Genomic DNA, 83,643 nt, shown 5'->3' on the forward strand with positions numbered 1-83,643 from the left:
CCGCGCCCCTCGGCCACGGCCTCCGCCAGGTTGGCGAAGATCGTCGTCAGCCAGAGCCAGGCCGCGATCGCCCAGCCGAACCAGTCCCCCGGGTCCTTGACCGCGAGGACGGTCGTGACGACCGAGCCGATCAACACCACGAACATGACGGGGGACTTGACCATCACCCGCGGGTGGAGCTTCTTGATCGCGTCCGGCAGCGACTTCACCAGCTGGGCGGGGTCGAACAGACCCCCGCCGACCTTGCCGTCGTCCGGCTTGTGCCCGGTGGGCACATCGCTGTGCGGCGCGCGCGTGGGAGTGGTGGTGGACATGGAGCCGGGCTCCTTGTCTTCCTTCTTGATGTCGGTGCTCATGACGCGAGCCCTTCAGCGAGCGGACCCAGCGCGAGCGCGGGGAAGTAGGTGAGACCGGTGATGATCATGATCGTGCCGACCAGCAGACCGGTGAACAGCGGCTTTTCCGTCCGCAGCGTGCCCGCCGTCTCCGGGATCGGCTTCTGCTCCGCCAGCGAGCCGGCCAGTGCAAGCACGAACACCATGGGCAGGAACCGGCCAAGGAGCATCGCGAGGCCGATCGTGCTGTTGAACCACTGGGTGTCGGCGTTGAGTCCGGCGAAGGCCGAACCGTTGTTGTTGGCGCCGGACGTGTAGGCGTACAGGATCTCGGAGAAGCCGTGCGCGCCGGAGTTCGTCATGGAGTTGCCCGGGGTGGGCAGCGCCATCGCCGCGGCGGTGAAGCACAGGACGAGGGCGGGCGTGATGAGGATGTAGCAGGCGGCGAGCTTGATCTGCCGCGTGCCGATCTTCTTGCCCAGGTACTCCGGGGTGCGCCCCACCATCAGGCCCGCGATGAACACCGCGATGATGGCCATGATCAGCATGCCGTAGAGACCGGAGCCGACGCCGCCGGGCGCGATCTCACCCAGCTGCATGCCCAGCATCGTGATGCCGCCGCCGAACCCGGTGAACGAGGAGTGGAAGGAGTCCACCGCGCCCGTCGACGTGAGCGTCGTGGAGACCGCGAAGATCGACGAGCCGCCGATCCCGAACCGCGTCTCCTTGCCCTCGAACGCCCCGCCCGCGGCGTCGAACGCCGGGCCGTGATGGGCGAATTCGGTCCACATCATCAGGCCGACGAAGACCACCCAGATCGTGGCCATCGTGGCGAGGATCGCGTAACCCTGCTTGACCGAGCCGACCATCTTGCCGAAGGTCCGGGTCAGCGCGAACGGGATCACCAGGATGAGGAAGATCTCGAAGAGGTTGGAGAAGGCGTTCGGGTTCTCGAAGGGGTGGGCGGAGTTGGCGTTGAAGTAACCGCCGCCGTTGGTGCCCAGCTCCTTGATGGCCTCCTGCGAGGCCACCGCGCCGCCGTTCCACTGCTGGCTGCCGCCCATGAACTGGCCGACACCATGAATGCCGGAGAAGTTCTGGATCGCGCCACAGGCAACGAGGACGATCGCGCCGATGACCGCGATCGGGATCAGGATGCGGACGGTGCCGCGCACCAAGTCCGCCCAGAAGTTCCCCAGTTCACCGGTGCGCGAGCGCGCGAAGCCCCGCACCAGAGCGACCGCCACGGCGATCCCCACCGCCGCCGAGACGAAGTTCTGCACCGCGAGGCCGCCGGTCTGCACCACATGCCCCATGGCCTGCTCGCCGTAGTACGACTGCCAGTTGGTGTTCGCCACGAACGACGCGGCCGTATTGAACGCCTGATCCGGATCGATCGCCTTGAACCCCAGCGACCCGGGCAGCGAGCCCTGCAGACGCTGCAGCAGATACAGGAACAGCACACTCACCGCGGAGAAGGCGAGCACCCCGCGCAGATAAGCGGGCCAGCGCATCTCGGCCGACGGATTGGCGCCGATCGCCTTGTAGATCCACTTCTCCACCCGCAGATGCTTCTCGGAGGAGTAGACCCGGGCCATGTAGTCGCCCAGCGGACGGTAGACGAGCGCCAGCGCGACCATCAGTGCGAGGAGCTGGAGCACACCGGCAAGAACGGGACTCATATCAGGGCTCAGAACCTCTCCGGGAACACAAGGGCGAGGACCAGATAACCCAGCAGGGCGACGGCCACGACGAGGCCGACGATGTTTTCGGCGGTCACAGCTTGGTCACCCCCTTGGCGACGAGAGCCACCAGCGCGAACACCGCGATCGTGGTGACGACGAAGGCCACATCGGCCATCGCGAGCTCCTGAAAGAACGGGGACGGAATCTGACCTGACGAGGAAACCGCCTCCCTGGCCGAATACGACCGCCGTTGACGCCTCCCATACGGCCCGCCATCGGCCCTTGACGCATCCCATACGCGTCTCTCGGTCAGGCCCGTCCCACACCCCGCATCAAGGGCGGGTCCAGGTCCCGTCAGGACGGCATCAGCAGTGCGTAAAGGTGCGTGGCACAGCCACCCGGCGCTTCTACTGTCAGCCGCATGGACACCCGCAGGGAATCCCGCGACAGCGACGCCCGGGGGCCGGAAGTGTGCGACCGGTACTGGGCCCGGGAACGGCGCGGCGCCTTCGGCTACGCCGCGCTCCTCTTCGTCCTGCTGCTGGCCATCGACGCGGCGGCGGACCTGATGACGGCGGCGCGCGCCGGCCTGTGGGCCGGCCTCTCGGTGCTGCTCCTCCTGGTGCTGCTGCCGGCCCGGGTGAGCGCGGGCGAGGGCTGGCTGGCCTCCCGCAAGCTGCTGCGTGAGCGGTACGTCAGAACCGACGAGCTGGTGTCGGTGCGCTGCCTGGACGGGGTGGCGCAGCGCCTGGTGCTGCGGGACACCACCGGTGGCCGGGTCGAGCTGGACCCCCAGGTCCTGGTGTCCAACCCGGACCTGTGGCGTCGCCTCGACGACGACGCCCACACCGCCGCCGAGCGCGGCACCCTGGCCTGTGGGGCGACGGCCCTGCGACAGCTCGCGGACCGGGTGGACCGGGAGACGGCCATGACGGTGTTCAAGGTGTCCGGTCTGGAGTAGCCCCGGGGCCCCAGCCACCCAGCTCCCCCAGCCACCCAGCTCCCCCGGACATCCAGGCCCCCGGGCCCCCAGGCCCCGAACACCGCACCGATTTGCGTCACTTGCGAAGTTCCACGCGAACCCTAACGCCTCCTTAACGCCGCCCTGCCGGGCGCGGCCCCCTACGCTCGCGCCGTGTTCTCCGTGACCGGCCTGCTCAAGCGCCTGGTGATCGGCCGTGCCATGCGCAGCGAGGAGCTGGGCGAGACCCTGCTGCCCAAGCGCCTCGCCCTGCCGATCTTCGCCTCCGACCCGCTGTCGTCCGTGGCGTACGCCACCCAGGAGATCCTCCTGGTCCTCACCCTCGGCGGGATCGCCTGTCTGCACTTCGCACCGGGGATCGCGGCGTGTGTCGTGCTGCTGATGACGATCGTGGTGCTCTCCTACCGCCAGGTCGTGCACGCCTACCCGAGGGGCGGCGGCTCGTACGAGGTGGTGTCGACGAACCTCGGGCCTTCGGCGGGGCTCGTGGTGGCCGCCTCGCTGCTCGTCGACTACGTCATGACGGTGGCCGTCTCGGTCGCCTCCGGAGTCGACAACATCATCTCGGCGCTGCCTCAACTCGCCGCGTTCCGGGTCCTGTTGGCTCTCGGCTTCGTGGCCGTCCTGACGGCGATGAACCTGCGGGGCGTACGGGAGTCGGGGCGGGCCTTCGCCGCGCCCACGTATCTCTTCGTCGGCGGCGTCCTCATCATGATCGCCACCGGCCTCGTCCGCTCCCTCGTCGGGGACGCTCCCGTCGCGGAGAGCGCCACGTACGGCATCACTCCGGAGGCCGGCGACGCGCATCTCACCGGGCTCGCCCTGCTGATGCTGGTGCTGCGCGCCTTCTCGCAGGGCTGTACCGCGCTCACCGGCGTCGAGGCGATCTCCAACGGGGTGCCGGCCTTCCGCAAGCCGAAGTCGAAGAACGCGGCCGCGACGCTGGTCGCGATGGGCATCCTCGCCGTCACCATGTTCGTCGGCGTGACCGTGCTCGCGCTCATCGCCGAGGTGCACATCACCGAGGACTCGTGCCGACTCACCGGCATCGACGGGAAGTGCGACGCGTACACGCAGAAGACAGTGATCGCGCAGCTCGCGTCCGCGGTCTTCGGGGGTGACCACAGCATCGGCTTCTTCTTCATCCAGGCCGCCACCGCGCTGGTCCTGATCCTCGCCGCGAACACGGCGTTCAACGGCTTCCCGCTGCTCGCCTCGATCCTCGCGCAGCACCGCTATCTGCCCCGGCAGCTGCACAACCGGGGCGACCGGCTCGCGTTCTCCAACGGCATCCTGGCCCTGGCGATCGTGGCGGGCCTGCTCCTGTGGTCGTACCAGGCCAACGTCACCAGCCTCATCCACCTCTACATCCTGGGCGTCTTCACCTCGTTCACGCTCTCCCAGCTGGGCATGGTGCGGCACTGGAACCGCGCGCTGCGCGCCGAGCGCGACGCCGGTGCGCGGCGCCGCCTGCACACGTCCCGCTCCATCAACGGCCTCGGCGCCCTCGTCACGGGTCTCGTCCTGGTCATCGTCCTGGCCACCAAGTTCACCCAGGGCGCCTGGCTCGCGGTCCTCGCCGCCCTGGTCCTGTGGCTGATGATGCGGGGCATCCGGCGTCACTACGACACGACCGCCACAGAGCTCGCCGTCGACGACCCGCGCAGCGAACTCGCTCCGCCCTCCCGGGTGCTGGGCATCGTCCTGGTCTCCACGCTGCACAAGCCGACGATGCGGGCCCTGGCCTACGCGCGGGCCCTTCGCCCGGACCGCCTGGAGGCCCTGACGGTGTCGGTGGACCGCGAGGAGGCGACCGAGCTGCGGCGGCGCTGGGAGGAGTACGGGATCGAGGTGCCGCTGACCGTCGTCGACTCCCCGTACCGGGAGGTGACCCGGCCCGTCGTCGACCATGTGCGGTCGGTGCGCCGGGAGAGCCCCCGGGACGTCGTCGCGGTCTTCATCCCCGAGTACGTGGTGGGCCGCTGGTGGGAGAACCTGCTGCACAACCAGTCGGCGCTGTGGCTCAAGAGCCGGCTCCTGTTCACGCCGGGCGTGATGGTCACCAGCGTGCCGTGGCAGCTGACGTCGTCGGCCCGCGCCGACCGTCCGGCCGCCCGCGCCCCCGGTGCGGTGCGCAGGGGCGAGCCGGCCCCTCCCTCCGTACGGCGGCAGGAACGCTCTGTGGGCGGGGCGGGCGGCCGCAGGAGCTGACCTGCACATCCGGGGTCAGGGCCTCCACGCCTCCACCCGGCTAGGGCCACCACCCGGTCAGGGCCGCCGCTGCGGAGGGTGCGGCTGCACGCCCGTCATCAGCACGTCCAGGCCCCGCCGCGTCGTGGCGAGCACCACCCGGTCGCCCGCCCGCAGCACCCGCCCGTGCACGGGCCGCCAGTCGAAGCCCTGCGCCCCGTCGACGCGTAACCCGGCGAGGGTGTCCATCGGGACGAGCCCGGCGTCTGCGGCACCCACCGCGAGGACCCGCCACTCGTGCTCCCGGAACGCCCCGTGCACGGAGCGCCCTTCGAGTTCGGGGTGGCCGGCCACGTCCACGACGGTGAACAGCAGCGAGCCCCGCTCCACCGGCATCACGCCCAGCACGTGGCGGCCCATCATCGCGGCGGCGAACGACGGGGCGGCGAGGGCGGAGACGGACCGGCTGCGGGTGAGGGCGTCCGGGTAGGAGGCGCGCAGGGTGCGCTGCACGGTGGCGGCGAAGTCGTCGTCGTACAGCCGCATCACCGCGCGCACCGCCGGGTTGGCCTCGCGGGCGGCCATCACGATGTCGAGGTTCTCGCCGTCGTCGCGGGTGAGGACGAGCAGGGACTTGCTGTGCCGGACGCGGGCCCGGTCGAGGACACCCGGGTGTGCGGCGTCCTCCAGGATGAGCGGGACGCCCCGTTCGCGGGCGAGGGCGACGCCGCGGGCGTGCGGGTCGCGCTCGACGGCGACGACCTTGTGATCGGTGGTGCACAGGCGGGCCAGGACGCGGGTGCCGATCTTGCCGAGGCCGACGAGGACGATGTGGTCGTCCAGGGAGTCGTCGGGCGGGTGGTTCACCGCCGCGGTGCGGAACACCTCGGTGGCGTTGACGGCGGCGGCCACCACGAGGGGCAGCACGGCGAGGCCCACGAAGCCCGCGATGAGCTGGAGCCAGCGGCGGACCGCGCCGTCGCCGGTGGCCGGGTCACCCATGGTGAAGATGTCGAGGAGCGGCAGATAGACGTTCTTCCACCAGGGGGCCTCGTGGGCGAACTGCCAGGTGCACAGGGCGAGTACGACGACGATCGCCGCCAGGGCCCCGAAGATGGCGAGGACTTCGCGGGAGAGGAACACCTTCCAGGGGAGGTGGGCGAGGCGGGCGCGCAGCCAGGAGCCGCGCAGCTCACGGCGGGGATGCACCTCGTCGCTCTCGGTCTTGTGGTGGGTGACCTCTTCGAGCATGAGGCGGCCGTGGGTGAACTGGCGCCGGTCGGCGGTGCGGGTGTCGGGCAGCAGCTGGGTGCCGTCCTCACCGGGCGTCTCGGGGCTGTCGTCGCCGGCCGGGTCGTCCTCGTGGGCGCCGGACAGGACGGCGAGCGTGGCGAGGTCCGTGGAGTGCGGCGAGGCTCCGGCCGCCCGGACGACGCCCCGGAACACCTTGCCCTCGACCTGGAGGGTGTGGCCGTGCCCGAGGGCGGCGGCCGCGACGAGTTCGGGCACGGCGGTGTCGGCGTCGGACAGCACGGTGGTGGACATGTCGAGGTGCGCGGGGTCGGTGCCCGCGGTGACGGCGGCCGCCCGGTCCAGGAGCCGCTCCAGGTGCCGGCCGCGCTCCCGGTTGAACATCCGCACCACGAGCCGTATCGAGGGGTTGAGCCCGCGGGCGAGCAGCGCCGCCGTCATGTTGACCTGGTCGTCGCGGTAGGTGAGCGCGAGGGCCGCGGCCCGCTCCACTCCCCCGGCGCGCAGGGTCTGCTCGTCGGGGCGCGCGGCGACGAGGAGTTCGACCGGTGAGCGCGGGTCGCGGTGCAGCGCGGCGATGTCCGCGCCGTGTGCGTCCCGCCGCGAGGGCAGCACCACCGTGACGGCCTCCCCGCACACGGCGTCCAGCTCCATCGCGAGCCGGTGCGCGAGCCCGTCGTCGCCGCAGATCACCATGTGCTCGGAGCGCGCCCCGACCGGCGTACGCAGATGGAGAGTCGACGTCACGCGGCGCTCCCGGTCACTGCGTGCCGCCGAGGGCCGCGCCGGGCAGGGGCAGGGGCAGTAGGTCTGCGGTGCCCGCGAACGGCAGGGACAGGACCATCGTGAGGCCGCCGCCCGGGGTGTCCTCCGGGCGGAGCGTGCCGTCCATGGCCTCGGTCAGGCCGCGGGAGAGGGCCAGGCCCAGGCCGAGCCCGGTGGTGTTGTCGGTGTCGCCGAGGCGCTGGAAGGGTTCGAAGACCCGGTCGCGGTCGGTCGGCGGCAGGCCGGGGCCGCGGTCGACGACACGGACCTCGACGCGGCCCGCGAGGGCGCTCGCGAAGACCTGGACCTTGGTCTGCGGCGGGGCGTGCCGGGCGGCGTTGCCGACGAGGTTGGCGATGACCCGCTCCAGGAGCGGTGGATCGGCGAGGACGGCCGGGATCTCTTCGAGGTCGCCGACCTCGACGGCCACGCCGGGGGCGTCGGTGGGCAGGGTGTCGAGGGCGGGTCCGAGGACCTCCTCCAGGGCGGTGGCGCGCAGCTTGAGGGTGAGGGCGCCCGCCTGGAGGCGGCTCATGTCGAGGAGGTTCTCGACGAGCCGGTTGAGCCGGGCCAGGGACTCGTCCGCGGTGGCGAGGAGTTCGTCGCGGTCCTGCGGCGAGAAATCGACGTCGCTGCCGCGCAGCGAGCTGACGGCCGCCCAGCTCGCGGCGAGCGGGGTGCGCAGATCGTGCCCGACGGCGCGAAGCAGCGCGGTGCGCATCCGGTCGGCGGCCTTGACGGGCTCGACCTCGGCGGCGGCGTCCGCGAGCCTGGCCCGCTCCACGGCGGCGCCCACGTGCGCGGCGAACGCGGCGAGGACCCGCCGCTCGGACGAGTGCAACTGCGCGCCGTGCAGCACCAGATGGGAGCCGGGGCCCGCGGGCACGCTCACCACGTCGCCGTCCCCGTCGGGCGGGCGCTCCACCAGCTCCACGTCCTGCGCCCCGAACGTCTCCCGCGTCCGCTCCAGCAGTACGGGGATGGTCTGGCCGCCGCGCACGATGCTGCCCGCGAGCGACGACATGGTCTCGGCCTCGGCGGTGGCCCGCGCCGAGCGCCGGGACAGCCGCAGGGAGCGGTCGACGACGGCCGCGACGATCGCGGCGACCACCGCGAACACCCCTACGGCGAGCACGTTGTTGGGGTCGTTGAGGGAGAAGTGTCCGATCGGCGGGATGAACCAGTAGTTCAGGAGCAGCGACGCCGTGACCGAGGCGATCACGGCGGACAGGACGCCGCCGATGCAGGCCACGCCCACCACGGTCAGGAGGAACAGCAGGGCGTCGCTGGTCAGGCTGAGGGTGGAGCGGGCCGTGGCGAGCAGCAGGGTGAGCAGGATGGGCAGGACGAGGCCCGCGATGGGTCCCGCGATCAGCCGGACCGTGGGCAGCGTGCGCCGCCGGGACGGCAACAGGCGCCCGCCGCCCGCCCGTTCGTGGGTGACCATGTGGACGTCGATGCCGTCGGAGAGCGCCACGGTGGTCTCGCCGATGCCGCTGCCGGTGAGGAACCGTTCGATGCGGCCGCGGCGGCTGGTGCCGAGGACCAGCTGGGTGGCGTTCTCGGCGCGGGCGAACTCGACGAGGGCGGTGGGCACATGGTCGCCGACCACCGAGTGGTAGCTGCCGCCGAGGTCCTCGGCGAGCCGCCGCTGCCGGGCGAGCGACGCGTGCGAGGTGCCGGCCGCGAGGCCGTCGCTGCGGGCGACATGCACCGCGAGGAGGTCGCCGCCCGCGGACCGGTCCGCGATGCGGGCGGCCCGCCGGATCAGGGTGTCGCCCTCGGGCCCGCCGGTGAGCCCGACGACGACGCGCTCGCGGGTCTCCCACACGCCCCCTATGCCGTGTTCCGATCGGTACGCCTGCAGCGCCTCGTCGACGCGGTCGGCCAGCCACAGCAGGGCGAGCTGGCGCAGGGCGGTGAGGTTGCCGGTGCGGAAGTAGTTGGCGAGCGCCGCGTCGATCTTCTCGGGCTTGTAGATGTTGCCGTGCGCCATGCGGCGGCGCAGCGCCTGCGGGGGCATGTCGACGAGCTCGATCTGCTGGGCGCGGCGCACCACTTCGTCGGGGACGGTCTCGCGCTGCGGCACCCTGGTGATCTTCTCGACGACGTCGTTGAGGGACTCCAGGTGCTGCACGTTGACGGCGGTGACGACGTCGATCCCGGCGGCGAGGAGCGCCTCGACGTCCTGCCAGCGCTTGGCGTTGCGGCCGCCGCCGGGCACGTTCGTGTGCGCGAGCTCGTCGACGAGGACGACCTTCGGCCGCCGCGCGAGCACGGCCTCGACGTCCAGTTCGTTGAACTCCCCGCCCCGGTACGAGCATGGGGCGCGCGGCAGCACTTCGAGACCCGCGAGCTTGGCCTCGGTCAGGGGCCGCCCGTGGCACTCGGCGAACCCCACCACGACGTCGATCCCGCGGGCGGCCCTGCGCCTGCCCTCGGCGAGCATCCGGTAGGTCTTGCCGACGCCCGGCGCGGCCCCGAGGTAGACCTTCAGCTCTCCGGGCCTCGGCACTCCGACCTTCGACAGCTCTCCGGACCTCGGCTCTCCGGGCCGTGCGTCACTCATCCGGCGCTCAACTCCTCGTCTGTGCACGCCCCTTCGCATGCTGGGCCGAGCCTCGCGCGCGGGGGTGGCGACGATGCGCACCCTTGACGCGTCCCTGGCGCCGGTGACGAGCACCTTGACGGCATCCTGACGAACACCCGACCTAGCGATAGGGTGCGAGCGGTGTGCCGGGAAGTCTGGTCGGCGTGACGGGGGCCTCATGTCGAGGCGGAGCCCGCACTCGTTCCGGGGGATCTTAAGGAATCGGCATGCGCAGCGTGGGTACGGTCCTGACTCTTGTCGTGCTCGCCACGATGGTGGCGACCTTCGCGCGCCACTGGCGCATCCCCGCACCGTCCCTCCTCGTGGTCGCGGGTCTCGCGGCGGCCCTGCTGCCGGGCACCCCCGAGATCGAGATCAGCCCGGACGTCATCGGCCTCGTGGTGCTGCCGCCGCTCCTGTACGCGAGCGCCGAGGAGCTGTCCTGGCGCGAACTGCGGGCCGTCTGGAAGCCCGTCGGCGTGCTCGCGGTGGGCCTGGTGCTCGCCTCGGCGGCCGCCGTGGGCACCGTGGCCACGCTCCTCACCCCGCTGTCCTGGCCGATGGCCCTGGTGCTCGGCGCTGTCCTGGCCAGCACGGACCCGGTCGCGGTCACCGCGCTCAGCCGCCGTCTCGCGCTGCCGCCCAAGGTGCAGGTCCTGGTGCAGGCCGAGAGCCTCTTCAACGACGCCACCTCGCTGGTGCTGTTCCGGGTGGCGGTGACCACGGCCGTCGCCGCGACGGCGGCCGACTGGCAGTCCGCGGGCGGGGAGTTCCTGCTGCTCGCCGGGGGCGGCACCCTCATCGGGGCAGTGGTGGCGACCGTGGTGACGGTGATACGGCGGCACACCCAGGACCCGGTCCTTGAGACCGTGACGGCGCTCGTCACCCCGTACGCGGCCTACGTCCTCGCGGAGTCCGCGCACACCTCGGGCGTCACGTCCGTGGTGGTCGCGGGGGTGGTGCTCGGCGGCCGTGGCGACCGGCTCACCAACGCGCCCATCCGGCTCCAACTGCACGCGGTGTACGGCACGGTGGTGTTCCTGCTCGAATCCGTCGTCTTCGGCCTCATCGGGCTCGCCCTGCCCGCGCAGGTGCGCGCCCTGACCGGCGCCGAGCGGGCCTGGCCGCTGTACGCGCTCGCCGTCGCCGGGACGCTGATCGCGGTGCGGCTGCTGTGGCTGGCCCCGCTGTCGGCGCTGGTGCAGCGCAAGGGCGGCACCGGCCCGGTGTCGTGGCGGGTGCCGGTGGTGCTGACCTGGGCGGGCACGCGGGGTGTGGTGCCGCTGGCCGCCGCGCTGTCCATCCCGGTGGTGGCCGACGACGGCTCGACGCTCACGGAGCGGCCGCTGGTCCTCGTCCTGACCACGTCGGTCGTGGTCGCGACGCTGGTGATCCAGGGGTTCACGCTGGCGCCGGTGGTGCGCCGCTCGGGGATCGCCCTGGAGCCGGACCACACCGAGCGTGAGGAGGCCGCGGCCCGCTGCGGACTGGCGCGCGCGGGCCTGGCCCGGCTGGAGGAGATGTCGGACCTGGAGGCCGCGCCGGAGGTCGTCCTCGACCGGCTGCGCCGCGGCCTGCAGGCCCGCCTGGAGCACGCCCAGGACCGCCTCGGCGCGGGCGACTCCAACGGCAGCGGCCATGGCAACGGCGCCGGGTCCGCCGGCGAGTCCGCGGACCTCGTCTACCGCCAGCTGCGGCGCGACGTGATAGCCGTCGAGACGAAGGCGCTCCAGGGCCTCTACGACGACCACCACATCAGCGACACCACCCGGCGCAAGCTGCAGCGCTCCCTCGACCTGGAGGACGCGCGCCTCACGGACGCATAGGGCAACGGGAGCCGGGGCGTCCCACCACTCCGGGGAACTCCACTTCCCGGGGCGCCCCGACTCCCGTACGCCTCAGCCGAATTCACCCAGCCGCGGCCGCAGCCCCACCACGGTGAGCACCCCGGCCGCGAGCAGCGCCCCCACGATCCAGGGCAGTTGCGCCGACACCCCGTCCCGGCCGTCGCGCACCGCGTCGTCGAAGGCGTCACGGTTCACCTTGGTGACCGTGGCCAGGGCGTCCATCCACTGCCCGAAGTGGTCGTTGGAGGTGCCCTCGCGCCAGCCCATGCAGAACTCGGCGGCCCTGCGCTCCTCCCCGCCCGTCGCCAGGTCGCGGATCTTTCGGTCGTCGCGCTGGTAGACGGCGTACTTCTCCACGGTGTCCTCGGCGGCGGCGCGCTCGCCGTCGAAGGTGATGTTGTCGAGCTCGCGCCGGAACTCGCCGCTGAAGCGCAGGTCGCCCTGGTCGTCGACGTAGGCGTCCCAGGTGCGGTCGAGCTGGTCGTCGTAGGTGGCCATCGTGGCGCCCGTAATCCCGTACAGCTTCTGGGACTTGGCGAAAAAGGCTTCGGTGTACTGCGCGCGGCGCTCCGCGTCGAGCAGGTAGCGGCTCTCGTCGGCGTTGGCGTCGTAGGCGATGGCGCGGGCCCGGGAGAGGGCGACGACGGAGTCGAAGGCGTCGCGCCGGGCGACCTCGAGGTGCGCGGAGGACGCGGACAGGAGCTGTGCGCCGAGGATCACGGCGGTGAGGGCGCAGACGGTGGCGGCCAGGACGCCGGGGTTGAGGATCCGGCGGAAGCGGCGGGCCAGGTACCACTGCAGGACACCGAGCACGAGCAGCAGCACGACGCCGAGCGCGAGGAGCGCGGCCAGCTGTGCGCCGAGGTTCGAACGGGCCTCCTCGTAGCGGGCGTTGAAGCTGGCGTCGGTGGTGTCGACGAGCTTGCGGGCCTCGGGCAGGAGCCGCTTCTGGAGGAGGTCGGTGGCGCTTCGGTAGTCGTGGAGCGCGGCCTTCTTGCCGCCGGGGCGGCCGGTGTTCTCCAGGGCGCGCCCGGCCAGCTCCTGGTACTCGGCGAAGTCCTCGGTGAGCCGCTCGACGGTCCGCTCGGCGCCCGGGTCCCCCTGGGCCGCGACGGCGAGGGTGCGCAGCTCGCGGCTGACGCCGTGGCGCGCGGAGCCGTAGAGGTCGACGGCCTTCCGGTAGGGCACGTCGAGGCGGCCGCGGCCCGCGTCCCCGTTGGCCAGCAGGATGTTGGCGACCTGGGCGTCCATGTCGTTGAGGTCGAGGTTGAGGGTGGCCGCGCTGGTGGTGCGCGGGGCGTCGCGGTCGGCGATGTCGTCCCAGGTGCCGCGCGCTGCGAGGCCCGCGAGCAGGACCAGCAGGACGAGGGCCAGGGTCAGCGCCAGGGCAGCGGCACGCAGCAGCCGTAACCGCGCGGGCACCGTCGCCCGGAAGCGGGTGCGCACGGCGGCGAGCAGACCGGCGCCGGGCGGGCGGCGACGGGGAACGCCCGTCCGCGGCCCCCCTCGTGGCCGCGGACCGGGACGTTCCCCGTGCTCGGCGACCGTTTCGTGCTGTGCCTGTGCGTGTGCCCCGGCCCCCGCTTCAGAGCCACGCTCGGTACCGGCGGTGAGAGTCACTCGCCCTCCAACGTCACGTACACGGACGGTCGCCCGCCCCCCGTTGATCACGAGTCTGCGACGGGTTTTGGCCACGGCCTCGCTCGTTGACGCGTCCCTGACGCCCAGCACCCGCCCCTTGACGGCGGCTTGACGCACCCACCCGACACCCCGTCAGAGACCCGCAAATACGGGGCCTGACCGGCTCGTTCGGGCCGGGCGGAGGCGTATGTTCCCGGTGGCCGCGCGGTCGGTGCACCCGTCATCCCATCGCCGCATCGGCCAAGCGCCGCCTTGTCTGTGCCGGGGCCCCGGCACAGACAAGGCCCGGCCGCCATCCCGCCCCCATCCGCGCCCGACACCTCAAAGGTCCCGAGTCCCCATGCTTCCCGCCGCCCCCCAGCAGGCTCCCCCGCGCGTTCCCGGCCGCGAACCACGGCCCGCACCACCGAGGGGAGGAGGCAAGCGCCGCGCACCGGGCGGGCTGTTCGACCCGAAGCAGCTGGTGCGCTCCGTCCCCGAGGCGCTGCGCAAGCTCCACCCGCGCGCGCTCGTGCGCAACCCGGTCCTGTTCGTGGTCGGTGTCGGCGCCGCACTCACCACGCTCTCCGCTCTGCTGCACCCCGCCGTGTTCACCTGGGTCATCAGCGGCTGGCTCTGGCTCACCGTGGTGTTCGCGAACCTCGCGGAGGCCGTCGCCGAGGGCCGCGGCCGGGCGCAGGCCGAGTCGCTGCGCCGGGCCCGCACCGACACCGTGGCGCTGCGCCTGCGCGACAACTGGCGGGTCGGCACGAACCTCCGGGACGCGGAGACGGAGGCGGTGGCCGCCACCTCCCTCAAGCCCTTCGACTTCGTCATCGTCGAGGCGGGGGAGCTGATCCCCGCCGACGGAGAAGTGGTCGACGGCATCGCGGCGGTCGACGAGTCAGCGGTCACCGGCGAGTCGGCGCCCGTCATCCGCGAGTCCGGCGGCGACCGCTCGGGCGTCACCGGCGGTACGACGGTTCTGTCCGACCGCCTCGTCATCCGGGTCACCTCGCGCCCCGGACACTCGTTCCTGGACCGGATGATCGCCCTCGTCGAGGGGGCGGCGCGGCAGAAGACGCCCAACGAGATAGCCCTGAACATCCTGCTGGCTGCGCTCACGATCATCTTCATCCTGGTCGTGGTGTCGCTCCAGCCGATGGCCGGCCACGCGGGCGCCGCCCAGTCGACCACGGTCCTCGTCGCCCTCCTGGTGACCCTGATCCCGACGACGATCGGCGCGCTGCTCTCGGCCATCGGCATCGCGGGCATGGACCGGCTCGTGCAGCGCAACGTTCTCGCCATGTCCGGGCGGGCAGTTGAAGCCGCGGGCGACGTGAACACGCTGCTGCTCGACAAGACCGGCACCATCACCCTCGGCAACCGCGAGGCCGCCGCCTTCGTGCCGCTGCCCGGCATCGAGGCGCTGCACCTCGCCGACGCCGCCCAGCTGTCCTCGCTCGCCGACGAGACGCCCGAGGGCCGCTCCGTCGTGGTCCTCGCCAAGAACCAGTACGGCCTGCGCGAGCCCGCCGAGGGCGAGCTGGCACTCTCGCGCTACGTGGAGTTCAGCGCCCGCACCCGGATGAGCGGCGTCGACCTGCGCTGGGACAACGGCGCGGTGTGCTCGATCCGCAAGGGCGCGGCCGCCGAGGTCGTCGACTGGGTGCGGATGTACGGGGGTCGGGTCCCGGACGAGGCACGGGAGCTGGCCGAGGCGGTGTCGTCGTCGGGCGGCACGCCTCTCCTGGTGGCGGTGCACGACTGGGACGGGCCGCGTGTGCTCGGCCTCATCCACCTCAAGGACGTCGTGAAGGACGGCATCCGGGAGCGCTTCGCCGAACTGCGCCGCATGGGCATCCGCACCGTGATGATCACCGGCGACAATCCGCTCACGGCCCGCGCCATCGCCCAAGAGGCGGGCGTGGACGACTACTTGGCGGAAGCGACCCCGGAGGACAAGCTCGCCCTCATCAAGAAGGAGCAGGAGGGCGGCAAGCTCGTCGCCATGACCGGTGACGGCACCAACGACGCCCCCGCGCTGGCCCAGGCGGATGTGGGTGTGGCCATGAACACCGGTACCTCGGCCGCCAAGGAGGCCGGGAACATGGTGGACCTGGACTCCAACCCCACCAAGCTCATCGACATCGTCGAGATCGGCAAGCAACTCCTCATCACCCGGGGCGCGTTGACGACCTTCTCCATCACGAACGACGTCGCCAAGTACTTCGCGATCATCCCCGCCATGTTCACGAGCGCCTACCCGGGCCTCGAATCGCTCAACATCATGGGCCTGGAGAGCCCCACGTCCGCGATCACCTCGGCGATCATCTTCAACGCCCTCATCATCATCGCGCTGATCCCGCTGGCCCTGCGCGGCGTCCGCTACACGCCCTCGTCCGCGCACGACCTGCTCCGCCGCAACCTGCTGCGGTACGGACTCGGCGGTCTGGTGCTGCCGTTCGTGGGCATCAAGCTGATCGACCTGGTGGTCTCGACGCTGCCGGGGCTCGGGTAGACGGACGGGCGAGGCGGGCAAGCGGGCAGGTCGGCACACCGTAGAGTCCGCGCAGCGGGGGGCGTCAGGGGGGCGTCAGAGACGGGCAGTTGGCCTTGTGGCGGGGGTGCGGCGGCTGTTGTATGGAGCCGTGAACAGCGCATGGCTCCTCATCGACCGGCCCCCGCATACGTGGGCGCCCCGTCGTGTGCCTCGCTGCCCGGAAGAGATCCGGACGTCGGCCTTCCGCTGACGCCGCCGCACCTTCCGTAGCCCCCGGGGCGCCGCGATCCAGATCCGGCGCCCCTTTTCGTATCCACGCTCATATCCGCACGTCCGCACCGCCCCGCCCGCGGGGCCGTCGCCGTGCCCACACCACCGGATGGACCATGTCTGACTCCGACCTCTCCACTCGTACCGTCCTCGTGACCGGCGCCACCTCCGGCATCGGCCTCGAAACGGCGCGGCAGCTCGCCGAGCGCGGTGCCACCGTGCTGCTGCACGGCCGCATCACCGAGGAGGCACAGGCCGCCGCGGACAACCTCATCGCGACGTCCGGCGTCCCGGCCGGGCGCCTGCGCACCTTCGCCGCCGACTTCTCCCGTCTGGAGGAGGTCGAAACGATGGCCCAGCGCGTCGCCGCCGAACACCCGCACCTGGACGTGCTGGTGAACAACGCGGGCATCGCCGCGCCCGAGCGCCACACCATCACCGCCGACGGCAACGAGATCGCCTTCCAGGTCAACTTCCTCGCCCACTACCTGCTGACGGGCGCCCTGGAGTCCGCCCTCACGAGTGAGCCGGGCGGCCGCGTCGTCAACGTCTCCTCGTCCCTGCACCGCACGGCGAACATCTCCTGGGCCGACCCCAACCGCGCCCGCCGCTACTCGCGCCTCGCCGCGTACGCGCAGTCGCAGCTCGCCCTCACCGTCTTCGCGGCGGACCCGCGGGTGACGGCCGTCTCGGTGCACCCGGGCGTGTGCCGGACCGCGCTGCTCCCGCTGTACGCGCACGAGGGCGTCTCCCCGTCCGAGGGCGCGGCCCACGTCGTCCGCCTCTGCGACCCGGCGGTCGAGATCGTCAACGGCGCCTACTACGACCGCGCCGAGCGCGTCGACCCGGCGCCCTCCGCCACCGAGGACCGCACCGTCAAGCGCCTCAACAAGCTCGCCGACCTGCTGGTCGGCCACACCTCTTGAAGGGCTTCTCCGTTATGTCAAAGCGAGCACGCAAGAAGCGGGACCGTCGTAAGAAGAAGGCCAACCACGGCTCGAAGGCGTCCAACTGACCGCCAGGCAGGGGCGCTCCGTGCGCCCCTGCCGCCCTCTTGTGCGCACCACCCGCCTCTCGCGCGCACCCGCCCCTCTCACGGATCGGCGAAGCCCATGCAGGAACTGTCCCTTCGTCACCTCCCCGCGCTCGCACACTGGTTCACCCCGGAGCCGGTGAGCGCGCCGGGCCCTGCCGCCGTCGGCGAGCACGTGCTCACGACCGGCGTCGGCCGCTGGTGGGCGGACCAGGCCGAGCAGCCCGGCGCCGTAGCGGTGTCCTGCGCGGACCATGTGCTGCTGCGCGGCGACCCCCGGGCGCTCACCCCGGCGGACCTGTCGCCCCTCGGGGACAGCCACATCCACGCGCCGGCCCGCTTCCTGCCCCTCCTCGGCGCGGCCTTCGAGCAACTCGTCCCGTGCGAGCGGATGGTGTGGACGCGGCAGGAGCCCGCCCAGCGCCACCCGGTGCCGCGCGGGGTGACCGTCCGCCACCTCGAACCCGCCGACACGGAGGCCCTGGTGGACCTCGGCTCCGACGCGTCCTGGATCACGGCCAGTTGGGGCGGCCCGCTCGGCCTCGCCGCCTCCGGCCACGGCTGGGCGGCCACCCGCAGGGACGGCAGCATCCTGGCGCTGGCCTGCACCTACTTCCGGGGCGCTGGGCACGAGGACGTCGCCGTGTTCACGGCGCCCGAACACCGCCGCCACCGCCTCGCGCTCGCCTGCGTGAACGCCCTCACCGAGGACATCGCCCGGCGTGGCCACGTCGCGTCCTGGGACTGCTCCACCCTCAACCGGCCCAGCCGGCTGCTCGCCTGGCACGCCGGCTTCCGCCTGGTGCGGGAGTACGTCCGCTACGCGGCGGGCGGCCCGCGCGCCGCGCTCACGAGTCGAGACCACTCACTCGCAACGTGATGTTGAGACGGCCGGACAGGCCGAGCCCCGGCGGCGCGGTCCCCGCGTGGACGCGCGGCACCCCGTGGAAGGCGAAGCGGGCGGCGCCCCCGAAGACGAAGAGGTCGCCGCTGTGCAGCTCGACGTCCGTGTACGGCTTGGTGCGCGTCTCGCTGTTGCCGAACCGGAAGACGCAGGTGTCCCCCAGGCTCAGCGAGACCACGGGCGCGCCGGACTTCTCGTCCCGGTCCTGGTGCATGCCCATGCGGGCGTCGGCGCCGTAGTAGTTGATCAGCGCGATGTCGTACGGGTCCCTGTCCTGCGGGTCCCAGTCCTGCGGAGCCCTGCCCCGCGGGTCCCCGCCTGGTGAATCCCCGTCCCGCGCCGCCCCGTAGGCATCGGCCACCGCCCGCCGCCCGAGCTCCACGAGCCGCTCGGGCATCGGCTTCACCGGGGCGCCGTCACCGTCGACGGCGGTGCGGGCGTACCCGTACGGGAACCAGTGCCAGCCGAGTCCGAACTGCCGGGCCGTCATCGTGCCGCCCCCGGGCACCCGCACCTCGCGGATCCCGGCGGGCGGCCTGGCCCACTCACGGCAGGCCGCCACGAGCTCCCGCTGCGCGTCGAGGTCCAGCCACTCCGGGAGGTGCACGGCGCCGGGAGCGATCTCCCGGCGCTCGCGGGGAAACAGTCCGCTCATGCCTCCATGGTCCCCGAGGCCGACTCGGCTCCCCCGTCCAGGAGCCGGGTACGGAAGAGATCGAGCACCTCGTCGAGCGCCGCCCGCGTGGGCTGGCCCGGCTCGTCGATCAGGTGTTCCGTGAGCACCGAGTGCGGCGGCAGCACCCCCTCGGGGTTGGCGTCGGCGGCATCGAGCTCCACGGCCCGGAACCCGTCGCCGAGCTCGCGGCGCAGCATGGCGAAGCGGTCGCCGGGCACGAACTTGTCCCCGCGGAACCGCAGGCCGAGCACCGTGAGACCGTCGCGCTCGCAGCGCTCCCGGACCACGGCGAGGTCCGCCGCGGACGTGTCGACGGCGCACGCGCGGCGGCGCCCGATCGGCAGCGGGAGCGACGGCTGCGAGAGGACCGGGGCGAGCAGCCGGTCGTCGGCGGCCATCGCGAGGGCGAAGCCGCCGGTGAAACACATGCCGACGGCGCCCACCCCGGGCCCGCCGCAGCGCTCGTGCTCGTGCGCGGCCAGCGCCCGCAGCCACGTCACGACGGGGGAGCTGCGCCCGGTGGCGAGCTTCGTGAACTCACGGCTCACACACACCTGGAGGAGGGTCGACGCGCCGTAGAGCCCGGTCTGCAGCTTGCCGTGCGCGCGGGGGTCCGGATCCCGTCCCGGCTTGCCGAACAGGACGGGCAGCACGGCGGTGCAGCCGATCGCGGCGACCCGGTCGGCGAACTCCAGGACCTTCGGCGTGATGCCGGGGATCTCCGCCATCACGATGACGGCGGGCCCGGTGCCGCGCCGCAGCACCCTCCGCCTGGTGCCGCCGTGTGTGAACGTCGTCCGCTCGTACCCGCTCAGATCGTGATCGGCCACGCCGTCACCGCCACCTTTCGGACCTGGCCATGACGGCCGGCTCGGGGACACAGATGAACCAACTTCACACAGAAGCGGCCCGCGCAGCTACACCGCCGCCGACGGAGGCGGCCTGACCGGCCATGATCACCACCATTTCCGGGACCTGGCCGTGGCGACCAGTTCGGGGACGGTGGCCAACTTCACGCGGGGGCGGCCGTCGCGGCGGCCGCGGCTCTCCTCGGCGCGGTGGATCGCGGCGAGGCCCCGTGCGTCGACGACGTGGCGGCCGCGGCGCCGCACGAGCCGCTGGAAGGCCCGGGCCCCGCCGGCCGGCGCGGGCAGCGCGCCCGCGACGGCGTCGGCGAGCAGCGTCCCGACGGTCTCGGCGGCACAGGTGCGGTTGGCGCCGATGCCGCCGGAGGGGCCGCGCTTGATCCAGCCCACGACGTACGTGCCGGGCCTGCCGGTCACCCGCCCGCCCTCGTGCGGCACGGTGCCGGTGGCCTCGTCGAAGGGCAGCCCCGCCACCGGCCGCCCCCGGTACCCGACGGCCCGCAGCAGCAGCCCGGCCGGGATCTCCACCTCACCCTGGGAGCCGGTCACTTGGACCCCGCTCACAGCCCCGCTCACGGCCCCGCCACCGGTCCCGTCCCCGTCGGCGTCCCCGGTGACGGTCACCGGCTCCGAGTGGAAGCGGAACACGATGCGCCGCCGCCCGTCGTCGGGCACCGGCGACCAGTCCACGGCGGTGCGCGGCAGGCCCTGCAGCACGGCGGCCTTGTCCCGGGGCCCGGCTGCGACGACGGCCTCCCCGATGCGCGGATCGTGGTCGTCCACGACCAGGTCGACGCCCGGAAGGTGCTTGAGGGCGAGGAGTTCGGACCGGGTGTACGCGGCGTCCTCGGGCCCGCGCCGCCCGAGCAGCACCACGTCGCGCACCTGGCTCGCGCGCAGGGCCGCCAGGGCGTGGTCGGCGATGTCGGTGCGGGCGAGGGCCTCCGGGTCGGCGACCAGGATCCGGGCGACGTCGAGGGCGACGTTCCCGTTGCCGACCACGACGACGCGCTCCGCGGACAGGTCGACGGCGTCCGGGGCGACCTCCGGGTGGGCGTTGTACCAGGCCACGAAGGTGGTCGCGGAGATGCTGCCCGCCAGGTCGGCGCCCTCGACCGGCAGCGGGCGGTCGGCGGCGGCGCCCACCGCGTAGATGACCGCGTCGTGGTGTGCGGCGAGCTCCTCGGCGCTGATGTCGCGGCCCACCTCGACGCCCAACTGCAGCCGTGCCCGGGGGTGTTCGAGGAAGCGCGTGAAGGTCTCGCCGACCTTCTTGGTCCCGGGGTGGTCGGGCGCGACGCCGTACCGCACGAGTCCGCCCGCCACCGGCAGCCGGTCGATCAGCGTGACCTCGGCGTGGGTGTGCAGGAGCAGGTCCTCGGCGGCGTACATCCCGGCGGGCCCGGTGCCGACGACGGCGACCCGGATCGGCGCGAAGTCCGACGGCAGGCTCCGGTGGAAGACCGGCTCGCCCCAGCGGTGGAAGTTCGGGCTGTCACCGTCCCGTTGGGCCGGGCCACCCCTCTCCTCCCCCTTCTCCCTCTCCTCCCTCTCCTTCTCCCGCTCCGCGTAGTAGGCGGCGTTGATGTCCACGTACTCCCGCTGCGCCCCGTCGAGGCGGTCCGCCGGGGAGATCGCGTCGACCGGGCAGGCGTCCGCGCAGGCGCCGCAGTCGATGCAGGACTTCGGGTCGATGTAGAGCATCTCCGTGGACCCGAACTCCCGCTCCTCGGGCGTCGGATGGATGCAGTTGACCGGGCAGACCGCGACACAGGTCGCGTCGGAGCAGCAGTTCTGCGTGATGGCGTAGGGCATGTCGGTGTCGTCCGCTCAGATCAAGTGGGCGCGCTTGTAGAAGGCGAGGGCCGGCTTGGTGAGCAGGCGGGCCGAGGCGAGGAAGTCCATGAGTCCCGAGCAGCTCGACCGCATCATCGACTTGTGGTGCTGATTGGCCTTGGCCTCGGCGCGGGCGCGCTCGGCGTCGAGTCCGGCGTTCGCGTACACGTCCTTGTTGACCATGCTGGTGACGATGACGTACGCGGCGAAGGCGATGAAGAAGGAGCTGAACTGGCGGCGCACCCAGCCCGCGTTCGCGAGGCGCTTGCGCGTCTCGTCGCGCGCGAACTTCATGTGCCGCGACTCCTCGACGACATGGATGTTGTTGATGGTGCGCACGAACGGCACGACCCGCTCGTCCCGCATCCAGTCGCGCTGCATGACGTCGAGGACCTCCTCGGCGACGAGGATGGCCGCGTACGCGGACTCCCCGAAGAAGAGGGTCTTGCAGACGCGGCCGAGCTCGACGGCGACGCGGTGCGGGCGGTACGCCGGGGCGCCGAGCTTCTTGGCACCGCGCGCGAACATGATCGAGTGGCGGCACTCCTCGGCGATCTCCGTGAGGGCCCACTGGAACTCGGCGGTGGTGGGGTCCTTCGCGTAGATGTCCCGCAGCACCAGCTGCTGGAGGATCATCTCGAACCAGATGCCGGTGCTGGCGACGGACGCGGCCTCGTGCCGGGTCAGCTCCTTGCGCTGCGCCTCGCTCAACTCCCTCCAGTACGCGGTCCCGTAGAGCGTGCTCCACTCCGGGCTCGCCCCGTGGAAGTCCTTGTCCAGCGGCGTCTCCCAGTCGACCTCGGTGGCCGGGTCGTAGGAGAGCGTCGCCGCCGAGTCGAGCAACCGCCGGGCGACGTCGTCCTCCTCGCGCCGTCCCGCGGTCTGCGGCCGAACCGTGCTGCTTGCACCTGCCATGCTGCGGCTCCTCGGATCGCTTGTTAGACGGACCGTATAACAAGGATTTCGCGGAGCCTACCCCTCGGTAAGAATTCGCTTCACTTCTCAACTGAGGGGCTCCCGGAGGAGGAACTCGAGGAAGAAGGGGCTCGACAGGGAGGGCTCGGAGAGGCGCTCTCCGCCGCCTACGCCGCGTCGTGGAAGACCAGCCCGAGAGCCCGCCGCCGCCCCGACCGCACGACGCTCACCCCGTGCCGCATCGCCCCCGCCGACCAGCCGCGCGCCGACCGCACCGGCCGGTCCCGGGTGGTGAAGACCAGGCCGTGGCCCTGCTCCAGCACCCGCGCGGTCCCCCGCGACTGCGCCCGCGGCCGCTGCTCGACGAGCAGGAACTCGCCCCCGGTGTAGTCCGTCCCGTACGCGTCCAGGCCGATGACGACCTGGAGGGGGAAGACCATGTCCCCGAACACGTCCCGGTGCAGGGCGTTCCAGTCGCCCTCCCCGTAGCGCAGGAGGATCTGGGCGGAGCGGTCCTGGCCCGCCGCGTGGCAGTCGGCGAGCCAGTCGTCGAGGCTGTCCGGCCAGGGCGCGGGGCGGCCGAGGCGGGCCGCCCAGTCCCGGGCGACGGTGAGCAGCCGCGGGTAGAGCGCGGCGCGCAGCGCGGCGACGGGCTCGGGCAGATCGTGGGTGAAGTAGCGGTACTGGCCGGAGCCGAAGCGGTGCCGGGCCATGTCGACCGTGGTGCGGAACAGCTCCTCGCGGTCGTAGAGCCCGGCGATCTCCGCGCACTGCTCCGGCGTGAGCAGACGCGGCGTGAGCGCACACCCGTAGGCGTCCAACTCCCCTGCCAGGGACGCCCAGTCGGCGTCGGCCACGCGCCGGGCGAGGTCGCCGTCGGCTCCGGTACCGGTCCTGTCAGCGGTCCCCGCTACCGCGCTCACGACGACAGCGCCCCTTCGTGTACGAGCAGCCGCTCCTTGCGCTCGAGGCCGCCCGCGTACCCGGTCAGGGACCCGTCGGCGCCGATCACTCGGTGGCAGGGGCGCACCACGAGCAGCGGGTTGGCGCCGATCGCGGTGCCGACGGCGCGGACCGCGGCACGGGAGGCGCCGATCCGGGCGGCGATCTCGCCGTAGCTAAGGGTCTCCCCGTACGGGATGGCGTCGAGCGCGTCCCAGACGCGGCGCCGGAACTCCGTGCCGGAGGCGGCGTACTCGATGTCGAAGGAGGTGCGCTCCCCCGCGAAGTACGCCGTCAGCTGCCCGGCGATCTCGCCGAACGCGGCGGCGTCCTCGACCCAGTCGTCCTGTACGACGGCGCCGCCCTTCTGGCCGGGCACGGAGAGCGAGACAAGCGCGGTGCCGCCGGGAGCGCCGGCGGACGCCTCCCCGACGAGCAGCAGCTCGCCGATCGGGCTGGCGAGGGTGGTGTAGACCGTCATGGCCTGGCCCTTTCTGATGGTGCTTGCCAGGTGTCCCCGGCAGGTCAGCGGTGGTGATGTCCTCCACTGTGCTGCGCGCGGGGGCGCGGTGCTGGCGGGAATCGGACACGGCACTCGGCGCCCCGCCGAAGGCCACGTCCCGCTGCAGCCCCTGGTCCAGCTCCGCCGAAGCTCAGCCGAAGCCCACCCGGTCCAGCCAGAAGCCGAGCAGCCCCGCGTCCCCCAGGATCTCAAAGGCCCGGCTGTCGGCCGGCCGCCTCCGGTACACGAGCAGAAGCAGCTCCACCAGCGGCCCCCGCACCGCGACCGCGCACTTCTCGTGGCCCCGGCGCCAGGTGATCACGTCGCCCGTGAGGTCGACCACCCACTCCGCGCCCGCCTCCGGCGCCATGTCCGTGGCGTGCAGGTGGAGGGTGCGGCCGGGGCCGGGGAGCTCCCGCATGCGCGGGTCGGCCTCGAAGTGCCATGGCAGGGAGCCGAGCTCCAGCCACTCGTCGAGCGCGTCGACGGCGACCGCCTCGTCCAGCGTGTACCTCTCGCCGAGGGCGAGTATCGCGTCGGCGCGGTGGATGGCTGTCTCGTGGGTGAAGCGGCGGGCGTAGAACGCGGTGGTCCCGCCCGGTACCGGCGTCCACAGTGTGGCCTCCGGGCCGGCCGCCCGCAGCGTGTCCGCGAGCCGCTCGGCGCCCTCACGCAGCCAGGGCGTGAGAACTGTGGGGTCCTCGTGCGCGTACGGCGCGAGGTTGCGGAAGAAGCCGTCGGGCGCCGGCTCCTTCGCGCGCGTGCGCACCATCTCCTCGGCCCAGCGCTGGCCGCCGCCGAGGTGGCGCACCAACTGCCCCACGTTCCACCCCGGGCAGGACGGCACCGGGACCGTCAGGTCCGCGGCCGCGATGCGGGACGCGAGGAGCTCCGCCTGCGCGACGATCTCGGCGCACTGCCGCGCGTACGTCGGCGGAGAGACGCCCGGCGAGGGCGGCGGACCCGGCGAAGTAGTCATGCGCACCACGGTAGGTCCCGCGACTGACAGTGAACCTGTACTTGCGGCAATCCCGCATGTACAGAGAGCTCGCAATGCCGGGCCACCCCAGGCTGGACCACCCCTCGATTCATCCACCCCCACCCCGCACAATGACTCTGCCCGCGCCCCGAACCCCGAGGTCCGCCCATGCCACCCCCGCTTCCCCTCCCCCTCGACGGCATCACCGTCGTCAGCCTCGAACAGGCCGTCGCCGCCCCCTTCGCCACCCGGCAGCTCGCCGATCTCGGGGCCCGGGTCATCAAGGTCGAGCGGCCGGGCGGCGGGGACTTCGCGCGGCGCTACGACACCACGGTGCACGGGCAGGCCAGCTATTTCGTGTGGCTCAACCGGTCCAAGGAGTCCGTCACGCTCGACCTCAAGTCGGCGCGGGGCCGCGCGATTCTCGCCCGACTCCTCGCGGGCGCCGATGTGTTCGTGCAGAACCTGGCCCCGGGCGCCGCCGACCGCCTCGGTCTCGGCGCGGCGGAGCTCCAGGCCCGCCACCCGTCCCTGATCCCCTGCACCCTCACCGGCTACGGCACCGACGGACCGTGGGCGGACCGCAAGGCGTACGACCTGCTCGTGCAGTGCCAGACGGGGCTGCTCCAGCTGACCGGGACGCCCGAGGAGGCCGTGCGGGTCGGGATCTCCGTCGCCGACATCGCGGGCGGGATGTACCTGTACACCGGCATCCTGTCGACCCTGTTCACACGCGCCACGACGGGCCGCGCGCACGCCGTCGAGGTCTCCCTCTTCGACGCGCTCGCCGAGTGGATGAGCCAGCCCGCGTACTACACGCGCTACGGCGGGACACAGCCGCCGCGCGTCGGCGCGCAGCACGCCACCGTCGCGCCCTACGGCCCCTTCACCGCGGCGGACGGCAAGGACGTGCTCCTGTCCGTGCAGAACGAACCCGAGTGGGCGGCCCTGTGCGCCCATGTCCTCGGCCGCCCCGAACTCACCGACGATCCACGCTTCGCCACCGGCTCCGACCGGGTCGCGCACCGCGAGGAGCTCAACGCGCTCATCGCCGCCCGCTTCCGGGAGCTCACCAGCGAGCGCGCCATGGCCCTGCTCGACGAGGCGAACATCGCCAACGCGGGCGTGAACTCGGTCCACGAGTTCCTCGACCACCCGGTCCTGACCGAGCGCGACCGCTGGTCGAAGGTCGGGCTCCCGGGCGCACAGGCCATGGAGGCGCTCCTGCCCCCGGTCCGCCTGGCCGGGGTGGAGCCCCGCATGGACCCCGTACCGGCCCCCGGCGAACACACCGACCGCGTGCTCGCAGCCCTCGGCCTGAGCCCCGCGGAGCTCGACGAACTACGCGCGCAGGGCGTCATCGGCGGCCCCACCTCCTGAAGCCCCCCGGAAGGTACACCGTGAGCACCCTCGACCTCCTCTCCCCCGACGAACGCCTCGCCGTCGCCACGGTCCGCGCCTTCGTCGACAAGGAAGTACGGCCCGTGGCCCGCGAGTTGGAGCACGCGGACACCTACCCGGAGGCGCTGATCGCGCGCATGAAGGAGCTGGGGGTCTTCGGTCTCGCGGTCCCCGAGGAGTACGGGGGCACGCCCGTGTCCGCGTCCTGCTTCGTGCTGATCACCGAGGAGCTGGCGCGCGGCTGGATGAGCCTGGCGGGCGCCATGGGCGGCCACACCGTGGTTGCGAAGCTCCTGCTCCTCTTCGGCACCCGGGAGCAGCGGGCGCGCTGGCTGCCGGGGCTCGCGACGGGCGAGGTGCGCGCGGCGATGGCCCTCACCGAGCCCGGGGGCGGCTCCGATCTGCAGGCCCTGCGCACGGTCGCGCGGCGCGACGGGGACACGTACGTCGTCGACGGCGCGAAGACGTGGATCACCAACGCACGCCGCGCGGGCCTGATCGCGCTGCTGTGCAAGACCGACCCAGACGCCGACCCCCGCCACCGGGGCATCTCGATCCTCCTCGTCGAGCACGGCCCGGGCCTGACGGTCTCCCGCGACCTGCCGAAGCTGGGCTACAAGGGCGTGGAGAGCTGCGAGTTGAGCTTCGACGGCCACCGGGCCCCGGCGGGCGCGCTGCTCGGCGGCGTCGAGGGCGAGGGCTTCGCGCAGATGATGAAGGGCCTGGAGACGGGCCGCCTCCAGGTCGCGGCGCGGGCGCTCGGCGTGGGCCGGGCGGCGTTCGAGGACGCGCTGCGGTACGCGCAGGAGCGCGAGTCGTTCGGCGAACCCATCTGGAAGCACCAGTCGGTGGGCAACCACCTTGCGGAGATGGCCACTTCACTCACGGCGGCCCGTCAGCTCACCCTGCACGCGGCCCGCGCGATGGACGCGGGCCGCCGCGTCGACATGGAGGCGGGCATGGCGAAGCTCTTCGCGTCCGAGACGGCGATGCGGGTGGCCCTGGACGCGGTGCGCATCCACGGCGGCTACGGCTACTCGACGGAGTTCGACGTCGAACGCTACTTCCGGGACGCCCCGTTGATGATCGTCGGTGAGGGCACCAACGAGATCCAGCGCTCCCTCATAGCCCGCCAACTCGTCGCCCGCGGCGGCCTGGACACGTAGTCCGCCGCCTTCACCGCACCGGCGCGCCGAGCCCCTCCACCACCGTCGCGTTCGGCAGCCCCGCCAGCGCCTTGCCCGGCACGATGAGCTTGCCCCGGCGGCTGCCGCTGCCGATCAGGGCGTACGGCAGGTCGGCGACGGCCGCGTCCACCAGGACCGGCCAGTCGGCGGGCAGCCCGACGGGGGTGATGCCGCCGTACTCCATGCCGGTCTCCCCGGTGGCCGTGTCCATCGGCGCGAACGAGGCTTTGCGGGCGCCGAGTTGGCGCCGCACGACGCCGTTGACGTCCACCCGGTGGCTGGACAGCACGACGCAGGCCGCGAGGCTCACCTCGCCGCCCCGCTTCCCGGCGACGACGACGCAGTTCGCGGACTCGTCCAGGAGCTCGGGCCCGTAGTGCTCCACGAACGTCGCGGTGTCGGCCCACTCCGGGTCGGTGTCGACGTGGACGAGCTGCTCGGCGGGGACAGCACCAGCCCAGGCGCGCACGGCGGCGGCGACGGGCGCGACGAGCAGGTCGAGGGCCTCGGGGGCGGGGCGGACGACGTCGAAGTTTCCGAGAGGAGCACGCATGCGCGCACGCTAACAGGCGGGCCCGCACACCGGCTTCGGCGCCCGCGGGGCTTCAGTACGCCGCCGCATGCGCGGGCGGCACCGACACCGACATCGTCATCTCCACCGGCACGTCCCCCTTGTTGTGGTAGCCGTGCGCCACATTGGCCTCGAACGTCGCGGCACAGCCCGCCGGTACGAGGTGCTCCTCGCCGCCGACGACGAGGGTCAGCTCGCCCGCCGTGACGTGCAGCAGCTCGGCGGTGCCCGGCGGGTGCGCGTCCGAGTCGCTGCCGTCGCCGGGCATCAGCTTCCACTGCCACAGCTCGAACGGACCGCGCACCTCGGCGCCGACGAGGAGCGTGGTGCTCGACCCGGCCTCCGTGGACCACATGCGCACCATCTGCTCCGGGGGCACCAGCCGTACGTCCGGGCCCTGTTCGTAGTCGAGGAGCGTGGTGATGCTGACGCCGAGCGCGTCGGCGAGCTTGACGGTGATGCCGACACTGGGGTTCGTGCGGGCCTGCTCGATCTGGATGATCATGCCCCGGCTGACCCCGGAGCGGGCCGCGAGGGCGTCGAGCGTGAAGCCCCGCTCGCCGCGCCAGCGCTTGAGGTTGCGCGCGAGCGACTGAGTGAGCTGATCGAGATCCGACACGGGCCGACCCATTCCGTCCATTATTTTGGATGACAGAGTTCATTGCAGTGAACTACGGTGTGGTGCACCTGAAGGTTCACCACACTGTACTGCGAGGTCCCGATCATGACAGCACTGTTCGCCTTGGCCACCAGCCTGCTCTGGGGCCTCGCCGACTTCGGCGGCGGACTGCTGACCCGGCGCATCCCCGCGCTCACGGTCGTGGTGGCCTCGCAGTGCATCGCCGTGGTCGTCCTCGGCGCCATCGTGCTCGCGACCGGCGGCTGGACGGAGTGGGGGCCGCAGCTGTGGTTCGCGGTGGGCGCGGGCCTGGTCGGTCCGGTCGCGATGCTCGCCTTCTACAAGGCGCTCGCCCTCGGCCCGATGGGCGTCGTCTCCCCGCTCGGCTCCCTCGGCGTGGCCGTCCCGGTGGGCGTCGGCCTGTTCCTCGGCGAACGCCCGGGCCTCGGCCAGGTGGCGGGGATCGCGGTAGCGGTCGCGGGCATCGTGCTCGCGGGCGGACCGGAGCTGCGCGGCGCCCCGGTCCAGCGCCAGGCGGTGCTGCTCACCCTCCTCGCGGCCTTCGGCTTCGGCGCCGTGATGGCCCTCATCGCCGAGGCGTCCACCACCCTCACCGGGCTGTTCCTGGCCCTCTTCGTGCAGCGCGTGACCAACGTCGCCGCGGGCGGCGCGGCCCTGTGGGTCTCCGTGCGCCGGGGCGGCTCCGCGCTCCCGGAGGGCGCCGGAATGGAGATCGTCCGGAAGTCGCTGCCCGCCCTCGCCTTCGTCGGCCTCGCCGACGTCGCGGCGAACGGCACATACTCGGTGGCCGCCCAGACCGGCCCCGTCACCATCGCCGCCGTGCTCGCCTCGCTCTACCCCGTGGTCACCGCGCTCGCCGCGCGCGGCATCCTCAAGGAACGGCTGCGCGGGGTGCAGGCGGCGGGCGCGGGCCTGGCCCTGGTCGGCACGGTCCTGCTGGCCACCGGCTGAGAGCCGGGGCGCACCGGGACTCAGGTATCGCTCAACTCGCCCAGCGCCAGCAGCTCTTCGGGCGTGACGCCCTCGGGGATCGGCACCGGAGCGGGGGTGCGCAGCGGCGGCTGCCACCCCTTCTCCGCGTCCCAGCTGCGCACCACCCGGGCGGGCGCCCCGGCCACCACCGCGTGGTCGGGCACCTCACCGCGGACGACCGCACCGGCCGCCACCACCACGTTCCGGCCGAGCCGCGCCCCGGGAAGGATCACCGCACCCGTGCCGATCCAGCAGCCGGGGCCGATCTCCACGGGCTCCATGCGCGGCCACTGCTTGCCGATGGGGGTGTGCGGATCGTCGTACGAGTGGTTGGTCGAGGTCACGTAGACATACGGGCCGAAGTAGGTGTCGTCGCCGATCGTCACCCTCGTGTCGGCGATGACGTGGCTGCCACGGCCGAGGACGACGCCGCTGCCGATGGTCAGGATCGGGTCCGGGCCGAGGTCCAGGTCGGGCATCATCCCGGCGGTCAGCGTGACGTGTTCGCCGATGATGCAGTGGTCGCCGAGGTGGATCCAGGGCGCCCCGAAGACGGTGCCCTGCGGGAAGGCCAGCTTGGTGCCGGGCCCGATCGAGCCGAACCGCAGCCGCCCGGGCCGCTCCTGGCTGACCGCTCCGGTGCGCTGCACCCACGCCCAGCCCGCGTGCACGGCGCGCTGCGCGACACGGCGCCGCCAAGCGGAGACAGACGAGAACGTGTTCTTACTCTTCGGCACCCGCACACGGTACTCAGCCGCGCCCGCGCCGGTGAGGCCCACGACCTGTGATCTTCACCCCACGCGACGGCCCGCGCACCCGTCCCGTACCGTTCGCTCAGGCGTGACCAGACGTACGTACGAAGGGGAGTTCCGATGGGCCACGAGGCACTGATCAAGGGAGTCGGCGGCAAGGAGCCGAAGGTCGATCCGGCCGCCTTCACCGCGCCGACCTCGGTCCTGGTCGGCGACGTGACCCTGGGCGCGGGCGCCAGCGCCTGGTACGGGGCGGTCCTGCGCGGCGACTGCGAGGCCATCGTGGTCGGCGCCGACGCCAACATCCAGGACAACTGCACGCTCCACGCCGACCCGGGCTTCCCGCTGACCGTCGGCGAGCGCGTCTCGGTCGGCCACAACGCGGTGCTGCACGGCTGCACCGTCGAGGACGACTGCCTCGTCGGCATGGGCGCCACGGTCCTCAACGGCGCGGTGATCGGCGCCGGTTCACTGGTCGCCGCCCAGGCGTTGGTCCCGCAGGGCATGGAGGTGCCGCCGGGCTCGCTGGTCGCGGGGGTGCCCGCGAAGGTGCGCCGCCCGCTCACCGAGGAGGAGCGGGCGGGCATTTCGCTGAACGGCACGGTGTACGTGGAGCTCGCCAAGACCCACCGCGAGGCGCACGCCGAGTAGCGCACGCCCGAGGGGTGTCAGTCGGTGGCGACGGCGGGTTCGGGCGTCGCGTCGCCGCCCTGCGCCGCGTGCTTCTTCGCCCGGCGCTTGACGACCAGCATCGAGGCCAGGCCGATGAGCAGGGCCAGGGCCAGGCCGAGGTACGAGAACCGCTTCAGCCAGTCCTCGGCGACGACGCCCACGTAGTAGATGACGGCGGTGGTGCCGCCCGCCCAGACGATGCCGCCGAGGACGTTGGCGATCAGGAACTTCCAGTACGGCATGTGCAGGACGCCCGCGAGCGGGCCCGCGAAGATCCGCAGCAGGGCGACGAAGCGGCCGAAGAACACGGCCCACATGCCCCACTTCTGGAAGGACCGCTCGGCGCTGCCGACGTTCGCCTCGCTGAAGTGCTTGGGGAACTTCCGTCCCAGCCAGGCGAGGAGCGGTCTGCCGCCCTTGCGTCCGATGGCATAGCCGATGGAGTCGCCGATGACCGCCCCCGCGCTCGCGCACGCCCCCAGAATCACCGGGTTGATGTGGTCCTGCTGCGACGACAGCAGCGCCGCCGAGATCAGCACGATCTCGCCGGGCAGCGGAATCCCGAGGCTCTCCAGACCGATGACGCCGGCCACCAACGCGTAGACGGCGACCGCCGGTACGGTCTCGAGCCACTCCTGGACGTGCAAGCCGGTTCCTCCCGTTGTGATGTTCGTGCACCCGGCGTGCGCGCCCCCACCTGCTCGCGCACGCCGGGCAGCCTACCCGGTCACTCCGCCGGCACGGAGTCCCAGAGGTCGCACACATGAACACCGTCCAGCGCCGTCCCGACGGTGTTCCCGCCCGCCGACGCGGTGCGCAGAGACAGCACCTGACCTGGATGTTCACGCTGGTCGGGGACGGTGGGCTGGCCCTCGGCACGAGGCGGGCCGCCGTGGATGAAGGAACCCCAGTACCCGACCATCTGCCGTGACAGGGCGCGCTGTTCACGGTTGAGGGGAGTTTTCAGGCCGAAGTGTTTGAAGAGGTATTGGACCTCGTTCACATGCGTCGCCCCGAAGTCGAAGGTCCTGCCCGCCTCCCGGATCGAGGCGAACGGCGGCGAGGTGCGGTCCGCGAACTCATAGCCGTAGACGGGCCCGCGCCCCGCGAGCGCCCGGTCGAGCCGCAGCGCCGAGCACGCGAACATCCGGTCCCCGGCCGTCGCCGCGAAGGCGTGCGTGGGCGAGGCGAACGCCGACAGCGGATACCGCTTCAGGGCGGCGGCGCCGACCTGCGCCCCGTACTCCTGCGTGAGCGCGCCCGGGTACTGGGCGGCGGTCAGCGGCTTGCCCTGCCCCTCGAAGCGCGGGTACACGAAGAGCCTGCCCTCGTCGGAGTTGGCGCCGTTGAGGACCGGGATCCCGGCCGCGCTCCCCGCCGCGTACGCCTTCATGGGCTGCTGCGGGAGGAAGCCCCCGCCGACGACCGGACCCCAGTCGAACCCGGCCTGCGCGGCGAGGATGTCCTTGGCCGGTTTTCTCCGCAAGCAGTTGAGCGCCGTGGCCGGGTCGGGGCAGCCCGCCTTCTTCGCGAACTCCGCACCGGAGGCGACCGCCTTCCCGTGCGCACGGCCCGCACAGTCCCCGTACGCACCGCTCTCCACGATGCCCGCCCGGTACAGGCCCCGGGCGCCGGGCGAGGCGAGCTGGGTGCAGACGGACCGGCCGCCCGCCGACTCGCCCGCGATCGTCACGCGCCCGGCGTCCCCGCCGAACCGCCCGATGTTGGCGCGCACCCAGCGCAGCGCGGCCTGCTGGTCCTGCATCCCGAAGTTGCCGGAGACGCGGTCGGCAGCCTCCTGGTCGAGCCCCTCGGTGGCGAGGAAACCCATGGCCCCCAGGCGGTAGTTGACGGTGACGACGACGGCGCCGGTCTGCCGGGCGAAGGCGTCGGGCACGATGTCCTCGCCCGCGCCGGCGGTGAGTCCGCCGCCGTGCAGCCACACCATCACGGGCCGCCGCTCGCCGCCCTCGGGGGCGTACACGTTCAGGTCGAGACAGTCCTCGGTGTGGCTCGGGTTCTCGTAACCCGGATCCCAACTGGCCGTCTGTACACACCGGTTGCCGAACGCGTCGGCGTCCCGTACGCCCCTCCAGGGCTCGGCGGGGCGCGGCGGCCGCCAGCGCAGGTCCCCGACGGGCTGCTCGGCGTAGGGGATCCCGAGGAACTGCCGTCCCTCGCGGGTGACTTCGCCCCGCACCCACCCGGCGTCGGTCCGCACCACCGCACCGCCACCACTGCTGGGGACAGCCTGCGCCGCCTGCGCGGCCGTCGGCGCGAGCCCGGCCGCGGCCACGGCCGCCGCGCACCCGGCGACCACGGCCCCGGCCCGCCGTATCCGCCCCACTGCCCCTCGCGTACGTCTCATCCGGACGCTCCCTTCACGACGACATGCCCGTGCAGCCTGAATTCCCTTGCCGATACGCCCACTTCGACATCCCTGCGCCCGGTGCCGAGCACCCACCCGTGCCGCTTCACGTCCCACGACGACAGCGTCCGCGCGTCGACCCGTACGGTGACCCGGCGCCGCTCCCCCGCCTGCAGCGCGACCCGCCGGTAGCCGCCGAGCGCCCGCTTCGCCTGCGCGAGGCCCAGCTCCGGAGCGGCCCCCACATACACCTGCGCGACACTCACACCGTCCCTGCGCCCCGTGTTCCGCACCTGGAAACTCACCTCGACGTCCCCGCCCGACCGCACCTGACGCACCCTCAAGTCCGAGTAGGAGAAGGAGGTGTACGACAGTCCGTGCCCGAACGGGAACAGCGGCCGCACCCCTTCGGTGTCGTACCAGCGGTAGCCGACGTGGATCCCCTCCGAGTACTCCTCGACCCCGTCGACCCCCGGGTAGCGCTTCGGGTCCCCGGCGACGGGATGGCGGTCGTCGTCGACCGGGAAGGACTGGGTGAGCCGTCCACCCGGGTCGCAGTCCCCGAACAGGACGGCGGCGGTGGCGGCCGCGCCCTCCTGCCCGGGGTAGTACATCTGCAGCACGGCCGCGGTCCGCTCCAGCCACGGCATGGAGGTCGCGGACGAGGTGTTGAGGACCACGGTCGTACGGGGGTTGGCCGCGGTCACCGCCTGGATCAGCGCCTCCTGGTGGCCGGGGAGCGCGACGGTCGTGCGGTCCTGGCCCTCGGTGGCGTCCTCGTACGCGAACAGGACCACGCTGTGGGCGCCGCGCGCGGCCCGCACCGCGGCGGCCACGTCCGTCGCGCGGGTGGCGCCGGTGATGCGCCGCAGCCGGAAGGTCTGCCCCTGCGCGCCGCCCTTCGCGGTGATGCGCAGCCGGTGCCCGCCCTTCGCGAGGGGCTGCGCCCTGCGCCGCACGGCGAGCCCGTCGGTCGCGGCGGACACCAGACCCCCGGTGAAGAACTCCCCGTACCCGGGCAGCGGCGGAAAGAGCTCCGTCCCGTCGAGCTCCACCTTGGGCCGCTCGCCCGAGTAGTGGATGACGAACGTCCACTCGTCGGCGTCGGCGACGCTCAGCGTCCCCTCGTACGACCAGTCCCTGCCCGCCTCGACGCGCTGCCCCTCGGGGTCGAACCCGGGGGTCAGGACGCCGCCGGGCAGGGCCTTCCCGAAGAGGTCCTCACCGAGGGCGTAGGTGACGGCGGCGCCCTTCCCGGCCCGGGCCCGGATGGCGTCGAGGGGGCTCTCGGCCCGGTCGGGGACGACATGGGCGCTGCCGCCGCCGCTCACGAAGGGCAGGGAGCCGGTGGGCCCGATGACGGCGATGCTGCGGGCGGCCCGCCCGTCGAGCGGCAGCATGCGCCGGGCGTTGTGCAGCAGCGTGGCCCCGGCCTTGGCGACTTCGAGGGCCACGGCGGCCCCGGCGGCGGGGTCGCGCCCCGGCCGCTCCGGCACGCTCCCGTCCAGGAGCCCGAACCGCTCCATGACCCCGAGCACCCGCCGCACGGACCGGTCGACGTGCGCCTGCGGGACGCTCCCGTCCAGGACGGCCTTCTTCAGGGCGGCCCCGAAGTAGCCGTCGTTCGGCATCTCCATGTCGAGCCCGGCGGCGATCGCGGCGACGGTGGAGTGGGCGGCGAACCAGTCGGTCATCACCCACCCGTCGAACCCCCAGCCCTCCCGCAGCACCCCGGTGAGCAGCTCACGGCTCTCGCACGCGAAGGTCCCGTTGACCTTGTTGTAGGCCCCCATGACGGACCCCACCCCGGCGTCCACGGCGGCCTGGAAGCCCCGCAGCTCCGTCTCCCGCATGGTCCGCTCGTCGGCCCGCACGTCGATCGACATGCGGTCCTTCTCCTGGTTGTTGAGGGCGAAGTGCTTGACCGTGGCGATCAGCCCTTCCCCCTGGATCCCCTTGATCTCCTGGGCGACGAGGTCACCGGCGAGCAGCGGGTCCTCGCTGAAGGTCTCGAAGTTCCGCCCCGCGTACGGGGTGCGGATCAGATTCACCATGGGCGAGAGCAGCACGTCCTGCCCCAGCGCCCGCCCCTCCCTCCCGATGACCCGCCCGTACTCGCGCGCGAGACGCGGATCGAAGGCGGCGGCGAGCAGGACGGGGGCGGGCAGAGCGGTGGCGTGCGCGGTGACCCGCACGCCCGCGGGCCCGTCGGCGAGCCGCAGCTCGGGGATGCCGAGCCGGGGCACCCCGGCCACGTACCCGGCCTGGCCCAGGCCCTTCGGATCGGTCCCGCCGTGCAGGAGGGAGATCTTCTCGTCGAGGGTGAGCTTCCCGATGAGGGCCTCGACCCGGGGCCCGGCACCGGGCCCCTGTCTGGTGCGGGCGGCGGCGTACGAGGGCGCCGAGACGCCCGCGGCGGCCGCGGCGGCCACGGTGATCGCGCCGCCGAGAAGGCGCAGGGCAGACCGCCGGGACACGGTGTCGGACATGAACCGTCACTCCTTCTGTGCGTGGATCGCCTTCGACCTTTGAACGCACTATGCGTCACAAGAAACTTGACGCACCGTTAGACACCACGGGGGCGGCGGGAAAACTATGCCCGGCAGTGACTCGTGTCAATGAGATGAGCGAGAACGGTGACGGAAGGAGGGCTCCGGAGGGGCCGAACGCATTGAAGAGTTGAAGGAGACGACGGGCGCGCAGGGGTGCGGATGCGCGGCACCAACAGGTGCGCGGGGGCGGTCACTTGACCGGCCCCCGCGCGCTCGGGTGGAAGAGCGAGCCCTCAGTCGTTGGGCCGCAGGGTCCAGATGACGGTCATCTCGCCCGTCACGGCGCCGTCCTCGCGCTGGATCTCGACCGTGATCGGGAACTCGGGGCGCCGCCCCTCGTCCAGCTCGGCGATGACCTCGGCGGCCGGGCGGCCGAGCCTCGCGGTGGCGGTCAGCGGACCGCGGGCCAGCTTCTTGTACGTGGTCTCGGCCCGCACCGGCAGCGGCACCGCACGGCCCAGCTCGGACCCGAAGGCGGCGATCACGACGGCACCGGTGGCCGACTCCCCCAACGTGAACATGGCACCGGCGTGCGGCCCGCCGACGTGATTCTGGTACTCGGCCTGATCGGGCAGGGCGAGCACGGCCTTCTCCGGAGTGGTCTCGAGGTACTCGAGCTTCAGGGTCCGGACCATCGGCACGGTGGCGGCGAGCATCTCGCCGATCGACATCTGGTCAGCGCTCATGCCGAGATGTTACCCACGAGTAGAACGCCTTGGCCAGGGCTGAACCGGAGGCCGGGGCCGCAGCCCGGTGCGGGACCCGGGCCCGGACCCCGCACCAGAACCGCCCGGGCCCTTGCCCGACCGTGATCCCCGTGTCCTAGGGTTACGGCCCATGTGGCCCGGACAGCAGAACCCCGACGGCGAGCAGAACCCCTCGCAGAACCCGCAGAACGCGCAGAACCCGTATCTGCAGCCGGGGTACCAGCAGCAGGGCCAGGGCGCCCCGGACCCGCACGCCCCGTGGAACGCGCCGACCCAGCCCGTCGGCCCGTCGGTGCCCCCGGCCCACGGTGGCGGTGACACCGGCGGTGGCGGTGGCGGCAGGAAGTCCGACCGGAGCCGGCTCATCGCCCTCGTCGCGGCCGGCGCCGTCGTCGTGGCCTGCGGTGTCACCGCGCTGTTCACGCTCGGCGGCGACAAGGACGACGAGGCGAGGCCCGAGCCGACCAAGTCCCGCACCTCGCCGACCGCTTCGGCCTCCGACGACTCCAACTCCCGCGCGGACGGCGGCAGTCTGAAGCCGACCGTGAAGGGCTGGAAGGTCGTGACCAACCCCAGCCAGGGCATCGCCTTCGAAGTGCCCGCCGACTGGGAGCTGGAGACGCCCGGCTACGCCATCACCGGCGGCGAGGCGGGCGACGAGGACAGCATCCTCATCGGGATGCGCGCCCCCGCGTTCCTCCAGCGGCAGTGGTGCATGGACGACACCAACAAGGACGGCGACACGGACAAGACGGCGCTCGCGCGGACCGGCAGCAGGGGGCGCGGCAACAGCAAGGCGAAGACCGTCGACGAAATGGCCCGCCAGGACTCCCGTACCTGGACCTACGTCGCGTACACCCAGCCCGACAAGAAGAGCATCACGACCACGCCCGCACAGTCGTACACCACCAAGGCCGGCCTCAAGGGCAAGGTGGCCACGTCCACGTCCGAGGGCGTCCGCACGACCAAGCACGGCAAGTGCGACTCGGACGGCAAGGCCACCGTGTTCGCCTTCACCAACCCCGAGGGCGACTTCGCCTCCTGGGCCTTCGTCGGGGCGAAGGGCGTCAAGGCCGAGGTCCCGGACGCCACCGTCCGGAAGATCCTCTCGACCGTGCGCCTCTACGACACCGAGGACAAGTAGGGCCTGTCGGTCCTAGTCGGGCGGACCGGACCCCAGGGACAGCGCCAGGGGCCGACGATGACATCGGGCCACCCCGCCCTCTATGGTTACTCGCCATGTGGCCAGGACAGCAGCCGCCCGGGGGCGAGCAGAACCCGCAGGACCAGAACCCGTACCAGCAGCCGGGGTACCAGCAGCCGAACCCGTACCAGCAGCCCGGGTATCAGCAGCCGGGAGCCCAGCCGCAGTCGGGCGGCTTCTCCCAGCCCGAACAGCCCGGTCAGTGGGGTCCGCCCACGCCGGGCCCGTTCCCGCAGGCGCCCCAGGGGCAGCCCCCGCAGCCGGGTGGCGGCAACGGAGGCAACGGGAACAAGACGAAGATCACCGCCATCGTCGCCGCGCTCGCCGTCGTGGCGGCCGCGGGCGTCACCGCTTTCCTGGTCCTCGGCGGCGACAAGGACGACGAGGCGGACGGCAAGACGCCCGCCAAGTCCCCCTCGAAGTCGGTCTCCAAGAAGCCGAGCCCGAGCGAGAGCAGCGACGACGGCGGGCGCGGCACGGGCGGCGACCCGAAGCCGACCGTCGACGGGTGGAAGGTCGTCGTGAACCCCAAGTGGGGCACGGCCTTCGACGTCCCGGCCGACTGGGAGGTGGAGACCGCGGACACCTTCATCGGCTTCGAGGACGAGAAGAAGGGCGACGGCAGCGCGCTCATCGGCATGTCCGCACCCGCGATCCTCAAGCAGAACTGGTGCTCGTCCGACGACGACAAGGACGGCAACAAGTCCACCAGCTCCCTCGCCGCCACCGGCACCAAGGGCCAGAACGGCGCGAAGAACACCGCGGACGTCGCCCGCAACGACTCGGCGTGGTGGGTCTTCGGCGGCTACACGGACCAGAAGGACAAGTCCAAGAAGCTGATGAAGATCGGCAAGCCGAAGGACTTCACCACCGACGCGGGCATCAAGGGCAGCGTCGCGACGACCACCGTCACGGGCGTGCCCAAGAAGGGCAAGTGCGACACGGACGGCAAGGCCACCACGTTCGCGTTCAAGAACGGCACCGGTGACTACGTCGCCTGGACCTTCTACGGCGCCAAGGGCGTCAAGGACGAGGTGCCGGACGAGACGGTCACGAAGATCCTCAAGACGGTCCGGCTGAGCGGCGACGAGGAGTCCTGAGCCCGCCCAGCTTTCCGCGCACGGGGCCCGGCGCCGCGAAAGGGTTCGGCACAGGGCCCGGCGTCGCGAAAGGGATTGGCACGGACCGGTCCTGCCGGGGATAGTCCCGTGGTGACCTCTGCCGCCGCCAAGACCCCGCGTCCTTCCTGGGCCGGTCGCAACTACTCGCTGCTCACCGCCGCCGCGATCATCACGAACCTGGGCAGCCAGGGCGCGCTGATCGCGGCGGCGTTCGCGGTTCTGGAGGCCGGGGGCAGCGGCGGCGACGTGGGGCTCGTGGCCGCCGCCCGCACGCTGCCGCTCGTGCTGTTCCTGCTGATCGGCGGCGCCGTCGCCGACCGCCTGCCGCGCCACCGCGTGATGGTGGCGGCCAACACCCTCAACTTCCTCTCCCAGGGCGCCTTCGCGGCCCTGGTCATCACCGGTCGCGCCGAGCTGTGGCACATGCTGCTGCTCTCCGGGCTCGGCGGCGTGGGCCAGGCGTTCTTCGGCCCGGCGGCCGAGGGCATGCTGATGTCGTCGGTCAGCGGTGAGCAGGCCGGCCGGGCCTTCGCGCTCTACCGGATGGCGATGCAGGGCGCGGGCCTCGGCGGGGCCGCGCTCGGCGGGGTCCTGGTCGCGGGGATCGGACCGGGCTGGGTGCTCGCGGTGGACGCGGCCGCCTTCGCGCTCGCGGGCGCGCTGCGGGCCTTCCTCGATGTGAGCCACATACCGCCGCGGGCGCCGGGCGGCGGGCTGCTCGCCGATCTGCGCGAGGGCTGGCGGGAGTTCACCGGGCGGGCCTGGCTGTGGACGATCGTGGTGCAGTTCGCCGTCGTCAACGCGGTGGTGGGCGCCGCCGAAGCGGTGTTCGGCCCGCTGGTCGCCCGCGACCACCTCGGCGGCGCGGGGCCCTGGGGCTTCGCCCTCGGCGCGTTCGGCGCGGGCACCCTCCTCGGCGCGCTCCTGATGACCCGGTGGAAGCCGCGGCGCCTGCTGCTCGCGGGCATCCTGTGCGTCTTCCCGCTCGCGGCGCCCTCGGCGGCGCTCGCCGTGCCCGTGCCGGTGCCCGTGCTGGCCGCCGTGATGTTCGTCTGCGGGGTGTCCGTCGAAGTGTTCGGCGTCTCGTGGATGACGGCGCTGCACCAGGAGATACCGGAGGAGAAGCTGTCGCGGGTCGCCGCCTACGACTGGTTCGGCTCCGTCGCGATGGTGCCGCTGGCCACCGCCCTCGCGGGCCCGGCCGACGACGCCTTCGGCCGCACCGCCTCGCTGTGGGGCTGCTCGGCGCTCGTGTTCCTGATGACGGCGCTGGTGCTGTTCGTGCCGGACGTACGGAACCTGACCCGCCGTACGAAGGAGATCACCGCCGCGGAACCGGCACCCCGGCCGGCCACCGAGCCCACCGAGCTCCCGGGACCCGCCGGGCCGGCCGCCGGGTCACCCGATGCTGAAGGCTCCGTCGGGCGGCTCGGGTGAATCCACACCCTCCCCCTCCCGTACGGGCTGCGCGGCGCCGATGAAGCGCCGCAGCGCGTCCCCGTGCTCGACCCGCGCCGGGAACGCGTCGGCGGCGGCCCTGCGGGCGAGCGTCGCGACGGGCAGCGGCGTGTGCGCGGCCACGAGCACCACGTTCCCGAACCGCCGCCCGCGCAGCACCGAAGGCTCCGCGATCAGCGCGAGCTCGCCGAACACCGCACCGAACGTGGCGAGTTGGGACGCCAGGAACGCGAACGGAGCCCCGTCCGCGAGGTTCGCGGCATAGCAGCCACCCGCCCGCAGGACCCGCCCCACCGCATGCGCGTACCCGACCGTCGTCAGGTGCGCGGGCACCCGCGCCCCCCCGAAAACATCCCCGATCACGAGGTCAGCGCTGGCGGCGGGCGCGGCGTCGAGCCACTCCCGCGCGTCCGCGCCGTGCACGGCGATCCCGGCGCCGTCCGCGACCGGCAGGTGCTCGGCGATCAGCTCGATGAGCCCGCGGTCGGCCTCGACGACGTCCTGCCGGGAGCCGGGCCGGGCGGCGGCGAGGTAGCGAGGCAGGGCGAGCGCACCCCCGCCGAGGTGCACGACGTCCAGCGTCTCGCCGGGCTCGGCGGCGGCGTCCAGGACATGAGCGAGCCGCCGCGCGTACTCGAACTCCAGGTACGTCGGCTCGTCCAGGTCCACGTACGACTGCGGCGCGCCGTCGACCGTGAGCAGCCAGGCCCGGGCGCGGTCCACGTCGGGCATCAGCTTGGCGGTGCCGTGGTCCACGGTGCGGGTCACGGGTATCGGCTCGTCCACGGAGCCATTCTGCCGTGGACGAGCCGCTACCCAATGCGCACAGGTCGGCCGACCTGAGTCACGCAACCCCGATGACGCGCCCCCGATCACACGACCCGGATCACACGACCCGGATCACGCGACTCCGGTCACCACTCCGGTCACACGACCTCGGTCACCGTCCCCGCGCCCACCGTGCGCCCGCCCTCACGGATCGCGAAGCCGAGCCCCGGCTCCAGGGGCAGCTCGCGGCCCAGCTCGACCGTCATGGTGACGGTGTCCCCGGGACGCGCGACAGCCACCTCTCCGAGGTCGACGTCGCCGACCACGTCGGCGGTGCGGATGTAGAACTGCGGCCGGTAGCCGGTCGTGACGGGCGTCGAGCGGCCGCCCTCGCCCGCCGACAGGACGTACACCTGCGCGGTGAAGCGACGGCTCGGCGTGACGCTGCCGGGCGCCGCGACGACGTGCCCGCGACGCACCCCGTCACGGGGCACGCCGCGCAGCAGCAGCGCGACGTTGTCCCCGGCCTGCGCGGAGTCCATCGGCTTGCCGAAGGTCTCCAGGCCGGTGACGACCGTGTCCGTGTCCGCACCGAGCACCTGCACGCGGTCGCCGACCCTGACGGTGCCGCGCTCCACGGCTCCGGTGACGACGGTGCCGCGCCCGGTGATGGTGAGGACGTTCTCCACCGGCAGCAGGAAGGGCGCGTCCAGGTACCGCTCGGGCGTGGGCACATACGTGTCCACGGCGTCGAGCAGCGCCTCGATCGCGGCCGTCCAACGGGGCTCCCCCGCAAGGGCCTTGAGGCCGGAGACCCGTACGACGGGGACGGAGTCGCCGCCGTAGCCGTGCGCGGTGAGCAGCTCGCGGATCTCCAGCTCGACGAGGTCGGTGAGCACCGCGTCGTCTCCGTCCTCGACGGCGTCGGCCTTGTTGAGAGCGACGACGATGTGGTCGACGCCGACCTGGCGGGCGAGCAGGACGTGCTCGGCGGTCTGCGGCATGATGCCGTCGAGCGCGGAGACGACGAGGATCGCCCCGTCGAGTTGGGCGGCGCCGGTGACCATGTTCTTCACGTAGTCGGCGTGCCCCGGCATGTCGACGTGCGCGTAGTGCCGGGTGTCCGTCTCGTACTCGACGTGCGCGATGTTGATGGTGATGCCCCGCTGCGCCTCCTCGGGCGCCCGGTCGATCCGGTCGAAGGGCACGAACGCGCCGGTGCCGTGGTCGGCGAGGACCTTGGTGATGGCGGCGGTCAGGGTGGTCTTGCCGTGGTCGACGTGGCCCATGGTGCCGATGTTGAGATGGGGCTTGGTGCGGACGTAAGCCGTCTTGGGCATGGCTGGTGCTGTCCCTTTCCGGAACAAAAAGTGATGGCCTCCATGAGTGAGGCGGGGACCCCGGAGATCTCGCCGACCCTCCCCCTGCGGGGTCCGCCGGAATGTCCGGAGAGGGTCAGCTTCGGGCGCCGTCGACTGCGGCGGCGAGGAAAACGGCAGCCTTCGCAGCGTCCGCGACTGCGGACGGAGCTGTGAGGAAGGCGTGCCGGAACATGAGGCAGATCTTCGCCGACGGGCGACGCCGCGTCGAATGATTTTCCCCTGTTCTCCCTGAGGCGTACGGGAGTTCAGGGCTCGGCGATACGGGAAGTCAGGCGCCGATGTTCTTGAGGGCCTCGCGCACGGAGAGCGGCGAGAGCCGACTCCGCTCCTTCGCGACGAAGTCCCGTACCGCGTCGGGATCCGTCTTGGCGTACTCGCGCAGGCACCAGCCGATGGCCTTGCGGATGAAGAAGTCCGGGTGGCCGGACTGCCGTACGCAGTAGCCGAAGAGCCGCCCGGTGTCCGTGGCGTCCTTGTACCGGAGCTGGTGGAGCAGCGCGGTGCGGGCCACCCACAGGTCGTCGTCCTCGATCCAGGCGTCCAGGTCGGCCCGCAGCGCCGGGTCGGCCGCGACGAGTCCGCCCACGACGTGCGCGGCGAGCAGGTCGACGGTGTCCCACCAGGGGACGGTCGTCACCAGGTGGCGCGCGACAGGCAGGAAGTCCGAGGAGCAGCGCCGCACGTGGCGGCGCAGACAGTCGACGGCGAAGTAGTGGTACTCGCGCTCCGGCAGCCGCCAGCAGCGCAGCGCGAGCGCCGTGCAGTCGGCCTCCTCGGGGCGGGGCGTCCCGGCGAGGACGGCGCGGCTCAGCTCGCGGCGTGCGGGAGAGGACAGGCCGAGGAACGGAGCGACGTCCTTCATGTACGCGCGCATCTGCGCGGCCCGCTCCGGGTCGGCGGCCCGGGCGTAGATCGTGGTGAGCCGGGGGAGCACGGCGTCGGTGAGGGGGCTGGGCGGCACTGTGACGCTCATGAGACGCACCATACGGCGAACACACACATGGGTCGGTTAGTCTCCCCGGATGCTCGACACCGCAGCAGCCACTCGTCCGCAGGGTCTCGCCGTGCGCTGCACCAGGGTGCTCCTCTCGCCCTGGTCGCGGCTGTCGCTGCTGGTGGCCCTGCTGGCCGCGGCGGCCACGTGCGTGCTGCTCTTCGAGCCGCAGCGGATACTTTCTGACGGCCTGCCCGCCGAGCTGAGCGGCGCCGCGGCGGTCGCGGTCTTCGCGGTCGCCTACGGCCTGTGCACGGCGGCCTTCGTGCCCCGGCCGCTCCTGAACCTGGCGGCGGGCGCGCTCTTCGGCTCCCAGGCGGGGCTCACCGCGTCGATCGCGGGCACGGTCATCGGCGGCGGGATCGCCTTCGGGCTCGGCCGGATCCTCGGGCAGGACGCGCTGCGGCCGCTGCTGCGGGGCCGCTGGCTGAAGGCCGCCGACGGCCAGCTGAGCCGGCACGGCTTCCGCTCGATGATGGCGCTGCGGCTCTTTCCCGGGGTGCCGTTCTGGGCGGCGAACTACTGCGCGTCGGTGTCCCGCATGGGCTGGGCCCCGTTCCTGATCGCGACGGGCCTCGGCTCGATCCCGAACACGGCGGCGTACGTGGTCGCGGGCGCCCGCGCGTCGACGCCGACCTCGCCCGCGTTCCTCATCGCGATGGGCTTCATCGCCGTGACGGGGCTCGCGGGGGCGGTGGTCGCGTGGTGCAAGCGCCACCGCCTGCGCGGCAACTGACTCCGAAGGGCCGCCGAGGGACCGCCGAGGGACCGCTACAAGGCTTCCAGGATCGTGGCGTTGGCCAGTCCGCCCGCCTCGCACATCGTCTGCAGCCCGTACCGCGCCCCGCGCGCCCGCATCGCGTGCACGAGGGTCGTCATCAGCCGGGCGCCGCTCGCGCCGAGGGGATGCCCGAGCGATATCGCACCGCCGTGCACATTGACCTTCTCCGGATCGGCGCCGGTCTCCTGCAGCCAGGCGAGCACGACGCTGGCGAAGGCTTCGTTGACCTCGAAGAGATCGATGTCGTCGAGGGACAGTGAGGCGTTGCGCAGCACCTTCTCCGTCGCGGGCAGGACGCCGGTGAGCATGAGCAGCGGGTCGGAGCCGGTGACGGCGAAGCTGTGCAGCCGGGCGAGCGGGCGCAGGCCGAGGCGGGCGGCGTGCTCGCTGGTGGTGATGAGGACGGCGGCGGCGCCGTCGTTGACAGGGCTGGTGTTGCCCGCCGTCACGGACCAGTCGATCTGCGGGAAGCGCGCGGCGAAGTCCGCGTCGTAGTAGGCGGGCCTGAGACCGGCGAGGATCTCGGGGGTGGTGGCGGGGCGCACGGACTCGTCCCTGGTCACCCCGTCGACGGGCGCGGTCTCGGCGTCGAACAGGCCGTGTTCCCAGGCGCGGGCGGCGCGCTGGTGCGAGGTGGTGGCGAAGGCGTCCATCCGCTCGCGGGTGAGGGACCACTTGGCGGCGATGAGCTCGGCGCTGATGCCCTGCGGAACCAGTCCCTCCGGATAGCGCCCGGCGACACCGGGCCCGAACGGATCGGCCCCCGCGGGCACGTTGGACCACATCGGTACGCGACTCATGGACTCCACGCCGCAGGCCACGGCCACGTCGTAGGCGCCCGACAGGACGCCCTGCGCGGCGAAGTGCACGGCCTGCTGCGAGGAGCCGCACTGGCGGTCGACGGTGGTCGCGGGCACCGACTCCGGCAGGCCCGCCGACAGGACGGCGTAGCGGGTGGTGTTCATGGCCTGCTCGGCGACCTGGTCGACACAGCCCCCGATGACGTCGTCGATCGCGGCGGGGTCGATCCCGGTGCGCTCGACGAGGGTGCGCAGGGTGTGGGCGAGCAGCTCGACGGGGTGGAGGTGGGCAAGGGCGCCGTGCGGCTTTCCCTTGCCCACGGGGGTGCGTACGGCTTCGACGATGACGGCGTCACGCATGGTGCGGGCCTCCCTCGGCGCCAAGGGGCGTGGCCCGCTTGGCGATTACCAGTGAGTAGGAAATCTGGACTCACTGTAGCGAGGTGAGTTGGAAATTCAAACCCACCCACGAACCGCCCCTAGACTGACCGCATGGCCAAGACCCCGCGCCCCTGCTCGATCGCCGACGCCCTCGCCCTGGTCGGCGAGAAGTACTCGCTGCTCGTCCTGCGCGAGGTCTGCCTCGGCAACGGCCGCTTCGACCAGCTGGTCCGCAACATCGGCGCCCCGCGCGACGTCCTGGCGACGCGCCTGCGCCGCCTCGTGGACGCGGGCGTCCTCAAGAAGACCCTCTACAGCGAGCACCCCCAGCGCTTCGAGTACCGCCCCACGCGCGCGGGCCTCGAACTCGAGCCGGTCCTCATGACGCTGATGGCCTGGGGCGACCGCCACCTGCGCGGCGACGAGGACCGCCCGATGGTCATCGAGCACAGCTGCGGCCACGAGCTCGTCCCGGTGGTGACGTGCCGGTCCTGCGGCGAGACGGTCCGGCACGACGACCTGACGGCCCACCCGCAGGCGCCGGGCTGGACGACGACGGGGCCCACGGCCGCGTAACGGCAACAGCGACGCAACGCCGTCACGCGGCAGACGCAACGGCGCAACGCCGTCACGCGGCAAGAGAGGCAGCCGACGGAGCGGGCCCGCCGACGGGCCCGAGTCGCCCGCGGCAACAGCCCTCCGGCACCCCCGTAACCCTGTGCCGCTACGCTGCCCCCGACAGGACGGCGATACCGCCTACCCCGTCCGGTCCTGCCCTTCCCTTCTCCTTCCTTCTCTCTCCGCAACCCCCCTCCGCAGCCCCTGCACAGCACTTGGACGGCGCCTCTTTCATGTCTTGGCTTGAATCCTTCATCCTCGGGCTTGTCCAGGGGCTCACCGAGTTCCTCCCCATCTCGTCCAGCGCGCACCTGCGCCTGACCGCGGCCTTCGCGGGCTGGCACGACCCGGGCGCCGCGTTCACCGCGATCACCCAGATCGGCACCGAGGCCGCCGTCCTCATCTACTTCCGCAAGGACATCGCCCGGATCATCTCGGCGTGGTTCGGCTCCCTCTTCGGGAAGGTGCCGCGTTCCGACCACGACGCTCAGATGGGCTGGCTCGTCATCGTCGGCTCGATCCCGATCGGCGTGCTCGGCGTGACGTTCAAGGACCAGATCGAGGGCCCGTTCCGCGACCTGCGCCTGATCGCCACGACGCTCATCGTCATGGGCATCGTCCTCGGCATCGCCGACCGGCTGGCCGCCCGCGACGAGACCGGCGGCAAGCACCGCGCCGTCAAGCAGCGCAAGTCCCTCAAGGAACTCGGCGTCAGGGACGGCCTGATCTACGGCGTCTGCCAGGCGATGGCCCTGGTCCCCGGCGTCTCCCGGTCCGGCGCCACGATCAGCGGCGGCCTCCTCATGGGCTACACCCGCGAGGCCGCCGCCCGCTACTCGTTCCTGCTCGCCATCCCCGCGGTCCTGGCCTCCGGTGTCTTCGAGCTCAAGGACGCGGGCGAGGGGGGCCATGTGTCGTGGGGCCCGACGATCTTCGCGACGCTCATCGCTTTTGTAGTGGGTTATGCCGTCATCGCCTGGTTCATGAAGTTCATCAGCAGCAAGTCCTTCATGCCCTTCGTGTACTACCGCGTACTGCTCGGCATCGTCCTGTTCGTCCTGGTGGGGACGGGGGCGCTCAGCCCGCACGCGGGAGAGTCGGCGGGCTGAGCCACCCCCTCCGCCTCAGAGGTCGATCCTGATGCCCGCCTGGTGGTGATGGCCGCGGGCGGGCGTGAGGTTGTAGCCGTCGGGCACACAGAGGCCGCCGCAGTCGGCGCCGCCGTGCTGCGGGTCGCAGCTGTCGCGCGGGTCGTCGACACAGTGGTAGCCCTGGGGGCAGGGGCGGCCGGCGAAGCCCCCGCAGGTGCAGTTCGAGGCGGGGGGCGTCGGGTCGGACTGGGCTCTGGCCGCGTCGGCCACGACGGCCGTGCCGACGGCGGCGGGCGCCGCGTGGGCGACGCCCGCGAGTCCGAGGGCGGGGATGAGCGCGAGGGCGCCGGTGGCGCAGGCGCGGAGGGTTCGGTTCATGCCTCCACGCTCAGCCGCGACGGCCGAGGGGTGCGCGGTGGCTGCCGCCGATCAGGTGAGGTCCTGCTTCCCCCGCGGGGCGCTCCTGGCTCCAGGCACCCACGCGCGCGGGCCTTCAGGCCCCGGTCTCCTTCGCCACCGCCTCCCGCACCGCGGGCGCGATCTCCGTGGCCCACCGGCCGAGCGCCGCGGCGTCCTGTGTCCCGTGGTCGGCCGCGAACAGCGTGAAGCCCGCCGCGTCGTGGTCGAGGACCGCGCCGGTCAGCTCCTCGACCCACTGGTCGACGGAGCCGCCGAGCCAGCGGCCGTCGCCGTCGCGCGGGGCGGGCAGGGGCCGTTCGGTGACGCGTCCGGGGAGGTTGAAGACCGTGCGGATCTCGCGCGGGTCGCGGCCCACGGCAGCCGCCGCCTCGTCGATGACCGGCCGCGACGTCCGGTAGCGCTCGCTGCGCCAGTCCGCCGCGTGGCCCGGGATCCAGCCGTCCGCCACCCGGCCCGTCGCGGCCAGGGACTTCCGGCCGACCGAGCCGGTCCAGACCGGGGGCGCGGGCACCGGCGAGGGTTCGATCTGGTGCACCCGGTAGTGGCGGCCCTCGTGGGTGACGGGCGCGCCGCCGCCCGACAGCTTCCTGATGAGGACGATCGCCTCCTCGAACGCCTCCACTGCCTCACCCGGCGTGAGCCGCTCCACCCCCAGGTCGGCGATCCGGTCCCACAGCCCGCCCGCGCCCATGCCGAGCACGATCCGCCCGCCGGACAGCGCCGCCAGCGACGTCACCGCACGGGCCAGCAACGGGGCAGGTCTGGAGGGCAGGTTGGTGACGTTGGCGAAGCCCGCGATGCGCTCGGTGCGGCCGAGGAGGAACCCGATCGAGGCGTAGGCGTCGAGGCGGTCGCCGAGGTAGGGGTGGTCGGAGAGCGAGAAGTGGTCGAGACCGTCACGGTCGGCCTGCTGCACCGAGCGCAGCAGCTCCGCCCCGCCGTCGATGCCACTGTGCGCGCCGAAGCCGAAGAGTACGGACATGGTGCTGCCTTTCCAGAGCTGTTCGTGGTGGTTTCGTGGGGGCGGTCAGGAGTACGCGGGGCCGAACCGGCCCACCAAGCGGCCCGGGGACGCGACGAACGGCCCCTCGGGCGAGGGCAGTTGACCGACACCGCCGCGCGCTCCACAGAGAAGAGGGCCACAGTTCGTGTCACGAACTTTATTGGTTCGTGGCGCGAACTACAACCCTCTTCCTTGGAATTCGAGCCCGCGGCTCACTACCCCCCGAAGACCACCGGCACCTCGTTGTCCAGCACCACGCGGCCCAGCAGATCCGCCAGCGTCTCCAGCTCCGCGGCACCGAGCCCACCCGGCAGCCGCTCGATCCGGCGGCACGTCTCGTCGTAGAACTCCCGTGCCAGCTCGGCGCCTTGAGGGGTGAGCGCGACCCGCACCGCGCGCGTGTCCCTCGGGTCGGACTCCCGCCTGACCAGGCCGTTGCGCTCGGTGCGGTCGACCAGCCCGGTGAGGCTGGACTTGGCGAGGCGCAGCACGGTCCCCAACTCGCTCATCCCGTAAGGCCGCCCCATCAGCACGCAGAGCAACTGCCCCTGCTGCGGCGTCACTCCGTACTCCCGGCCCGACTCCGCGTACACCGAGTTCACCAGGAACGAGGACCGCACAAGGGCGGCCACGATGCCCATCTGACCGCTCTGGCCGCTCTGGCCGTCTTCTCGCTTTTCCACGCGGTCAGGGTAACACCGGAAAACATCATAATTCGTGCGACGAACTATCCGACGAGCCATCCGACGAACTCTCCACGGACCGGCGCCGGACCGGCGGGCCGCCGGCTCGGGGGAAGACCGACGGCCCCACGCACCGCCCGGGTGCTCAGACCGGACGGTCTCTGACAAGTCAACCGCCGTCCCCGGCGCGCGTGCAGGGTGTGTTCGACCCGCGCGGCGGCGCCTCGTTCACACCCCGGGTGAAGCACGCCACGGAACGAGCAGATCGCGCCAACTACCGCTCCCGGACGATCACTTGATGCAGGTGATCAGTTGCTCACAGTTCCGATTGTCGGAGCCATCCCCTAGGCTTGTCCCTATGCCACCGAACCCCCAGCCCCGTGGTTCCGTGCGGTCTGCCGCCGAGTTGAACGAGCGGATCCGCGGCTTGTGGCTGCGCGCCGACGGACACCTCTCGGCCGAGCAGCGTCGAGAGTACGAACAGCTGGTGACCCAGTGGGCCGCGGCGGTCCGCGGCGAGGTCGTCGAGGCGGCCTGACGGGCCGCTCCCCCGGCCCACGACGCCCGGACCCTCAGCTCTCCGGCCACCCCGCGCCCGCGCCGTCAGCTCCCGTCGCCCCGCGCCCGTACCCCCCGATCCCGTACGAAAGCGTCGATGCGCGCCAGCGTGTCCCGCGCGCCCGTGTGCACATGGCCCGCCATACCCAGCGCCGTCGCCGCGTCGACATTGGCGGCCACGTCATCGATGAAGAGACTCAACTCCGGCTCCGCGCCCGCCCGTTCGAGAGCGAGCTCATAGATCCGCCGGTCCGGCTTGGCGCACCCCACCTCGCAGGAGAGGACCAGGTGGTCCGCGAGGTCGAGGAGCCCTCCGGCCGCCATGCGCTCCCGCAGCCCCGGCCAGGTATTGCTCACGACGACCACGGGACTGTCGGCACCCGACCCATCGCGCCGGTGCCGCCTGCCCCACCCGCCCCACGCAGCGCCCGCAGCCGCGCCACGAGCTCCGGGTCCCAGGTCTCCCTGGCCGCGAGGTCGTCCCGGATCTCCGCGATCGGCCCGGCACCGACGCCGAGCCGCTCCTGGATCACCCGCCACCACGCGTCCTCGCCGACCCGCCCGACGAGGACCCCGTCGTCGTTGCCCTCGAACATCGCACGCAGAAAGGCCCGTTGGGAGAGGCCGAGCCGTGCGCCCCAGTGGTCCGCGGCTCCCGGCAGGTACTCCCGCACGAGCACCCCGCCCACGTCGATGAGCAGCGCGCCCTTCCGGGGCGGTGCGGCGGCGCTGGATAGGCTCGGCTCGTGCACGCTCATGGACAGTACCTTCGGTATCAGCGGGACGCGGAGCTGCTCGCCGCGCTCGGGGCCCGGCTCCGGGCGCAGGTCGACCGGACGGTCACCGTCCGCCTGCCGCGCGGCCTGGCGGAGGCGGCGGCCGCGGCGTGGGAGCGCGACGAGAGCGAGTCGTGTGACTCGGACGAGTCAGTGGCGGAGCATCAACTCCGCGACCAGGCCGCCGAGTTGGCTCTCATCGGTCTCGCCGTGACGGAGCGCGGCGTCCACGACGGCGACGGGACGGTCGTCGTGGACCTGGACCTCACCTCGGTCGCGGCGGCGCTGCGAGCGGCCACAGAGGACCGCTAGCGCTCGGGAATCCGCGTCCCATCGTCCCGTCACCCCGTGGTCCCGTGGTCCCGTCGGCTCGACGGCTCGACGGCTCGACGGCTCGACGGCTCGACGGCTCGACGGCTCGACGGCTCGACGCTACTTCTTCCCCTGCCGCGCCTTCTTCGCGATCCGCCGCTTCTGGCGCGGCGTCAACTCCTTGCGATTGCCCTGCCGTTCGTAGACCGCGATGCGTTCCTCGTTCTTCATGGTCGCGTCCCTCCCGTTCCCGGCTCTCGTCGTCATCCCGCGGAATGCCCGCACACCGGAGGGTTCACACCCCTTGGCTCTCCACCCACCGTGCCCAACACTGATCCGATGACGCAGCGCGTGGAACTCGCAGCCGTGATGGACCGGTTGGCCATCGACGCCCTCATCACCGAATACGCGGTCACCGTCGACGACGGCGACTGGGACGGATACCGGCGCCTGTTCGCGTCGGACGGCCGCGCCGACTACCGGTCGGCGGGCGGCATCGAGGGCAGTGCTCAGGACGTGGCCGACTGGCTGGCCGAGACCATGGCGCTCTTCCCGATGCGCCAGCACCTCATCAGCAACCGGAAGCTGAGGTTCGAGCACCTGGAACAGGACACCGGCGACAGCGCCCATGTGCAGGCCGACTACTTCAACCCGATGCGCATGGCCGCGCGCCCCGGCGGCGCGGAGCCCGACGGGACGGCACCCGACTTCGAGTGCGGCGGACGGTACGGGTTCGCCGTGGTGCGCACGCGCGGTGGCTGGCGGATGCGCCGCGTGACCGTCACGGAGAAGTGGCGCCGCACCCGGTCGGCCTAGGATCGAGCGCCGTACGCGGCCGTCGCGCAGCCGGTCCGGAACGTCCACTGTCCTAGATCGTCTCGGGCGCGCACACTGGGAGGACCCCGGCGTCGGGGGCCGAAGGAGGCGCTGCATGGGCTTGGCCGGATCGCTGCTCGTCTCGCCGTGGTGGCGTGGCGCGGCCGCCGTCGCCGCGGGCGCGCTGCCCGCGCTCGCCTTTCCCGCGCCGTCGCTGTGGTGGCTCGCGTATGTCGCCCTCGTGCCGTGGATCCTGCTCGCGCGCTCCGCTGGTTCGGGGCGCCGGGCGGCCTGTGACGGCTGGCTCGGCGGCCTCGGGTACATGCTGGCCGTCCACCACTGGCTGCTGCCGAGCCTGCACGTCTTCACCGTGGTCATCGCCGCGCTGCTCGGCGCGCTGTGGGCGCCCTGGGCCTGGCTGGTGCGGCGCTTCCTCGGCGGGGCGCCGTCGCAGGGGCGGACCGCCGCGTCCCTGGCCGTCGTGCCCTCGGCCTGGCTCATGGTCGAACTGGTCCGTTCCTGGCAGGGCTTGGGCGGACCCTGGGGGCTGCTCGGCTCCAGCCAGTGGCAGGTGACGCCCGCGCTGCGGCTCGCCTCGGTGGGCGGGGTGTGGCTGGTGAGCGCCCTGCTCATCGCCGTGAACACGGCGGTCGCGGTGCTCGTGGTGGTGGCGCTCGCTCACCGGCGCGCCCGGGCGGGAACGGGGAACACCCGTACAGGAATGGGCGCGCGGGTGTCCCGTACCGGCGAGGGCTTCGGCGTTCCCCTCTCCCCAGCCCTCTCCCCTGCCGTCGCCGTCCCCGCCGTCGCCGGGCTCGTCGCCGTCGCCGCGGTGGCCGGCGCCGCCTGGGCTTGGGCGCCGCGCCCGGACGTGGCGGGCCGGGTGCGGGTCGCCGTCGTGCAGCCGGGAGTTGTGGGCGAGGCGGACGGCGGCGCCGAGAAGCGGTTCGCGCGCGAGGAGGCGCTGACCCGCTCGCTCGCGGGCCAGGATCCGGACCTCGTCGTGTGGGGCGAGTCCAGCGTCGGCTTCGACCTCACCGACCGCCCGGACCTCGCCCGCCGTGTCGCCGCGCTCTCCCGCGAGGTCGGCGCCGACATCCTGGTGAACGTGGACGCGCGCCGCTCCGACCGGCCCGGCATCTTCAAGAGCACCGTCCTGGTCGGCCCGCAGGGCCCCACCGGCGACCGCTACGACAAGATGCGGCTCGTCCCCTTCGGCGAGTACATCCCGGCGCGCTCCCTCCTCGGCTGGGCCACGTCCGTGGGCAAGGCGGCGGGCGAGGACCGCAGGCGCGGCGACCGCCAGGTGGTCATGGACGTCGGACACGGCGTGCGCGTGGGGCCGCTGGTCTGCTTCGAGTCGGCGTTCCCCGACATGAGCCGCCAGCTCACCCGCGACGGGGCGGGGTTGCTGCTCGCCCAGTCCGCGACGTCGTCGTTCCAGCACAGCTGGGCGCCCCAGCAGCACGCCTCCCTCGGGGCGCTGCGGGCAGCCGAGACGGGGCGCCCGATGGTGCACGCCACCCTGACCGGGGTCTCGTCCGTGTACGGGCCGGACGGCACGCGGGTCGGGCGGCCGCTCGGCACGGAGGAGAGCGCGGCGCGCGTCTACGACGTGCCGACGGCCACCGGCACCACCGCGTACGTCCGGTTCGGTGACTGGCCGGTGTACGGCGCGGTCCTCGTCCTCGTCGCGCTCTGCGTCACCGAGGGGCTGCGCTCGCTCAGGCGGCGGCCTGCTCCAGGGCCGCACGCACCACGCGCTCGCACAGCTCATGAGTCGCCAGTGCGTCACGGGCGCTGAGCACCGTCCCCGCGCGGACCGCGTCGAGGAACGCGAGCACCACCTGCTCGATGCCGCGCTGCCGTGCCACCGGCACCCAGTCGCCGCGCCGTCGCACGCTGGGCTGGCCCTTGTGGTCGATGACCTCGGCGAGGTTGAGGACCTGCCGCTTGCTGTCCTGCCCGGAGATCTCCAGGACCTCCTCGGTGGAGCCGCTGAGCCGGTTCATCATGCCGACCGCGACGAACCCGGCCCCGGCGAGCTGCAGGACCACGTGGTGCATCAGCCCGTCCTCGACGCGGGCCCGGACCGACACGTGGTCGATGGCCGCGGGCGCCAGGAAGCGCAGCGTGTCCACGACGTGGATGAAGTCGTCGAGGACCAGCGTGCGCGGGTCCTCGGGCAGGCCGACGCGGTTCTTCTGCATGAGGATCATGTCCCGCGGGTGCTCGGCGCACTGCTGGTAGCCGGGCGCGTGGCGGCGGTTGAAGCCGACGGCGAGGCTGGTGCCGGTGGACTCGGCGAGGCGCACGAGCCGCTCCGAGTCGGCGAGTTCATAGGCGAGCGGCTTGTCGACGTACGTGGCGACGCCCGCCTCCAGGAGACGGCCGACGATCTCGGGGTGGACGGTCGTCGGCGCGTGCACGAACGCGGCGTCGAGGCCCTGGGCGAGGAGCGCGTCCAGGTCGGTGTGGAGCCGCTCGTCGGGGATGTGGTGCGTGGCGCCGACCCGGGCCAGGGTCTCGGGGGTGCGGGTCTGGAGGTGCAGCTCGGTCCCCGGCTGCGTGGTCAGCACCGGCAGATACGCCTTCTGCGCGATGTCTCCGAGTCCGATGCAGCCGATCTTCACCGCTGTCTCCTTGCTGTCGTGCGTTGTGCCGTGCGCAGCTTACGGGGGCGGGGGAGCAACCACCCACTGTGGTGCCCGGCCGGTACGTGGGCCATGATGCCCGCCATGACGACGCCGCCCGAGCCCGGCGCAGCCACCCGCCGCCCGAGCCCGGCGCAGCCACCCCCGAACGCAGCGATCCCCCTCTGGACGCCGACGAGCGCACCATGCCGGAGGGCCGGCTCGACTCGGCTTCTCGGTGCGCAAGGACAGCCGCACGAACGCCCCCTTCAACCTCCGCTGGAACTGCACCCACATGATCGAGGAGTACGCCTCGCCACGGCCCCGCCACAACGGCCACAGGGACTTCCTGCGCGGGCGGATCGACGGGGTGTCGGGCGAGTGACGCCGTCACCCGTGCGGGTCACGCACCTCTGATTCGCCCCCTCAAGTTCCTTGCCGCACACCACAGTTGAGCGGGTGCACCGAACCACGACGATCCGCGCCGCGACCCTGCTCTGGGCCGCGGCCCTGGCCATGGCCCTGTCGGGCTGCGTGAGCGTGCCCCGCCCGCACACCCACGATCACGGGCAGTCCGCCCACGGCCACCGGCAGTACCCCCAGGGCCCTCCCGCTCCCTCTCCCGACGCCCAGCGCCCCCGCCTCACCCAGGCCCCCGCCCGTGAGTCCCTCCAGCTCATGGGCGCCCACGCCCACCCACCGCGCCCCGCCGAACCGGCCGCCGCCCTCACCCGTGCGGCACCCCCGGCATCGCCCCCCTCCCCCGAACACGTCACGCCCGAACACGTCACGCCCGCCCGCGCACCCCGCCCGGCGACGGCTGCTCCCCGACGCCACCCGGCCCGCTCCGCCCACCCCCGGCACCCGGCGCACTCCGCGCCCCACAAGAAGCCCTCAGGCGTCTGCGCCCTCGGCAAGAAGTACGGTCACTGGCGCCACGACAGCCCCGAGGCCGCCATCTGCCGCCAGGCATACGGGAGTTGAGAGCCGAGGCGGGTCGCCTCAGCCCACCTCCCCCTCCCCCACTTCCTCCTCGAGCCGCCCGATCGCGGCCCTGATCCCCTCCCCGTACCCGTCGTCCCCCAGCGCCCCCACCGCCGCCCGCGCCGAGCGCAGATGGCTGCGGGCCGCGTCCGGGCGGCCCAGCTTCACGTAGTCCGCCGCGAGGTTGAGGTGCAGGGACGGGTAGAAGGCCCGCACCGCGAGGGACTGCTCGTGCCGGGCCAGGCGCTCGTCCGTGAGGCCGTCCGCCGCGGACAACGCCCGCAGGTCCCACGCCAGTTCGTCCGTGGGGTCCTCCTGGGTGTCCGCCATGTAGTGCGCGAGCGTGCAGCGGTGGAGCGGGTCGCCGCCCTCGCCGATCTCCGACCAGAGCGTGAGGAAGCGGCCCTGTGCCTCCTCGCGGTCGCCGCCGTGATGCAGCATGACCGCCTGTCCGATGCGCGTCATCATGGCGTCGTCCGCCGACTGTTCCCGCTGCTCCGTCATCGCGCCCTCCACGCCCGTGTACCCGTACGCCCGTAGGTCCGTGTGCCCGTGTGCCCGTATGCCTGTCGTTCCGACCGACCACGACGGATGACGACGCTAGCCGCCGCCACTGACAATCGCGGTCAGGCGCGGGCGGCGGCGGGGCGCTCACGCGTAGCGCTGGGCCAGGCCGGTGACGGTCTGGGCGACGGCCGTGCGGAGTTCCGGCGGGCCGAGGACCTCGGCCTGGAGGCCGAGGCGCAGGATGTCGGCGACGGCCACGGGCAGCGTCTCGACCTCGAGGTCCACCTCCACCCAGCCGTCCGGGTCCGGCGCCCCCGCCGACCCGTGGGCCCGCGCCCCCGCCGCCCCGAACAGCGCGGGCAGCAGCCGGAGCCCCGCCCGGGAGACCCGCAGCCGCGCCCGGCCCCGCAGGACACGGGCGGCCAGGTCGCGGGACGCCTCCTGCCAGTAGGCGGCGAGGTCGAACCCCTCGGGGCGCGCGGCCGGTTCGTCCAGGACCGTGACGTCCAGGAACCGCGTGACCCGGTATGTGCGCGGGGTGCCGTCGGCGGCGGCCACCAGGTACCAGTTGCCCGCCTTCAGGACGAGCCCCAAGGGGTGCAGCGTGCGCCGGACTTCGCCGCCCCAGCGCGCGTAGTGGGCGCTCAGCAGGCGCCGGCGCCACACCGCGTCGGCTATGCCGGGCAGCAGCGGGGCCGGGTCAGCGGCCACGAACCAGCCGGCCGCGTCCAGGTGGAAGCGCTCCTGGATGCGGCGGGACCGCTCGCCGAGCCCGGCGGGGAGCGCGGCGCCCAGCTTGAGCTGGGCGGTGGCCAGTTCGGCACCGAGCCCCAGTTCGGCGGCGGCCGCGGGCATCCCGGCCAGCGAGAGCGAGTCCGCCTCGTCGTCGGTGAGGCCGGTGAGGCGGGTGCGGTAGCCGTCCATGAGACGGAAGCCGCCCGCGGGCCCGCGCTCGGCGCAGACGGGGACGCCCGCGGCGGAGAGCGCCTCCACGTCGCGGTAGACGGTGCGCACCGACACCTCCAGCTCCTCGGCGAGCTCGGGCGCGGTCAGCCGGCCACGGTTCTGGAGCAGCAGGAGGAGGGCGAGGAGCCGGTCGGCGCGCATGGGTTCAAGTCTGCCCGTGTACCTGACAGAAGGTGTCAGGTACGGGCGGGAGAGTGCTCTTCAGGGCCCGACGGACGCACCGGGCCCACTCCCCGACTCCGTACCGGAAAGGCTTCGCATGCCCCGCCACCAGACCACCACCGGCACCTTCACCTTCGCCTCCTGGGACGAGCAGCCCGTCGCGGGCGCCGAGGGCGGCGCGCGCATCGCGCACGCCGCCGTCGTCAACGGCTTCACCGGAGGCATCGAATCCGCGGCCACCGCCTGCGAGTACACGATCGCCTACACGACGGAGAAGACCGGCGCCTTCACCGGCTACGAGTTCCTCGACGGCAGCGTCGACGGCCGCTCGGGCTCCTTCGTCATCGAGCAGCGCGGCACCTTCGGCGAGGACGGAACCATCAGCTGCGCGTTCACCGTGCTGCCCGGCTCCGGCTCCGGTGCGCTGGCCGGGCTGAGCGGCTCCGGGAGCTTCACCGCGCGCGAGGGGGTGCCGACCGTCCCGTACACCTTCGACTACGACCTGGGGTGAGCCGACGGCTCAGCCCAGGTCCGGGATGCGCCAGTCGATCGGCTCGTGCCCCTGCGCCGCCACCGCCTCGTCGATCTGCGTGAAGGGGTGCGAGCCGAAGAACTTCTTCGCGGACAGCGGCGAGGGGTGCGCGCCCTTCACCACCGCGTGCCGCTCCGCGTCGATGAGCGGGAGCTTCTTCTGCGCGTAGTTGCCCCACAGCACGAAGACGGCCGGGTCCGGGCGGTCGGCGACGGCGCGGATCACCGCGTCCGTGAACTTCTCCCAGCCCTTGCCCTTGTGGGAGTTGGCCTCTCCGGAGCGGACCGTCAGGACCGCGTTCAGGAGCAGGACGCCCTGCTGGGCCCAGGGCATCAGATAGCCGTTGTCCGGCACGGGGTGGCCGAGCTCCTCCTTCATCTCCTTGTAGATGTTCCGCAAGGAGGGCGGGGTCTTCACTCCGGGCCGCACGGAGAAGCACAGGCCGTGGCCCTGCCCCTCGCCGTGGTACGGGTCCTGGCCGAGGACGAGGACCTTGACCTGGTCGAAGGGCGTGGCGTCCAGGGCGGCGAAGACCTGCTCGCGCGGCGGGAACACCGGTCCCTTCGCCCGCTCCTCCTCGACGAACTCCGTGAGTTCCTTGAAGTAGGGCTTCTGCAGCTCCTCGCCGAGGACGCCGCGCCAGGACGCGGGCAGCATGGCTGCGTTCAAGGGGTCGGTCACGTCAACAACCTCCGGTGTGCGGTCACTTCCGACCACAGAACCTACCGGCGGCCACTGACAACCGCGTCCGTCGCCCGCCGCCCGCACCCCGCGACGGCGGCGGCCGCTACCAGCTGGTCTTCCGCTGGAGCTCCCACATCATCATGATCGCGGAGGGGTCGAGGGCGCGTTCGCCGCCCGCGATCTCCTCGCTCGCCATGATGTACTGCTTGCCCTGCCACATCGGCAGCAGCCGCACGTCGTCGACGAGCGCCTTCTGCGCGTCCTCGAACGCCGCCACGGTCTTGCCCCGATCGACCTCGCGGCGCTCACGCGGCAGCAGTTCCTCGGTGATCTTCTTCGAGGCGTAGGGCGTGCTGAGCGCGTTCCGCTCGCCCACGAAGGGCGCGATGTAGTTGTCCGCGTCCGGGAAGTCGGGGAACCAGCCGCGGCCGAAGACCGGGTACTCGCCCTTCTTGTAGCCCTGCTCGAAGGTGTCCCAGGGCCGGCTCCGCAGCGTGATCTTGAAGAGGCCCGACTCCTCCAACTGCCGCTTGATCTCCTTGAACTCGGGCGCCGTCTCCGAGCCGTAGCGGTCGGTCACGTACCAGAGCGTGAGCGGCACGGGGCGGTTGATCCCGGCGGCGGAGAGGATCTTCTTGGCCTTGGCCGCGCTGGGCGCCCCGTAGTCGTCGAAGAAGTCGGTGGCGTGCCCGGTGACGCCCTTGGGGACCATCGAGTACAGCGGCTCGACGGTGTCCTTGTAGACCTTGTGCGCGATTGCCCCGCGGTCGATGACCTGCGCGAAGGCCCGCCGCACGGGCAGCTTGGCGGCCCAGGGGTCCTTGGGGTTGAAGACCAGGAAGCTGGTGCCGCCCCCGGAGCCCTCGAAGAGCTGCAGGCCGTCCTTCTTGTGCTGCGCCTGGACGTCGACGACGTCCTGGGAGGCGAGGCCGCGGAAGGTCACGTCGATGTCCTTCTTGCGCAGCGCGCCGACCATCGACGCCGAGTCCTTGAAGTAGCGGATCGTGACGGCGTCGTTCTTGATGTCGGCCGCGCCCTGGTAGTGGGAGTTCTTGACCAGGGCGGCGCGGCTCTTCTTCTCGTACGCCTTCAGGGCGTACGGCCCGGAGCCGGTGATCTGGCCGTCGTCGCGCACCCGGTCCGCGGGGTAGTCGTCCGGGTCGACGATGGACATGGCCGGGGTGGAGAGGACGAACGGGAAGGTGGCGTCGGGCTTGCGCAGCCGGAAGACGACCGTGTCGGCCCCCTTGGTCTCGACCTTGTCGAGGGAGCCGAGGAGGCCCGCGGGTCCGCCGTTCACGCGCCCGGCGTCCGCGATCTTGCGGATGCGGTCGATCGAGTACTTCACGGCCGCCGCGTCCAGCGCGTCGCCGTCGGAGAACTTCATGCCGTCGCGCAGCGTGCAGCTGAACACCATGTTGGAGTCGTCGGCGAACTTGCAGGACTTGGCGGCGTCCGGCTCCGGCTCCACGGCGCCGCCGGGAAAGCTCAGGAGCGTCTGGTAGACGTTGCGGTACAGCTCCCACGAGCCGTCCCAGGATGCGGCCGGGTCGAGGGTGCTGGGCGCACTCGTCGTACCGACGGTTATGTCCTCCTCCTCGTCGGATCCGTCCGACGAGATGACCCCGCAACCCGCGACCAGGGTCAGGGCCGCGAGCGCCGCAAGAGCGCGCGGCCCGACCGCCTTCGCAAGGGGAACTCCACTGAACACGCGCTCGCTCCTCGATCGGCCATGCCATGGGGATCGGGAGACCATATCGCAGTACCCCGCCGTGCCAACTCGGCGTGCCGACGGGGTACTTGATGCGTGTTTACGTCACCTGTGCGCGCTAGGTGTCGCCGTGCGGACTTCGTCAGCCGACGCCCGCATTGAGGAAGATGCCGCCATCGACCACGAGTGTCTGGCCGGTGACCCAGTCGGACTGCGCCGAGGTGAGGAAGGCGGCGGCGCCGCCGATGTCCTCGGGCACGCCGAGCCGGCCGAGCGGGTAGGCGGCGGCCGCCTCCTCCTCGCGGCCCTCGTAGAGCGCCTGCGCGAACTTGGTCTTGACGACCGCGGGCGCGATCGTGTTGACCCGCACCAGCGGCGCGAACTCGTGCGCCAGTTGCAGCGAGAGGTTCACCATGGCGGCCTTGCTCATGCCGTACGCGCCGATGAACGGCGAGGCCGAGACGCCTGCGACGGAGGCGATGTTGACGATCGCCCCGCCGTGCTCGCTCTGCCACGCCTTCCAGGTCTGCTGGGCGAAGCCGAGCGCCGAGATGACGTTGGTCTCGTACACCTTGCGCGCGACGTTCAGGTCGAGCTCCGCGATCGGCCCGAACACCGGGTTCGTACCGGCGTTGTTGACCAGGAAGTCGACGCGCCCGAACGCCTCCATGGCGCGCTCCACGGCGACCGCCTGGTGGGCCTCGTCGTGGGCCTTGCCCGCGACGCCGATGACCCGGTCGGCGCCGAGCTTCTCGACGGCCTCCTTGAGCGCGTCCTCGTTGCGCCCGGTGATGCAGACGCGGTCGCCGCGCGCGACGAACGCCTCCGCGATGCCGTAGCCGATGCCGCGGCTCGCACCCGTGACGATCGCGGCCTTGCCGGAGAGCGCGGGCAGTTCAGAGTTCTCAGTGCTCATGTGCCTGTCTCCCGGCCCTAGTTGAGCGGTCCGCCGGCCACGTACATGACCTGCCCGGAGACGAAGCCGGCCGCGTCGCCGGTGAAGAAGGCGATGGCGTTGGCGATGTCCTCGGGGCGGCCCACGCGCTGCACGGGGATCTGCGTGGCGGCCGCGGCCTGGAAGTCCTCGAAGCCCATGCCGACGCGCTCGGCGGTGGCCTTGGTCATCTCGGTGACGATGAAGCCGGGGGCGACGGAGTTGGCGGTGACGCCGAACTTGCCGAGCTCCTTGGCGAGGGTCTTGGTGAAGCCCTGCAGACCGGCCTTGGCGGCCGCGTAGTTGACCTGCCCGCGGTTGCCGAGCGCCGAGGACGAGGAGAGGTTGACGATGCGGCCGAACTTGGCGTCCACCATGTGCTTCTGGACGGCCTTCGACATCAGGAACGCGCCGCGCAGGTGCACGTTCATGACCGTGTCCCAGTCGTTCGCGCTCATCTTGAACAGCAGGTTGTCGCGGAGCACGCCCGCGTTGTTGACCAGGATGGTCGGCGCGCCGAGCTCCTCGGCGACGCGCGCCACGGCCGCCTCGACCTGCGCCTCGTCGGACACGTCGCAGCCGACGGCGATCGCCTTGCCACCCGCCGCGGTGATCTGCGCGACGGTGTCCTTGCAGGCGGCCTCGTCGAGGTCGAGCACGGCGACGGCGCGGCCCTCGGCGGCGAGCCGCACAGCGGTCGCGGCGCCGATGCCGCGGGCCGCACCGGTCACGATCGCGACGCGCTGCTCTGTGGTGGACATGCTGGTTCTCCTCGCCCTAGGGATACGGCTCTGCGGTCCGACCCATAGGTGAGCGACCGCTTAGTACCTCAGCAGACGAGACGCTAGAAGCCTTGGCACCCGGTGTCAACGGCCCACCGGGTGGCTGTGATCCATCAGCCCGCCGGGGGCTGTGATCCACTACTTGACGAGCAGTTCCAGGAGCCGGTCCACCTCGGCCCCGGGATCCGCGGTGAGGCCGGTGTGCACCGGACCCGGCTGCACGACGGTGGAGCGCGGCGCGATCAGCCAGCGAAAGCGCCTCCCCGCGTCGTCGCGCTCGGCCTGCCCCGCCTGCTCGCCGCCCGCGCAGATCCGCTCGACGGCGCCGAGCGCGGCCCTGATCCCGCGCACGTCGGCCGCCGGGTCGAGGGCCCGCAGCCTGGCCTCGTCGAGGTGGGTGCGGGCGGCCACGAAGGACTTGGCGCGGCAGTAGACGACGACTCCCGCGTTGAACTGCTCGCCGCGCTCCACCCGCGGCACGACGCGCACCAGCGCGTACTCGAAGACGTCCCGCGCGCTGACTTCCCGCTCGCTCACTTGCTCGCGCCCTTCGGCTCGGCCCCGGTCACTCCGGGAAGGGTGATCCGCTCATGGATGGTCGCGGCGCGCTCCAGGAGCGTCGCCACATAGGCACGGCGCACGGCGTCGGGGCTGTCGAAGCCCGGCTCGTCCACCAGCCACGCGTCCGGCGCCTCGGCGGTGACGCGGGTCAGCAGCTCCTCGGTGACCAGCGGCGCGAGCTCCTCGGCGGCGGCCGCCACGGCGGGCCCGAAGGGGGCGAGGACGTGGTCGGACGCGTCGTACGGCTTGGCCGCCGCGGTCTGCGCGGTGCGCCAGTTGTGGTGCCAGATCATGCTGGCGCCGTGGTCGATGAGCCACAGCTCGCCCTGCCACACCAGGAGGTTGGGGTTGCGCCAGGAGCGGTCCACGTTGTTGATGAGCGCGTCGAACCACACCACCCGCCCGGCCGCGCCCGGGTCCACCGGGAACGCGAGCGGGTCGTAGCCGAGCGCCCCGGACAGGAAGTCCATGCCGAGGTTGGGCCCGCCGCTCGCCTTGAGCAGCTCCTGGACCTGCGGGTCGGGCTCACCGAGGCCGAGCACGGGGTCGAGCTCGATCTGCGCGAGCCGGGGCATCCGCAGGCCGAGCCCGCGCGCGAGCTCCCCGCAGATCACCTCCGCGACGAGCGTCTTGCGGCCCTGTCCTGCGCCGGTGAACTTCATGACGTACGAGGCGTACGAGCCGGAGGCGTCCACGGCCTCGACCACGCCGGGGAGCGAGCCGCCCTCACGCAGGGGCGTGACGTAGCGGACCGCCGTGACTTCGGTGAGCATCGCCCCAGGTTACTGACCGTCCGACCACGGAACGGCGCTGCCTCTGAACACGGAACGGCCCGGCCTCGTACTCCCTGGCATGACTACTCCCCCAGAACACCACCCCGCCCGGGTGCCCACCCCGTCCCGCCGCACCGTCGTCGCGGCCGTGGGCGCGGCGGGCGTCGCCGCGGCCCTCACGGCGTGCGGCAGCGACGACGGCTCCAAGGACACGTCACAGCCCGCCGGGGCGGCCGGTGAGACGCTCGGCACGACGTCGGAGATCCCCGTGGGCGGCGGCAAGATCTTCAAGGACGCGGGCGTGGTCGTCACCCAGCCCACCGAGGGCGAGTTCAAGGCGTTCTCGAGCCGCTGCACGCACAAAGGCTGCGCGGTCACGAGCGTCTCCTCGGGCACCATCAACTGCCCGTGCCACGGCAGCAGGTTCGCCGTCGCCGACGGCAGCGTGCGGCACGGCCCGGCCCCGAAGCCGCTGCCCGCGCTGTCCGTGAAGGTGGACGGCGACGCGCTCGAGCTGGGCGACAACTAGCTGCTCCCGCCGGGTACTTGATCCGGGGCTATTTCCACGCCCCGAGGATGTCCTCGGTGGTCGTGACCGTCGCGACCAGGGCGAGGGTGTTGCGGACCAGCACCGGCGTGTAGTCGGCGGGCACCCCCGCGATGGCGTCGGCGGGCACGACCACGCGGTAGCCCAGGTTCACGGCGTCGAACACGGCGTTGGGTATCGCCACGTTCGCGGAGACGCCGGTGACCAGCAGCGTGCGGCAGCCCAGGTTCCGCAGCAGCGGGTCGACGTCGGTGCCCGCGATCGGCGAGAGCCCGTGCAGCCGCCGTACGACGATGTCCTCCTCCGCGACCTCGATGGGCGGCGCGATCTGTACGGCCGCCGAGCCGGAGAGCTGCTGTACGGGCAGGCGGGCGGCGGCGCGGAAGAGGCGGGCGTTGTGGTTGGCGCCGCGCCCGTCGGGACGCCGCTCGGCGACGGCGTGCAGCACCTGGACCCCGCCGCGGTGGGCGGCGGACACCAGTTGGGCGACCCGGTCGAGCGCCCCCGACTCCCGTGCCTCCTGGGCGAGTTCGGGCAGCGCGCTCTCGCCGCCCACGACGCCTTGCTGGCACTCGATGGTCAACAGGGCCGTGGTGGCGGGTTCGAGAAGTTCCCTCAGCTGTTCGTTCGTCGGCATGGCGCGCGAGGCTAACGGCCATTGCGCACCGAAGGAAGAGCCAGCATCATCGGCACGGCAACTTTCTGACGAGGAGTCAGAGGTCGGGCCCGGCACCGGAGTTTCCGGTCGGACGGACCCGACGCGGCAGCCGAGGCAACGGAGGACGCATGGCCGTCACACAGCGCAGGGGCCGGAAGATCATGATGTCGCCCGCCGAGCTCGACGCGTTCCTCGCCACGGAGCGCACCTGCCGGGTGGCGACGGTGTCCAAGGACGGCGCCCCGCACGTCAGCACCCTCTGGTTCGCCTGGGACGGCACCTCGCTGTGGCTGTACTCCGTCACCCGCAGCAAGCGCTGGGCCGACCTGCGCCGCGACGGCCGGGTCGCGGTGGTGGTCGACGCGGGCGAGGAGTACGGGGAACTGCGCGGCGTCGAGCTCGCCGGCACCGTCGAGTTCGTCGGCGAGATCCCGCGCACGGGCGAACCCTGCCCCGAACTCGACGCCGTGGAACGGCAGTTCGCGAAGAAGAACTTCGACCTGGACGCGATGGTGCACGACGGCAGGCACGCCTGGGCGCGTCTTACGCCGGAGACGGTCGCGTCCTGGGACTTCCGGAAGCTGGCGGAGCTGCCGTCCCGCTGATGGCTCCTCGACCACGGCGCCCCCCCCCCGCTTCCCGGCTTCCCGGCTTCCCGGCTTCCCGGCTCCCGGCTCCCGGCTCCCGGCTCCCGGCGACGGTTACCGGCGACGGTTACCGCAACACCGCGACCGCTGACGGCTACCTCAAGCCCGCGCCCGCCGCCCGCAGCGCCTCGACCGCCGCCCTGATCGAGGGGCGGCGGTCCGCGTCGGTGCGCCAGACCACGTACACATGGCGGCGCACCCGGTGGCGGACCGGGACCGTGCGGATGCCCGTGGGCATCGGGTCGCGGCCGAGGCGGGGCGCCACGCACACGCCGAGGCCCGCCGCGACGAGCGCCAGCTGGGTGTGGTGCTCCTCCGCACGGTGCGCGATGCGCGGCTCGATGCCCTTGGAGCGCAGCGTGAACATCAACCACTCATGGCAGAACTCCCCCTCGCCCCAGGTCACCCACTCGTCCTCGGCGAACTCGTCGAGCTCCACCTCGGCTCGGTCGGCGAGGGGGTGCGCGGCGGGCATCGCCACGTCGGCCGGGTCGTCGAGGAGCGCCGCCTTCATGAGGCCGTCGGGGAGCGGCAGCGGCTTGTTGTACCAGTCCAGGACCACCGCCAGGTCGATGTCGCCGCGCACAACCGCGTTCACGCCCTGCGCGGGCTCCAACTCCTGGGAGGAGACGCGCAGTCCGGGGTGCTCGGCGCGCAGAGCGGAGAGCGTGGCCGGGAACAGCCCCCGCATAGCGGTCGGGAACGCCGCCATGCGCAGCTCGCCGACGGCCTTGCCGCGCTGCTCCTCCAGGTCGGACTGGGCGAGCTCCACCTGGGAGAGGATCCGCGCCGCGTGGTCGGCGAGCAGCCGTCCGGCGTCGGTGAGCCGTACCCCGCGCCCGTTCTTCGCGAGCAGCTGCTGGCCGACCTCCCGCTCCAGCTTGGTCATCTGCTGCGACACGGCCGACGTCGTGACGTGCAGCCCCGCCGCCGCGCCGCTGACCGAGCCGTGCCGGGCGAGGGCGTCGAGGGTACGCAGGCGCTCCAGGTTCAACATGTAAGCGATGCTACGCGATACCCCGCACGAAATATCGCTTGTACTAAGACATTGACTGAGCCATCGTTCAGCTCATGAGCACCGCTGCCGCAGACGCCACGGCTTCCCCCGCGCCCTCAGCCCCCGCCCCCTCAGCCCTTGCTCGCCCCGCCACACGCGAGCCCCTGGACCGTCTCACCAGGACGGCCCCCACCCGGCCGCGCCTCGACTGGCGCATCCGCTTCGGCGTCCTCTCCCTCGTCTGGGGCTTCAGCTTCCTGCTGATCAAGGTGGGCACGGACGGCTATGCCCCCTTCCAAGTCACCCTCGGGCGGCTCGCGTTCGGGACCGTGGTGGTCGGCGCGGTGCTCGCGCTGAAGCGGGAGCGGCTGCCGCGCGGGGCCCGCACGTGGGGCCACCTCGCAGTCGCGGCCTTCTTCCTCAATGCGCTGCCGTTCTCGCTCTTCGCCTACTCCGAGCTGACGATCCCGTCCACGCTCGCGGGGATCTGCAACGCGACGTCGCCGCTGTGGGGCATGGCGCTCTCCCTGGTCGCGCTCTCGGAGGACCGGCCGACGCGGCGCCGGGTCGCGGGGCTCGGCATCGGCTTCTTCGGGGTGCTCACGGTGCTGGGCGCCTGGCAGGGCTTCAGCGGCCTCGACCCGCTGGGCACCGCCCTCGCCCTGCTGGCCTCGCTCAGCTACCCCATCGGCTGGATCTACGTCCGTCGCACGCTGGCCGATTCCGGCTCCTCGAACCTCTCGCTCGCGGGCGCCCAGCTCTTCGTCGCCACCCTTGAACTGGCCCTGGTGACCCCGCTGTTCACGTCCGTGCCGACGCACTTCCCGATCGTCCCGCTGCTCGCGGTCATCGCGCTCGGCGCCCTCGGCACCGGCCTGGCCTTCATGATCCAGTTCAGCCTGGTCGCCGAGGTCGGCCCGACGACGGCCCAGATGGTCACGTACTTCATCCCGGTCATCGCCACGGCAGCAGGTGTCGCCCTGCTCGGCGAGCCCCTGACGTGGTCGACACCGATCGGCGCCCTGATAGTCCTGGCAGGCGCATCCCTGACCCAACCCAGGCCCGGCCACAAACATCCCTGACGCACCCGCACCCCCTGCGACACGAGCAGACGCAGATCAAACCACTGACGACGCGCCCTGCGAACAGCCCCACCGCAACACCCCCACATGCGGACAGCCGCATCTCAATCAGCCTCCCGCCCTGCGGCAGCCGCACGACGAACAGCCCCCCACCCTGCGAACAGCCGCACCGCACCCCTGCCGCCCTGCGGGCAGTCGCACCGCAACGCCCCCGCCCTGCGGACAGCCACACCACAAACAGCCCCCCACCCCGCGAACAGCCGCACCGCAACGCCTCCGCCCTGCGGGCAGTCGTGCCGCAGGGCGGCACGGGTGGGCGCAGGGCACCCCGTCGCCGGGCAGGCGAACCCCCAACGCACACCACGACGCAGCAAACCTCACCGAGAGGGCCACCAGGACACAGAGCCCCACGCCGGAGGCCCACGCCGGAGCCCCACCGCAGCGCCAAGCGGAGACCAGCCACAAACCCAACACCCAGCACCCGGGCCGCACCAACAGAACACCCATCAGTCGTAACGCCGCACCGGCCCCACCCCCACAGCCCCAGCAACCGCCCCCGCCAACACTCCGACCTCTCCCTCCCCCACCGTCGACACAGTGATCCGCACCCCCGGCCCCGCCCCCATCCGATACCGCGCCCCCGGCGCCACCGCCCACCCCGAGTGCAGCAGCCGCGCCACCGCCCCGGTCTCGTCCGGCACCGGCACCCACACATTCAGGCCACTGCGCCCGTACGCCGCGATCCCGCGCCCCGCGAGCTCCCCGATCAACGCATCCCGGCGCCGGGCGTAAGAGGCCGCCACCGCACGAGAGTCCACCGCCGCACCCGTCCACAGCGAAAGCACGGCCCGCTGCAGCAGCCGGCTCACCCAGCCCGGCCCGAGCCGCTGCCGCCCCTGGACCCGGTCGACGGTCACGGGATCCCCGGTGAGGACGGCGAGCCTCAGGTCGGGCCCGTACGCCTTGGCGGTGGACCGGACGTAGGCCCAGCTGTTCGTGGCCCCGGCCAACGGATGCAGAGGAAGGTCCACGATGCCGTGGCCATGGTCGTCCTCGACCAGCAGCACCTCCGGATACGCCTCGAGCACACGCCGCAGCGCACCCGCGCGCGCGGCGGTGATCGCGGCCCCGGTCGGGTTCTGCGCCCGGTCGGTGACGATGAGAGCGCGGGCCCCGCCCGCCAGCGCCCGCCCGACGTCGTCAGGGAGCGGCCCGTCGTCGTCGACGCCAACGGGGACCGGCCGCAGCCCGAGCGCGGGTACGAGGTCCAGCAGGCTGCCCCACCCGGGGTCCTCCATGGCCACCGCGTCCCCCGGCCGCAGATGCGCGGCGAGCACCCGCTCGATGGCGTCGAGGGACCCCGAGGTGACGGCGATCGGCCCTTCGGGAACACGGTCGGCGTCCAGGGCCAGCCGCGCGTACCGCCCCAACTCGGGCTCCACGGCGTCCTCCCCGTACAGCACGGGCCGCTCGTCGGCCTGCCGCCCGGCCGCCGCGAACGCGTCCGCGAGGGAGGGCAGCAGCGCCGTGTCGGGGTTGCCGTGCGAGACGTCCCGCACGCCCTCGGGCACGTCCGTGCGGATCGCGACCCGCGCCGTCGTGGCGGGCCGCGGGCGCACCCGGGTGCCGCGCCGCCCGGCCGTCTCGATCACGCCACGGTCGCGCAGCGTGCGGTAGGCGGCCGCGACCGTGTTCGGATTGACGCCGAGGTGCTGCGCCAACTCCCGCATGGGAGGCAGCGGTTGACCGGGCTCCAGCTCACCGGCGCCCACCGCGCGCTCCACACTGGCCGCAATCTCCGCTGCGCGCCGACCTGCGATCGGATACTCTCCTAGCACAAAACCAACTATGCACTAGGGCAATGGAGAGTGCAAATGACCGCCAGCCCGGAGACCCCCGCCACCGCGTCCCCGGACGCCGGATACGCGCCGACCGAGCACACGACCCCCACCCGCTACCGCGACCGCACCTTCTACGACCGCGCGTTGGTGCACTCGATACTCGACGAGGCATACGTCTGCCACCTCGGCTTCGTCCGCGACGGCCGCCCCGTCGTGCTGCCCACGCTCTACGCCCGCGTCGGCGAGCGGCTGTATCTGCACGGCTCCACGGGAGCGCGGGCCCAGCGCATGGCGGGCGAGAAGGACCCGGGCCTGCCGGTCTGCGTGACCGTCACCCACATCGACGGCCTGGTCCTGGCCCGCTCCTCCTTCCACCACTCGGTCAACTACCGCTCCGTGGTGATCCACGGCACCGCCGTCCAGCTCGACGACCCGGACGAGAAGCAGGCCGCCCTCGATTCCTTCGTCGACCACGTGGTGCCGGGCCGGGCCGCCGACTCCCGCCGCGCCAACGCCAAGGAGCTCGCGGCCACGTCGGTCCTCGCCCTCGACCTGGAGGAGGTCTCGGCCCGGGTGCGCGCGGGCGGCCCGGACGACGACCCCGAGGACCTGCACCTCCCGCACTGGACGGGCCTGATCCCGCTCACCAAGGGATACGGCGCCCCGGTCCCGGCCGACACCCTGGCCCCCGGCATCGAGATCCCCGACTACCTCAGGGACCTGTGACGCCGCCCCCCCCTGGAACACCGCCCGTACGGACGCCGAGTGACGACAACGACCCGCTGGACGCTGCCCTTTGAGGCAGTGCCCGAAGGGGCAATACCGTCCGTCTATTCAGAAATCTAGGGTTGTTGTCGATCATCGGAACCACACGTCAACGGGAGATTCGGCTTGAAGAAGATGGCTACCGCAACGCTGTGCGCGGCGCTGCTCATGGGCGTCGCGGCGCCCGCGAGCGCAAGCGAGCAGGCCCCCCGCCCCGGCCCCGGTGTCTACGCCAGCAACGGCGACTTCGTCCACGTGTCCTCGACCAAGCCCGCAACGGCCTCCGGGCACGGATGGTGGTTCAAGGTCAAGGGCCCCGGTTCCAAGGCCAAGGTGACCATCTGGCTCCAGACCCGGAAGAAGGGCGCCAAGAAGTGGCACACGGTCGCCAAGGGGTCGAAGACCGTCAAGCCGAGCAAGAAGCTCAACAAGGCTCCCAGCACCTGGCGAGCCAACGCCCGCAAGAAGTGTGCCAACCGCCATGTCCGCGAATGGCGCAGCGTGATCGACACTGACATCATCGGCGTCGCGGACACCCCGGAGAAGGCCGTGACCAAGGTCCGCCGCGTCAAGTGCGGGGTGTGACCGAATCCGTCTGATCTGCTGACCGGAGCCGACGTTGACGCCTTCCTCCTCTCTCTACAGCACCCGCGTGCAGACACAGGTGGTCCACCTGGTGCTGCGCCACCTGTCCCTCCCGTCGCACGGGAACACCTACATGCGGGGAGTGCTCCCACCACAGGGCGGGGAGGAAGCCGTCTGCGTCGCCGTCGGCACGAAGGACGCGTGCGCACCGGACCTGAACATCTACGAAATCCCCCTGATCCAGGACGAGATCGTCATCGCCGCCGGCGAAGTCCTCCAGATCGTGCGGGCCGCCCAGACCGCGGCAGACCCCTTCTACCGGACCTTCTACCGCGACGACGAGGGCGACCTGTCCCAGATGCCGTCCCTGACCCTTGACCTCCTCGACATCCGAGGCGACCAGGAACAGCAGGGACCGGCCGCCCTGCCCCCCGAGGCGAAGCACTCGACGGACAGGCCGAATCTGGTGGGGGTCCTCCCCCTGGCACCCGGACGTCATCGGCTGTACTGGTCGTCCGGCGACTGGCCCGGAATCATCGCCTCCGACGCCGAGACCTCCACCGGCCCCGAAGCGCTGCACACGGCCGCCGTCCACGGCCTGCCCGATGCGCGCCGCGCACAGCCTTCAAAAGACCCCCACTGCTGGAAGATCGCCCCACTGCTGGAGCCCTAGAGGCTTCCCCACGCCCCAGGGGCTCAGCAGCTCGATCCGCGCGAACCCAAGAGCCACCCCGCGCGCGGTGAGCCCACCCACGAGCCCACCGCGCCCATCGTGCCCGCCGATCACCCTGCCTACGAGGCCGCCCTCGTCACCCCCGCCCGCCGCGCCCCGACCACACTCCGCGCCTCCGCGACGGCCAGGCCCGCCACCGCAGCCAGCATCAACAAGGTGCCCGCGACGGTCGCGGCCGTCAGCTCCTCACCGAGCAGCGTGACCGCGATGGCGGCCGCACTCACCGGCTCCAGGAGCATGATCACGGACACGGTCGCGGACCGGACCACGACCGCACCGGCGAAATACAGCGCGTACGCGACCGCCGTCGGCACGGCGGCGATGTAGAGCAACAGCGCACCCACGCGCGCGGGTTCGGCGGTGTGCGGCACGAGGCCCTCCGTCAGGGCGAGCGGCAGCAGGCACAGCGACACGACGGCGAAGGACCACACCGTCGTGTCCGAGGACGCGCCCTCGCCGTCCCGGCCCCACCACCGCGTGAGCAGCGTCATGAGCGCGTACCCGGCCGCCGACGCGAGCGCCCAGGCGACCCCGGCGGGCCGCACCGTCGCGCCCCCGCCGCCGACCACGAGGACCACCAGTCCGGCGAGCGCCCCCGTCACCGCGAGGACGCCGCCGTATCCGAGCCGCTCCCCCAGTGCGTACCGCGCGCCGAGCGCGATCAGGACCGGGCCCGCGCCGAGCGTGACGACGGTGCCGACGGCGAGCCCCGTCGACTCCACGGCAGCGAAGTAGGCGGTCTGGAAGACGGCGAGCGCCACTCCCGTGACGGCGATACGGAAGACACGGCGCCGCCGCGGCCCACGCGCCGCCCCACTCCGGCGCCGCCCCGCGAGCCGGGCGGCGAGCAGCAGCGCGAACCCGCCCGCACAGCGCCAGAAGGACAGGGCGACGGGCCCCATGTCGCTGTCCCGGAAGACCAGCGAGGCACCCGCGCCCGCCGTCCCCCAGGCGACACCGGCGACGATCAGATAGACGAGCCCGCGCCCCACGGGCAGGGCCGACCCGGCGGGCCGAACCGCCGCCGGGGAGAGGTGGGTTGCCGTGCTCGCAGGCACGTCGGACACGTCGGATACATCGGACACGTTCGTCACGTGAATTCTCCGCAGAAGGTCTGAGCGAAAGCTCAAAGAAGTGCGGGCCAGGGGTCTCTCCGGACCCGGCCCTTGGCCTCGTCTGCGGGCAGCACCGTCCGGCCCGGCCACCGGCCGGGCGTGCGTCGAGGAGGGCCCGCGCTAGGCGGCGGGCGGCGGAAGGACGAGAGCGCGTGCGTGCATGAGCGCGACCCTAAGTGGCGCTGCCGCTGGGCGACAAGTGCGTTTCGGAATCCGGGACTCCAGCGGCTCCGGCCACCACCGACGGGTTCCCGGACGGGTTTCCGGACGGGTTCCCGGACGGGCTCCCGGACGACGTCCCCGACGAGGCCCCCGACGACGGCATCGCGGGCGTCGAGGACTGCGCGATGAGCGCCCCCGCGAGGACCACCGCACCACCGACGAGCTGCGGCGCCGAGAGGTGCTCACCGAGGATCACCCAGGCCAGGACGGTCGCGATGACCGCTTCGAGGCAGGCCACCACCCCCGCGACCTGCGGCGAGAGCCTGCGCACTGACAGCACGCCGGTGACGTACGCGACGACGGTGGCGATCAGCACGATCCAGCCGAGCAGCAGCCAGGCCGGCACCGTCGAGCCGTCCAGGTCCGCGCTCCCGCCGAGCACCGCCCAGTCCATGCCCCAGGGCCGCGCGACCACCGTGAGCACGGCGGCGCCGACGAGCAGCCCGTACGCGATGACGCCGAGCGGGTCGGGGGCCTCCGCCCCGGCGTCGCTGCCCTGGTCGGACAGGACGAAATAGCCGACCTGGCAGCAGGCGGCACCGAGCGCGAGCAGCAGCCCGACGGCGTCGAAGCTCAGCCCCGACCACACCTCCACGACGCAGGCGAGCCCGGCGACCGCGAGCACCACACCGAGGGCGGCGGCGCGCGACACGGGCCGCTGCTGCACGAAGCGCACCCAGGCGAGGACGAGGGCGGGCGCGAAGTACTCGATGAGCAGCGCCACTCCGACGGGGATGCGGGAGATCGAGGCGAAGTAGCAGGCTTGCACACCGGCGACGGCGAGCAGCCCGAACCCGGCGAGCAGCGCGGGCCTGCGCCGGGGCAGGTCCCGGTGGCGCCAGGCGAGCGGCAGCATCACGAGGGCGGCCCCGGCCACCCGCAGCCACACCACGTGCAGCGGGTCGAGCCCCGCCTCGATCAGCGGTTTGGCCGCGACACCGGACCCCCCGAAGGCGAACGCGGAAGCGAGCGCGAGCCCGAGCCCGACGCCGCGCGCCGACCCCCGCTCACCTGCCAGATTCTCTTCAGACGCGTGCACCGGCACATCATGGCAGCCCACGTCAGGAGCGTCACCCCCGATGACCACTGTCTCAATCGGCGGACGCAGGACCCCCGTTGCACGGTCGCGCCGGACTCACCCCGCGGCCCGGCGCCCCTCAGCTCTCAGCCCTGAGCCCTCAGCCCTCAGCCCTCAGCCCTGAAGATCGAACTCCTCGAACCCGGCATCGATCCTCGCCAGCACCGCCCGGGCATCGGCCCCGGCCCGCCCGAGCACCTCGACGGCCCGGCACTCCGGGTCCCCGACGAGCCCGGCCAGCAGGTCGACCCCGCGCGCCTGCGGCTCGCCACGCGCCCCGGCGCGCGCCAGAGCGACGTCAAGAGCGGTGGCCGCTGCGGGCGAGAGCGCGGTCTCCTTGGCGGAGCGCACCAACGGCACGGCTCCGGAGTCCTCGACGGTGCCCTGCCACTGCAGCCCGTACCCGATGCTGCGCTGCACGAGATAGCCGAGCAGCCGCGCCACCTGGTCACCGCTGTCGAGGGTGGACCGCACCTCGGGGTCGGACTCCATGAGGGAGTGCAGCAGATGAGCGGTGTCCACCTGCCGGTCACCGTCGCGCACCGCCCGCCTGCGCGCACCGGCGAGCACCGAGGCCAGCTCGGGGCTCAGCCTGGTGTCCAGTTCTGTTCGGTTCGGGCCGGTTTCGGCGTCCTGCGGGGTACGGCTTTGCACATCCCCCACCCCATCAGTCTCCGGCGGACGAGGCATCGGCGGTGCGGCCCATTTTCGCGTCCCACACAGGTTGGGCTCTCCTGCGTGGGTTGTCCTCCTTACGGATGAGATCTCGCCGTTTTCCCCGGAGGGGCGCGCGCCGTCTTGCTCCACGCCGGTGCGCAACCGCGGCGCCCCCGGCGCTCGTCCCTCACCAACATGGAGAGCAGGTGCTGGATGGTCGCCCTGCCCGCGATCGACGGCAGGCAGTACGTGTACCGCGTGTACGCCCCCGACGACGCGCTGCCCGCCGACCTCTTCTGGGATGCCTGGCACTGTCACGACGAGGGTCCCTTCCCCCGGGCCTGCGACCTCTTCGACGCGGCGGTCATTCGCCGCATCGGCTGACCCCGGCAACGCACGCCCCAGCGCCCGGCCACCCCGACTACCCGACCGCCGGCCGACTCCCGATCACCACGGTCGCCCCCAACTCCTCATCACCGACAAGGCGCGAGGCGAGCCCGCAACGCGCGACGGCCTCAAGAGCCGCGGGCGCCTGCCGCTCACTGGCCTCGAAGAGCAGATGCCCGCCCGGAGCCAGCCATCGCGACGCCCCCGCGGCCACCCGGCGCACCACGTCGAGCCCGTCCGCACCACCGTCGAGGGCGACGCGGGCCTCGTGCACCCGGGCCTCCGGGGGCAGCAACCCGATCTCCTCGCTCGGCACATACGGCACGTTGGCGAGCAGAAGCCCGACACGACCGCGCAACTCGCCGGGCAACGGCTCGTACAGATCCCCCTCGTACACAGATCCCCCGACGTCGGCGACGTTGCGCCGGGCGCACCGCACCGCCGCCGGATCGATGTCGGCGGCGTACAGCTCGACCCGCCCGACCTCCGCGGCGAGTGCGGCACCCAGCGCCCCCGAGCCACAGCACAGGTCGACGACGACGGCACCGGGCCCCACGAGCGCGGCGGCCTGTCCGACGAGGAACTCGGTGCGCCGCCGGGGCACGAAGACGCCGGGGTCCACCTGGACCCTGAGGCCGCGGAACTCGGCCCAGCCGAGGACATGTTCAAGGGGCAGCCCGTCCACGCGCCGCGCCACCATGGCGGCGAGCTCGGCGGAGGTACGAGCGGCGGAGGTGATCAACTCCGCTTCGTCCTCGGCGAAGACGCACCCGGCGGCACGCAGCCGCGCGACGACATCGACAAGCAGAACCGAACGATCAGAAGGACCATCAGCAGAACCAGAGGGACGCTGAGGAACAACAGGGGAAGCCGACATGATGAAGAGAGCCTTTCGGGACGCCTACGGGGCTCCCTCGGTCACCTGTGCCGCGCGTGCGAACCGGCCCGCACGGCCACCGGAGGAGAGCACCCGACCTGCACTGCGGTAATGGGTCTCACCTCCTTGTTCGCCGGTGCCGTCATGGGCGTCGGCCACCCTACCCGACCGGCCACGGCGACCGGCTCCACAAAACCTGACGGTTCATCAGTATTGAATGTTCCAGGCCCCACGGCTACGTTCCGCGACACCGTAGCCGCTGCGGTCCGCAGCGCCCGACGAGAAGGGGTGGTCGCATGGCCGAAGTCAGCGCGGAAGCACGGATCGAGGCACCCGCCGAGAAGGTCTGGGCGAAGCTCACCGACTTCTCGTCGTACGGCGAGTGGAATCAGACCCACACGAGCTTCCCCAAGGGCGGCCCCGAAACCCTCGAGGTCGGCGGCACCTTCGCCGAGAACATGAAGCTCATGGGCTTCCCCGCGGAGGTCAACTGGACCATCGAGGACCTGGAGACCGCCCGCACTCTGGCCATCCGCGGCAAGGGCCCGATGGGGGTCAATGTCGGCACCCGCTACACCCTGATCCCCGACGGCGACGCCACGACGGTGCGCATCAACGGCGAGTTCGCCGGCGCCGCCGTATCGCTGATGGCGGGCAAACTCAAGGACTCGGCAACCGCGGCCCTGACGGAGTCACTCCGCAAACTCTCGGCCCTGGTGGCCTGACCCCACCACACACAGCCGACCATCCACCCAACGATCACCCACCACCACCCACCCACCGATCACCGCCGCAAAAAAAGAGACGCCCCGCATCACACATGCGGGGCGCCTCATCTGCACCGGGGAACGGCACGCTCCCCGGCGGCCTTGCTCAGCTCTCATCGGCGAGGATCAGGTACAGCTTCTTGCGGGCGTCGTTGATGACGGACACCGCCTTCTCGCGCTGCTCCTTGCTGCCGGTCTTCCAGACCTGGCCGAACGCCTCCATCAGACCGAACCCGGCCTGCCGGATCTCGTTCAGCGTGTCCCAGTCGACCCCGCGCCCGGCCTCTTCCCAGGGCGCGTCGGCACCCTCGTCGGCCGCCGAACGACCCTCGTCGGTCAGCGAGAAGAGCTTCTTGCCGCCCTCGCTCGCGCTGCTGATCAGACCTTCGTCCTCCAGCAGCTGAAGGGTCGGGTACACCGAACCCGGGCTGGGCTTCCACGCCCCGCCGCTGCGCTCGGCGATCTCCTGGATCATCTCGTAGCCGTGCATCGGCCGGTCCTTGAGGAGGGCCAGGATCGACGCGCGTACGTCACCGCGCCGCGCCCTGCCGCGCGGGCCACCGCGACCACCGCGGCCACCGCCCCAGGGGCCGGGACCACCGAATCCGGGACCGAACGGCCCGAAGGCCCGCCGCCCCTCACCACCGCGACCTTCAAAACCGAAGCCACCGCGACCTTGCTGGCCGGGACCACAGGGGCCACCACGACCGTGCTCGTGTTCAAAACCGTGGGAACGCATAGCGATCACACCTTTCGTCTAGTTGATTCGCAACATCTTTGATCAGTCGCGATGCGTCAACGATATATCGGAACAGTTCGCATGGCAACCCCCCACGACCGGCAGCAGCAGCACCAACAATCCAGCCGCCCCATCGGCCCGCAGACGAGCGACGGCGCAAGGGCGGGGACGCGGCGGTATGTCCGCCCGCAGTACAGCAAGCCACCCAGGCCAGTACTCATGTACTCGCACGGCACCCCCGGCTTTTCGAGGACGGACATACCGCCGCGTCCCCGCCCGCCCCCACCGACGGACAGCGAAAGGCGCACCCCGGAAGCCGCCCCCCGAAGCGGCCCGCAGAAAGGGGTCCAATCAAGCGGAATTGGCCTTGGCAGCCCACCCACCGGACCCTCTAGCGTCGATGACATGCCGAACCAGACCCCGCCCAGCCCTCACCGCATCCGAGTGGTCGACGCCTTCACCGACCGCCCCTTCTCCGGCAACCCGGCCGGAGTCCTGCTCCTGAACGCGTTCCCCGACGACGCCTGGCTCCAGCACGTGGCCATGGAGGTCAACCACGCCGAGACGGCCTTCGCCCACCCCCTCCCCCAGGGCAGCAAGGACGCCGAGGGCAACGAGGCCGACTGGGCTCTCCGCTGGTTCACCCCCACCACCGAGGTCGACATGTGCGGCCACGCAACACTGGCGACGGCCCACGTCCTGCACACCACGGGCCGGACTACGGCACAGACCACGGCACAGGCCACGGGCCGGACCAGCGCCCAGCCCACAGGCCGAGTCCGCTTCACCACCCGCAGCGGCATCCTGACGGCGACCACCACCGAGGACGGCACGATCACCCTCGACTTCCCCACGGCCCCGCTCACCCCGACAACCACCCCCGACGGCGTGGCCGAGGCCCTGGGCGCCACCCCCGTCTCCGTCCACGACACCGGCCCGAACGTGGGCGACCTCTTGGTGGAGCTCCCCGACGAGAAGACGGTCCGCGCCCTCACCCCCGACCACAAGGCCCTCATTCAGCACTCACGCCGCGGCATCATCACCACGGCCCGCGCCGAAGACCCCACGGGCGACTACGACTTCATCTCCCGCTGCTACTTCCCGCGCGTGGGCATCGACGAGGACCCGGTCACGGGCAGCGCCCACACGGCCCTGGCCCCGTTCTGGTCGGAACGCCTGGGCCGCACGCACCTCACGGGCCTCCAGGCTTCCCCGCGCGGCGGCCTGGTCCGCACCGAACTCCGCGGCGACCGCACCCTGTTGAGGGGCAAGGCGGTCACGGTGATCGAGGGCGACCTCTTCGCCTGAGAAGACTCCCGCCGACACAACAAGACAAGAGGGGCGTACGGACCCCGTACGCCCCCACAAAGCCCACCACCGGCCACCGGCCACCGGCCACCGGCCACCAGCCAAAGATCACCCCGTGGGCAACCACCCCACCCTCCCAGCCAACAACGCATACCCCACAAACGCCCCGATATCGAGCAGTGAGTGCGCCACCACCAACGGCCCCACCCGCCCCCACCGCCGATACAGCAGCACGAACACCACACCCATCGCGAGGTTGCCCAGGAACCCACCGATCCCCTGATACAGGTGGTACGAGCCGCGCAGCACCGAGCTCCCGATCAGCGCGGCCATGGGCGTCCACCCCAACTGCCCCAGCCTGCGCAGCAGATACCCGAGGACGATCACTTCCTCGAGCACGGCGTTCTGCACCGCGGACAGGACGAGAACCGGGTACTTCCACCACACACCGGGCAACGCCTCAGGCACCACCGTGAGGTTGAACCCCAGCCCCCGCGCCCCCAGGTAGAACGCGATCCCGATGCTGCCGATCACGGCGGCGACGCCCGCCCCGCGCCCCAGGTCCGGCCAGGGCCGGCTCCGGTCCAAGCCGAGCGTCCGCAGCCCCGCGCCCTCCCGCGTGAGGAGGTGCGCGACCAGCGCCACCGGCACCAACGCGGTCGCGATTCCGAACAATTGCCACGCGAGATCAAGCCAGGGCCGCCCGGGCGCGGCCGAGGCGTTCATCGTCGCCGCCTGCTCCTTGAGACCCCCCGGTTTGGTGACCGACCCGACAAAGCTGATCAGCGCGGACACTCCGCTCGCCCCGAGCGAGAGCGCCAGGACAAGCAGGGTCTCGTTCCGGAAAATCTTCCGCGACAGCCGCTCCACGGGAAAAGAACCGGCCATTGGCCCCGGCTCCGCTTGCACACCAGCCTCCAGTTGAGTAATCCCGCCTCATCCCCATCTTCGTCCCGCTAGGGTCTCGAATGAAGTTACGAAGATCGTGCGCGACAGGCCGAGGGGGGACGGGCGCCGCACCGGTGGCGCCGCCCCCTCTTTCCTTGCCTTTGACTCAAGGAGGGGCACCACCGCCATGGGACGTCACAGCTTGCCCGATGAGTACGAGAGGGGTGCGGCCGACCCGCGTCCGCGCGCCCGCGGCCGCTCGGTGGCCATCGCCACCGCCCTCGTACTGGCGGTCGCTGGAGGCACAGCCGTCGCGGTGCGCAGCGGGCTCATCTCCTTCGGCGGCACCTGCAGCGACGACGCGGTGCGCCTCGATGTCGTCGCCGCCCCCGACATGGCCCCGGCCCTGCGCGAGGCGGCCGACCACGCCCGGGAGAACGAGATCACGTCCGACGGCCACTGCATGGACGTACGGGTCTCCGCCCGCGACTCCTACAAGGTCGCGGACGAGCTGCGGTCGGGCAAGGACAAGCCCGGCTACGAGGTGTGGGTGCCGGACTCGGACCTGTGGGTGCAGCGCGTCGCGATGGGCGGCAAGCAGAACAAGCTCACCCCGACCGGGAACATAGCCTCCTCGCCGATCGGCATCGGCATGGTCCCGAAGGCCGCCGAGTCCCTCGGCTGGCCCGAGAAGACGTACACCTGGCCGGAGTTGACCGGCGCCGCACTCAAGGGCGACAAGCTGCGCCTCGGCGCCGCCGACCCGGCGCGCAGCGCGACCGGCCTGCTCGCCCTCACCCAGCTCGGCGCCGGCGAGAAGAAGTCCGGCTCCAAGGACAGTGTCCAGGCCGCCGCCATGGCCAAGGCGCTCGCCAAGCGCACCTCCGACAACGACGCCCAGCTCATGGACACGCTGGCCCGCGACTCCTCGGGCACCGAGCAGGGCAATCCGCGCCGCAACCAGGCCCTGGTCCTCTCCGAGCAGGCCGCGTTCGCACACAATGCCTCGGCCGGAGACGACGCCGACCTCGACCTCTTCTACCCCAAGGACGGCTCGCCGCGCCTCGACTACCCGTACGCCCTGGTCGAGGAGGACAGCCTCAGCACCGACCAGAGCCGGGCCGCCCTGCGCTTCATGACGCTCTTCAGCGGCGACGAGGGCCGCAAGATCCTCGCCAAGCACGGCTTCCGGACCGAGAGCGGCGAGGATCCCTCGGACCAGCTGGTCTCGGCGGCGGGCGGCCGCACCCCGCAGCCGTACGCGATGGAGGCGTCCGACCCGCCCTCGGACAAGGCCGTCCAGGAGGCCCTCGGCATGTGGACGATCACGGTCCAGAGCGCCCGGCTCTCCACCGTGGTCGACGCCTCCGAGTCGATGGGCCAGATCGTGCCGGGCCGCGGCCAGTCCCGTATGGAGGTGACGAAGGCGGCGCTGATCCAGGCCCTTTCACAGTTCACCGACGAGGACGAGATCGGACTCTGGAAGTTCGCCACCCACCTGGACGGAACCCGCGACTACCGCAAGCTCGTCCCCACCGAGCGCCTCGGCGACCGCAAGGGCGACGGCACCCAGCGGGACAAGCTCACGGAGGCGTTCAGCTCGCTCCAGCCCGTGCCCGGCGGCGCGACCGGCCTCTACGACACGACGCTCGCCGCGTACAAGGAAGCCCGGTCCTCGTACGGGAACGGCAAGTTCAACGCCCTCGTGGTGCTGACCGACGGGGTCAACCAGGACCAGGGCAGCATCTCGCGCAGCAACCTCATCTCCCAGCTGGAGAACCTCGCCGACCCCAAGCACCCGCTCCCGATCATCGCCATCGCGGTCGGCCCCGACGCCGACAAGGACGAGGTCAAGCAGATCGCCGAGGCGACCGGCGGCTCGGGCCACCAGGTCGACGACCCGGCCCAGATCCGCACGGTCATCCTCAAGGCCATCATGGAGGCGGGCAGCCGCGCCTGAGCCCGCGGGGCGGCCCGGCACGCGTCGGCGGATCCGGCGGCGGCCGGGCCCGCCAAGGGCGATCCGCGGCACTGCTTCCTCTTGAGCGCCACGCATCCACGTGCGCCTCACCCCGCTCAACAACGGCGCAGTCGCGAGCTCACGGCCCGGCCACCGCACCCGCTCACCCCAGCGGCAGCGCCGGCTCCCGCAGCCCCACCGGCCAGGTGTGCACGGGCTCGCCGCTGTGCATCAGCTCGCGGTAGCGCCGCGTCGTGGCGGCGAGCGCCGCATCCCGGTCCAGGCCCCGCTCCAGGGCCCGGTGGTACGTGGTGGCCTGCCACGATGCCCCGTTCATGCGCCGCTTGCACCGCTCCTCGATCACCCCGAGATACAGGTCGCGGTCGGCGGGCTCGACACCCCACGCGTCGAGCCCGGCCGCCGCGAGGGGCAGCAGCTCATCGCGTACGAGGGAGACGGCCGGGACCTCCGTCGTGCCGTGCCGGCCGCGGCGCGGCCACCGCAGCCGGGCCTCGATGCCATGGCGGCACGCGGCGTCGAAGTTGCGGGCGGCCGCCTCGAAGGGCAGGCGCGCCCACACGGGCCGCGCCTCCTCGGCCAGGGCGCGCACCAGCCCGTAGTAGAAGGCCGCGTTGGCGACGACGTCGGTGACGGTGGGTCCGGCCGGCAGCACACGGTTCTCCACGCGCAGGTGCGGGACGCCGTTGGCGATGCCGTACACGGGGCGGTTCCAGCGGTACACGGTGCCGTTGTGCAGGACGAGTTCGGCCAGATGCGGCACCCCGCCCGCGTCCAGGACGCGCTGCGGGTCCTCGTCGTCGCAGATGGGCAGGAGGGCGGGGAAGTAGCGCAGGTTCTCCTCGAAGAGGTCGCGCGGAGAGCTGATCCAACGCTCCCCGAACCAGGTCCGCGGCCGCACTCCCTGCGCCTGGAGCTCGGGCGGCCGGGTGTCCGTGGACTGCAGGAAGAGCGGCGGCCGCGACTCGCGCCACAGCTCGCGGCCGAACAGGAACGGCGCGTTGGCGCCCACCGCGACCTGCGCGGCGGCGATGGCCTGCGCCGCGTTCCACACCGCCGCGAACCGGCCGGGCGTGACCTGGAGGTGCAACTGCACGGAGGTGCAGGCCGCTTCGGGCGCGATCGACGCGGCGGTGCAGTTCAGCCGCTCGACGCCCTCGATATCCAGGACGAAGTCCTCGCCGCGCGCCGCCACGATCTGGTCATTGAGCAGGGCATAGCGGTCCACGTCGGAGAGATTCCGGGAGACCAGGTGCTCTCGCCCCAAAGTCGGCAGAATGCCGATCATCATGATCCCTGCGGCCACCTCGTTGGCTTTGCGCTCCGCATAGTTGAGGCCGGTACGGAGTTCCTCCGCGAGCCGGTCGAGAACGCGTCCGCCAAGCCGGTGCGGGGCGATATTCACTTCCAGGTTGAACATTCCGAGTTCCGTCTGGAAATCGTGGCTCGCTATCCTCTCGAGTACTTCCTTGTTCATCATCACCGGCAGCCCGTCGGACCCCGCGAGATTCAGCTCTATCTCCAGCCCCATCAGGTTCTTGGGCCGGTCGAAGCGCCCCTCGTCGAGGAGCCGGACGAAGCCGTCGAGACACTGCCGGAGCTTCCTGCGGTAGCGCTGACGATCGGACAGGTCGACCGCTCCCGCCACGACCTTCTCGCCCATCGGGGATCCCTTCAGCGGATGGGCAGCCAATGATCCGGCCGCTGTGTCACGGGGGATGATGCCCAGGCAATGTGATCGATAACGCCCCGCACATGCCCACGGCCAAGTACGCTCGGTGCAGCAACCACGGGGCACATTCGCCAGGCATGACACAGAGCGGAAGTTCCGCTTCAGTGGCCCCTGGTGAAAAACACCGAAAAGAATCGGCCGTCCACTGCCGGGGCATTCCCCGAGGTCGCCGCCTCAACTCCTCGCGAAATCAGGATGATTCGCCTCCCGAGCACGACCGGTTGCCGTCTTGCTGGCAATATAGGGCGCGACTAGAGGAAACCTCGTCTGAACACCTGTCGTATAAACTTCGCGAAGAAGGCGGAGAGTTGGCGCTCGCGGTACTTTGCCCCCCGCGCCTCTAGCCCAGAGCTGACAGCGCCGTCCGCTTGTGCCCCCGCATCGCCGTGCCTGTCGAATGAGAGAGGCGACTCACCATGCCGCTGCATGTCCCCCCGGCTCCCGCGCCAGCCCTGCGCAGCGTTCTCGCGGCCCTCGGTTCCCCCACCGCCGTCCGTGAGGCCCGCACCCCGTCCCTGCGTACCGCCCAGGGACCCGTGAGCCCCCAACTCCCGCTGCCCGTCCACGTCCTGGACCGCATCACCGCCGCGGGCACCTCACCCACCCGCCTCGCGGGCTGGCGCTTCCTGATCCACTGCGGGGACCGCGCGGTGGCCGCGGCCGACACGATGCTCACGCCCGACGGCTGGGCGTTCTCCCACTTCTTCGAGGGCCCCTACGTCGCCTCCACAGAGCGCGCGCTCCGGCACGCGGAGACCACCCTCACCGCGTACCAGCCCCGGCTGCTCTCCGTGCCCGAGCTCTACATGCTCACCCTCTGGCTGCACGCCGACTGCACCGACGACGGCGCCGAGGGCCACCTCGCCCCCACCGACCTCCTGGTGCCGCTCGCGCCCGCCCCGCCCGGCATCACGGCGCACCGCAGGCACCGCGCGGCCGACCTGCTCCCGGTGCTCACCCACCGGCTGACCCCGGCCCCGCTGCTCGGCTCCCCCGCCTGAGCCGACGCCACCCGCACCGCCCCGTGCCCCCCCCCACCCCCCCCCGCGGGGCACGGCGCAGCCCCCACCCAACCCCCCAATCCCCCGGACGGTCTGTTAAAAACCAATGCGAGCCCCCGAGACCCGCAGAA

81 protein-coding genes and 2 pseudogenes are annotated in these 83,643 nt (G+C 72.3%); 35 read left to right on the forward strand and 48 right to left on the reverse strand.

Annotated elements, in window-relative coordinates; all coding sequences use genetic code 11:
- The 3 genes and pseudogenes from ACFWYM_RS34970 to kdpF form a co-directional block, all read right to left on the reverse strand.
- Window positions 1-356 (reverse strand): annotated as a pseudogene (locus tag ACFWYM_RS34970) (potassium-transporting ATPase subunit B); the annotation flags it as partial.
- Window positions 353-2,017: a potassium-transporting ATPase subunit KdpA gene (kdpA, locus tag ACFWYM_RS34975; protein ID WP_384846496.1), complete on the reverse strand. Its 1,665-nt coding sequence runs from the start codon at window positions 2,015-2,017 to the stop codon at window positions 353-355. The pseudogene ACFWYM_RS34970 and the gene kdpA, both read right to left, overlap by 4 nt.
- Before the next feature lie 8 nt (window positions 2,018-2,025).
- A complete protein-coding gene (kdpF, locus tag ACFWYM_RS34980; protein ID WP_033264828.1) occupies window positions 2,026-2,115 on the reverse strand; it encodes a K(+)-transporting ATPase subunit F in 90 nt (29 codons plus the stop codon).
- Window positions 2,116-2,441: 326 nt separating this feature from the next.
- Here kdpF and ACFWYM_RS34985 point away from each other — a divergent pair, with 326 nt between their 5' ends.
- Entirely contained in the window at window positions 2,442-2,981 is a 540-nt protein-coding gene (locus ACFWYM_RS34985) for a hypothetical protein (RefSeq protein ID WP_384846498.1), read from the forward strand.
- Between the two features lie 222 nt (window positions 2,982-3,203).
- A complete protein-coding gene (locus ACFWYM_RS34990) occupies window positions 3,204-5,213 on the forward strand; it encodes an APC family permease (RefSeq protein ID WP_384846656.1) in 2,010 nt (669 codons plus the stop codon).
- A 57-nt stretch (window positions 5,214-5,270) separates the two neighbouring features.
- Here the strand turns inward: ACFWYM_RS34990 and ACFWYM_RS34995 are convergent, their stop codons facing one another.
- Both ACFWYM_RS34995 and ACFWYM_RS35000 read right to left on the reverse strand, forming a co-directional pair.
- Window positions 5,271-7,190 carry an NAD-binding protein gene (locus tag ACFWYM_RS34995; RefSeq protein WP_384846500.1) on the reverse strand — a complete coding sequence of 640 codons (1,920 nt, stop codon included), beginning with the start codon at window positions 7,188-7,190 and terminating at the stop codon, window positions 5,271-5,273.
- Between the two features lie 13 nt (window positions 7,191-7,203).
- Window positions 7,204-9,777 carry an ATP-binding protein gene (locus ACFWYM_RS35000; protein ID WP_384846502.1) on the reverse strand — a complete coding sequence of 858 codons (2,574 nt, stop codon included), beginning with the start codon at window positions 9,775-9,777 and terminating at the stop codon, window positions 7,204-7,206.
- Window positions 9,778-10,025: 248 nt separating this feature from the next.
- On the opposite strand from ACFWYM_RS35000, the gene ACFWYM_RS35005 reads away from it, so the two are divergent.
- Complete coding sequence (locus ACFWYM_RS35005; RefSeq protein ID WP_384846503.1) at window positions 10,026-11,624, forward strand: Na+/H+ antiporter; 1,599 nt, start codon at window positions 10,026-10,028, stop codon at window positions 11,622-11,624.
- A 72-nt stretch (window positions 11,625-11,696) separates the two neighbouring features.
- Here the strand turns inward: ACFWYM_RS35005 and ACFWYM_RS35010 are convergent, their stop codons facing one another.
- Window positions 11,697-13,091 (reverse strand): hypothetical protein, encoded by a 1,395-nt coding sequence (locus ACFWYM_RS35010; RefSeq protein ID WP_384846505.1) that lies wholly within the window; start codon window positions 13,089-13,091, stop codon window positions 11,697-11,699.
- Between the two features lie 535 nt (window positions 13,092-13,626).
- Here ACFWYM_RS35010 and kdpB point away from each other — a divergent pair.
- The 4 genes from kdpB (at window position 13,627) to ACFWYM_RS35030 (ending at window position 17,951) form a co-directional block, all read left to right on the forward strand.
- The gene (kdpB, locus tag ACFWYM_RS35015; protein WP_384846507.1) at window positions 13,627-15,786 is read left to right on the forward strand and encodes a potassium-transporting ATPase subunit KdpB; all 2,160 of its coding nucleotides are present in this window, start codon (window positions 13,627-13,629) and stop codon (window positions 15,784-15,786) included.
- 368 nt (window positions 15,787-16,154) lie between these two features.
- Window positions 16,155-16,964, forward strand: a complete 810-nt coding sequence (locus tag ACFWYM_RS35020; RefSeq protein WP_384846509.1) for an SDR family NAD(P)-dependent oxidoreductase — start codon at window positions 16,155-16,157, stop codon at window positions 16,962-16,964.
- Between the two features lie 14 nt (window positions 16,965-16,978).
- Complete coding sequence (locus ACFWYM_RS35025; RefSeq protein ID WP_384846658.1) at window positions 16,979-17,053, forward strand: 50S ribosomal protein bL37; 75 nt, start codon at window positions 16,979-16,981, stop codon at window positions 17,051-17,053.
- A gap of 97 nt (window positions 17,054-17,150) precedes the next feature.
- Entirely contained in the window at window positions 17,151-17,951 is an 801-nt protein-coding gene (locus ACFWYM_RS35030) for a GNAT family N-acetyltransferase (protein ID WP_384846511.1), read from the forward strand.
- Here the strand turns inward: ACFWYM_RS35030 and ACFWYM_RS35035 are convergent.
- The 7 genes from ACFWYM_RS35035 to ACFWYM_RS35065 all read right to left on the reverse strand — a co-directional run bounded on the left by ACFWYM_RS35035 (window position 17,920) and on the right by ACFWYM_RS35065 (window position 24,691).
- Window positions 17,920-18,630 (reverse strand): alpha-ketoglutarate-dependent dioxygenase AlkB family protein, encoded by a 711-nt coding sequence (locus ACFWYM_RS35035; RefSeq protein ID WP_384846513.1) that lies wholly within the window; start codon window positions 18,628-18,630, stop codon window positions 17,920-17,922. The two genes, ACFWYM_RS35030 and ACFWYM_RS35035, sit on opposite strands and share 32 nt — an antisense overlap.
- Complete coding sequence (locus tag ACFWYM_RS35040) at window positions 18,627-19,481, reverse strand: dienelactone hydrolase family protein (RefSeq protein WP_384846515.1); 855 nt, start codon at window positions 19,479-19,481, stop codon at window positions 18,627-18,629. The genes ACFWYM_RS35035 and ACFWYM_RS35040 overlap by 4 nt, the downstream gene beginning before the upstream one ends.
- A 126-nt stretch (window positions 19,482-19,607) precedes the next feature.
- Window positions 19,608-21,332: an FAD-dependent oxidoreductase gene (locus ACFWYM_RS35045; RefSeq protein ID WP_384846517.1), complete on the reverse strand. Its 1,725-nt coding sequence runs from the start codon at window positions 21,330-21,332 to the stop codon at window positions 19,608-19,610.
- Window positions 21,333-21,347: 15 nt separating this feature from the next.
- The gene (locus tag ACFWYM_RS35050; RefSeq protein WP_384846519.1) at window positions 21,348-22,268 is read right to left on the reverse strand and encodes a diiron oxygenase; all 921 of its coding nucleotides are present in this window, start codon (window positions 22,266-22,268) and stop codon (window positions 21,348-21,350) included.
- Between the two features lie 167 nt (window positions 22,269-22,435).
- On the reverse strand, window positions 22,436-23,191 hold the full coding sequence (locus ACFWYM_RS35055) for a 2OG-Fe(II) oxygenase (RefSeq protein WP_384846521.1): 756 nt from the start codon (window positions 23,189-23,191) through the stop codon (window positions 22,436-22,438).
- Complete coding sequence (locus tag ACFWYM_RS35060; RefSeq protein ID WP_384846523.1) at window positions 23,188-23,691, reverse strand: methylated-DNA--[protein]-cysteine S-methyltransferase; 504 nt, start codon at window positions 23,689-23,691, stop codon at window positions 23,188-23,190. Before ACFWYM_RS35060 ends, ACFWYM_RS35055 begins: the two co-directional genes overlap by 4 nt.
- A 172-nt stretch (window positions 23,692-23,863) precedes the next feature.
- A complete protein-coding gene (locus tag ACFWYM_RS35065) occupies window positions 23,864-24,691 on the reverse strand; it encodes a maleylpyruvate isomerase family mycothiol-dependent enzyme (protein WP_384846525.1) in 828 nt (275 codons plus the stop codon).
- A gap of 168 nt (window positions 24,692-24,859) precedes the next feature.
- Between ACFWYM_RS35065 and ACFWYM_RS35070 the strand changes: the two genes are divergently transcribed.
- Window positions 24,860-26,071: a CaiB/BaiF CoA transferase family protein gene (locus ACFWYM_RS35070; protein ID WP_384846527.1), complete on the forward strand. Its 1,212-nt coding sequence runs from the start codon at window positions 24,860-24,862 to the stop codon at window positions 26,069-26,071.
- A 20-nt stretch (window positions 26,072-26,091) separates the two neighbouring features.
- Window positions 26,092-27,258 carry an acyl-CoA dehydrogenase family protein gene (locus ACFWYM_RS35075; protein ID WP_384846529.1) on the forward strand — a complete coding sequence of 389 codons (1,167 nt, stop codon included), beginning with the start codon at window positions 26,092-26,094 and terminating at the stop codon, window positions 27,256-27,258.
- A 10-nt stretch (window positions 27,259-27,268) separates the two neighbouring features.
- Here ACFWYM_RS35075 and ACFWYM_RS35080 read toward each other — a convergent pair whose 3' ends face one another.
- Window positions 27,269-27,832, reverse strand: a complete 564-nt coding sequence (locus ACFWYM_RS35080) for a YbaK/EbsC family protein (protein ID WP_384846531.1) — start codon at window positions 27,830-27,832, stop codon at window positions 27,269-27,271.
- 52 nt (window positions 27,833-27,884) lie between these two features.
- Complete coding sequence (locus tag ACFWYM_RS35085; protein ID WP_384846533.1) at window positions 27,885-28,469, reverse strand: helix-turn-helix domain-containing protein; 585 nt, start codon at window positions 28,467-28,469, stop codon at window positions 27,885-27,887.
- A gap of 105 nt (window positions 28,470-28,574) precedes the next feature.
- Between ACFWYM_RS35085 and ACFWYM_RS35090 the strand changes: the two genes are divergently transcribed.
- Window positions 28,575-29,441, forward strand: a complete 867-nt coding sequence (locus tag ACFWYM_RS35090) for an EamA family transporter (protein WP_384846535.1) — start codon at window positions 28,575-28,577, stop codon at window positions 29,439-29,441.
- A gap of 20 nt (window positions 29,442-29,461) precedes the next feature.
- On the opposite strand, the gene ACFWYM_RS35095 is transcribed toward ACFWYM_RS35090, so the two are convergent.
- A complete protein-coding gene (locus tag ACFWYM_RS35095) occupies window positions 29,462-30,199 on the reverse strand; it encodes an acyltransferase (protein ID WP_384846537.1) in 738 nt (245 codons plus the stop codon).
- A 135-nt stretch (window positions 30,200-30,334) separates the two neighbouring features.
- Here ACFWYM_RS35095 and ACFWYM_RS35100 point away from each other — a divergent pair, with 135 nt between their 5' ends.
- Window positions 30,335-30,865 (forward strand): gamma carbonic anhydrase family protein, encoded by a 531-nt coding sequence (locus tag ACFWYM_RS35100; RefSeq protein WP_384846539.1) that lies wholly within the window; start codon window positions 30,335-30,337, stop codon window positions 30,863-30,865.
- A gap of 17 nt (window positions 30,866-30,882) precedes the next feature.
- On the opposite strand, the gene ACFWYM_RS35105 is transcribed toward ACFWYM_RS35100, so the two are convergent.
- The 4 genes from ACFWYM_RS35105 to ACFWYM_RS35120 form a co-directional block, all read right to left on the reverse strand.
- Entirely contained in the window at window positions 30,883-31,533 is a 651-nt protein-coding gene (locus ACFWYM_RS35105; RefSeq protein WP_384846541.1) for a DedA family protein, read from the reverse strand.
- An 80-nt stretch (window positions 31,534-31,613) separates the two neighbouring features.
- Window positions 31,614-33,254, reverse strand: a complete 1,641-nt coding sequence (locus ACFWYM_RS35110) for a carboxylesterase/lipase family protein (protein ID WP_384846543.1) — start codon at window positions 33,252-33,254, stop codon at window positions 31,614-31,616.
- A complete protein-coding gene (locus ACFWYM_RS35115) occupies window positions 33,251-35,743 on the reverse strand; it encodes a beta-glucosidase (protein ID WP_384846545.1) in 2,493 nt (830 codons plus the stop codon). Before ACFWYM_RS35115 ends, ACFWYM_RS35110 begins: the two co-directional genes overlap by 4 nt.
- Window positions 35,744-36,039: 296 nt before the next feature.
- Window positions 36,040-36,477, reverse strand: coding sequence for a DUF4442 domain-containing protein (locus ACFWYM_RS35120; RefSeq protein ID WP_384846660.1), 438 nt, complete (start codon window positions 36,475-36,477; stop codon window positions 36,040-36,042).
- 166 nt (window positions 36,478-36,643) lie between these two features.
- Here ACFWYM_RS35120 and ACFWYM_RS35125 point away from each other — a divergent pair, with 166 nt between their 5' ends.
- The 3 genes from ACFWYM_RS35125 (at window position 36,644) to ACFWYM_RS35135 (ending at window position 40,275) form a co-directional block, all read left to right on the forward strand.
- Window positions 36,644-37,657 (forward strand): hypothetical protein, encoded by a 1,014-nt coding sequence (locus ACFWYM_RS35125; RefSeq protein WP_384846547.1) that lies wholly within the window; start codon window positions 36,644-36,646, stop codon window positions 37,655-37,657.
- A 95-nt stretch (window positions 37,658-37,752) separates the two neighbouring features.
- Entirely contained in the window at window positions 37,753-38,817 is a 1,065-nt protein-coding gene (locus ACFWYM_RS35130; protein WP_384846549.1) for a hypothetical protein, read from the forward strand.
- A 108-nt stretch (window positions 38,818-38,925) separates the two neighbouring features.
- Window positions 38,926-40,275, forward strand: a complete 1,350-nt coding sequence (locus ACFWYM_RS35135; RefSeq protein ID WP_384846551.1) for an MFS transporter — start codon at window positions 38,926-38,928, stop codon at window positions 40,273-40,275.
- On the opposite strand, the gene ACFWYM_RS35140 is transcribed toward ACFWYM_RS35135, so the two are convergent.
- The 3 genes from ACFWYM_RS35140 to ACFWYM_RS35150 form a co-directional block, all read right to left on the reverse strand.
- Window positions 40,237-41,082, reverse strand: a complete 846-nt coding sequence (locus tag ACFWYM_RS35140; RefSeq protein WP_384846553.1) for a spermidine synthase — start codon at window positions 41,080-41,082, stop codon at window positions 40,237-40,239. The genes ACFWYM_RS35135 and ACFWYM_RS35140 overlap by 39 nt on opposite strands.
- Before the next feature lie 140 nt (window positions 41,083-41,222).
- Window positions 41,223-42,404, reverse strand: a complete 1,182-nt coding sequence (gene tuf, locus ACFWYM_RS35145) for an elongation factor Tu (protein ID WP_384846555.1) — start codon at window positions 42,402-42,404, stop codon at window positions 41,223-41,225.
- 310 nt (window positions 42,405-42,714) lie between these two features.
- A complete protein-coding gene (locus tag ACFWYM_RS35150) occupies window positions 42,715-43,419 on the reverse strand; it encodes a DNA alkylation repair protein (protein WP_384846557.1) in 705 nt (234 codons plus the stop codon).
- A 49-nt stretch (window positions 43,420-43,468) separates the two neighbouring features.
- Here ACFWYM_RS35150 and ACFWYM_RS35155 point away from each other — a divergent pair, with 49 nt between their 5' ends.
- A complete protein-coding gene (locus ACFWYM_RS35155) occupies window positions 43,469-44,176 on the forward strand; it encodes a TVP38/TMEM64 family protein (RefSeq protein WP_384846559.1) in 708 nt (235 codons plus the stop codon).
- Between the two features lie 35 nt (window positions 44,177-44,211).
- Here ACFWYM_RS35155 and ACFWYM_RS35160 read toward each other — a convergent pair whose 3' ends face one another.
- The gene (locus ACFWYM_RS35160; protein ID WP_384846561.1) at window positions 44,212-45,381 is read right to left on the reverse strand and encodes a thiolase family protein; all 1,170 of its coding nucleotides are present in this window, start codon (window positions 45,379-45,381) and stop codon (window positions 44,212-44,214) included.
- Window positions 45,382-45,513: 132 nt separating this feature from the next.
- On the opposite strand from ACFWYM_RS35160, the gene ACFWYM_RS35165 reads away from it, so the two are divergent.
- Window positions 45,514-45,978, forward strand: coding sequence for a winged helix-turn-helix transcriptional regulator (locus ACFWYM_RS35165; RefSeq protein WP_384846563.1), 465 nt, complete (start codon window positions 45,514-45,516; stop codon window positions 45,976-45,978).
- A 275-nt stretch (window positions 45,979-46,253) separates the two neighbouring features.
- On the forward strand, window positions 46,254-47,129 hold the full coding sequence (locus tag ACFWYM_RS35170) for an undecaprenyl-diphosphate phosphatase (RefSeq protein ID WP_384846565.1): 876 nt from the start codon (window positions 46,254-46,256) through the stop codon (window positions 47,127-47,129).
- A 15-nt stretch (window positions 47,130-47,144) separates the two neighbouring features.
- Here ACFWYM_RS35170 and ACFWYM_RS35175 read toward each other — a convergent pair whose 3' ends face one another.
- From ACFWYM_RS35175 to ACFWYM_RS35185, 3 genes are all read right to left on the reverse strand, one after another.
- Window positions 47,145-47,489: a hypothetical protein gene (locus tag ACFWYM_RS35175; RefSeq protein ID WP_384846567.1), complete on the reverse strand. Its 345-nt coding sequence runs from the start codon at window positions 47,487-47,489 to the stop codon at window positions 47,145-47,147.
- 115 nt (window positions 47,490-47,604) lie between these two features.
- Window positions 47,605-48,513, reverse strand: coding sequence for an LLM class flavin-dependent oxidoreductase (locus tag ACFWYM_RS35180; protein WP_384846569.1), 909 nt, complete (start codon window positions 48,511-48,513; stop codon window positions 47,605-47,607).
- Window positions 48,514-48,749: 236 nt separating this feature from the next.
- Window positions 48,750-49,175, reverse strand: coding sequence for a MarR family winged helix-turn-helix transcriptional regulator (locus ACFWYM_RS35185; protein ID WP_384846662.1), 426 nt, complete (start codon window positions 49,173-49,175; stop codon window positions 48,750-48,752).
- 400 nt (window positions 49,176-49,575) lie between these two features.
- On the opposite strand from ACFWYM_RS35185, the gene ACFWYM_RS35190 reads away from it, so the two are divergent.
- Window positions 49,576-49,755 (forward strand): hypothetical protein, encoded by a 180-nt coding sequence (locus tag ACFWYM_RS35190; protein ID WP_384846571.1) that lies wholly within the window; start codon window positions 49,576-49,578, stop codon window positions 49,753-49,755.
- 65 nt (window positions 49,756-49,820) lie between these two features.
- Here ACFWYM_RS35190 and ACFWYM_RS35195 read toward each other — a convergent pair whose 3' ends face one another.
- Both ACFWYM_RS35195 and ACFWYM_RS35200 read right to left on the reverse strand, forming a co-directional pair.
- Window positions 49,821-50,132, reverse strand: coding sequence for an HAD-IA family hydrolase (locus tag ACFWYM_RS35195; protein ID WP_384846573.1), 312 nt, complete (start codon window positions 50,130-50,132; stop codon window positions 49,821-49,823).
- Entirely contained in the window at window positions 50,129-50,533 is a 405-nt protein-coding gene (locus tag ACFWYM_RS35200) for a hypothetical protein (protein ID WP_384846575.1), read from the reverse strand. Before ACFWYM_RS35200 ends, ACFWYM_RS35195 begins: the two co-directional genes overlap by 4 nt.
- On the opposite strand from ACFWYM_RS35200, the gene ACFWYM_RS35205 reads away from it, so the two are divergent.
- From ACFWYM_RS35205 to lnt, 3 genes are all read left to right on the forward strand, one after another.
- Window positions 50,522-50,863 (forward strand): hypothetical protein, encoded by a 342-nt coding sequence (locus ACFWYM_RS35205; RefSeq protein ID WP_384846577.1) that lies wholly within the window; start codon window positions 50,522-50,524, stop codon window positions 50,861-50,863. The genes ACFWYM_RS35200 and ACFWYM_RS35205 overlap by 12 nt on opposite strands.
- Window positions 50,864-51,202: 339 nt before the next feature.
- The gene (locus tag ACFWYM_RS35210; protein WP_384846579.1) at window positions 51,203-51,679 is read left to right on the forward strand and encodes a nuclear transport factor 2 family protein; all 477 of its coding nucleotides are present in this window, start codon (window positions 51,203-51,205) and stop codon (window positions 51,677-51,679) included.
- Window positions 51,680-51,794: 115 nt separating this feature from the next.
- The gene (gene lnt / locus ACFWYM_RS35215; protein ID WP_384846581.1) at window positions 51,795-53,483 is read left to right on the forward strand and encodes an apolipoprotein N-acyltransferase; all 1,689 of its coding nucleotides are present in this window, start codon (window positions 51,795-51,797) and stop codon (window positions 53,481-53,483) included.
- Here lnt and ACFWYM_RS35220 read toward each other — a convergent pair.
- Window positions 53,404-54,312 carry a Gfo/Idh/MocA family protein gene (locus ACFWYM_RS35220; protein ID WP_384846583.1) on the reverse strand — a complete coding sequence of 303 codons (909 nt, stop codon included), beginning with the start codon at window positions 54,310-54,312 and terminating at the stop codon, window positions 53,404-53,406. The two genes, lnt and ACFWYM_RS35220, sit on opposite strands and share 80 nt — an antisense overlap.
- A 253-nt stretch (window positions 54,313-54,565) precedes the next feature.
- Here ACFWYM_RS35220 and ACFWYM_RS35225 point away from each other — a divergent pair.
- Both ACFWYM_RS35225 and ACFWYM_RS35230 read left to right on the forward strand, forming a co-directional pair.
- Window positions 54,566-54,697 (forward strand): annotated as a pseudogene (locus ACFWYM_RS35225) (DUF664 domain-containing protein); the annotation flags it as partial.
- Window positions 54,698-54,771: 74 nt separating this feature from the next.
- Window positions 54,772-55,296, forward strand: coding sequence for a hypothetical protein (locus tag ACFWYM_RS35230; protein WP_384846585.1), 525 nt, complete (start codon window positions 54,772-54,774; stop codon window positions 55,294-55,296).
- An 18-nt stretch (window positions 55,297-55,314) separates the two neighbouring features.
- Here the strand turns inward: ACFWYM_RS35230 and ACFWYM_RS35235 are convergent, their stop codons facing one another.
- Window positions 55,315-55,800, reverse strand: coding sequence for a hypothetical protein (locus ACFWYM_RS35235; protein ID WP_384846587.1), 486 nt, complete (start codon window positions 55,798-55,800; stop codon window positions 55,315-55,317).
- A gap of 147 nt (window positions 55,801-55,947) precedes the next feature.
- Window positions 55,948-56,910 (reverse strand): helix-turn-helix transcriptional regulator, encoded by a 963-nt coding sequence (locus tag ACFWYM_RS35240; RefSeq protein WP_384846589.1) that lies wholly within the window; start codon window positions 56,908-56,910, stop codon window positions 55,948-55,950.
- Between the two features lie 118 nt (window positions 56,911-57,028).
- On the opposite strand from ACFWYM_RS35240, the gene ACFWYM_RS35245 reads away from it, so the two are divergent.
- Entirely contained in the window at window positions 57,029-57,442 is a 414-nt protein-coding gene (locus ACFWYM_RS35245) for a DUF3224 domain-containing protein (protein WP_384846591.1), read from the forward strand.
- A gap of 9 nt (window positions 57,443-57,451) precedes the next feature.
- On the opposite strand, the gene ung is transcribed toward ACFWYM_RS35245, so the two are convergent.
- The 6 genes from ung to ACFWYM_RS35275 all read right to left on the reverse strand — a co-directional run bounded on the left by ung (window position 57,452) and on the right by ACFWYM_RS35275 (window position 62,908).
- Complete coding sequence (gene ung, locus ACFWYM_RS35250) at window positions 57,452-58,120, reverse strand: uracil-DNA glycosylase (RefSeq protein ID WP_384846664.1); 669 nt, start codon at window positions 58,118-58,120, stop codon at window positions 57,452-57,454.
- 130 nt (window positions 58,121-58,250) lie between these two features.
- A complete protein-coding gene (locus ACFWYM_RS35255; RefSeq protein WP_384846593.1) occupies window positions 58,251-59,903 on the reverse strand; it encodes an ABC transporter substrate-binding protein in 1,653 nt (550 codons plus the stop codon).
- Window positions 59,904-60,000: 97 nt separating this feature from the next.
- Window positions 60,001-60,774 carry an SDR family oxidoreductase gene (locus tag ACFWYM_RS35260; RefSeq protein WP_384846595.1) on the reverse strand — a complete coding sequence of 258 codons (774 nt, stop codon included), beginning with the start codon at window positions 60,772-60,774 and terminating at the stop codon, window positions 60,001-60,003.
- Window positions 60,775-60,791: 17 nt separating this feature from the next.
- Complete coding sequence (fabG, locus tag ACFWYM_RS35265; protein ID WP_384846597.1) at window positions 60,792-61,553, reverse strand: 3-oxoacyl-ACP reductase FabG; 762 nt, start codon at window positions 61,551-61,553, stop codon at window positions 60,792-60,794.
- Window positions 61,554-61,712: 159 nt separating this feature from the next.
- Window positions 61,713-62,111 (reverse strand): DUF3037 domain-containing protein, encoded by a 399-nt coding sequence (locus tag ACFWYM_RS35270; RefSeq protein WP_384846599.1) that lies wholly within the window; start codon window positions 62,109-62,111, stop codon window positions 61,713-61,715.
- Window positions 62,108-62,908 carry a HipA family kinase gene (locus tag ACFWYM_RS35275; RefSeq protein ID WP_384846601.1) on the reverse strand — a complete coding sequence of 267 codons (801 nt, stop codon included), beginning with the start codon at window positions 62,906-62,908 and terminating at the stop codon, window positions 62,108-62,110. The genes ACFWYM_RS35270 and ACFWYM_RS35275 overlap by 4 nt, the downstream gene beginning before the upstream one ends.
- Before the next feature lie 79 nt (window positions 62,909-62,987).
- Between ACFWYM_RS35275 and ACFWYM_RS35280 the strand changes: the two genes are divergently transcribed.
- Window positions 62,988-63,437, forward strand: coding sequence for a Rieske (2Fe-2S) protein (locus ACFWYM_RS35280; protein WP_384846603.1), 450 nt, complete (start codon window positions 62,988-62,990; stop codon window positions 63,435-63,437).
- Window positions 63,438-63,465: 28 nt separating this feature from the next.
- Here the strand turns inward: ACFWYM_RS35280 and ACFWYM_RS35285 are convergent, their stop codons facing one another.
- A complete protein-coding gene (locus ACFWYM_RS35285; protein WP_384846605.1) occupies window positions 63,466-64,092 on the reverse strand; it encodes a cysteine hydrolase in 627 nt (208 codons plus the stop codon).
- A 149-nt stretch (window positions 64,093-64,241) separates the two neighbouring features.
- Here ACFWYM_RS35285 and ACFWYM_RS35290 point away from each other — a divergent pair, with 149 nt between their 5' ends.
- Window positions 64,242-64,718, forward strand: a complete 477-nt coding sequence (locus tag ACFWYM_RS35290; protein ID WP_384846607.1) for a pyridoxamine 5'-phosphate oxidase family protein — start codon at window positions 64,242-64,244, stop codon at window positions 64,716-64,718.
- Window positions 64,719-64,854: 136 nt separating this feature from the next.
- Here the strand turns inward: ACFWYM_RS35290 and ACFWYM_RS35295 are convergent, their stop codons facing one another.
- Window positions 64,855-65,757 (reverse strand): LysR family transcriptional regulator, encoded by a 903-nt coding sequence (locus ACFWYM_RS35295; RefSeq protein WP_384846609.1) that lies wholly within the window; start codon window positions 65,755-65,757, stop codon window positions 64,855-64,857.
- 74 nt (window positions 65,758-65,831) lie between these two features.
- Between ACFWYM_RS35295 and ACFWYM_RS35300 the strand changes: the two genes are divergently transcribed.
- The gene (locus ACFWYM_RS35300) at window positions 65,832-66,839 is read left to right on the forward strand and encodes a DMT family transporter (protein ID WP_384846611.1); all 1,008 of its coding nucleotides are present in this window, start codon (window positions 65,832-65,834) and stop codon (window positions 66,837-66,839) included.
- A 506-nt stretch (window positions 66,840-67,345) separates the two neighbouring features.
- On the opposite strand, the gene ACFWYM_RS35305 is transcribed toward ACFWYM_RS35300, so the two are convergent.
- Window positions 67,346-68,677, reverse strand: a complete 1,332-nt coding sequence (locus ACFWYM_RS35305) for an aminotransferase class I/II-fold pyridoxal phosphate-dependent enzyme (protein WP_384846613.1) — start codon at window positions 68,675-68,677, stop codon at window positions 67,346-67,348.
- A gap of 36 nt (window positions 68,678-68,713) precedes the next feature.
- Here ACFWYM_RS35305 and ACFWYM_RS35310 point away from each other — a divergent pair, with 36 nt between their 5' ends.
- The 3 genes from ACFWYM_RS35310 (at window position 68,714) to ACFWYM_RS35320 (ending at window position 70,703) form a co-directional block, all read left to right on the forward strand.
- Window positions 68,714-69,406, forward strand: a complete 693-nt coding sequence (locus ACFWYM_RS35310) for a pyridoxamine 5'-phosphate oxidase family protein (protein ID WP_384846615.1) — start codon at window positions 68,714-68,716, stop codon at window positions 69,404-69,406.
- A 174-nt stretch (window positions 69,407-69,580) separates the two neighbouring features.
- Entirely contained in the window at window positions 69,581-70,030 is a 450-nt protein-coding gene (locus ACFWYM_RS35315) for a hypothetical protein (RefSeq protein WP_384846617.1), read from the forward strand.
- Window positions 70,031-70,097: 67 nt separating this feature from the next.
- Window positions 70,098-70,703 carry a hypothetical protein gene (locus tag ACFWYM_RS35320; RefSeq protein WP_384846619.1) on the forward strand — a complete coding sequence of 202 codons (606 nt, stop codon included), beginning with the start codon at window positions 70,098-70,100 and terminating at the stop codon, window positions 70,701-70,703.
- A 119-nt stretch (window positions 70,704-70,822) separates the two neighbouring features.
- On the opposite strand, the gene ACFWYM_RS35325 is transcribed toward ACFWYM_RS35320, so the two are convergent.
- The 3 genes from ACFWYM_RS35325 to ACFWYM_RS35335 form a co-directional block, all read right to left on the reverse strand.
- The gene (locus tag ACFWYM_RS35325; RefSeq protein WP_384846666.1) at window positions 70,823-71,821 is read right to left on the reverse strand and encodes a DMT family transporter; all 999 of its coding nucleotides are present in this window, start codon (window positions 71,819-71,821) and stop codon (window positions 70,823-70,825) included.
- Between the two features lie 229 nt (window positions 71,822-72,050).
- A complete protein-coding gene (locus tag ACFWYM_RS35330) occupies window positions 72,051-73,145 on the reverse strand; it encodes a DMT family transporter (protein WP_384846668.1) in 1,095 nt (364 codons plus the stop codon).
- Window positions 73,146-73,292: 147 nt separating this feature from the next.
- Window positions 73,293-73,832, reverse strand: coding sequence for a Clp protease N-terminal domain-containing protein (locus tag ACFWYM_RS35335; RefSeq protein WP_384846670.1), 540 nt, complete (start codon window positions 73,830-73,832; stop codon window positions 73,293-73,295).
- A 198-nt stretch (window positions 73,833-74,030) separates the two neighbouring features.
- On the opposite strand from ACFWYM_RS35335, the gene ACFWYM_RS35340 reads away from it, so the two are divergent.
- Entirely contained in the window at window positions 74,031-74,219 is a 189-nt protein-coding gene (locus ACFWYM_RS35340) for a hypothetical protein (RefSeq protein ID WP_384846621.1), read from the forward strand.
- Between the two features lie 37 nt (window positions 74,220-74,256).
- On the opposite strand, the gene ACFWYM_RS35345 is transcribed toward ACFWYM_RS35340, so the two are convergent.
- Window positions 74,257-75,099, reverse strand: a complete 843-nt coding sequence (locus tag ACFWYM_RS35345; protein WP_384846623.1) for a putative protein N(5)-glutamine methyltransferase — start codon at window positions 75,097-75,099, stop codon at window positions 74,257-74,259.
- Window positions 75,100-75,395: 296 nt separating this feature from the next.
- On the opposite strand from ACFWYM_RS35345, the gene ACFWYM_RS35350 reads away from it, so the two are divergent.
- On the forward strand, window positions 75,396-75,824 hold the full coding sequence (locus ACFWYM_RS35350; RefSeq protein ID WP_384846625.1) for an SRPBCC family protein: 429 nt from the start codon (window positions 75,396-75,398) through the stop codon (window positions 75,822-75,824).
- 148 nt (window positions 75,825-75,972) lie between these two features.
- Here the strand turns inward: ACFWYM_RS35350 and ACFWYM_RS35355 are convergent, their stop codons facing one another.
- Window positions 75,973-76,605 carry a PadR family transcriptional regulator gene (locus ACFWYM_RS35355; RefSeq protein WP_384846626.1) on the reverse strand — a complete coding sequence of 211 codons (633 nt, stop codon included), beginning with the start codon at window positions 76,603-76,605 and terminating at the stop codon, window positions 75,973-75,975.
- Between the two features lie 405 nt (window positions 76,606-77,010).
- Between ACFWYM_RS35355 and ACFWYM_RS35360 the strand changes: the two genes are divergently transcribed.
- Window positions 77,011-77,913 carry a PhzF family phenazine biosynthesis protein gene (locus ACFWYM_RS35360; protein ID WP_384846628.1) on the forward strand — a complete coding sequence of 301 codons (903 nt, stop codon included), beginning with the start codon at window positions 77,011-77,013 and terminating at the stop codon, window positions 77,911-77,913.
- 108 nt (window positions 77,914-78,021) lie between these two features.
- On the opposite strand, the gene ACFWYM_RS35365 is transcribed toward ACFWYM_RS35360, so the two are convergent.
- Complete coding sequence (locus ACFWYM_RS35365; protein ID WP_384846630.1) at window positions 78,022-78,801, reverse strand: CPBP family intramembrane glutamic endopeptidase; 780 nt, start codon at window positions 78,799-78,801, stop codon at window positions 78,022-78,024.
- A gap of 187 nt (window positions 78,802-78,988) precedes the next feature.
- Between ACFWYM_RS35365 and ACFWYM_RS35370 the strand changes: the two genes are divergently transcribed.
- Window positions 78,989-80,761: a substrate-binding and VWA domain-containing protein gene (locus ACFWYM_RS35370; RefSeq protein ID WP_384846632.1), complete on the forward strand. Its 1,773-nt coding sequence runs from the start codon at window positions 78,989-78,991 to the stop codon at window positions 80,759-80,761.
- Window positions 80,762-80,924: 163 nt separating this feature from the next.
- Here ACFWYM_RS35370 and ACFWYM_RS35375 read toward each other — a convergent pair whose 3' ends face one another.
- Window positions 80,925-82,442, reverse strand: coding sequence for a glutamate--cysteine ligase (locus ACFWYM_RS35375; protein ID WP_384846634.1), 1,518 nt, complete (start codon window positions 82,440-82,442; stop codon window positions 80,925-80,927).
- A 485-nt stretch (window positions 82,443-82,927) separates the two neighbouring features.
- Between ACFWYM_RS35375 and ACFWYM_RS35380 the strand changes: the two genes are divergently transcribed.
- On the forward strand, window positions 82,928-83,512 hold the full coding sequence (locus ACFWYM_RS35380) for a hypothetical protein (RefSeq protein WP_384846636.1): 585 nt from the start codon (window positions 82,928-82,930) through the stop codon (window positions 83,510-83,512).
- The last annotated feature ends 131 nt before the right edge of the window (window positions 83,513-83,643 follow it).

The organism is Streptomyces sp. NPDC059009, from assembly GCF_042740175.1.
Taxonomy (GTDB): domain Bacteria; phylum Actinomycetota; class Actinomycetes; order Streptomycetales; family Streptomycetaceae; genus Streptomyces.

Bases quoted from the DNA above. Each gene is read 5' to 3' on its own strand.
- ACFWYM_RS35200 (WP_384846575.1), bottom strand. From the start codon at position 50,533: ATGAGCGTGCACGAGCCGAGCCTATCCAGCGCCGCCGCACCGCCCCGG.
- ACFWYM_RS35355 (WP_384846626.1), bottom strand. From the start codon at position 76,605: ATGCGTTCCCACGGTTTTGAACACGAGCACGGTCGTGGTGGCCCCTGT.
- ACFWYM_RS35310 (WP_384846615.1), top strand. From the start codon at position 68,714: ATGACCGCCAGCCCGGAGACCCCCGCCACCGCGTCCCCGGACGCCGGA.
- ACFWYM_RS35235 (WP_384846587.1), bottom strand. From the start codon at position 55,800: ATGACGGAGCAGCGGGAACAGTCGGCGGACGACGCCATGATGACGCGC.
- fabG (WP_384846597.1), bottom strand. From the start codon at position 61,553: ATGTCCACCACAGAGCAGCGCGTCGCGATCGTGACCGGTGCGGCCCGC.
- ACFWYM_RS35050 (WP_384846519.1), bottom strand. From the start codon at position 22,268: ATGGCAGGTGCAAGCAGCACGGTTCGGCCGCAGACCGCGGGACGGCGC.
- ACFWYM_RS35315 (WP_384846617.1), top strand. From the start codon at position 69,581: ATGGCTACCGCAACGCTGTGCGCGGCGCTGCTCATGGGCGTCGCGGCG.
- lnt (WP_384846581.1), top strand. From the start codon at position 51,795: ATGGGCTTGGCCGGATCGCTGCTCGTCTCGCCGTGGTGGCGTGGCGCG.
- ACFWYM_RS35360 (WP_384846628.1), top strand. From the start codon at position 77,011: ATGCCGAACCAGACCCCGCCCAGCCCTCACCGCATCCGAGTGGTCGAC.
- ACFWYM_RS35370 (WP_384846632.1), top strand. From the start codon at position 78,989: ATGGGACGTCACAGCTTGCCCGATGAGTACGAGAGGGGTGCGGCCGAC.
- ACFWYM_RS35350 (WP_384846625.1), top strand. From the start codon at position 75,396: ATGGCCGAAGTCAGCGCGGAAGCACGGATCGAGGCACCCGCCGAGAAG.
- ACFWYM_RS35030 (WP_384846511.1), top strand. From the start codon at position 17,151: ATGCAGGAACTGTCCCTTCGTCACCTCCCCGCGCTCGCACACTGGTTC.
- ACFWYM_RS35185 (WP_384846662.1), bottom strand. From the start codon at position 49,175: ATGGGCATCGTGGCCGCCCTTGTGCGGTCCTCGTTCCTGGTGAACTCG.
- ACFWYM_RS35005 (WP_384846503.1), top strand. From the start codon at position 10,026: ATGCGCAGCGTGGGTACGGTCCTGACTCTTGTCGTGCTCGCCACGATG.
- ACFWYM_RS35020 (WP_384846509.1), top strand. From the start codon at position 16,155: ATGTCTGACTCCGACCTCTCCACTCGTACCGTCCTCGTGACCGGCGCC.
- ACFWYM_RS35260 (WP_384846595.1), bottom strand. From the start codon at position 60,774: ATGAGCACTGAGAACTCTGAACTGCCCGCGCTCTCCGGCAAGGCCGCG.
- ACFWYM_RS35255 (WP_384846593.1), bottom strand. From the start codon at position 59,903: ATGGTCTCCCGATCCCCATGGCATGGCCGATCGAGGAGCGAGCGCGTG.
- ACFWYM_RS35100 (WP_384846539.1), top strand. From the start codon at position 30,335: ATGGGCCACGAGGCACTGATCAAGGGAGTCGGCGGCAAGGAGCCGAAG.
- ACFWYM_RS35175 (WP_384846567.1), bottom strand. From the start codon at position 47,489: ATGAACCGAACCCTCCGCGCCTGCGCCACCGGCGCCCTCGCGCTCATC.
- ACFWYM_RS35115 (WP_384846545.1), bottom strand. From the start codon at position 35,743: ATGTCCGACACCGTGTCCCGGCGGTCTGCCCTGCGCCTTCTCGGCGGC.
- ACFWYM_RS35285 (WP_384846605.1), bottom strand. From the start codon at position 64,092: ATGCCGACGAACGAACAGCTGAGGGAACTTCTCGAACCCGCCACCACG.
- ACFWYM_RS35380 (WP_384846636.1), top strand. From the start codon at position 82,928: ATGCCGCTGCATGTCCCCCCGGCTCCCGCGCCAGCCCTGCGCAGCGTT.
- ACFWYM_RS35160 (WP_384846561.1), bottom strand. From the start codon at position 45,381: ATGCGTGACGCCGTCATCGTCGAAGCCGTACGCACCCCCGTGGGCAAG.
- ACFWYM_RS34990 (WP_384846656.1), top strand. From the start codon at position 3,204: ATGCGCAGCGAGGAGCTGGGCGAGACCCTGCTGCCCAAGCGCCTCGCC.
- ACFWYM_RS35210 (WP_384846579.1), top strand. From the start codon at position 51,203: ATGACGCAGCGCGTGGAACTCGCAGCCGTGATGGACCGGTTGGCCATC.
- ACFWYM_RS35120 (WP_384846660.1), bottom strand. From the start codon at position 36,477: ATGTCGATCGGCGAGATGCTCGCCGCCACCGTGCCGATGGTCCGGACC.
- ACFWYM_RS35090 (WP_384846535.1), top strand. From the start codon at position 28,575: ATGACAGCACTGTTCGCCTTGGCCACCAGCCTGCTCTGGGGCCTCGCC.
- ACFWYM_RS35150 (WP_384846557.1), bottom strand. From the start codon at position 43,419: ATGAGCGTCACAGTGCCGCCCAGCCCCCTCACCGACGCCGTGCTCCCC.
- tuf (WP_384846555.1), bottom strand. From the start codon at position 42,404: ATGCCCAAGACGGCTTACGTCCGCACCAAGCCCCATCTCAACATCGGC.
- kdpA (WP_384846496.1), bottom strand. From the start codon at position 2,017: ATGAGTCCCGTTCTTGCCGGTGTGCTCCAGCTCCTCGCACTGATGGTC.
- ACFWYM_RS35165 (WP_384846563.1), top strand. From the start codon at position 45,514: ATGGCCAAGACCCCGCGCCCCTGCTCGATCGCCGACGCCCTCGCCCTG.
- ACFWYM_RS35275 (WP_384846601.1), bottom strand. From the start codon at position 62,908: ATGCTCACCGAAGTCACGGCGGTCCGCTACGTCACGCCCCTGCGTGAG.
- ACFWYM_RS35035 (WP_384846513.1), bottom strand. From the start codon at position 18,630: ATGAGCGGACTGTTTCCCCGCGAGCGCCGGGAGATCGCTCCCGGCGCC.
- ACFWYM_RS35365 (WP_384846630.1), bottom strand. From the start codon at position 78,801: ATGGCCGGTTCTTTTCCCGTGGAGCGGCTGTCGCGGAAGATTTTCCGG.
- ACFWYM_RS35080 (WP_384846531.1), bottom strand. From the start codon at position 27,832: ATGCGTGCTCCTCTCGGAAACTTCGACGTCGTCCGCCCCGCCCCCGAG.
- ACFWYM_RS35245 (WP_384846591.1), top strand. From the start codon at position 57,029: ATGCCCCGCCACCAGACCACCACCGGCACCTTCACCTTCGCCTCCTGG.
- ACFWYM_RS35060 (WP_384846523.1), bottom strand. From the start codon at position 23,691: ATGACGGTCTACACCACCCTCGCCAGCCCGATCGGCGAGCTGCTGCTC.
- ACFWYM_RS35045 (WP_384846517.1), bottom strand. From the start codon at position 21,332: ATGCCCTACGCCATCACGCAGAACTGCTGCTCCGACGCGACCTGTGTC.
- ACFWYM_RS35070 (WP_384846527.1), top strand. From the start codon at position 24,860: ATGCCACCCCCGCTTCCCCTCCCCCTCGACGGCATCACCGTCGTCAGC.
- ACFWYM_RS35170 (WP_384846565.1), top strand. From the start codon at position 46,254: ATGTCTTGGCTTGAATCCTTCATCCTCGGGCTTGTCCAGGGGCTCACC.
- ACFWYM_RS35180 (WP_384846569.1), bottom strand. From the start codon at position 48,513: ATGTCCGTACTCTTCGGCTTCGGCGCGCACAGTGGCATCGACGGCGGG.
- ACFWYM_RS35295 (WP_384846609.1), bottom strand. From the start codon at position 65,757: ATGTTGAACCTGGAGCGCCTGCGTACCCTCGACGCCCTCGCCCGGCAC.
- ACFWYM_RS35280 (WP_384846603.1), top strand. From the start codon at position 62,988: ATGACTACTCCCCCAGAACACCACCCCGCCCGGGTGCCCACCCCGTCC.
- ACFWYM_RS34985 (WP_384846498.1), top strand. From the start codon at position 2,442: ATGGACACCCGCAGGGAATCCCGCGACAGCGACGCCCGGGGGCCGGAA.
- ACFWYM_RS35110 (WP_384846543.1), bottom strand. From the start codon at position 33,254: ATGAGACGTACGCGAGGGGCAGTGGGGCGGATACGGCGGGCCGGGGCC.
- ACFWYM_RS35000 (WP_384846502.1), bottom strand. From the start codon at position 9,777: ATGAGTGACGCACGGCCCGGAGAGCCGAGGTCCGGAGAGCTGTCGAAG.
- kdpB (WP_384846507.1), top strand. From the start codon at position 13,627: ATGCTTCCCGCCGCCCCCCAGCAGGCTCCCCCGCGCGTTCCCGGCCGC.
- ACFWYM_RS35065 (WP_384846525.1), bottom strand. From the start codon at position 24,691: ATGACTACTTCGCCGGGTCCGCCGCCCTCGCCGGGCGTCTCTCCGCCG.
- ACFWYM_RS35290 (WP_384846607.1), top strand. From the start codon at position 64,242: ATGGCCGTCACACAGCGCAGGGGCCGGAAGATCATGATGTCGCCCGCC.
- ACFWYM_RS35125 (WP_384846547.1), top strand. From the start codon at position 36,644: ATGTGGCCCGGACAGCAGAACCCCGACGGCGAGCAGAACCCCTCGCAG.
- ACFWYM_RS35340 (WP_384846621.1), top strand. From the start codon at position 74,031: ATGGAGAGCAGGTGCTGGATGGTCGCCCTGCCCGCGATCGACGGCAGG.
- ACFWYM_RS35375 (WP_384846634.1), bottom strand. From the start codon at position 82,442: ATGGGCGAGAAGGTCGTGGCGGGAGCGGTCGACCTGTCCGATCGTCAG.
- ACFWYM_RS35240 (WP_384846589.1), bottom strand. From the start codon at position 56,910: ATGCGCGCCGACCGGCTCCTCGCCCTCCTCCTGCTGCTCCAGAACCGT.
- ACFWYM_RS35155 (WP_384846559.1), top strand. From the start codon at position 43,469: ATGCTCGACACCGCAGCAGCCACTCGTCCGCAGGGTCTCGCCGTGCGC.
- ACFWYM_RS35300 (WP_384846611.1), top strand. From the start codon at position 65,832: ATGAGCACCGCTGCCGCAGACGCCACGGCTTCCCCCGCGCCCTCAGCC.
- ACFWYM_RS35345 (WP_384846623.1), bottom strand. From the start codon at position 75,099: ATGTCGGCTTCCCCTGTTGTTCCTCAGCGTCCCTCTGGTTCTGCTGAT.
- ACFWYM_RS35130 (WP_384846549.1), top strand. From the start codon at position 37,753: ATGTGGCCAGGACAGCAGCCGCCCGGGGGCGAGCAGAACCCGCAGGAC.
- ACFWYM_RS35190 (WP_384846571.1), top strand. From the start codon at position 49,576: ATGCCACCGAACCCCCAGCCCCGTGGTTCCGTGCGGTCTGCCGCCGAG.
- ung (WP_384846664.1), bottom strand. From the start codon at position 58,120: ATGCTGCCCGCGTCCTGGCGCGGCGTCCTCGGCGAGGAGCTGCAGAAG.